Below are 94,305 nucleotides of genomic sequence, written 5' to 3' on the forward strand. Positions count from 1 at the left end.
TACGTTTGGGCGCTCCATGGGTGGGGGGGGCGGGGGTTGTGAGGCGCGCCGCGCACGGGGGGGCCGCCCCGGCGCGCCCGGGGCGCGGCGCGGAGGCAGGGGGTCGTTCACCCCCTGCCTCCGCGCTTCTTGCGCGAGGCCATGAAGGCCACTCCCAGGCCGGCGCCGATGGCGATCCCGAGAGCGAGGCCTATGGCCAGGTCGTTGAGGGCGACTCCCAGAGCGGCGCCGATGGCGACACCGATACCGACACCGATGGGGAGACCCATGGCGGCCTTCGCCGCGTCGTCCGACTTCTCGTTCATGCGCTGCCGCTTCCCTCGCTCTCGCGGAACATGCGCTCGCTCGGGGCAACATCTCGGTATGTCGGTCACCTTCGAAACCCGGCTCAGGTCTTCCCGTCTTCCCGGTCGTCGTCAGGTCACCGGATCCCGGGCGGGAAGACACGCCGCCCTTGGCGGGGACGCCGGTTGTGGGCTACCGTACTTGACGTGATCGTCAAGTCCGAGACCCTCGGCAGCAGGGGGCGGCGCACCCGGGCGGCGCTCGTCCAGGCGGGACGGGAGGCGTTCGAGGAGCGGGGCTACGACGCCGTGCGCGTCGACGACGTCTGCGCCCGCGCCGGGGTCTCGCACGGCACCTTCTACACCTACTTCGGCTCGCGCGAGGACCTGTTCCGCGAGGTGGCGGCGACCGTGGTGGGCGAGATGTTCACCGCCAGCGTGGTCGGGCCGGCCGCCCCCGGCGACCCGTACGCCCGCATCGAGGCCGCCAACCTGCTCTACCTTCGCGCGTGGGCCGCCAACTCCCGGCTGGTACGGATGCTGGAGCAGGTCGCGGCCACCGACGAGAGCTTCCGCGGCCTCCTGCTCGAGCTGCGCGAGGTCTTCGTGCGGCGGGGCGCGGAAGGGCTGCGGCGCCTGCAGGAGCAGGGGCTGGCCGACCCGTCGCTGGACCCCCGGCTGACCGCCGTGATGCTGGGCGGGATGGTCGAGCACTTCGCCCACGTCTGGCTGGACCTCGGCGAGCACGCCGACGAGCGGACCGCCGTCGCGACGCTCTCCACGCTCTGGGCCCGGGCCATCGGCCTGACACCGGCTCCGGCACGAACACCGTCACCGCCACAAGCGCCAACGCCAACGAGCCGGAGCGTCGATGTGACGTCCGCGTCAACCAAGGGAGCGGGCTCATGAGCCGCCTGGACACCTCCGGCGAGGACTACCTGGCGCGGCGCGAGGCGATGCTCGCCAAGCTGGCCGAGCTCGACGCCGAACAGGCCAGGGCCGTGGCGGGCGGCGGCGGGAAGTACGTCGACCGGCACCGCGCGCGGGGCAAGCTCCTGGCCAGGGAGCGGATCGAGCTGCTCGTCGACCCCGACTCGGCGTTCCTGGAGCTCTCGCCACTGGCGGCCTGGGGCAGCGACTTCCCCGTCGGGGCGAGCGTGGTCACCGGGATCGGGGTGGTCGAGGGCGTCGAGTGCGTGCTCGTCGCCAACGACCCGACCGTGCGGGGCGGCTCGTCCAACCCGTGGACGATGCGCAAGACGCTCAGGGCGGCCGACATCGCCCTCGAGAACCGGCTGCCGCTGATCAACCTGGTGGAGTCGGGCGGGGCCGACCTGCCGACCCAGAAGGAGATCTTCATCCCCGGCGGCCGGATCTTCCGCGACCTGACCCGCCTGTCGGCGGCCGGGATCCCCACGATCGCCCTGGTCTTCGGCAACTCCACGGCCGGTGGGGCGTACGTGCCGGGGATGAGCGACCACGTGGTCATGGTCAAGGAGCGCGCGAAGGTCTTCCTCGGCGGGCCGCCGCTGGTCAAGATGGCCACCGGGGAGGAGGCCGACGACGAGTCGCTGGGCGGCGCCGAGATGCACGCCCGTGTCAGCGGCCTGGCCGACTACCTCGCCGCCGACGAGCACGACGCGCTGCGGATCGGGCGGCGGATCGTCAGGGGCCTGAACCGGCGCGGGCCCGGCGTCTCCCCCGGCGCCGTGCGCGAGCCGCTGTACGACGAGGACGAGCTGCTGGGCATCGTGCCGGAGGACCTGAAGATCCCGTTCGACCCGCGCGAGGTGATCGCGCGGGTGGTGGACGGCAGCGAGTTCGACGAGTTCAAGCCCCTGTACGGCGGGAGCCTGGTGACCGGGTGGGCCCGCCTGCACGGCCATCCGATCGGGATCCTGGCCAACGCCCGGGGCGTGCTGTTCAGCGAGGAGGCGCAGAAGGCGGCGCAGTTCATCCAGCTCGCCAACCAGGTCCGCGTCCCGCTGGTCTTCCTGCAGAACACCACCGGCTACATGGTCGGCAAGGACTACGAGCAGGGCGGCATCATCAAGCACGGCGCCATGATGATCAACGCGGTGTCCAACTCGTCCGTCCCGCACATCACGATCGTGATGGGCGCCTCGTACGGGGCGGGTAACTACGGCATGTGCGGCAGGGCCTACGACCCCCGCTTCCTGTTCACCTGGCCCAGCGCCAAGTCGGCCGTGATGGGGCCCGCCCAGCTCGCCGGGGTGCTGTCCATCGTCGGCCGGGCCGCCGCCCAGGCGCGCGGCCAGGTCTACGACGAGGAGGGCGACGTGGCGATGCGCCGGCTGGTCGAGGCGCAGATCGAGGCCGAGTCGCTGCCGTTCTTCCTGTCCGGCCGCCTCTACGACGACGGCGTGATCGACCCCCGCGACACCCGGACGGTCCTGGGCCTGTGCCTGTCCGCCGTGAGCAACGGCAACGCCGCCTCCCACAACGCCACCTTCGACAACGACACCGTCCCGCGGCCCTCGGGCTTCGGCGTCTTCCGGATGTGACCATGACCATCTCGCCGATCCGCCGCCTGCTCGTCGCCAACCGGGGTGAGATCGCCCGCCGCGTCTTCCGTACCTGCCGCGACCTCGGCATCGAGACCGTCGCGGTCTTCTCGGACGCCGACGCGGACGCGCCGCACGTGGCTGAGGCCGACCACGCCGTACGGCTGCGCGGGGTCCGGCCCGCCGACACCTACCTGTCGGTGGAGAAGATCATCGAAGCGGCCCGCGCGTCGGGCGCCGACGCGGTCCATCCCGGGTACGGCTTCCTGTCGGAGAACGCCGCCTTCGCGCGGGCCGTGCCGGAGGCCGGGCTGACCTGGGTCGGCCCTCCGGCCGGGGCCGTCGCCGCGATGGGCTCCAAGATCGAGGCCAAGGCGCTGATGGCCGGGGCCGGGGTCCCGGTGCTGCCGGGCTTCGTCGCGGGACCCGGCTACTCGGCGGACGATCTGGAAGGCGACCTGGACGCCGTGTTCACCCGGATGGGCGGGACGGCCTCCGGACGGGCCGCACCCCTGCTGGTGAAGGCGTCGGCCGGTGGCGGCGGGCGCGGGATGCGCGTCGTGCGGCTCACCGGCGACCTGCCCGAGGCGGTCGAGTCGGCGCGCCGGGAGGCGGCGTCGGCGTTCGGGGACGGCACGGTGTTCGTCGAGCCCCTGCTGGAGGGCGCCCGGCACATCGAGGTGCAGATCCTGGCCGACGGGCACGGGACGGTGTGGGCGCTGGGCGAGCGGGAGTGCTCGATCCAGCGGCGGCACCAGAAGGTGGTCGAGGAGACCCCGTCCCCGGCGATCTCCCCCGCGATGCGGGCGCGGCTCCTCGACGCGGCGGTCACCGCCGCGCGGGCCATCGGCTACGTCGGCGCCGGGACCGTCGAGTTCCTCGTCAGGGACGAGACGGTCGCCTTCCTGGAGATGAACACCCGGTTGCAGGTGGAGCACCCGGTGACCGAGTGCGTCCACGGCGTCGACCTCGTCGAGTGGCAGCTGCGGATCGCCGAGGGCGCCCGGCTTCCCGCGTCGCCGCCCGGACCGTCCGGGCACGCCGTCGAGGTGCGCCTGTACGCCGAGGACCCGACCCGCGACTGGCTTCCGCAGAGCGGCGTCCTGCACCGTTTCGAGGTGCCCGGCGTGGACTCCCGCTTCGCGCCCGCACCCGGCGGGCGCCACGGGCTGCGGCTGGACTCCGGCGTCGAGGACGGCTCTGAGATCGGCGTCCACTACGACCCGATGCTCGCCAAGGTCGTCTCCTACGGCGCGAGCCGCCCCGACGCCGTGCGCAGGCTGGCCGCCGCGCTGGCGGGCGCGAGGATCCACGGTCTCGTCACCAACCGGGACCTGCTGGTCGAGGTCCTGCGCCACCCGGCGTTCCTGGCCGGGGACACCCACACCGGTTTCCTGGAGGAACACGGGCTCACCGGCCCCCCGGCGCCCGGCCGGGAACGGCCGGAGCTCGTGCGCCTGTCCGCCCTCGCCGCCGCGCTCGCGGGGGCGGCGGCCAACCGGGCGGCGGCGACCGTGCAGGCGGGACTGCCGAGCGGGTGGCGCAATGTGGTGTCGCAACCGCAGCGCGCCGCCTTCGCGGAGGCCGAGATCTCCTACCGGATCACCAGGGACGGCCTGCGGGCGGAGGGGTTTCCCGATACGGTCCTGGTCGGCGCGACGCCCTCGCTCGTGGTGCTGGAGACCTCGGGCGTGCGGCACCGCTTCGCCGTCGCCCGCTACGACGGCGTGACGCACGTGGACTCCCCCCTCGGTTCCGTACGGCTCACCCCGCTGGCCCGCCTGCCGGAACCGGTGGAACACGTGCTGCCCGGCTCCCTGGTGGCGCCCATGCCCGGTACGGTGCTGCGGGTCGACGTCAAGGCGGGCGAGACCGTCGGGGCGGGGCAGGTGGTCGTGGTGCTCGAAGCCATGAAGATGGAGCACCGGATCGCCGCGCCCGCGCCGGGCACGGTGGCGGCGGTGAACGTGACACCGGGCCGCCAGGTCGAGGCGGGGGCCGTGCTGGCCGTGATCGAGGAGCAGACGTGACCTCCTCCCCCGGTTCCCGGGAGCCGGGAGGGGGTCTCGAGGACGGAAGGACCGAGATGAAGAGCGACGGGGGCTGGCCGGTGGAACGCCTGGTGCGCAAGGAGGTGTCCGGCGGGGTGGCGACGATCACCCTCGACTCCCCCCGCAACCGCAACGCGCTGTCGGTGCGGCTGCTGGGCGACCTGGAGGACCGGCTCAACTGGGCGCTGGCCGAGGAGAGCGTCCGGGTGATCGTGCTCACCGGGACCGGGCCGGTGTTCTGCGCGGGCGCCGACCTGAAGGAGCAGCGGGTCGCGCCGGGCGGCGCGCACGAGGCGCCGGTGACCGCGTCGTTCCCGGAGATCATGAGCCTGATCTGGGAGAGCCCGAAGCCGGTCGTCTGCAGGCTGAACGGCACGGCGCGGGCCGGGGGGCTCGGCCTGGTGGCGGCCTGCGACTTCGCGATCGCCCCCGACTCCGCGTCGTTCGCGTTCAGCGAGGTGCGGCTCGGCGTGGTGCCCGCGATGATCTCGGTGACCGTGCTGCGGCGGCTCGGCCCGCGCGCCGCCGCCGAGTACCTGCTCACCGGCGAGACGTTCGACGCCGCCCGCGCCGTGGAGATCGGGCTGCTCACCCGCGCCGTGCCCGAGGAGGAGCTGGACGCGGCCGTCGCCCACTACACCGGCATGCTGCTGCGCGGCGGCCCCGAGGCGCTCGCCCTCACCAAGCAGCTGGTGCGGACCGTGCCCGGGCTGAGCGTCGAGGAGGGCATGCGCCGGATGGCCGAGCTGTCCGCGCGGCGGTTCACCTCCGCCGAGGGGCAGGAGGGGATCGCCGCCTTCATGGAGAAGCGGCCCGCGTCGTGGATCCCCGCGCCGGAGACGATCTGATGCCGTACGGCGAGCCGGGGGCGCGCGGTGGCGCGTCCCGGATCGGGGAGAGCTGATGCCGTACGGCGAATCGGAAGAATCGGAGACGCGCGGCGGCGCGTCCCGGACCGAGGAGGGCTGATGCTGCGCGTGGCCAACTGCTCCGGCTTCTACGGCGACCGGCTGTCGGCCGCCAGGGAGATGGTGGAGGGCGGCCCGATCGACGTGCTCACCGGCGACTGGCTCGCCGAGCTGACCATGCTGATCCTGGCCGGGAACCGGCTGAAGGGCCGCCCCGGCTACGCGCCGACCTTCCTCAAGCAGCTGGAGGAGGTCCTCGGGACGTGCCTGGAGCGGGGCGTCAGGATCGTCTCCAACGCGGGCGGGCTGGACCCGGCCGGGTGCGCCGAGGCCGTGCGCGAGCTGGCCGGGCGCCTCGGGCTGCCGGTGAGGGTCGCCCACGTCACCGGCGACGACCTGACCGGCCACGACCTGGCCGGCGCCCTTAACGCGGACACCGGTGAGCCGCTGCCCGCCCCCGCCCTGACCGCCAACGCCTACCTGGGGGGCCGCCCGATCGCCGCCGCCCTGTCGGCCGGGGCGGACGTGGTGGTGACCGGGCGCGTCACGGACGCCGCCCTGGTCACCGGGCCGGGGATCTGGCGGTACGGGTGGGGGCCTGACGACCTCGACGCGCTGGCCGGTTCGGTGGTCGCCGGGCACGTCATCGAGTGCGGCTGCCAGGCGACCGGCGGCAACTACGCGTTCTTCGGCGAGGTGCCCGACCCGGCGCGCTGCGGGTTCCCGCTGGTGGAGCTGGAGGCCGACGGCTCCAGCGTGGTCACCAAGCACCCGGGGACCGGGGGGCTGGTCTCGGTGGGCACGGTCACCGCGCAGCTGCTGTACGAGATCGGGTCGCCCCGCTACCTCGGGCCCGACGTGGTCGCGCGTTTCGACACGATCCGGCTGGAGCAGGAGGGCCCCGACCGGGTCCGCGTCTCGGGGGTGCGCGGCGAGGCGCCTCCGGACACGCTCAAGGTCGCCGTCAACTACCTGGCGGGCTACCGCAACACGATGACGCTCGTCCTGACCGGCCTGGACATCGAGGCGAAGGCCCGGCTGGCCGAGGAGGCCATCTGGTCGCGGGTGCCGAAGGAGTCGTTCGACGAGGTCCACGTGGAGCTCACCCCGCTCTCACCGCCCACCCCGCACGCACCGCTCGCCGGGACCGCCCTGCTGCGCGTCACCGTGATGGACGCCGACCGGCGGAGGGCGGGGCGCGCCTTCTCCGCGGCCGTGGTCGAGACCGGCCTGGCGAGCTATCCCGGCTTCTACGGCCTCACCCCGCCCGGTGACGCCTCGCCGTACGGGGTCTACTGGCCCACGCTCGTCCCGGCGGAGACGGTGCGGGCCCGCGTCTGGCTCGACGGCCGCGAGCTCCCCGCCGCTCCCGGCACAGGCGACGCACCCGGCGCACGCGAGCTGTCCGAGGTATCCGGCACGCCGGATGCGCCGACCGCGCGGGCGGCGGGCGGCGGCGAGGCCGCGGGCCACGGGAGCGACGCCGGCACCGCCCCGGCCGCCCCGCACGACGAGCACGACGAGCACGACGAGCACGACGAGCACGACGAGCACGACGAGCACGACGACGGTGAGACCGCGCGGGTCGCGCTGGGCACGATCGTGGGCGCCCGCTCGGGGGACAAGGGCGGCAACGCCAACCTGGGGGTCTGGGTCCGTACGGCGGAGCGGTTCGGGTGGCTGGAGGGCTACCTGACGGTCGAACGCCTGGCGGAGCTCCTGCCGTTCACCGCCGGCCTGAAGGTCGAGCGCTTCGAGCTGCCCAACCTGCTCGCCCTCAACTTCGTCGTGCACGGTCTCCTCGGCCGGGGCGTGGCCGCGAGTCCCCGTCTCGACGCCCAGGCCAAGGCCCTCGGGGAGGAACTCCGCGCCGGGCTCGCCGACATCCCGCGACGCCTTCTCTGACGGACCGTGTGTGCCCGCAGGTCCTGACCGCCGCCCCGGCGCTCCCCGTGCGTGAACGGCGCGCGACACGGGGACATCCCTGCGCGGTCACCTCTTTCACCCGATTTCACCCGACGCCGCGAGACCTCACCCGACGCCGCGAAACGAGTTCTCGCGGCGCGGGCGCCGCTTCCGCCGGAGCGGGAGACTATTGACCGTCGCGAACGGGAATCGTAGATTCACCCCACCTAGAACATCATTCGGTCAAGGAGGGTGCATGACGTCCACGCACATCGACGTCACCGCGATCGACTTCGACGTGCTCGGTGCGTGGATGGACGCGCGAGGGCTGCCGGAAGGGCCGTTCGAGCGGGTCGCGCCGGTGACGGGCGGGACGCAGAACGTCATGGTGCGCTTCGAGCGGGGCGGGGCGTCGTACGTGCTGCGCAGGCCGCCGCTGCACCCGCGCGCCAGGAGCAACGAGGTGCTCCGCCGGGAGGCGAGGGTGCTCGCGGTCCTGCGCGACACGCCGGTGGCGGCGCCGCGCCTGGTCGCGGCCTGCACCGACGAGAGCGTCATGGGCGCCGTCTTCTACCTGATGGAGCCGGTCCGGGGGTTCAACGCCACCGTCGAGCTGCCCGAGCCGCACGCCGGCGATCCCGCGATCCGGCACCGGATGGGACTGGAGGCGGCCGCGGCGCTGGCCGACCTCGGACGGGTGGACCACGGCGCGCTCGACGGGTTCGGCCACCCCGAGGGGTTCCTGGAGCGGCAGGTGCCCCGCTGGATGGGCGAGCTGGACGGCTACGGAGCCCTGAAGGGATATCCGGGGCCCGACATCCCGGGGCTGGCGGAGACCGCGGGCTGGCTGGAGCGCAACCGGCCGAGGGAGTTCACCCCGGGGATCATGCACGGCGACTACCACCTGGCCAACCTCATGTTCGCCTGCGACGGGCCCCGGGTGGCCGCGATCGTCGACTGGGAGATGTGCACGGTGGGCGACCCGCTGCTGGACCTGGGATGGCTGCTGGCCACCTGGCCGGCCCCCGACGGCGTGGGGGTGATCTCCGGCGGGGTCACCGGGCTGGCCACGGCCGCCGAGCTCGTCGACTGCTACGCGGCCCTGTCCGACCGGGATCTGTCGGCCGTCGACTGGTACGCGGTGATGGCCTGCTTCAAGCTCGGCATCGTCCTGGAGGGCACGCACGCCCGCGCCTGCGCGGGCAAGGCTCCCAAGGAGATCGGGGACCTGCTCCACGCCACCACGCTGAACCTGTTCGCCCGCGCCCGGACGTTCATGTGACGTCCTCCCCCGCCCGAGGGCGGAGGACGGTCCTGCCGGTGGCGCCTCCGCCGTCGATGTGACGGTGTGCCGGGGAAGAGAGCCGGAAGCCGGTGTGCCGGGGAAGGGAGCCTTGGCCTCCCCGGCCGGTCCGGGCCCGTGCGCCGCCGATATCTGAACGAACGAGAGAAAACTTGACTGTTCGTTCCAGATAAGACTAGTTTGGGCTATATGGCACGAGTGAGGGAGTTCGACACGGAGGCCGCGCTGGAAGCGGCGATGTTCGTCTTCCGGCACAAGGGCTACGAGGGCACCTCGGTGCAGGACCTGGTCGACGCCACCGGGGTGGGCCGCGGCTCCCTCTACGCGGCGTTCGGAAGCAAGGAGGGCCTGTACCAGGCGGTGCTGGACCGTTACCGGGATCGGTACGCGCTCCCCCTGGTCGATCTGCTGCGCAGCGGCACCCCGGCACGGGAGCTGGTCCGCGACATCCTGGTCGACCTGGTGGAGACCATCCTGCGGGACGGGCGCGAGCAGGCCTGCCTGATCGTCAGCGCCGCGACCGAGCGGCTGTGCCACGACCCCCAGGTGGCCACGCGGGTGGGGGCGACGACCTCGCTGCTGGAGGACGAGCTGACCGAGGCGATCGCGGCGGCCCAGGCCCGCGGCGAGCCGGTCGGCGTCCGCGACCCCCGGGACTCGGCGAGGTTCCTCATGACCGTCATTCACGGGTTACGGGTCACGGGGGCGATCAACCCCGACCGCCGGTACCTGATGAGCGTCGTGGAGGCGGCCCTGGGCTGCCTCGACTGACGTTTCACGGCCCGAATCTGTAACGATCATTCAAGATATCCGCCGTCGGCGGGCAGGAGGAGACGCCACGGACGACGGCGACCCGCCGTACCACCGCTTCGAGGCCGCAGGCGTCCGGGGCGGCTGATCCCGCGCCTCCGGCCCACCACACCAACCCCCCGCACACGACATCGGCACACCCCGTTCGCCGTCGGCGACCGGGCATCACCTTAGGAGCATCATGAACATCGGCGTCGGCATCATCGGGGCGAGCGTCGGCGGATGGGCGGCCATCAGCCACGTTCCCGCGCTCAAGGCCCTCCCGGGCTACGAGTTGCGCGCCATCAGCACCTCACGCCGCGCGTCCGCCGACCAGGCCGCCAAGGAGTTCGACGTCCCGGCGGCCTTCGACGACCCCGCCGATCTGATCGCCCATCCCGGAGTGGATCTGGTGGTGGTGTCGGTCAAGGTGCCCCACCACCACGCGCTGATCTCCGCGGCGCTGGCGGCGGGGAAGATGGTCTACAGCGAGTGGCCCCTCGGCGTCGGCACCGACGAGGCGGCCGACCTGGCCGCCCGGGCCGAGGCCGCGGGGGTCCGTACGGTGATCGGGCTGCAGGGCGGCTTCCTTCCGGCGATCCGCCACACCCGTGACCTGGTCGCGGACGGCTACGTCGGGAAGGTGCTCGGCACGACGCTGGTCGGATCGGGCCTGGCCTGGAGCCCCGTGACCGACCGCGCGCACGCCTACCTCTACGACACCGGCGCCGGCGCGACGCTCTTGACCGCTTCCGCGCTGCACGCCCTGGAGGCGGTGAACGCCGTGCTCGGCGAGCTCGCCACCGTCTCGGCCAACCTGGTCACCAGCCTCACGCAGGCACAGGTGGTCGACGACGGCTCCACCATCCCGGTGACGGTGGCCGACCAGGTGTCCGTCACGGGCACCTTCCGCAGCGGCGCCGCCCTCTCGATGTTCTACCGGGGCGGTTCCTCCCGCGGCGACAACTTCCACTGGGAGATCAACGGCACCGACGGCGACCTGGTCCTGACCGCCCCCGGCATCAACGGCAACCTCCAGGCCCTGGACCTGCGGCTGCGGGGCGGCCGGGGCGACGACCGGGAGCTCGCCGACATCGCCCTCCCCGACAGCCGCTTTCACCCGGTCCCGCGCGACCTGCCCGCGACGGCGCAGGGCGTGGCCCAGGTGTACGCGCGCTTCGGGCGAGACCTGCGTGAGGGCACGCGCACCGTGCCCGGCTTCGAGTACGCCCTGCGGCGGCACCGGCTCGCCGACACGATCGAGCGGGCCTCCCGCACGGGAACCACCCAGACTCCGGACCCGGCGTAGGAAAAACGCCCGGGCGGTACCCTGTGCCCGGGCGCAGGGGTACCACCCGGGCGTTTCCCGCCGCGTTGAGCACCTCACCCGTCAGGTCCGCCGGATGGTTCCCGGCCTGCGCCTCAGCACCCACGCCTCAGCACCCACCGCCCCTTTCATCCGGTACCGGCCCGTCCCCTTGAAACCTTCATGCAACCTTTCGCGTCCCAGGATTGCTCGCAATTGCTTCAAGAATGTGGTTCGGGGAAGGATTCAGTCATGCGTCTGCGGTTTCTTGGCTCCACCTCCGAGGCGGGGGCCTGCCCCTCCCTCTACGAGACCGACCGCGGGACCATCGTGGTGCAGGGTCTCCGGGTGACCGACGCGGCGGCGCTGGCCGATCTGCGCCACGTCCTGGACGGTGAAACCGCCGTCGAGGTACCGCGCGAGCTTCTCGCGGACATCGCGCGCCGAGTACTTTCTGTAAATGTTGGTCACGATTAGGAGTGCTCTATGGCTTGATCCACACGCTCGGGTCTAGCGTCGTGCGCACCATGCGGGAGGTGACGTGAGCACGCGGGGAGCACAGGCGGACGGCGGCCGCGCCATCCGGCTCGCGCGAACGGCCGAGGAGATCGTGTGACCGGGTTCCAGCAGGCCAGAACCGAACTCGGGGTGCGGCTACGGCACCTGCGTGAGGCAGCCCACCTGTCGGGCAAGGAGCTGGCCGAGCGGCTGAGATGGCAGGCGTCCAAGGTCTCCCGGATCGAGAACGCCCGCCAGACCGCGACCGAGGACGACGTCACCCGGTGGGCGCGGGCCGTGGACGCCTCCCCCGAGATCGCCGGGGAGCTGGTGGAGCAGGCCGCGAGCCTCCTGGACCGCCAGGACTCCTGGCGGCAGCGGCACCGCAGCGGGCTGGCGGCGCTCCAGGAGGACATCCGCGACGTGGAGGCGCGGACCACCCGGCTGCGGGTGTTCGAGCCCGGCGTGGTCATCGGACTGCTGCAGACCACCGAGTACGCCCGGAGCATCTTCACCCGGATCAAGCGCCTCTACCAGGCGCCCGACGAGATCGACGCGGCCATCCGGGTGCGCATGCAGCGCCAGGACATCCTCTACGACCAGAGCAAGCGGTTCAGGTTCGTCATGCCGGAGGCGGCCCTGCGCCACCGGCTCGCCCCGCTGGACGTGATGCGCGGGCAGCTCGACCGGTTGCTGGCGGTGACGGCGCTGCCGAACGTGGAGTTCGGCGTGATCCCCTTCGAGGCGTTCCTGCCCTCGGCGCTGCTCAACGGCTTCTGGATATACGACGAGGACCACGTGGCGGTACCGACCAGGACGAGGGACCTGCTGCTGCGCGACCCGGAGGACGTCGCCTTCTACGCGCGGACCTTCGAGGAACTCTGCGAGGTCGCGGCCTTCAGGGAGGATGCCAGATCGGTGATCGTCCGAGTACTCAGCGATTTCTCCGGACAATCAGCCGACCAAACACCGCAATTGCTTGATTAGCATCCCAAGATCGTGCAATTCTCTGTCGAGACGGAGGTGACGCACGATGCTGGACACGCTGTCTTGTCTCGAGAGACTCGTTGCCGCGATACGACTGCACGCCGACCTTTCCGTGCAACGGATCTCGTTCGGCGATCCCGCTTACGTCTACGTCCGCAACCGCTTCAGCAGCACCCTGGCCGAGACCGTGACCTGCTCCCCGGACGGGGGCTTCATCACGTCGTGGGGTTACCGGCTCGGCTGCAGCGAGAACATCGACGCCGCCGCGGCCCGGCTGGCCTTCCTGCTCGCCGCCCTGCCCACCCCCCGGATCTGACCGCCCGCCCACGCCGCGACGGCCGGAAGCCGGGCGAGACTCCCTCCTCCCAGGTCCGCGTCGCCCTCTCAGGTCCGCGTCGCGTAACGGGCGGGTGTGGTGCCGACGTGCCGGGTGAAGTGCCGGGTCAGGTGCGCCTGGTCGTGGAAGCCCACGCTCGTGGCCACCTCGGCCGGCCGCCGGCCGCTCAGCAGTGCCCGGCGCGCGTGTTCGACACGCCTGCCGGTGAGGTAGGCGTGCGGCGGCAGGCCGTAGGTCTGCTTGAAGCATCGGATCAGGTGGGTCGGGTGAGCGTGCAGGACGGCGGCGGCCTCCCGCAGTGACAGGCCCTCCCGGACACGCGCGTCCAGGAGCTCGCGCAGACCGGCGGCCAGGCGGTGTGCCTCACGGCCGGGCGTGCGAGGCCGCGACGCCTCCAGATGGAACCGCAGCCGCTCCGCGACGAACGCCAGGCGCGATCCGGCCTCGAACTCCTCCCCGGGCCGGCCGAGAGCGGCGTGCAACCGGTGGATCCGGTGACGCAGGAGCGGATCGGCGACGATCGGGGCGTCCACCGCCCTGCCGGTCAGATGTTCCGGGAGCACGGTGGTGTCCAGGTAGAGGACTTTCTTGCGGAAGCCGGCGGGGGTGACGGTCCTGCCGTCGTGCGGGACACCCGGCGGCAGGAGTACGACGGCGGCGGGGTCGGCGGCGCCGTGCCGGCGACGGTCCAGCCCGAAGTCGACCGCGCCGGCCTCGAGGATCATGAGAGCCCACGTGTTGTGCGTATGGGCCGGGTAGGCGTGGTCGGTGAAGCGCGCGTGGAAGACCTCGGCGACGCCGGCGACGGGCGGCCGCCACGCCCTGATCGTCGGCGGCGGGCGGCGGGAGGTCATGCAAGGAACGTACAAGACGGACGGGCCGCGAGCGGGCCACGCTCGTCACATCGGCCACCGCCCCGATCGGGGCGGTCCTGTTCGAAAGGTGGCAGTGAATTGTCCGTTTCCCTGGATCCCGTCAACATCGCCCGCGCGCTGGACCGGTTCAGCGAGTTGTGGACGCAGAAGAAGATCGCCGACCTCAACGACTACGAGATCAAGCTCGCCAAGCTCAAGGGGGAGTTCGTCTGGCACACCCATCCGGAGACCGACGAGCTGTTCCTGGTCGTCAGCGGCCGGCTCACCATCCAGCTCAGAGAGGGGGACGTCGTCCTCGGGCCCGGCGAGCTGTACGTGGTGCCCCGCGGTGTCGAGCACTGCCCGGTGGCCGAGGAGGAGACGGCCATCCTGCTCGTGGAGCCCGCCGGCACGCTCAACACCGGTGACGCGGGAGGTCCGATGTCCAAGGCCGCCGAATCCCTCGGCTAGGGACACGAGGTCACGGCCCTCGTCCCCGTGACCGGCGGACGGCTCCGGCCCGCCTCGGCCAGGCCCCGAAACCTCTCTGCTCAACGCCCACCCCGTGGACCTCGCGGTCACCGCGAACCTGGGGGAAAGCCACCCGATTGAGCGATTTGCGGCTTTCTTAGCGCCATCCTCACATCATGATTCCTAGGCTTATTCACTAGCTTGTCGCTACATATCTGTCTTCAGAGGGATTCCTGGTTATTATCTGCCCAGTTCCCCGCGATCAAGCGGGGCCCCGATCGGAACGAAGGTGGCGAGGTGTCCGAGAGCGGCGAGGATTGGAACGGGGCGACGCTGAACAGGAGTCAGCTTCCCGCGGAGATCGACACGACGAAGCCCAGCATCGCGAGGGTCTACGACTGGTTCCTGGGCGGGAAGGACAACTTCGCCATCGACCGGCAGGTCGCCGAGGCGGCCCTGAAGATCTCCCCGGGAGCCCAGGACTCCGGGCGGCAGAACCGGGCCTTCCTGCGGCGGGTCGTGCACCACATGGCGGCCGAGGCGGGGATCAGGCAGTTCATCGACATCGGGTCGGGCCTGCCCACCCAGGGCAACGTGCACCAGGTGGCGCAGGAGGTCGATCCGGCGGCCCGGGTGGTCTACGTGGACAACGACCCCATGGTGCTGGTCCACGGGCGGGCGCTGCTCACCACCGACGACAGCACGACGGTCGTCCAGGCGGACGCGCGCGACCCGCGGTCGATCCTGGAGAACGATCGGGTGAAGGAGTTCATCGACTTCAGCGAGCCGGTGGGGCTGCTGATGCTGAGCGTCCTGCATCATCTGCACGACCAGGAGGATCCCGCGGGGGTGGCGGCCACGCTGCGCGCCCCGCTGGTGTCCGGCAGCTTCGTGGCGATCTCGCACTTCTGCAATCCCGGCGAGGCGCACCCGGCGGCGTCCCAGCAGGCCACGACGGCCGAGAAGCTCTTCAACGAGAACCTCGGCACCGGCCGCTGGCGCACCACGGACGAGATCACGGAGTACTTCGGCGACTTCGAGCTGCTCGAACCGGGCCTCGTCCCGCTCCCCGAGTGGCGTGACGAGCCGAGCTTCTTCGTCAGGAACGCCCTGCTCTACCACACCTATTACGGCGGTCTGGCCCGCAAGCCCTAGTGGCGCGAGGGATCCAAGCCCGCTGCTCACCTGGGCGGGCCGACGCCCCGCCTGCCCCCGGCGACCGCCCCGACCACCTGACGAGGCACCACTAGGAGGACTCGGCCGGCGCGTCGGGGAAGTCGGAGAGGGCGAGGCCGACCTCCCGGGCGGCGGCGACCCGGGCGTGGTGGAGCATCCTGCTCCGCGACATGTTGCCGGTGTGCAGGGTGTACCGGACCACGAGGCCGTCGAGCATGCCGTCGATCCGCTCGGCCGAGCCCAGGGGGTCGTCGCAGGTGAACTCGCCCGAGGCCACGCCGTCGGAGATCACCTGGCTGAGGATCTCGATCCAGGCGCCCTCGAGCTCCAGCAGGATGGTGCGGACGTGCTCCTCGCGCACCCCGACGGCCCAGGCGTCGACCCAGAGGATCCAGCTCTGGTCGGAGCGGGAGGCCGGGATGTAGAAGCGCAGGACCCGGTCGAGAAGCTGGACGGCGGTGCCGGGGCCCGCGACGATCTCCCTCAGCCGCTGGATCTCGGAGTCGCTGGTGCTGCGGAGCATCTCGGTGATGAGATCGTCCTTGGTGGCGAAATGGTAGTGGATCAGCCCGCCGCTCACGTTCGTCGCCCTGGCGATGTCGGCGACGCGGGTGCTGGCCAGCCCGCGCTCCAGCACGACTCGCCTGGCGGCTTCAAGGAGCTCCGCTCGGCGCTGGTCGGCCTGGTCGGCGCGGCTGCTGCGCGCTCCTCCTCCGCTGTGCACGGCGCAAGACTACAGCAGCGCGCGGCCACCGCCCCACTACTCCTGATTGGCGAATCAGTCAATAGCTTCGCCCCGGTCTCACCGGCCGTATCCGGCCACCGTACGAGCGGCTCACGCGCCCGCGGCGGCGGGGGACCTGGTGGGAGAGCCGGGCAGGCGGAGGCGGGCGAGGGTGCCGCCCCCGGCGGCGTTCTCCAGGTTCACCTCTCCCCCGGCGTCGCGCACGGCCTTGGCCACGATGGCCAGCCCCAGTCCCGAGCCGGGCATGCTGCGGGCCGAGGACGACCGCCAGAACCGGTCGAACACGTACGGCAGCTCCTCCTCCGGGATGCCGGGGCCGTGGTCCCTGACGGTCAGCTCGCCGCCGCGGAGCCGCACGCTCACCGGCTCGGCCCGGCCGGCCGAGAACTTCACCGCGTTGTCCAGCAGGTTCACCACGGCCCGCTCCAGGGCGGCCTGGTCGCCCCGCAGGTACCAGGGACTCAGCTCCACCTCGATCGCGGTGTCGGGCGCGCGCGGTCGGGCCCTGCGCACGGCCACCTCGACGGTGTCGTGGAAGGCGACCTCGACGTGCGGCTCGTGCTCGTCCTCCGAGCGCGAGAGCTGGAGCAGGTCCCCGACGAGGGTGGACATCTCCTCGAACTGGGCCTTGAGGTTGGCCAGCAGCCTGCGCTTGGGAGCGGCGTCGAGGGGGCGTCCGGCGTTCTCGCTGCGCAGCAGCAGGTCGATGTTGGTGCGCAGGCTGGTGAGCGGGGTGCGCAGCTCGTGCCCCGCGTCGGCGATCAGCCGTCGCTGGCGCTCGCGGGACCCGGCCAGCGCGGTGGTCATCGCGTTGAAGGAGACGCCGAGCCGGGCGATCTCGTCGGTGCCCTCGACCGGGATCCTGGTGTCGAGGTCCTCGGTCCTGGCGACGTACTCGACGGCCTCGGTCAGGCGGCCGACGGGACGCAGCGCCGTACGGGAGACGAGCAGCCCGGCGGAGGCGGCGCCGAGCACGCCGAGCGCGGTGACCCCCGCGAGGAGCCAGGCGAGCGCGGCGAGGGTGGAGCGGACCTCCTCCAGGGACCGGGACTCCATGACCGCGAGACCCGGGCGGACGCTCTTCGTCATCACCCGGACCTCCTCGCCGCCGTCGGTCACGCCGTTCCGCAACGCCCGCCGGCCCAGGGGGCCGTGGGTCAGGGCCAGGTCCGCCGGGGTGACCTTGACGGGCGTGGAACCGGCCACGCACCTCCCGCCGTCGGCGTAGACCAGCTGGACGGGCGGCAGGCGGGACGGCAGCCTGCGACCGGCGATCTCTCCCCGCTCTCCCGGGACTCCCGGGGCTCCGGGCCCTCGCGGCCCGCCCGGGCAGTACGGCCCGATCCACTCCATGCCCTGCGGCCGTCCCTCCAGCGAACCGTCCACCTGCCGCAGCAGCTCGGCCCGCACGACGAACCAGCACAGCATCGCGCACACCGCGATCGCCAGCGCCACGGCCGCCGCCACCAGCAGGGTCAGCCGGGAGCGCAGGGAGCGGCGACCGTTCACGCGGAGGCCCGCAGCACGTAGCCGACGCCCCGGACGGTGTGGATCAGCCGGGGGCGCCCGCCGATCTCGGTCTTGCGGCGCAGGTACATGACGTAGACGTCGAGGGAGTTGGAGGACGGCTCGAAGTCGAAGCCCCACACCTCGCCGAGGATCTGCTCGCGGGTGAGCACCTGGCGGGGGTGGACCATGAGCAGCTCCAGCAGCAGGTACTCGGTGCGGGTCAGCCCCAGCGGCTCGCCGGCCCGGGTGACCTCGCGGCCGGCGACGTCCATCCGCAGGTCGCCGAAGGTCAGGACCGCGCCGTCCTCGGCCGCGGGCGCGCTCAGGGCCCCGCGCCGCAGCAGCGCCCTGACGCGCGCCAGTAGCTCGTCCAGCTCGAACGGCTTGACCAGGTAGTCGTCGGCCCCCGCGTCCAGGCCCGACACCCGGTCGCCCACGGCGTCGCGGGCGGTGAGCATGAGCACCGGCAGGTGGTTGCCCGCCGCCCTGAGCCTGCGGCAGGCGGTCAGCCCGTCCAGCCGGGGCATCATGACGTCGAGCAGGACCAGCTCGTACGGCTCCCGGTCGATCGCCTCCAGCGCCGCCTGGCCGTCCGAGGCCAGGCCGACCCGGTAGCCCTCGAACTCCAGGCTGCTCTGCAACGCCTCCCTGAGCGCGGGCTCGTCGTCCACGACCAGCACTCGCGCCGCCTCACCCTCGGCCATGGCCTCCACGGTAGACGCCCATCATGAGAACCGGATGAACGTCTCAGGAGAGCAGCGCCATGGCGGCGTTGTGGCCGGGGATGCCGCTGACGCCGCCGCCGCGCCGGGCGCCCGCGCCGCAGAGCAGGACGCGCTCGAAGGCGGTCTCCACCCCCCACCGCCCCGGCTCCCCGTACGGCCAGGACAGGTCGCGGTGGAAGATGTGCCCGCCGGGCAGGCCCGCCTCGGTCTCCAGGTCGACCGGGGTCTTCGCCTCCAGGCACGGACCGCCGTCGGGGGCGCGCAGCAGGCAGTCCTCGACGGGTTCGGCGAGCACCGCGTTCATCGAGGCGAGCGTGGCGCGCAACGCGGCCTCGCGCGCCCCCGCCGGGTCCTCGCGGAACAGCCTGGCGGGCATGTGCAGGCCGAACAGCGTCATCGTGTGGGCTCCGGCCTCGCGCAGTTCCTGGCCGAGGATGGAGGGGTCGGTCAGCGAGTGGCAGTAGACCTCGGCCGGGGGCAGCGAGGGGATCCGCCCGGCCGACGCCTCCGCGTACGCGCGGGCGAGCTGGTCGCGGCCCTCGTTGATGTGGAACGTGCCGCTGAAGGCCGCCGCGGGGTCCACGCCGGGATCCCGCAGGCGCGGCAGCCTCGAGAGCACCATGTTGACCTTGAGCTGGGCCCCCTCCGGGACGGGTTCGGCCTCTCCGAGCAGCCGGGCGAGCACGGCGGGCGGCACGTTGGCCAGGATCCGCTCACCCGTCACCGCGTGCTCGCCGTCCGCGTCGCGGAAGGCGACCTCGCCCGAGGGGTCGACGGCGAGGACCTCGGCACCGGTCAGGATCTCCGCCCCGGCGGCGCGGGCGGCGTCGGCGAGCGCGCCGGACACCGCGCCCATGCCGCCGACGGGGACGTTCCAGTCGCCGGTCCCGTCGCCGATCACGTGGTAGAGGAGGCAGCGGTTGGCCAGCAGGCCGGGGTCCGAGGGATCGGCGAAGGTGCCGATGAGGGCGTCGGTGAGGACCACGCCGCGCACGGTGTCGTCGGCGAACCGCTCGTCCACCACCTCGCCGACCGGCCGCTCGAACAGGTCGCGCCAGGCCTCCTCGCCGACGAGGTTCCGCATCGCCGCCCGGTCCGCGAGGGGTTCCAGCAGCGTCGGCGCGACCCGCTCGGCGACGTCGGCGGTCATCCCGTAGAAACGCCGCCACGCCTCCAGCTCGCCGTCGCCTCCGGTGACCCGGGCGAAGGACGCCGCGGTCCGCGCGGCGTCGCCGTTGTCGACCAGCAGCCCGGTCTCCCCCGCCGGCGTGTACGAGGCGTACCGGCGGCGGCGCAGCGCGATTTTCAGCCCCAGGTCGGCGACGACCTTCGAGGGCAGCAGGCTGACCAGGTACGAGTAGCGCGAGAGCCGGGCGTCGACCCCGGGGAACGCCCGCGCCGACACGGCGAGGCCGCCGACGTGACCGAGGCGTTCCAGGACGAGGACGCGCCGCCCGGCGCGGGCGAGGTAGGCGGCGGCGACCAGGCCGTTGTGGCCGCCTCCGACGATCACGGCTTCGTAGCGAGAGCGGAGCACGAGACTTCCCGATGGAGGTGAGGTGAGGTGAGGTGAGGTGAGGGAACGCGGGGCCGGGGCCGCGGCCGTCAGAGACCCGTCTGCCAGTGTGGCTCGGGGCAGAGCACGCTCGGCGTCTCGACCATCACCATGCGCCTCACCATATCCCGAAATATCGAAATATCGCTGTATCGGCGGCCAGGAGCGCAGCCGCACGCGCTCCACCACCCCACCCGCCGTCAACCGCGCACGCCTCGCCGCCCCACCCGCCGTCAACCGCCCGCGCCCCCGCCCGCACCTCGCGGCCATCCCGGTCACCGCCCCTCGCGGGCGGCGGAGAGGGTGATCGTGAGGAGCGTGGCGGCGGGGCCGGTGGGGGCACGGCCGTCGCGCCAGACCGCCCGCAGCCGGCGCGTGAGGTCGATGTCCCTCGTGGGCACCTCGACCAGGCGGCCGGTGGCCAGCTCGGCCTCCACCGCGTAGCCGCTGAGCACGGCGGGGGCGGCGCCCTCGCGGGCGGCGCCCTTGACCGCGGCGTTGGAACCGAGCTCCAGCTTCGGGGCGGCGACGTCGTGGCCGGTGAGCGCGAGGTCCAGCGTCTCGCGGGTGCCCGACCCCCGCTCGCGGACGACCAGCGGGGTGGCGGCCAGTTCGGCGGCGAGCAGCGGGGTGCGGCGGCGCGCCCACGGGTGCCCCGGTGCGACCACCACCACGAGCCTGTCGGTGGCCACCACCCGCGACACCAGCCCGGCCGGGACCGAGGGCCCCTCCACGAACCCGAGCTCGATCCTCCCGCCGATCAGCCTCGCCACCTCGGCCGAGTTCTGCACGTCCAGGCCGACCTGGACCTGGGGCTCGCGGTCCTGGAGCTCCCCCAGCCAGCGTGGCAGCAGGTACTCGGCCACCGTCATGCTGGCGGCGATGTGCAGGTGCGCGGCCCGGCCGCGCCGCACCGCCTCCGCCCCCCGCATGAGCTCCTCCGCCGCCGCGAGCACCTGCGCGGCCCAGGCCGAGACCATCACGCCCTGCGGGGTGAGGGTGGACCCGCGCGGGGTGCGTTCCAGCAGCGGCAGCCCGAGTCGGCGTTCCAGCAGCGAGATGCGCTTGCTCACCGACGGCTGCGCGATGCCCGCGGCCCGGGCCGCCTGGCCGAGGCTGCCCAGGCGTTCCACGTCGACGAGCAGGCGCAGGGATTCGAGGTCGGGCAGCTCGCTCATAGCTCCAGGCTATGACCTTCCAGGAAGGTGATGGCTACCGGCCTCCCGGCGCCGCGCCGAAACTCGGGGGATGCCCGTCTCCCCCTCCCCTCTCACCCGTTCCCCCGACCCCGCCGCGCGCACCCCCCAGGCACCCGTACGACCGGCACCGGCACCGGCGACGAGACTCGGAGCGCTCGGAGCGCTCGCGCCGGGGCTCGGGGCCGCGGCCGTCGCGGTGGTCCTGGCGACGGCCGCGACCAGGATCGTTCCCGGGGTGAGCGCCGCCGTGATCGCGGTGGTCCTCGGGGTCGCGCTCACCAACCTCGGCGGCCTGCACCGGTCGCTGGCCCCCGGGCTCGGGTTCGCCGCCCGCCGGGTGCTGCGCCTGGCGATCGTGCTGCTCGGCCTGCAGATCGCGCTGCCGGAACTGCTGGCGCTCGGCTGGCGGGCACTGGCGGTGGTCGCCGTGGGGACCGGCGTCACGTTCGCCGCGACGCGGTGGATCGGAGGCCGCGTCGGGGTGAGCCCGCGCAGGTCCCTGCTGATCGCGACCGGCGTGTCCGTCTGCGGGGCGGCGGCCGTGGCCGCCATGCACGAGGTCGCGGAGAGCGACGACGACGACGTGGCGGCCGCGGTCGGCGTGGTCGTCCTGTACGGCAGCGTCTCGATCGTCACGCTGCCCCTGCTCGCGGGGGCGCTGGGGCTGACCCCGCACCAGCTGGGCCTGTGGGCCGGGGCCTCGGTCCACGAGGTCGCGCAGGTGGCGGCGATCGGCGCGGCGGCCGGGGCGGGGGTGCTGGTGAGCGCGGTGGCCGTCAAGCTGGCCCGGGTCGTCCTGCTCGCCCCGATCGTCGGGCTCACCTCCGTCTCCCTGCGCCGCGCCGCGGCCTCCCCGCGCCCTGCCGCGGCGGAGCGCCCCGAGGCCGGGCGGGCGACGCGGCGCCCGCCGGTGGTGCCGCTGTTCGTCGCCGGGTTCGTCGCGGCCGTGGCGGCGCGGAGCCTGGGCGTGGTGCCGGACGGGATCATCCGGGTGGTCCCCGACCTGACGGCGGTGCTGCTCGCGGCGGCGCTCTTCGCCCTGGGCACCGGTGTCGACCTGCGGAGGCTCGTGCGGGGTGGGCGCTCGCTGCTCCTGGGCGGAATCGCCACGGTCATCATCGGCGGGATCTCACTGCTCGGAGTGGTGCTCATTGGCTGATCTTTGAGTGGACGTCTCCCCGCAACCGCCGTAACGTGCTCTTTTTGGGGAAGACGGTGTCGTTTACACCGTTCCAAAAGCAAGCAATGATTACGACCTCGGACAAGGAGACAGAACCAGCTCATGCGTACCACCCGACAGTCCCTCTCCGGCATGCTCCGCCCCTCCAGCGAGGTGGCCGAGGCGCTGGAGCAGGGCGCCCCGATCGTGGCCCTGGAGTCCACGATCATCTCCCACGGCCTGCCCCAGCCCCGCAACCTCGAGGTCGCGGTGGAGCTGGAGCAGATCGTCCGGGAGGCCGGGGCGGTGCCCGCGACGATCGCGGTGCTGGACGGCGTGGCGCGCATCGGTCTCGACAAGAGCGAGCTGGAGCGCGTCGCCGGTGAGCCGGGGCTGCGCAAGCTGGGCTTCCGCGACCTGCCCGCCGCCGCCGCGCTCGGGGCGAGCGGGGCGACCACGGTCTCCGCCACCTCGTTCCTCGCCGCCAGGGCGGGCATCCGGGTCTTCGCCACCGGCGGTCTCGGCGGCGTGCACCGCGGGTGGACCGAGAGCCAGGACGAGTCGGCCGACCTCGACATGCTGAGCCGGACCCGCATCACCGTGGTCTGCGCGGGCGTGAAGTCGATCCTGGACGTTCCCGCCACCCTGCAGCGGCTGGAGACGCGCGGCGTCACGATCGCGGGGTTCCGCACCGACGAGTTCCCCGGCTTCTACCTGCACACTTCGGGCGAGCCGGTCGACTGGCGGATCGAGACCCCGGACGAGGCCGCGGGCATCATGCGGGCCCAGGACACGCTCGGGGGCCCGGAGACCGCGCTGATCGTCGCCAACCCGGTGCCGCTGCCCGAGCAGCTCGACCCCGAGCTGCACGACCGGGTCCTCGCCGGGGCCCTGGCCGAGGCGGAGCAGCGGCAGATCACCGGTCAGGCCATCACCCCGTTCCTGCTGGGCTACCTGGTGCGCGGCACCGACGGCGCCTCGCTCGAGGCGAACCTGGCCGCGGTGCGGGGCAACGCCCGCGTCGCCGGGCAGATCGCGGCCTCCTGGAGCCGGGGAGACTGAGGACACCGTGACCGGAACGGGTCTGCTGGTCATCGGCGACGTGGTGACCGACGTCGTCGCACTTCACGGTGGGTCCGCCAGGAGCGGCCTGGCCGTCGGGACGGACACCGCCGCCGACATCGTGCTGCGTCCCGGGGGGTCGGGGGCCAACACCGCCTCCTGGGCCGCCCGGCTGGGCGCCGACGTGCGGATCCTGACCCGGGCCGGCTTCGACACCGCCGACTGGCACGCCGCCGAGCTGCGGCGGTTCGGGGTACGGCCGCATCTGCGGGTCGACCCCCACCGGCCCACCGCGGTGGTGATCGCCATGGTCGACGTGACCGGGGAGCGTTCCATGCTCACCAACAGGGGCGCGGGCGGGCACATCGGCACGGGCGACTGGGACGAGAGCCTGCTCGACGGGGTGGGCCATCTCCACCTGTCCGGGTACACACTGTTCGCCGAGCCGGGGCTCCAGCTTTCCCGGCTCGCCATGGCCGAGGCGTCCCGGCGCGGCGTCTCGATCAGCGTGGACCCGGCCTCGACCGGTTTCCTGCGCTCGTTCGGCGTCGAGCGGTTCGTCCAGGAGACCCTGACCGCCCAGCTGATCATCCCCAACCTGGACGAGGCGCTGCTGCTCACCGGCGAGGCCACTGCGGAGGGGGCGGCCGAGAGCCTGAGCCTCCGCTACGGCGCGGCGGCGGTGAAGCTCGGATCCCGCGGCGCGTTGATGGCCAGGGACGGAAAGTTGGCCGCTCGGGTTCCCGCACTCACCACCGAGGTGGTTGACTCCATTGGAGCGGGGGACGCGTTCGCCGCCGGACTGCTCACGGCCCTGCTGAGCGGGGCCGCGGACGAGGCCGCGCTGGACGCCGGACGCCGCGCCGGAGCGGAGGCCGTGACGGTCCTGGGCGGACGTCCGCGTGTCCTTCCGTCTGATTTGGGTACTAAGGAGCTTTACCCTCTTAACACCAATTGATAGCTTGCGGCGTAAGCTGCACCATTAGCCACACGCGTCACTTTGGGGAGGTTACGGTCCGCCGATGGATGCCGAGTCATCGATCTGCCTGAGTGATCTGGTCCCGGCCCTGCGCTGGAGCCGCCCCCAGCAGGTCGCCGAAGCCCTGGCCGACCCCCGGCTGCCCGCCGGCTGGTGGTCGTCGGTCACCTTGCCCAAGGCCCTCGGCGCCGCGGGGCTCGACTGGGTCTGCGACCGGCTGGCCCGGCTCTCGCTGTCACGCTGGGACCATCTGCCGTTGAGCGACGTGCTGCCCGCGCTGCACGTCCACACGGTCGACCCCACCCTGCCCGGCTGGCCGGAGCCCACGCGCTCGGCCATCGCCGGCCTGGGCGGCTGGAATCGCCTGCGCCGCCTGACCGCCGGAGACCTGAGCGGGCCCGCGACAGGGCCCGCGACGTTCTCCCCCGAGACCGTGGTCACCGCCGTGTTCCGCGAGGTGCTCGGCCACATCCCGGGGATCGCCGAGCAGGCCGCGCCGGCCGCCGTCCACGCGCAGGTCCCGCTCCAGGAGCGGGTCCAGGACCCGGCGCAGACACCCGTGCCGCAGGTCCCCGCCCAGCCGTCGCCGCCGCCGCAGGAGCAGCGGCAGGCGCCGGTCCCGGAACCGGCCGCCCCGGCGGAACCTGTCGCTCCCAGCCCGCAGGCCCTTCTCAGCGACTACCCGCTGGTCCGCCTGGTCGACAACATGTTCAGGGACTGGAGCCCGCTGGAGTGCGCGGTCGCCGTCGAACGGCTCTTCGCGGTCGACCCGATCAGCCTGCGCGCGCTCGCGCACAAGCTGAACGCCGACCGCGACGCGCTCTCGGCGGCCCAGCGCGCCGCCGAGGAACGCATCCTGCTCTGGCTGCGCTCCTCGGAGTCCGCGCCGCTCACCGGGCACATGTTCGGGCTGACCGAGTGGCTGGGCTCCGCCGCGACCAAGGACCAGCTCATCGGTGCCGACCCCGCGCACCCGATCGAGGTCCCCACCCTGCGGACCCCGCTGTGGAGGGTGCTGGTCACGCTCATGCCCGACCGGCGGCTCCAGGACGACTGGCTCGTCGTGGGCGACCTGGGCGGCCTGCGCGACCGGACCCGCCAGCTCCTGGCGGGCAAGCCGATCGACAGCGACGCGCTCAGGCTCATGGAGCACCAGCTCGGCATCCGGTCCCACTCGGTCCAGGCCTGGCTGGACGCCCTCGCCGCGAGCGCCACGCAGGAGGCGGCCCCCCAGGAGAGCGCCACCGAGGCGGTCAGGCAGCTGCCGCGCCGCACCCCGGGGGCGAACGGCCACCACCACCACCGCGGCGGGCAGCCGATCCCGCAGGTGAACACCGGCGCCATCGACCCCCGTGCCGCCCTGGCCACGTTGTCGGCCCTGGCGAGCGGGAACTCCAGGCCGCACCTGATCACCAGCCAGCGGGTCCCGATGCACCCGCCCGCGAGCCCGTCGTCCGACCCGGCCCGCTGGCAGCGCATCGAGGTGACCAGCGACCACCTGCGGGGCGGCCCGGTCGCCGTGCCCGAGGGGTACGCCACCCAGCTGGGCATGCGTCCCGGCACGCTGCTGTCGGTCACCGGCCCCGGCGACAACGCGGTGGTCCTGGTCTGGCGGGACCATCCCGTCTTCGACTCCCTGCAACCCGTCCTGATGCGCCTGAACGCCCGCCCGGGCGACCAGGTCTACGTCACCGTGGACGGCTACCGCCTGGACGCCCAGCTGCCCGCGTGACTCCCGCCTTCTCCCGGGCCGTTTGCGACGGCCCGGGAAAAGGCGCGGGTCCGCACCGGGCACGGGTCCATACCGAACACAGATCCACATCGGGCACGGGTCCGCACCGGAAGGCGACCCGGGCACCGGGCGACCGGCCCGGTCCGCTCCGGTCCGCTCCGGTCCGCTTCGATCCGCTTCAACGCCGGGCGGCGGCGACCACCGAGGCCGGATTTCCGGCGGCGGCTCCCGGACGCGGTCCTTCGGACGCGGAAACGGCCGACCTTTCCCCGCTGCTCTTTTTCGGCGCTATGCTCTTGGGACTCAAGTGACTTGGTGACACCGGTGTGACCCGTTTTGCCGAACCGGCTCGCACTGTTGCCGATTCCTGCGGCTTTTTGTCAAGAAATTGTCATCGTTCACCTAACAACGGGAGTCTGTATAGCTCTCTCCCCGAATTGCCTTGTGAGGTGTTCCCTAGAACGCGGACGGGGACGGTGAGCGACCATGTCGCGCCAGGGCCCGGGATCAGAGAGCGACGTCGAGCTAGCCGATGAGAAGAATCGCCCGCGTCTGGCTGGGGATGACGTTCTCGACCGTGGGGTCACGGGCCGTGAGTGTCGCCTATCCCCTCCTGGCATTGGCACTGACCGGTTCTCCGGTGCAGGCGGGCTGGACCAGTTTCGCCCTGACCTTCCCGATCCTGGTCTTCTACATTCCGGCGGGCGTCCTGGCGGACCGGGTGAATCCGCGCTCGCTCATGCTCCTCACCGAGACCCTGCGAGGACTGACCGTCCTCAGCGTCTTCCTCGTCCTCGTCATCGGCCATCCGTCGCTGGCCCACCTCCTGGTGGCCGCCTTTCTCGAGGGCACGCTGTGGGTGGTCTACTCGCTGGCGGAGACCGCCTTGATCTCGTCCCTCGTCACGAGAGACCAGGCCTCCATCGTGATGGCCAGGAGCGAGACGATCTCGCACATCGCGGTGCTGGCCGGCAGGCCGCTCGGAGGGTGGCTGTTCGGGGTCATGCACGCGATGTCCTTCGCGGTGAACGCGGGGCTGTTCTTCCTCGCCCTTCTCTCTCCCCTCAGCGTGACGGCCGGGAAGGGGAGGGGCCGGACGCTGCCGCACGCGCTCCGGGAGCTGGCGGCCGGCGTGAGAAGCCTTGCGGGACGGCACCTGCTGCGGGAGATAGCCGACGGCTTCAAGGAGCTCTCCCGGCACCCGTTCCTGCGCAGGGCCATGGCCCTGACCATGGTCACCAACCTGATGATCAACGCGCTCATCATGATCTTCATCGCCGGATCGGCGAACCTTCCCTCGTACCAGGTCGGCCTGGTCCTGGCCGCCGGAGGCGTGGGCGGCGTGGCGGGATCGGGCCTGGCCCCCTACCTCAGGCTCGAACCGAGAAACTTCACGCTCTTCGCCCAGTTGTGGATATGGGTGCTGGCGCTCTTCATCGCGGCGTACGGGGAGGGGCCGCTCTTCTTCGGGCTCGCGATACTGCTGACCGGGTGCGCCGGGGCGCTCAGCAACGTGGCCATCAGGACCTTCGAGGTCGGCACCGTCGACCAGGGCAAGCTCGGACGGGTGATGAGCGTGCACCGGCTCGTCGCGCACGGCGCCGTGTGCGTCGCCGCCCCGCTCGGCGGGATCCTCGTCGCCGTGTTCGGCATCCGGGTGGCGGCCGTCATCCTGACCGTCGTGATGTTCGCCGTCGCCGCGGTGGTGACGTTCGCCTCGCTGCTGCGTCTCCACGCGCGGCTGGGTCTCGCCGGAACGGCCAGGAAGGTCAGGGCGACCGGCGCCCACGTGGGAGCGCGGGTGCTCACAACGTGGCGAGCAGCCGATCCGCTTCCGCCGCGAGATGGGCAGGCAGGCCAGGCGCTCGCGCCGCCCTCGCCCGCAGCACCAGATCCGCCGCGGACGCGGCGTCACCGGCCAGGGCGTGGACCCGGGCGGCGTACAGCAGCGCCGGACCGTGATCTCCCGCCTCGGCCGGCACGGCCCTGATCTCCCGTTCCGCCTCGGGAAGGCGTCCCAGGAGGGCGAGCGCGAGAGCGTGGGCGGCCCGGGTGGACGGCCACTGCAGCGGCCGGACCCTGTCGAGGTCACGCAGCGCCGCCTCCGCCCGGCCGAGGCCGGCGAGGATCTCGCCCCGCGCTCGCAACGCCTCGGTGATGTTCCCCTCCCTGCCCAGGACGTCGTCGAGAACGTCGCGCGCCGCGTCGGGGTGGCCGTCGTACCAGAGCGCCCAGGCGAGCTCGGTCTCGATGTTCAGGTCGTTGGGCACCCGGCGTATCGCCGAGTACAGTTCCCGGACCGCGACCGAGGTGCGTCCCTGGGCCAGCCGCAGCCTGCCGATCCCGGCGAGAAGGCCGCCGACGGCCGAGGTCGCCCCCAGCGTCTCGAAGTGGACCGCGGCGGTGCGGTAGTGGGAGACGGCCTTCTCGAAGTCCTCCCGCCGGTGCGCGACGTTGCCGAGGAAGGACTCGATCTCCGCCCGCATCCTGGTGTTGCCCCCGCACCGCGCCAGCGCCTCCTCGGCCTGCTTCGCGGCCAGCGCGAACTCCCCGTCGCGGAAGGAGAGCTCGGCGGCCCGCAGGTAGTCGTCGGGAAGGGAGCGGCTCTCGGCCCGCACGACGACGACGTGGTCGTTCTGCAGGATCGGCTGGATGAGGCGCTCGTGCGACAACTCGCACCACCGCGTGCCGGCCTTGATGTCCTCGCGCAGGATGTGGCGGTCGACCAGCGCCCTGACCACCGCGTTCGGCATGCCCGCGGTGACGGTCTCCCCCTGGTAGACGACCTCGCGGGTGCCGAGCTCGGTGATGAGGCAGCGGCGCAGCCAGCTCCTGAGCCCGGCGACGTCGTCGTCGAAGTGGTCGCGGGCCACCTCGGCGATCATCCGCTCGAAGAAGTCGGTGAGCGACCGGTCGGCGTTGGCGAACCTGCGGACGTGGTCGGAGGAGATGACCCGCACGTCCTCGGGCAGCGAGCGCCACATGGCCGAGCACACGACCTGCAGCTGGACGGGCTCGACCGCCTGGGCGTCGGCGACGACCTCCTCGCCGAGCGCTCTGCCGACCCTGATCATGCGCAGGTCGTCCACCAGGCCCCGCGCCGCGCCGGGGGCGAACGAGCGTCCCGTCCCCTCCAGCGGCCCCTCGGTCGCCCGGACCGCGGCGGCCGTGTCGAGGGCGGTCAGCGAGAAGCGGCTCCTGGCCATGCCCGCCAGCTTCGGCTCGTGCGGGAGGATCGAGGCGAGGTGGTCCTCCCTGATCGAGACGAGGAGGCGCAGGTTCGGGTCCTCGTCCAGTGCCTCGACGAGCTGGCTGATGAACCACTCCCGGTACGGCTGGCGGTGGGCGAAGTCGCCGAAGAGCTCCTCCGCCTGGTCGATCGCGGCCAGGGTGAGCACCGGGTCGCCGTACGGATCCTGGCGGGGCGGGCGCCGGCTCAGGAACTCGCGGATCGTCAGCCCGGCCAGCCGGGTGGGCGTCTCCGAGGGGGACCACGACGACAGCAGCGCGAACACGTGCGGGTTGTGCCGCGAGAGCGCGGCGGACGGGAAGGGCGAGCCGTGCGACACCCGGCCTATCGGCAGGATGTCGGTCCTGCCCGCGTCCAGCAAAGGGAGCACCCCCGCCTGGATCAGCGAGGTCTTGCCCACGCCGGACGGCCCGTACAGCACGGTCAGGCGCCCGGCCTGCCACAGGTCGGAGACCTCGCAGGCCTCCCTGTCGCGGCCGAAGAACTTGGAACCGTCCTCGCGGCGAAAGGCCCGCAGGCCGACGTACGGCTGGCCGGCCGTGTCGGGCCGGTCTCGGCCGGGGCTCGCGTCAGGGGTCACGGTACCGGTCCCATCCGCCGGCGCAGCTCACGGCAGAACTCCTGCGCCGTCCCCCAGAAGATGGAGATCCGCCAGTCTTCGTAGTATCTGGCCAGCTGGCGCTGGACCTCCAGCACGTCCGCCCTCGTGCTGGCGAGCGAGGGCGCGAGCTGGACGCTCACGTGCCTGCGGCGGTTGATTCCGGGAACGGCCTTCAACAGCCCGTGGAAGAGCACGCGAAACGTCCAGTCCTGCAGGCTGTAGCCGATGAACAGCAGGGGTCTCCTGGTCAGCGCCGCGAGAATGGAGGTGGGCAGCATCCGCTGGCCGCCCGCGACGCCGTCCACCGCGAGGTTGGTGAGAAACTCCAGATAGTCGTCCTCGGCCAGCACGATCGACGCCGGATCCTGCAGATTGCCGTGCAGATGGTAGATGAGCGGGGCCTCGGGTTTGGGGTTCCAGCCCGCCTCGCTGCTGAACAGATCCTCCGCGTAGGCCAGCCCCTTGTTCCACGGGCAGACGGCCACGTTCGGCCTTTTTCCCACCGCTTCGAGCGAGCGGAGGATGAAGTCGTCGTAGTTCGTCGTCAGATACACCGGGAGCGGAAATCTCGCGAGCAGGCCGTGCGGTTCGAGGGGATCCATGAAGTCGGGCGCGCCCCCGGCGTCGAGCTCGTCGCAGATCCGCCTCTTCACGTATACGGAATCCCCGTATCTCATCACCGCGAACTGCGTCACCCGGGGGAGGTCGTGGTCGTCACCGAAGGGATAGTCCCACCGGCGCGCCATGTCGCGGCTCAGCGCCGTCCCCGTCGGCAGAGTGCCCACGCACGCCCCCGATCCCAGGAAGGGCGTGCAGTCTCCGCTGTTCAGCTGGTCGAGCAGGCGCTCCCACTCGGCCTCCCCCATGTCGTGCACGCAGGGCACCACCTCACGGACGGCAGGTCCAATCAGGTCATGGACTCGATGCCGTACGACTCTATTGGCACGGTCAATCCCCCCCGCGCGGGAAGGCACCCCTCGTGTCGCCGACGCGACCGGAGTGGACGAACGATTCACGACCACCTTTCTGCCGCAACCCGCGTGAAACGGCAAGGTGATTCCTCAGATCGAACTCGTGAATCCCGCCGTCGGCTCCGCCGTCTCCAGCAGCAACGGCTCCAGCATCCTCCGCAGCCAGGCCTCGTCGACCTCCGTGAGTCTCTCCAGGGAAAGGCCCTCAAGGTCGACGAGACCGTCCGACCTTGAATTGTCATCGCGCATGCGTGCTCCCATCCGTGTCGCGTCGCATCCGGCCCGGCCCGGCACCCGGATTGCGGGCGTCCCAAAAGGGTGGTGCGACACCGCTTTCGAAAGTCACCCGGCCGTGTTTTTTCTCAATGTGATTCTGTAATACCCCACTCTTCGAATCAACCTTTAGGATGACCGTACGATCCCTTTGGCTAGAAAAAAGCGGAGGCCCGAGGTGGTGGAGCTTTCACACGCGGCGAACACGGTGCCGGAACGGCAGCCCGAGGTCTGGGAGAAAGTGCCACCCCGCAACAGGAACTTCACCGGGCGAGACGACATGCTCGTCAAACTCCGCCAGGGCATCAGCACCGTCACCGCCGTCGTGCCCCAGCCCCAGGCGCTGCAGGGGTGGGGCGGTGTCGGCAAGACCCACCTGGCCATCGAGTACGCCCACCGCTACCGGTCGCACTACGACCTCGTCTGGTGGATCCCCTCCGACCAGCGCGTGCTGGTGCCGTCCGCGCTGGCGGCGATGGCGCCCCACCTGGGCCTGCCGCCGGCCTCGGCCACCGGCGTCGAGGAGGCCGCCGAGGCCGTGCGCAGGACGCTGCAGAGCGGCACCCCCTACCGGCGCTGGCTGCTGATCTTCGACAACGCCGAGGAGCCGGGGCAGGTCCAGGAGTTCATCCCGCGCGGGCCGGGTCACGTCCTGATCACCTCGCGCAACCCCAAGTGGGAGGACCACTTCGAGACCCTCCAGGTCGACGTCTTCACCCGCGAGGAGAGCGTGGCGTTCCTGAAGAAGCGCCTGCGCCGGGAGGTTCCCGACGACGACGCCTCGCGGCTGGCCGAGCAGCTCGGCGACCTTCCCCTGGCCCTCGAGCAGGCCGGCGCGCTGCAGTACGAGACCGGCATGTCGGTCGACGAATACCTGGAGCAGCTCGACGAGCAGGCGAGCAGGCTGCTGGGCGCGAACAGGGCGCCGGGATACCCGCTGTCGATGACGGCGGCCTGGAAGGTGTCGGTGTCGCTCCTGGAGGACCGCCTCCCCGAGGCCATCACGCTCCTGCGGTGCTGCGCCTTCTTCGGCCCCGAGCCCATTCCCCGCGACGTCTTCCGCAGGGGCAACAAGGCCGTCGTCCCCCGGCTCGGCAGGATCCTGTCCGATCCGATCCTGCTCGCCACGGCGCTGAGCGAGCTGAGGCGCTTCGCGCTGGCCAGGATCGAGCCCGCCACCCGCACCATCCAGGTCCACCGCCTGATCCAGGCACTCCTGCGCGACGATCTGCCGGAGGAGGACCAGGCGGAGATCCGGCACGAGGTGCACGTGCTGCTGGCCGGCAGCGCCCCGAACGACCCCGACGAGAGCGCCAGGTGGCGCCGCTTCGAGGAGCTGGTCGCCCATGTCACCCCCTCCGGCCTGGAGGAGTGCACGGACCCGACCGTCAGGCAGTTCGCCCTCAACGTCACCCGTTACCTCTACATATCGGGTAACTACCAGTCGGCCCGCACCTTCCTGGAGAGCTTCGCCAAGCGATGGACCGAGGTCAGCGGGGCGAGGCACCCGGACGTGCTCGTCGCGCACAAGCACCTGGGCAACGTGCTGCGCGGGCTCGGCCAGTACTCCGAGGCGTACGAGATCGACCACAGGACCCTCGACGACATGCGCGAGGTCTTCGGCCCCGACCACGACGAGACGCTCCTGACGACCAACGGCTACGGGGCGTCCCTGCGGGCGCGCGGCGACTTCATCGCCGCCAGGAGACTGGACGAGGAGTCCAGGGCGGCCCATGCCGCCAGCCGGGGCGCCGGCCACCCGTCCACCCTGCGCGTGCTCAACAACCTGGCCCTCGACTACGCCCTCACCAGCGACTACACGCAGGCGCGGCGCCTGCACCAGGACACGTACCTGGAGATGAGCGACGCGGGGGGAGGTATCGGCAGGACCGTCCTGCTGCTGTCGTGGAACGGCCTGGCCAGGGCCGTGCGGCTCTGCGGCGACTACACCGAGGCGTGCGACCTGGGCGAGGAGGCCTACGCCTACGGCGTCCAGGAGCTGACACTCGACCACCACGCCACGCTGCTGACGGCGAAGGACCTGTCCATCGCCAAGCGGCGCTCGGGAGAGGTGGCCGAGGCGCTGGACCTCGCGCGCGACACGCACACCCGCCTGCAGCGGCTCTTCGGGGACGAGCACCCCGACACGATGGCGGCCGCGGTCAACCTCTCCAACGCCCTGCGAACCGCCGGCGACCTCGACGAGGCGTTCGCGACGGCCGACAGGACGGTCACCCTCTACTACCCCCGGGTCTTCGGCGCGGAGCACCCCTACAGCCTCGCCTGCGGCGGCAACCTGGCGATCCTGCATCGTCTGCGGGGCGATCTCGCGACGGCCAGGCAGCTGAACGAGAGGGCGGTGGAGGGCCTGGTCGCCAAGGTCGGCCAGAAGCACCACTACCCGCTGACGTGCGCCGTCAGCCTCCAGACGGATCTCGCGGCGATGGGGGAGACCGTCCAGGCGTGCGCGCTCGGCAGGGAGACGCTCGCCCGGCTGCGGGCCCTCTTCGGCGAGAACCACTTCCTGAGCCTGTCCTGCGCCAGCAACCTCGTGCTCGACCTGAGGGCCGCCGGCGAGACGCAGGAGGCCGAGATCCTGTACGAGGACACGATGCGGCGCTACGAACGCCCGCTGGAGGCCGGCCACCCCGACGCGCTCTTCGCCAGCGAGGGCCGTCGCATCGACTGCGACTTCGACCCCCCGCCGATCTGACCGGCCGATCCGACCACCGGGCCGCCCCGGCCTAGTCCGCCCGGAACCCGGGGTTGCGCCTCTTCCAGGCGTCGAGGTGGTGCTCGGCCTCGCGGAGGGCCTGGCTCTCCGCGGCGGGGTCCACCGGCTCCGCGGCACACTCCTCCAGCGTCTTCCTCATCCGCGCCACGAACTCCTCCCCGCGCTCGTTCAGGCCCCCGCCGGCCAGCAGCGTGCCGGTGACCGCGTAGGCGGCCCGCCTCCAGCGGGCGAGCTCCACCCGCGCCCGGAAGGCCTCCTCCTCCCGCTCGAACCGGTGCTGCCTCCGCCAGAACTCCGCCACCCCGAGATAGGCGTAGGAACCCTGCAGCAGGCCGTAGACGGGGCGCGGGTCGTCCCGCCAGGGCGCGTAGTAGCGCCTGCCGTCGTCCGGCAGGGTCAGCGGGATCACCTCGGTCAGCGCGGTGAGCTTGGCGTGCTGGATCTCGTGCGCGAACGTGGCGGCGAGTCCCACGCCGTGCCACGGGTCCGACATGGCGATGGTCCCGAACGTCTCGCGCGAGGAGGCGCTGTTCTGTCCCCTTTCCGGGGCCTTGATGGGGGTGAGCACCGACACGGCGAGGCCCACCTCCTCCGCCACGGTCTCGTGGTGGGCCGTCAGGACGCGCCACGCCTCGTCCATGTGCGTCCCCCACGCGCGAAGGCGCCCGGGGTCCAGCCGCGGCTCCGCGACCTCCTCCGCGGACCACCGGTACGGGTCGAGGTCGTCGACGACCAGGTCGAATCCCGGGGTCACCCGCAGCTCGCGCAGAGCCTGCCAGCCGGGCCGGTCCCCGCAGGGGTGAACGCGGACCGTCGGACCGCCGGCGTCGAGCTCGGCACCGTCCCCGTCCGGCCTCACCACCACGTCGGCCGTCTCCCCCGCGCCGGGGGGAAGGACGAGGCGCCCCAGGGACGGCAGCGTGATCGCGCCGTCGCGGACGGGCAGCCGGACGCGGCAGCCGATCCGCGCCCGCACCGCGGCCGCCACGGCCAGCGCTCCCAGCTGCGCGGGATCGTCGTGCGTGCCGTTCCCGCTCCTCAGGGACCGGTAGGTCCGCCACGCCCACGCCCCCACCGCCGGGTAGCGCAGCACGCGCTCGACCTCCTCGCCCGCCGCCCCCTCCAGATCCGCCAGGAGGTCGTAGGCACGCGTCGCCAGGGCGGCGCCGGGGTGCCCCGCCGACCGCGCCTCGGCCGCGACCCCGCGTACCAGCAGCCTGTTCTTGACGCGTTGGACCGCGCTCAGCTCGGCCACGGCGTCCGCTCCGCCCTCACCGGCCGCCAGCGTGAGAACCGTCGTGTCGGACACTCCCTGCGTACCGAGCCTCATCGACTTCCTTTCAGCCGGGCGACATCTCGCGCGAAGCTTGTACGGATATGGGTGATCAGCCGGTAGAGATCCGGACAGTAGACCGAGGGCCCCTTGAAACCGGCGGCCTCGCTGTACCTGTGCGCGTACAACCCGCCGCCGCAGACCGGCCGGATGTCGCAGGCCAGGCAGACGGGAGCCAGCGCGAGTTCGCCGATCTGCCGGGCGGCCATGGCCGGATGCCTGAGCGCGGCGTCGAACGAGTCACGGAGCAGATGCAGGCGGGTCGCGGCCGCTCCGTGGTAACTGGACTTCAGGATGTCCGACTGCTCGATGCTGCCGTCGGTCTCCACGACGGCCATCCTGGCGGGTGAGAGTCCCACCGTCTCGCTGCGCGAGGCGCCTCCCGCCAGCAGGCGCATGATCTCGCGGAACAGCCGGATCTCCGTCTGACCGGCGGCCGAGCCGTACCAGCGGTCGAAGATCGGTATCAGCCAGTCGGCGTACGGCGTCGCGGTGACGTCCGGGAGGCGGTACGGCGGCGGGGTGGACCAGTTGCCGTGCGGGAGCAGGAAGTCGACGGCCGGCGGGTCGAAGGCGAGGAGCGCCTCGTAGGTCGCCAGCGGATCGTTGCGGACGTCGATGGTGCACAGCAGGCCGCTGAACAGGTGATGGAACGGGCCCTCGGTCAGCCTGCGGAGCGAGTCGGCGACGATCGCGTGGCTCCCCCTGCCGTCCGCGTAGCGCCTGTGCCGGTCGTGGCCCTCGGCGTAGCCGTCCATGCTCACCCCGACGCGGATCTCCAGGCTCTCGAAGAGCCGCAGATAGGTCTCGTCCAGGCGCAGCCCGTTGGTCTGCACGCCGACGCGGACGCGGGTCCCGACGTCGGCGGCGGCCCCCCTGATGGTGCGCACCGCGTAGGAGATGAGATCGGGCCCGGCCAGCAGGGGCTCTCCCCCGTGCAGGATGACCTCGACCTCGGCCAGCTCGTGGGCGAGCGCGTGCTCGGCGACGCGTCTCGCCGTGCAGTCGACGATCGCCTTCGACATGCGCCGCGGCTGGGCCTTCCAGGACTGGTCGGCCATCTCGTAGACGTAGCAGTGGCGGCAGGCCAGATCACACCTGCTGTGGATCTTCAAGATGAACTGCCGGAAAGCCGCCGGCCGCCACCCCGAGTCCAGCAATCCCCCGACATCGAGCGTCTCGGGGAAGACGCTCCGGGGTGGGGGGATTATGGGGTCAGGTTTCTCAGGCAAACGCGGCACACCTCTCTTGCGCCATTACCTATATGGCATGAGTTTGCATCAATAGTCAAGTTTCAGCATCGCTAATACGTACCCTTCTCCGACATGATCACTGGTTTTCCCCTCACCCTGGAACGGTGACCGGCCATCATCTATCGTGTAGACATCTTTCGGGCGTCACATAACGAGGTCTCAACAGGGGGCTGATCAGCGATGCACGAGTGGCCGTCGACTCTCGATGTCGGAGAGTTGATGGCAGACGGCTGGCGGCCGACTCCGTTCAGGCAGTTCATCCTGAAGATCCATAGTAGATGCGATCTTGCTTGCAAATATTGCTACATGTACGAAATGGCCGATTCTTCGTGGCAGAACCGACCGAAACAAATGTCACGAGAGATCTTCGCCGCCACGGCCGCGAGAATCGCCCAGCACGCCCACCGCCACGACCTGGCCGACATAGAGCTCATCCTGCACGGGGGAGAGCCCCTGCTCGCCGGCCGTGAGGCGATCCGCGAGCTCGTCACGCTGGTCCGTTCCGCGGTCGGCCCCGGCACCAGGACCGCGGTCGGCCTGCAGACGAACGGCACCCTGCTCGACCTTCCCTACCTGCGCCTCTTCGACGAGCTGGGCGTCCGGGTCGGGGTGAGCCTCGACGGCGACGAGACGATGCACGACCGCGGCCGCCGCCGCGCCAACGGCCGGGGAAGCCACGGCGACGTCCTGCGCGCCCTCGGCCTGCTGGGCTCGCCCGCCTTCAGGCACCTCTTCAGCGGCCTGCTGTGCACCATCGACCTCAGAAACGATCCGATCGGGGCCTACGAGGCGCTCCTCGCCTTCGATCCGCCGGCCGTCGACTTCCTGCTCCCGCACGGCAACTGGTCGGCGCCGCCTCCGGGCCGGACCCCGGACACCGACGCGACGCCGTACGCTGACTGGCTGATCCAGGTCTTCGACCGATGGTACGCCGCGCCGCGGCGGCCCACCTGGGTCCGGATGTTCAACGAGATCATCCACGCGCTGCTCGGCGGCTCGTCGTCGAGCGAGCAGATAGGCCTGTCCCCCGTGGGGATGGTCGTCGTGGAGACCGACGGCGGTATCGAGCAGTCGGACGCCCTGAAGTCGGCCTACCCGGGAGCGCCGGAGACCGGGCTGCACGTCACCCGCGACTCCTTCGACGACGCCCTGCTCCTGCCCTCGATCGCCGCCCGCCAGATCGGCGGCAGGGCCCTCTCCCCGACCTGCCTGGCCTGCCCGGTCTCCCGGGTCTGCGGCGGGGGCCTGTACGCCCACCGTTACCGCTCCGGCCACGGGTTCGCCAACCCCTCCGTCTACTCCCCCGACCTCCTCCGGCTCATCGGGCACATCCAGAGAACGGTCGAAGCCGACCTTTCGGCCCGATCGAAAGGGCAGGGAAAGGGCACAATGCACCTACGTGAGCACCGGATCGCGGCCGGGACGTTCTCGGAACTCGCCGGCGGCGGTGGAGGCACCACCGCGGTCGCCGAGCTCTCCGCGGCACAGCACAGCAAGCACGTCCTCCTCGTACGCGGGGTGCTGGAGAGCGCACGGGCGAGCGGGCATCCCGACGCCGCCGCCGCCCGCCGCGCCTACGACCTGCTCGCCACCGTCCAGCGTCGCCACCCCGAGATCGTCAACGCCGTCCTCCGCCACCCGTCGGTGGGCGCCTGGGCGCGCCGGACGGTCAGGATGCTCGACGCGGGCGACGGCGCCGCGGCTCCGGGACAGCTCGCGGCACTCGCCGCCGCCGCGGCGATCCGTTCGGGCACCACCTGCGAGATCGACGTGCCGGCGGTGGAGGGAGTGGTCACACTGCCGTCACTGGGCCAGGCGGTCCTGCCGCCGACCGTCTCGACGGCCACGGTCGAGTGCGCCGCCGACGGCACCGAGATCGCGGCGGCCGGGACCATCGTCCGGATCCCCCGCGACCCACGCCAGGACGCCCCGGGATGGAGAGGGCTGCGGTCGCTGTCCAGCGAGGCGGACGGCATGTCGCTCCACCTGGTCATCGACGACCTCGACCCCTACCGGATGCCGGAGACGACCAACATCGGCGGGCGTCTCACCGAGGCCGAGACGGAGCGATGGCAGTCGACGCTGCACCAGGCCTGGGATCTGCTGGTGCGCCACCACCGGATCGTGGCCGAGGAGGTGGCCACGGCGATCAAGGTCCTCACGCCGCTGACCGCGCCCGCCAGGGGCCAGTCGAGCTCGTCCTCGAGGGAGACCTTCGGCTGCGTGGCCCTGTCGACGCCGCCGGACGCCTCCTCGCTCGCGGTCACGTTGACCCACGAGACACAGCACGCGAAGCTCTCGGCCCTGCTCGACCTCGTCCCCCTCACCCTGCCCGACGACGGCTCCCGCTACTACGCCCCCTGGCGGGAGGATCCCCGCCCCGTACCGGGACTGCTCCAGGGCGCGTACGCCTTCCTGGGCGTGGCCGGCTTCTGGATGCGCCAGCGCGGCCTGGAGTCGGGGGAGGCGGCCCTGCGCGCGAACGCGGAGTTCTTCCAGTGGCGCGAGGCCTCGCGTCTCGTCACCGGCACCCTCCTCGGCAGCGGGCGGCTGACCCCCGCCGGGCAGAACTTCACCGCCGGCATGGCGCGGCGCCTCGACGGCTGGTCGCGGGAGAGCGTACCGGCCCGCGCGCGGGCCATGAGCCGGGAACGCTCGGAGGACCACTACGCACGCTGGCTCCGGCGCAACGGTTAGAGGGCGGGCGGGTCGAAGGTTAGAGGGCGGGCGGGTCGAAGGTTAGAGGGCGGGCGGGTCGAAGTCGAAGTCGAGCCGCTCCCCCCTCAGCGCCACCGTCGTGTCGGGATGGTCCTCGCCCAGCACCCGCCGGTAACGCTCGAAGGTGTCGGCCGCCAGCGTCTCCGCCGCCGCCGGCTCGCCCAGTACCCGCAGGTCGACGACCAGGTTGTTCGCACAGGCGAGAGTCAGCGGGTGGTCGGCGCCCAGGAGCTCCCGCAACTGGGCCAGGGTCTCCTGCCCCAGTCGCCCGGCCTGGGGGACGTCTCCGCCGGCGGCGAGGTCACTGGCGAGGTTGATCGCGCAGGTGAGCGAGTAGTGGTGCTCGCGCCCCAGCGTGCGGTCGAAGCCCTCCAGAGACCTCAGGTCGAGCTCGGTCGCCTCCTCGACGTCTCCGTTGACCCGCAGCAGCAGCGCCAGGTTCATGTTGCAGCCGAAGATGAAGGGGTGCTCGTTCCCGTATCTCCGGGGATAACGGGCCGCCGTGTCGCGCAGCAGCTCCAGCGCCTCGTCGATCTCCCCCCTGGTGCGCTGCGCGTTGGCCAGGCACAGGGCGGCCGCGAGCGTGTCGGGATGGTCGCGGCCGAAGATGCGCTCCTCCAGCTCGAACGTCCGCTGGGCGATCTCGAAAGCCTCGTCGATCAGTCCCGCCCTGCGCTTGGCGATGGACAGGTCCTTGGCCGCGCGCAGGGTCCTGGGGTGGTCGGCCCCCAGCTCCTGGACGCTGGAATCGTAGGCGTCCTCGCCGATGTCGCAGGCCTCGGAGTATTCGCCCCTGAGCCGCACGATGCGGGCCAGGCCGTTCCACGAGGTGAGGATGGACTGCTGGCTCGACTTGGAATCGCCGGCGCGCTGCAGCGTGTACGCGCTCTGCTGCAGCTCGCTGGCCTTCTGGTAGTCGCCGAGCAACATGTAGTCGAGCGCCAGGTTGTTCATGGTCCGCAGCGTTCGGCGGTGCTTGGGGCCGAACAGCCTCCGGTGCTGGCTCAGCGACTCCTCGTCGTGTTCCAGGGCGGTCGCGAAGTCGCCCCGCATCCTCAGGTCGCCGCCGTGGCTGTTGGTGAGCAGCAGGGTCTCCTCGTGATCGGGCCCGAGGACCTCCCGCATGCGCGACAGTGTCGTGCGGTTGAGCTCGAAGGAGGCCCGGTAGTCGCCGAGCTCGCGCAGGACGATCCCGAAGTGCCGCTGCGCGGAGAGCACGTGCCAGTCGTACTCGCCGCTGTCGGCCCGCCATCTCTCGATCAGGCGCCCGACGAGATCCCGCGCCGACTGGTAGCCCCCCGACGAGTAGAGGTAGCGCACGACGTCCAGGGCGAAGCGGCGGATACGGGTGTCGCGGCTGACCTCGATCTCCGCAGGTGTCACGTGGCTGAGCAGCTCCGCGTAACGCGGCCACATGACGTTGTCGTCGGGGAGGCCCGGTGACGCCGCCGCCAGCAGCAGGTGCACCTCGTGGCGGAAGGACGCGTGCTCCTCCTCGCCCAGCTCGTCACGCAGGAGCGCCTGGACCAGCCGGTGCACCTGGATGGTCCGGTTGTCGGAGTCGATCCTGGCCAGGGCGTAACGTCCCAGCTCCTTGATGCCCTTGCTCAGCAGGATGGGGTTGTCGAGGAGCGGGCCGAGGCGCGATCCGGGCGCGAAGTCGTCGGGAAGCACCCCGAACACGTCGCGGGGAATGGGATCCGGCCCGAAGAAGGCGCAGCAGCGCAGGAGCTCCACGGCCTCGGGCAGTTTCGCCTTGAGCTGGGACACCGACAGCGACCACGCCGCGGTCATGGAGAGCGGGTAGTCCGAGGCCTTGTTGGCTCCCAGAAGCTGGGTCGTCTGTTCCCGCAGCAGCCGGAGGTACTGCCCGACGGACATCCCGGTCTCCGTCTGCAGCGCCCCCGCCTGCTCCAGGGCCAGCGGCAGGTCGCCGAGCTCCTCGGCCAGCCGGTTCCTGTCGTCGAGGCTGGTCGAACTGGGCACCCGCTTGCTGAGGAACTCGATGCTCTCGGCCCGGCTGAAGACGTCGACGGGCAGGGTGTCGACCACGCTCTGCCAGGCGTGGTTGCGGGAGGTGATCAGGACGTGCCCGGGACCGCGCGGGATGATCTCGTTGATGTCCTCGGGCTGCTCGGCGTTGTCGAAGACGAGCAGCCAGCGGGAGTAGGGGTCGCCGCGGCGCAGCGCGTCCAGCACGGCGGCGGACGCGTCCTCCACTCCCATCGCGGAGGAGGAGGGCACCCCCAGGTGCGGGGCGAGCGCGGCCAGCGAGGAGCGCACCAGCATCGGCTGGTCCGCGGGAATCCACCAGACCAGGTCGTACTCGTGCCGGAAGCGGTAGGCGTACTCGATCGCGACATGGGTCTTGCCGACGCCGCCGAACCCGTGGAGGGCGTGCGGCACCACCGCGGTGACCTCGGAGGTGACCCCGGTGTGCAGCTTTTCGAGAAGGTCTTCCCTGCCGGTGAAGTTCTTGTTCTGCTGGGGGATCTTGCCCCAGACCTGGGGCTGGCGTCCCGCTGACCGGGAAGGTCCCGACGACTGTGAAATGGGCACGCGACCGCCTCCACTCGCCCGAGTTGGGATCAGCCTAGACTCCCTGCCCCCGCAAACGCATAAACGAAGGAGGCAGAGTCTTATGGCTACGCCCCAAAGGGCATCACCGTCACATCCTAAAAAGGGTTTTTATCCGTAAACCATATCTCCCCGTCTTCCAATTTATCCTTCGAAGCACTCGCCTGACCAACGGAAGAGTGTAACGATGGGGCGGCGCGGGGACACACGGAGAGCCGGGAACGCGGGGGCGCAAGGGAGTCCGCATGAGCGATGAAGCCGTCATAGCCGACGCTGATTTCAGCAAAGACCTGTTCGACGTCGCAGAGGAGAGCCTGGCCGATCTCGACAAGGCCGACGGTTCCGCCATCGCCCGCGCGTACCGGAGAATAGCCGAGGACAAGGACACCGGCCCGGTGGCCGGATTCGATTCGTTCATATCAAAACCTTTGTGACAACCCACCGATGTGCGACATTGGAGTGCGGGACTTACGCTCTTTGTCGACAAACATGGTGGAGCCGTGGACGACACCGACTGGGAACGTTTGATCGACCAGCTCGGCAGGGGTGACTGCGCCCCTTTCCTCGGAGCGGGAGCCTGCGCCGGCACCCTTCCCACCGGCACCGTCCTCAGCAACCGGTACGCCCTCCGCTACGGATATCCGTTCGCCGACGCGGGCGACCTGGCCCGCGTGATGCAGTACGGCGAGGCCGTGGTGCGCGATCCGGTCGACCTCAAGGAGACGGTCTGCGGCCACCTGCGCTCGCACGGGCGGCCTCCCATCGGCGATCCCGGGGAGCCGCACCGGCTGCTGGCCGGTTTCCCGGTGACGACGTTCCTCACGACGAACTACGACGACTTCCTGGCCGGGGCGTTGCGGGCGGAGGGCAAGGAGCCCCACGTGGCCGTCTCCCCCTGGTGGGACACCGACCCGGCCGCGGCCCCCTTTCTGCCGGAGCCGACGGTGGAGCGGCCCGTCGTCTACCATCTGCACGGAAGCTGGGCGGAGCCCGCGTCGCTGGTGCTGACCGAGGCCGACTACCTGACGTACCTTGTCAACATGGTGGACGCCGTCGCGACCGACGGAAGGCACCCGCTGCCGACCCCGATCCTGCGGGCGATGACCACCAGGCCGCTGCTGTTCGTGGGCTACAGCCTGCAGGACTGGACGTTCCGGGTGCTGTTTCACGGCCTGGTGCGCAACACGCCCCGCAGCAACAAGCGGCGGCATGTGAGCGTGCAGCTCATGCCCGAGGTCAACGGGTCGGCGGGCGACGCCGGGGCCGCCGAGGACAAGGCCAGGCGCTACATCACCCACTATCTCGACCGCTGGAACATCTCGATCTTCCTGGGGACCGCCTCGGAGTTCTGCGCGGAACTCCGGCGGAGAATGGGACGGATGCCATGACGACCGCGACGCGCGGCGGTGACGGGACCATCCGGCCGTACGTGGGGCTGCGCCCCTACGACCGGAGCGAGCACGCGCTGTTCTTCGGGCGGGAGCGCGAGGCCCGCGACATCGCCACCATCTGGCAGGCCACAGGCCTCACCGTGCTGTTCGGGGCCTCGGGGGTCGGCAAGACGTCCCTTCTCCACGCGGGTGTCCTGCCGCGCGTGGAGCCCGAGCGCGCCGACGTCCTGCCCGTCGCCCGCGTGTCTCCCCACGGCATCACCGCACTGCGCCCGAAGGTGGCCGGCAACCCCTACGTGCTGGCGCTGCTGTCGGCCTGGGCGCCGGACCGGCCGCTGCCCGCCCTGGCCGGGCTGACGGTCTCGGACTTCCTGGCGGAACGCCCGGAACGCGTCGACAGGTACGGCGACCCCGTACCCGTCCTGGTGGCCGTCGACCAGGCGGAGGAGCTGTTCGGCGGCCCGCTCGACCGGGAGGAGGAGCGTCAGGGACTCCTGCGCCAGCTGGCGAGCGCGGTGGAGGACCACGACGGCCTCCACCTGCTGCTGTCGCTGCGCGAGGAGTATCTGGCCTCCGTCCTTCCCTACGAGCGCCCGCTGGGCCGTGGCTCGCGGGCGCGGTTCCAGTTGCTGCCGCTCACCCGCGCCGCGGCGCTCGACGCCACCACGAGGCCGCTCGAGGGTACCGGCCGGCTCTTCGCCCCCGGCGCCGCGGAACAGCTCGTCGACGACCTGCGCACCGTCCCGATCTCCAACGACGAGGGACAGACCACCACGCTGACCCTGAACACCGTCGAGCCGGTCCAGCTGCAGGTCGTCTGCTCCGCGCTGTGGGAGTCGCTGCCCCCCGGCCTGCGGGAGATCAGCGTGGAGCACGTGAAACTGCACGTGAACGTCGACCGGTTCCTGACCGGCTTCTGCGATCGGATGCTCGCGCGCGTCTCGGCCGGGTCCGGTGTCACCTCGAGCGAGATCCGCGCCTGGTTGCGCGGGACCTTCGTCACCGAGCACGGGACGCGCAACACCGTCTACGAGGGCCTGCACGAGACGGCCGGCATGCCGAACGCCGTCGCCAAGGCGCTGGAGGACTCCCACATCCTGCGGGGCGAGCACCGGCTGGGAATCCGCTGGTACGAGCTGCAGCACGACCGCCTCATCGGCTCGGTGCGCCAGTCGCGGCACCCGGCGGCCTATCTCGACGACGCGAGGCTGGCCCTGGCCAGGCGGGGCTGGGAGACGGCCCGCGGCCTCGCGGAGGAGGCCGTCCGCGCCTCGGGGAGCGGCGAGACCTGGGTGCGCGCCGAGGCCCTGCTGATCCTGGGAGAGGTGGCGTCGGCGGAGGGCGAGGCGGAGAGCGCGCTGAGCCGGTTCGAGGAGGCGGCCGGCATGTTCGCGACGCTCCAGCGGTTCAACGGGGTGGCCTCCGCGCTGACCGGGGAGGGGCGGCTCTGGCTGTCGCAGGGACACCACGACAGGGCGGTCGAGCGGCTGCGCGCCGCCCTGTCCTGGGTTCCCAACGACCTGCCCGCGCATCTGGCGCTCGGGCAGGCCCTGTGGCACCTGGGACAGCCGCGCGCCGCCCTCGCCCTGCTCAACGGGGCCGTGGCGCTCGCGGACGAGCCTCCCGCCGAGGCGCTCGCGCTGCGCGGCGAGATCCTGGCCGACCTCGGAAAGGCCACGGAGGCCCTGCGCGACCTGGACCTCGTGCGCAGGCACCAGCGGCCGGCCACGATCGCCGCCAGGGCGCTGGCCCTCGCCCTGGAGCGGCGGTTCGACGCCGCCCAGCAGGAGATCCTCGACGCGCTCGCCGACGGGTCCGACAGCGGTCCCGTCCTGGTGCGGGCCGCGCGCGTCCACGCCCTGCTGGGAAGGGCCGTGACGGCGGAGAGACTCGCCTCGCGGGCGCTCGGCGCGGTCACTCCTGGACTTCCGCCACATCTGCGGAAGCAGGCCGAGGAGCTCCTGCGGAGAACGGCGTGACATCGTCGCTCCTCGCCGCCTCCCACATGTGGTCGAACTGGTTCACCCAGTAGGTGAACCAGCGCTCGTCGCGACCGCGGGTCAGCTCCAGGTGCATGCGCGAGGAGGTCGACGCGTTGTGGTAGCCGTGGATCTCCACGATGACACGGCCCCCGGGGGTTTCCGGGTCGACGAGCACGAGGCTGAATTCCGGATTGTAGGAAAGCAGCCGGTACTGGAACTCCCCCGCCGTTTTCCAGCCGTTCATCAGCCGGAGGCGTTCCATCGTGCTGTCCAGCGCGGCGGGGAGCCGTTGCACGGGAAACTCGATCGCATCGTCCAGCTGTTTCGCGGCCTGCCGCACGGCCGCCTTCTCCAGGGGGTCGAGAATGACGATCCTGACATTTCCTCGCTCCCGTGCGAGCACCGTGTTGCGCATGAGCTCGCAGGTCTGCGCCGACAGCAGGTTGACCGCGGACGGCGCGAACACCCGCACGTCGCGCGCCTGGGCGAGCAGCGACGACAGCGGTACCACGTCGTACACGGAACGGTCGTGCAGAAGGCCGGCCGACGACTCGGCCTGCTCCGCGGGCAGGGTGATCCGGTAGAGGAGCAATCCGACTCCGGAGAACAGGACCGCCCATCTGAGGTCGACGTCCAGTTTGTCGGCGAAGATCGAGAGAAAGGCGAAGGCGAAGAGGACGAACGTGAGAGCGTACGCGTCGATGTGCTGCCGAGCCTTGAGATCCCTGCCGATTCTTCGGAGCGAACGCACGCCGACCCCCAGCTCTTTGGGCGCTGTCGAAATAGCTATGCCCATTGTCCGGGGTGGGATCTCGCGATTTTCGATCTCGTGAATTCCGGCCGGCCGGGCCCTCCCCGTTGCGGAAAGGCCCGGCATCCGTAATCCCGTTCTCCGGCCGCGCCCGCTCGGCCCGCGCCCGCCCTGACCGCCTTGGCCGGTTCGACCGGTTCGACTTGTGACCGGCTAGACGGCGACCGGCTGGCGGCGGCGCTGCCGGAGGCCGTCGACGGCGAGGGCCCCGCCGCCGCTGAAGGCGACGGCCAGGGTGCCGGCGGCGAGGGCGAGCACGAACTCGTAGCCGCCCTCCCCCACCGAGAAGCCGTTGGCGAGGTGGACGAAGACGATGGCGCCGAGCATGTTGAGCGCGAGCAGGACGCCGAACACGGGCAGGGCCGCGCCCAGGATGAGCGCGACGCCGCCGACGACCTCGAGGACGGCGACCGCCGGTGCGGCGACGGCCGCGAGCGGGATCCCCGCGGACTCGAAGAACCCGGTGGTCTTGTCCAGTCCCGTCAGGAACTTCTGGGCGCCGTGGACCAAGAAGATCACGCCGAGGGCGATCCGCGCCAGCAGAAAGGCGTAGGGCCGTGCCTGGTCAAGCATGATGACTCCTCTTGTCATTCGAATTTGTACTAAACCATAGCGGTTAGTTCAAATTTGAACAAGCCGTACAATACTCCGGTGAGCGACACGAAATGGCTCAATGAGAGCGAAATGGCCGCGTGGATGGCCTATGTGGCCGCGACGCACCTTCTGGAGCGACGTGTCGAGGACCAGCTGAAGGCCGACTCGGGTCTGACCCATGCGCAGTACGAGATCCTGGCGAAACTCTCCCAGCAGCCCGGCGGGCAGCTGCGGATGACCGAGCTGGCCAACCGGCTGATCGTTTCGAAGAGCGGTCTCACCTACCAGATCGGGCAGCTGGAGCGGAGGGGGCTCGTGACGCGGGCGGCGTGCCCGTCGGACGAGCGGGGCGTGCTGGCCGTGCTCACCGAGGAGGGAATGCGCTGCCTGGAGCGGACCGCGCCGGGGCATGTGGCCGTCGTGCGCGCCTTCCTGATCGACCGGCTCACCCCCGAGGAGGTCGAGACCATGCGGCAGATCATGACGAAGGCCGCCGCGGCCATGAAGGCCGCGCCGGCGGGCCCGCTACGCACCCGGCATCCGGGCAAAAGCCCAGGGTAACGCGCGGAACGGATCTGAGGGACCGGTTCTCCCTTTCGGCCACGGAACCGCGGCGAAGACGGAAGAATCCGGTACGGCTCGCGCGGGGGGCATACCGCGCGAGCCGTACCGGATCACGGCCGCACCGCCGGGTCAGGCGGCGGTGCAGCTGACCGAGGAGGGCGCACCGTTGCTGCCCGACCAGTTACCGGTGAACCCGAAGGACGCCGAGGCGCCCGGGGAGAGGTTGCCGTTGTGCGACACGTTCCGCACCGAGACGCTCGCACCGCTCTGGGTGTGCTGCCCGTTCCAGAGCTGGGTGATGCTCTGGCCGTTGGGGAAGGACCAGCTCACCGTCCAGCCCGAGAGGGCCGCGGTGCCGGTGCTCTGCACGGACACGTCGGCCTGGAAGCCGCCCTGCCAGGAGCCGGCCACCTTGTAGGAGGCCGTGCAGGCCTTGCCCACGCCCGGCGTCGGGGTCACGGTCGGGGTCACGGTGGGCGTGGGATTCGGGGTGACGGGCGGGGCCGCCATGGCCAGCTCGTAGGCGCGCTGCGGGACGAACTGCCCGGCCCCGGCGATGCAGCCGTCGGCCTCGCCCGGCAGCTTGATCCACAGGAAGGCGTCGATCATCGAGTCGCCGGTGGCGTTGGTGCTCGGCGTGCCGATCGCCCGGCCGCCCGGGTCACACCACTCGCTGCCCTGCGGGCCGTTGCCGTTGCGGCTGGTGTCGATCACCGCGCGGAGCCGGGAGACGCCGGTGGCGGAGATGACGTTCTTGGCGTACGCGATCTCGGTGGAGCTCCACCGGTAGTTGGAGACGTTCAGGGATATGCCGTCGGCGCTGTTCGCCACGTCCGCGGCCCTCAGGCGGGCGCCGGCCTCCGACGGTGACAGCCATCCCGAGTGCCCGATGTCGAAGTAGACCTTGGCCGAGGACGAGGCGGCCCTCAGCTTCTTGCCGGCGTACGCCATGGAGGCGTTGGTCTCCTGCTGCTGGGAGGAGTTCATGCAGTTGGTCATGATCGGGAGCACGTCGGGCTCCAGGATGATCGACGCCGGGCGTCCCTGGAGACCGGCGGCCACCTCGTCGATCCACTGCCGGTAGGCCGTGTGGTTGGGCGCGCCGCCCGTGCTCGCGCCGCTGCAGTCGCGGTTGGGGATGTTGTAGACGACGAGGATGGGGATCTTGCCCGCTCCCTGCGCCGCTCCGACGAACGCCGACACCTGCCCGCGCACGGCGGAGGTGTTGGTGGTGGTGAACCACCGGGCCTGCGGCACGGCGGCGATCCGGTCGCGGATGACCGGCGCCCTGGAGTCCCCGGGGTTGGCCGCGACCCACTTGGCGGCGCTGGTCTCGGGATCGACGTAGAACGGGGAGTCGGCGGCGGACGCGCCGGAGGCGGCGGCGACCGCGGCACCTGACACGATCACCAGCGCCGCGCAGAGCGTGGCCAGGATCGACCTTCTTGGCATGGAACGGCTCCTTCGAGGGAGGCATGGGAGCGCTCCCACCATAGGTGGCGCACCCTTCCCTGACGTAGGGGGCACAGGCGCCGCCTCACACCGTTACACGCTGACCTGTGCGAACACCCTGGCGTGCGTTGAAAGTTTCACCGCCTCGGTCCCCTCCCGGCACGTGGCACGCCGATCCCGTCGATCGGCGGGGAAGAGCCCGCGGAGCGGCGGCGGCCCGGCCGAAGCCGCCCCGGGGCCCCGTGTCCCGGGCCCGTGGTCCCGGAGGCCGTCCTGGAGACCGTCCCCGAGGCCGTGGCCCGAAGGCCCGCGGTCTGGAACCCTGGTCTGCCATGGGCAGGACGACGGTGGGGGCGTGGTTCGCGGGCAGGCTCCCCTCACCCGGGGAGAGATGGTCCGCGGCGAGGCGTTCGCGCGTCGCCGACGTGCTTCTCGCGCTGGGCGTGTGGGCGGTGTACGTCACCCTGAGCGTCCTCCAGGACAGGTTCGGCACGCGAGAGCTCCCCCTTTTGACATTCGCGTTCTTCACCGTCTCGTCGGCGGCCCTGGTGTGGTGGCGGCGCCGGCCGATCGGCGTCGTGGCCGTCACCGTGGTCTGCGACTGTGTGATCGTCGTGTCGACGGGCTGGCAGGGGTACGGCCTGCAGGCGATGCTGGCCCTGTACGCGGCGGGCAGGTACGGCGTGGCCCTGCACGCCTGGGTCGCGGCCGTGGCGGTGGGCCTGTTCTACCCGGCGGTGTCGACGGCCGTCCAGCTCGCCACCGGAGCCGGACGCCAGGACTCCGGCTCCCTCGGGGTGTTCGTCCCGCTGCTGCTCGTCGGGCTGGGCAGGCTGGTGTGGCTGCGCCGGGAGACCGCCCGCAGGAGGCAGGCCGAACTCGCCGAGGAGATCGTACGGGCCGAGCGCCGCCACATCTCCCGCGAGCTGCACGACGTGGTCGCCCACAACATCAGCACGATGCAGGTCCTGATGGGGGCGGCGCGCACGACCATGGCCCGCGATCCCGCCGGGGCGCAGGCCGCCCTGCTCAGCGCCGAGCGCGCCGGGCGGGAGGCGATGGCGGAGATGCGGCAGTTGCTGCACGTGCTGCGTGCCGACCGGGCGGACGACCCGGCAGGCCCTGGGGCCGCCCCCGTGGACGGCGGCTCCCCCACCGGCGCGGGAACCGGCCTCCCCGGCGAGGCGGGTCCTCCCGGTGGGACGGGCTCTTCCGGTGGGGCGGGGCGTCCCGGTGGGACGGGCTCTCCCGCCCGCGGGGCCTCGGCCCTGCCCTCGCTGGTCGGCCGGGCCCGCGAGGCGGACCAGCCCGCCGTCCTGGAGGTGACCGGCACCCCGGGCAGGCTGCCCGCCGCGGTCGACCACGCCGTCTACCGCATCGTCCAGGAGTCGCTGACCAACGCGCGCAAGCACGCCGGAAACGTCCCGGTGAGGGTGCGGGTCGAGTACGGGCCCGCCGCGGTCGAGGTGGAGGTGGCCGACGAGGGGCCCGGGACGGCCGCTGCCGGGAAGAAGTACGAAGGCCACTCCGGCGGAGGTTTCGGGCTGGGCGGCATGGCCGAACGTGTGGCACTCTGCGGTGGGCGGCTGGAGACGGGTCCCCTGCCCGGCGGGGGTTTCCGGGTCCACGCGCGGTTGCCCCTCCCGGTGCTGGGAACGGACGGACGGGGAGACGCCGGCGAGAGACCGGCCGAGCAGGAGGCGGCCGGCCGTCCACCGGTCGCGGGCAGGCCTGTCGGAAGGGAAGCGGCGGAACGGGAAGCGACCGGACAGGAAGAACCCGGACGGGAACCCACGGGGCCCGAACCCACCGGGCGAAAACCGGCAGAGCGGGAGGGAAAGACATGATCAGGGTGCTGGTCGTCGACGACCAAGCGCTGGTGCGCTCCGGCTTCCGGATGATCCTGAACGCCCAGGACGACCTCTCCGTGGTGGGAGAGGCGGGCGACGGCGAGGAGGCGCTCGCCCTCGCCCGCGACCTGCTGCCCGACGTGGTGCTGATGGACCTGCACATGCCGGAGGCCGACGGCGTCACCGCCACCGGGCGGATCACCGCCGAGCTGCCCGGCGTGCGCGTGCTCGCGCTGAGCACCTTCGACCTGGACGAGTACGTCGTCGACGCCCTGCGCGCCGGGGCCTCGGGCTTCCTGCCCAAGGACGTCTCCCCCGAGGAACTGCTGGAGGGGGTGCGGGTGGTGCACCGCGGCGACTCGGTCGTCGCGCCGCGGCTGCTGACCCGGCTGATCGGCACCTTCGTCCGCGCCGTACGGCCCCGGCCCGCGACGATGCCGCCGGAGCTCGCCGGTCTGACCGGCCGCGAGCGGGAGGTGCTGGTCCTCATCGCGCACGGGCGGTCGAACCCGGAGATCGCCGAAACGCTCGACGTGGCGGCCTCCACCGTGAAGAACCACGTGACCAGCCTGTTCGCCAAACTCGGCGTCCGCGACCGCGCCCAGGCCGTGGTCGTCGCCTACGAGGCGGGCTTCGTCACCCCGGGCACCACCGGCTGACCCCTGCGCGCCTGCCCCGGCGCTGTCATCGCCCCGGGCACCACCGGCTGACCCCTCCCCGGCACACCGGATGTCCTCTCCGGCACCCCTCCCGGGCTGTGACGGCCGCCCCTCCCGGGCACCGCCCGGCTCCCGTCCGGCTCCCCGGCCCGTCTGGGACCGTGCTCCCAGACGGGGGCGCGACCGGTGCCCGGTTCCCAGGCGGGAAACCGTTCCTCGCGGCGAGGGACGGGGCCCGGTCGTGGACGAGCCTGGGAACATGAACGGAAACCAGCGATCCATCACACGCCGGACCGCGACGGCGCTCGTCACGGCGGGAACCTGCGGGACGCTTCTCCTCTCGCTCCTCACCGCCCCGAACGCCGCCGCCCGCGGCCACGACACGTCCTCCGCCGCCACGCGGGCCGGGGCGGGGAAGGCGGGCGGAGAGGCCGGGAGGGGCGCGGGCGGGTTCCGGCATCCGTGCGCCTCCGCGAAGACCCGCTGCGACGGGGAGATACGGGTTCCGCTCGACTGGGGCGACCCGGACTCGGAGCGGATCGCGGTGGCGTTCGCCTGGCTGCCCAGGAAGGACACCTCCCGCCCGGCCTCCGGGACCGTGCTGGCCAATCCGGGCGGGCCGCTGTCGGCGCTCCCCGCGGTGCCGTCCCTGGCCGAGAGCCTGGGACCGGTGCTCGACCGGCACAACCTGCTGGTGGTCGAGCCGCGCGGGCTGGGGAAGCCCGCCCCGCTGCTCTGCCCGGGGCTCGACCTGACAGTCCGGGAGACCGTCAGAGCCTGCGCCGCCCGCCTCGGCCCTCGTAGCCGGTTCTTCACCGCCGACCAGGCCGTCACCGACATGAACGCCGTCCGCGACGCCCTGGGCGTGCCGAAGGTGACGTTCTACGGCATCTCGTACGGCACCCTGTTCGCCCAGGCGTACGCCACCCGCCACCCGGGCACCCTCTCCGGGGTGCTGCTCGACAGCGTGGTGCCCACGGGTGAGGACGGCTACGTGGCCGAGCGCATCCGCAAGCGCGCCGACCTGCTCGACGTGGCCTGCGACCCCTCACGCGCCTGCCGGCGCCTGCCGGGCGATCCCTCCGGCGCCTTCTCGAAGCTGGTACGGCAGCTGCGCGCCCACCCCGATCCGGAGATCCGGTTGTCGTCGCTCGCGCGCCTGCCGGACTTCCTCTTCATCCCGGTGGCCGGCCGCGAGGCCGGCGCGGCCGTCGCCGCCTACCTGGACGGCGACCCGCTCCCGCTGCGCCGCCTCGTGCGGATGGTCGACGGGGCACCGGGCCAGCCGCTGCGCGCGCCGGAGCTGGCGGGCCTGCTCTCCTACGTGTGCGCCGACAGCGCCTTCCCGTTCGAGCGCGCCGCACCGGCGGACGAGCGGCGGCGCCAGATGGACCGCCACTACGACGAGGAACGCCCGTTCAGGCCGTTCACCGTCGCCGAGCTGGGCGGGCCTCCCGCCGGCATGCAGGACTCCTGCGTCGACTGGCCGACTCCCCGCACCAGCCCGCCGGTGCCGCCGGGCGCCGGGTACCCCCGGGTGCCGGTCCTGACCCTGGGCGGCGACTTCGACTCGACCACCCCGGCGGAGGCGGCCGCGGTGACCCGGCGCTTCCCGGACTCCACCTTCGCCCGGGTGCGCTTCGCCGGCCACAACCTCACCACGGGCGCCCAGGTGAACGAGTGCGTCCGCGGCGCGGCGCGCGCCTTCCTCGCCGACCCGGCCGCCTTCGACGACACGCCCCGCTGCGACGACGCGAACTACCGCGCCCTCGGCTCCTTCCCCCGGACCGTGGCGCAGGTGCCCCCGGCACGCGGCACCGGCCTGGACGCGAAGGAGCGGCGGATCCTCGCGGCCGCCTTCGCCACCGCCACCGACGCGACCGCCGGGCGCAACCCTCTCAGGTCCCCGTTCTGGCTGCCGGCCACGCGGGAGGGCCTGCGCGGCGGCCGGCTGACGTTCGACGACAAGGCGGGCACCGTCCGGCTGCGGGACGTCCGCTTCGTCGGCGACCTCACGGTGAACGGCGAGGTCCGGCTGGGCGGCGACGCCACGGCCCGGCTGACCGTCACCGGCGGCGACGGCGGATCGCACGCGCTGGAGCTGTCGTGGAAGGCGTTCCTGGCCGAGGACGACACCGCCGTCTCCGGTACCTTCGCGGGCCGCGGCTTCACCGCGACGATCCCCTCGCACTGACACCCCGGCCCGGCCCCGTGAGAAGAGCGGCCCGGCCCCTCACGGGGCCGGGCCGCTCTTCGGAGCGACCGCCGTAGCCGGTGCCGGTGGGACGGGAGGCGAGGGGAAGGGCGGTCGCGAGCGGCCGTACTCCCCCTGCTCCCCCTCGCCCCCTTTCACCGGCCTGCCGTCTCAGGCGGCCGGTTCACCCGTCGGGATCGTCGCGGCCGCAGCGACCGCCGCCGCAGCACGAGCGGTCCGTGCTTTCCCGGCCGTCGGCGTCGGTGACCGTCTCGAAAACGAACTCCGGTGCCTTGTCCTCGCGAGTGATGTCATCGTTCACGATGTTTCTCCCTCCAGGAGCGCCTGCCGAGGCAGGGCGGGACGACGACCCGATGCCGGGCCGGTTTCCCCGCGTACGGCACACCGGGTGCGCCGGGCGCGGAGGATCGGTGGCGACACCCGCGAGGGGTCGCGCCCCGGTCGCGGGCCGGCGACGGCGGCCGGGGTCCGGGCGGACGGCTCGTCCGGTGCGGCCCTTCGCGACCGGTGCCGCCCGCCGCGGGAGGGCGGCGGCCTGCCGCGATCCCGCGAAGGCGGGTGCGGGCCCTCCCGGGGGGGCGGCGCGTCCGGGTCAGGATCGTGACCACACCAGACCGGCCAGTGCGAGCTCGGCGAGTGTCTCCGCGGCGCGAGCGCGGTCACCGCCCACCTCGGCGATCACCTGGTCGGCGTCGCGGGTACCGTCACAGCAGGCCAGCAGCATCGCGGTGCCCTCACCGATCCGGTAGGCCCGCACGACGGGCGCCCGCCAGCGGCGCTGCAGCAGCACTCGCGTCCGCACCGCGGGCAGCTCGCCGATCGGCGGCCCCGCGGTGACGTCGTGGGTGTAGGTCCCGACCCCGGCGGCGGCCGACAGCCGGAGGGCCCCGGCCGGCGGCCGGCCGTCCGAGCCCGCCACGGCGGCGGCGCGGGCGGCCAGCGCGGCGTCCCGGTCGTGGACCAGCGCGGCGCGCGCCAGCTCGTAACGGGCGTAGGCGGCCAGCCGCGGTACCGCGTGGATCGCCAGCCAGGCCGTCAGCCGTTCGGACTCCCCCATCCCGAACGGCCGGTCCACCGGCTGCGGGCGGCATGGCGCGCCGCGGGTGAACTGCTCCCACAGGGCACGGTGACCGCCGGTGAGTTCGGCGACCGTGTCCGGCAGGCAGGCGGCGACCGCCGACCGCAGCTTGCCCCGCACGCCGTCGTGCGTCACCCGGTAGCCGTCGGGCGCGGCACCGCTCAACATGGCCAGCTCGGCGTCGCTCAGCTCGTACCGGCGCTGCAGTCTCACCGGGTCCTCGCGCAGCAGCGCGGACTCCGCCTCGCAGGTCAGCATCGCCGCGAGCGCGTCCTGCACGCCCATCACGCGCCCCCCGCCGGTCGCGCCGCCACCCGCCCGCCGTCCGAGCCTCCGGTGCGGGAGCGCAGCACGGTTCGCGCGCGGTCGATCTCGGCCAGCAGGTCGCCGAAGTCGTCGGGGAAGTTCTGGTCGCGTTCGACCAGCGTGGCGTTGACGTGCGTACGCGACACCAGCTCCGCCAGCAGGTCCCACACCCGGTCCGGGATCGCGGCACCGTGGCTGTCGAGGGACAGCCGGCCACCGTCGCCGTCGCCGTCGCCGTCGACGCCGACGCCGCCCGCCAGATGCACCTGGACGACCCGTTCGAGCGGGATGGCGTCGAGGAACCCCAGCGGGTCGAAGCCGTGGTTGCGCGCGTTGATGTCGAGATTGGCCAGGTCCAGCAGCAGGCCGCACTCGCAGTGCTCCATCACCTCGGTGATGAACTGCGCCTCGGTCAGCGGGGTGGCCAGGTCCACGTAGTAGGTGATGTTCTCCAGCAGGAACGGCCGGCCCACCGCCTCCTGCACCCGCCGCGCCCTGCGCCCCAGCCGCCGGGCGACCTCCCGGGTCCGCGGCAGCGGCACCAGCAGCCCCACGTCGACCCTTTCGGTGCGGGTGAAGCACAGGTGGTCGCTGAACCACGGCGCGCCGATGTCCGCCACCAGTGCGGCCAGCGCCTCCACATACGCCCCGTCCGGTTCCCGCTCCGAGCCGATGGACAGTTCCACCCCGTGTGGCACGACCGGGAACAGGCGGACCAGCTCCTCCAGCCGCTCGCGCTCGTCGGCCGGGGCGAACAGGTAACGCTCGGTGATCACTTCCAGCCAGTCGATCCGGCCGGCGTGCGCCTCGATCGCCTCGGCCAGTTCCACGCGATGTCCCAGGCCGGACCCCAGTGCGGGCAACCCTGTCAGCATGTGGTTCTCCCATCACCTCACAGTGATGTTCACGAGCACCTGATGTTCACGAGCACCGCGCAACGGCTGTACCCCGCAACCTGCCCGGCGGGATCGGGGCCACGCCGGGCCGCCACGCCAAACTTCCGCAAAGCGAAGGCCTGTCCGCCATTGCCGGGAATCAGGGAGATGGGCCAAGATCAATGGTTGATCCGCCGCGGCACGCGCCGCGGCTCACCGTCGAAGGGGAGACAAGTGACTGGGTCCGTTACAAGGGTCGTCGCCGTGACGGCCCTGGCCGCCGGCATTCTCGCGGCCAATCCGGCATACACGGCGTACGCGGCCTCCGCCCCCTACACTCCCGAAGGCCTCTGCGGAGCGGGGTTCACCCGGGCGAAGGACGGCGTCCGTCCTCTCAAGTCCGGACGTGACACCTTCGGCCACGTCTACCTCATGTACAACCGCAGCACCGGTTACAACTGCGTGGTCAGCATCAAAACCGCCTTCTACCGGACCGCCACCTACACCACCGCCACCCTGACGGTGAAAGGCAGCAAGCCGAAGACCGACGCGGGCAAGTTCAAGTACTACGCCGGGCCGGTCAAGGTGAAGGCCCGCGGCAAGTGCGTCTCGTACTGGGGCAGCACCCGGGACACACGCCTGGACTACGCCGAGGCGACCGGCGGCCGCAAAACCTTCGGCAACTGCGGGTAGGGGATCTCGAGCACCGGGCCACCGCGGCCGGGCGGTGGCCGGACCCGCTCTCCCCTGTCCGTGTATCGGCGGGTCAGAGACCGCTCAGGCCGAGCTCTCTGGCGATGAGCATCCGCTGGACCTCGCTGGTGCCCTCGCCGATCTCCAGGATCTTGGCGTCGAAGTTCGCTGCCCTACGACTTCGTCGTTACTGCACCTCTGAGCTGGGAAATCTCTTGCTGTTACTTGTGATCATTTGTCATTGGTAGCCGCCCTCCGGCAGAACTGGGGCAGAACTAGAGGCAAGATCGAACGCCGACCGGCCGCGTTTGGCCCGCGAAGTCGCCGGTCACACACAGTGAGATCCCCTTGGAAGCGACCCGCCCAGCATCACCAAGTCACCCGGTCGCCTGATCCACGTACTGGGACTCTTCCCACGCAGTGACATCCGCCATCTTGTAACGGACGTACTTGCCAATCTTCATGAAGCGCGGACCACCCCCACGTGAATTCCACGGGTGGACCGTACCGAGGGGCACGCCTACACGTAGCGCGAGATCACCCGGCGTCAGGTATTTTCCCGCCACCGATCCCTCCTCAGGGTCTTCAGTCCGGGAAGCGGTCGTCAGCGTAAATTTGGGCAACAGCCCTTATTTATCGCAGAAGTTATAGATTTACCGGGTCTTACACATATGACGCATTAGGTGAATAATAGTGAGTTGGGTGCGTAACGACAATCGTTGGTAGATAACGCCAAGCCCTGGCACCCCCTTGAAGATCTCTCCAATATGCGTGTTGACTGAGGTACTTCGGCGATCACTTCGTGAGCGTTGCGTTCCACGCCAGCGTCGCGAGCAGCCCAAGGCTCAGTGCGATCAGTACCGTCGCCCCGAGCCGACCTCAGCTCACGGACGCCAGGGGCCACGCCGCGCCCCCTGTTACCGCGGCCCCCCACAGCGGCCTGTCTGCGGCGGCGAGCACTTCCTCCAGGGCGGCCTGCATGTCGCCCGACGTGGCCCGCGCGGGGGCGGCCTTCGGCGCGGACGTCTTCCGGCCGCCCTTGAGCGTGGCGGCGTACTCGTCGTAGAAGCCGAGGGTCACCTCGTCGAAGCGGCCGGCCGCCGGGCGGAGCACGATCTTTTAGCAGGGCTCCCAAAAGGGCTAAAGGGTACGAAGTGCTCACCCGCCGGCGGCTACCGGTTCGAATCTGCCCAACAGCAGACTCGATAACTCTGATTAGGAGGCGCAGACCGGCCCGAGCCCAGTCGATCGAGGACGGTCCGGCAGCAAGCACCACCTGATCACCGACGCCACCGGCATCCCGCTCACCGTCATCCTCACCGGAGGCAACCGCAACGACGTCACTCGGCTGATCCCGCTACTGCAGGCCATCCCGCCCGTGCGTGGCAAGCGTGACCGGCCTCGCCGACGGCCCGACGTCGTCCTGGCCGACCGCGGCTACGACCACGACAAGTACCGCAAGCAGGTCCGCGCCCTGAACATCCGCCCGCTGATCGCCCGACGCGGTACCGAGCACGGCTCTGGCCTGGGAAAACAGCGCTGGGTCGTGGAACAGGCCTTCGCCTTGCTGCACCACTTCCGCCGGTTGCGCATCCGCTGGGAAGTCCGCGACGACATCCACGAAGCCTTCCTCAGCCTCGGCTGCGCCTTGATCTGCTGGCGCCGCCTCAACTCATTGTGTTAGCAGCTCTAAAGCGGCACTCGCCCCTGCAACGTTCGGATCAACCTTGCATCCAATCGCCTCCCGCGACGTATTCGTTACGCCACGATGAGGTTATGTCGGGACGCTTTCTAAAATGGATCGGCCCCATCGTGTGCATCGCCGCATTAGGGGGGCTGGGTCTCTATCTGCTCACCCTGGGCGACCTGGAGAAGGCTGATCAGACAGCCAGCGTGGTGGGCGTATTCATCGGCTTGAGCGGTCTAGCTGCGACGCTCTACGGAATGTTCGTCGACCGCCGTGTCCTGCCGACTTCGACACCTGCAGACCCCGAAGAAACCATCGCTGCGGCCAAAAAGGCGCTGACCACCCTGGTGGCCCAGCAGTGGCGCACCGAAGCGAGTATCCGGTCCCTGGACGATCCCGAACCGATCCCGATCTCCTGGCACCTGGTCGACGACGCGGGCTTAATGGACCATCCGCGCCTGGTCGGCGAGCACCTGTTAACGTTTCGCGGCTCCAACGGTCAAATCCCCAAGCTCGCTCAGGCTTTTCGGAAGTTGCGGCGCCGACGGCTGGTCATCACCGGCGGTCCAGGGACCGGCAAGACCACATTAGCCATCCAGCTGCTGCTACACCTGGTAAGCCCGGACCGTGATGCGGCCGACCCGGTACCGGTGCTGGTACCGGTCAATGGCTGGGACACCAGTGCCCACCCGCGGCTGCACGACTGGCTCGCCGTCCGGCTGCCCCTGGACTATCCGGCGCTGACTGCTCCGCAGTTCGGAACAGGCACCGCAAAAGCCCTTCTCGATCACGGCCACATCCTGCCTATCCTTGACGGCCTGGACGAGATCCCTCCACCAGCCCGCATCACGGTGATCGCGGCCTTGAACCGGTGGCTAGGCAAGGGCGATTCCTTCATCCTCACCAGCCGCACCATCGAGTACGCCGCCGCGACCGAGCAGGCCGGAGACGTGCTGACCGCCGCCGCGGTCATCGCGCCGGCTGTCATCACCCCCATCAGCGCCGAATCTTACCTGCGCACCAGCCTGCCGCCGGTACCCCGCCATGACTGGAACCAGTTTTGGGCCGCGCTACACGACGGTTCCTGCCCGGGCTTGAGCCGACTGGCGGAAACCGCACTGGGATTGTGGCTGATTCGCACCGTCTACATCACCTCCACCACCGACCCCGCCCCCCTAGCGCAGCAGGAGGCGACGCTGCGCGCTCATCTGTTCGACCACCTCATCACCGCCGTCATCGACGGGCGGCCTCCCAGCAGTGACCCCGCCGAACACTTTCGGCCCCGCACTCGCTGGAACTCCGACCACGCTCGTGACTGTCTGACCTACCTCGCCCGTGTGCTGCGCGACCACAACACCTACGACCTGGCTTGGTGGCAACTCGCTCAGCACACCATCTCCCATTCCGAACGACGCCGCTTTGCATGGCAGGCCGGGATCGCGATCGGGCTCACGTTCGGGCTGGTCTTCGGGCTCGCGTTCGGGCTGGTCTTCGGGCTCACGTTCGGACTGGTCTTCGGGCTCGCGGGCGGAGTCATACTCGCGGTCGATACATGGTTCACTGAAATTCCCGGATACATTGATTTACATCTCTCAGGAAGGACAATCGACCTCATCAAATATGTGCAAAGCGCGCGCTCGTTCGGGCTCACAATCGGACTAGTAGCCGGGCTCGGGTTCGGGATCCTATTCGGGTTCAGGCTAAGAGACGAATTTGGACTCGTAGGCGGGTTCGGACTCGGGCTCGGGTTTGGGCTCGGGCTCGGGCTCGCGAGCGGACTCTTGATCAGTTCTGTAGACGCGGTGATCAGTTGGGCCGAACAGCCAGCGTCCTCCACGATCGCGACTACACCACTAACGAGCTGGAAAGCCGACAGAACCCTGACATTGCTACGAGTCATAACCTTCGGGTTTGCGACTGGGGTTGCTGCCGGGGGTGCGGTTGGGCTTATGAAAGGGCTCGCGGCCGCACTTACGTTTGGGTTCGTGTTTGGAATCATTTCCGGAAATCACCATGCTTGGCTGGTCTACTTAATCGCCGTTCGACGGTTGGCCAAGAATAAGCGCCTGCCCCGCAGGCTAATGATTTTTCTTGACGACGCTCACCGTCTCGGGCTGCTTCGCACCATCGGGCCGATCTACCAGTTCCGCCACGCTGAACTCCAAGACCACCTCGCTTCACCATTGAGCAGTGAGTCAAGCAGCGCAGCCATACTGCCAAACCCTGAAAATGCCCCCTGAACCCGAACAACCCCCCCACATCGCTTGGATCAAGCTGACGCCTCCCGGCCAGTGACTCCGACAGCACGACTTGATTCCAATAGGTGACTTCCTGGCTGATTCGCTCCCCGTCGGACGGCGCCGACAGGTGGAATAGCGGTATGCCGGACAAGTGGGTGAAGCGGGCGCTAGTAGGCGTAACTCTCGGGGCCGCAGTGGCACAGCTGATGCGATCCCGCCCTCAAGCACCTGAACCAGAACCCTTGGGCGTCGAGGAATCCCCGACGCCCGGGGAACCCGAGTCGGCCGCGTCCCAACCAAGAAAACGGCGGCTCTGGATCCTCGTAGTGATCGCCATCCTGTGTGTGTCTGCCGCCTTGGGGATGGTGGCACTGAACGTGGCGGCGCCGGACTGGGTGCGCTGGGTCTGCTTCGGCATCGCGCTGACGGGAGTCGTCTCGCTGATGCTCACGCTCCTGCTCGGCCCAGGAGCGCGTCGACTGGCCGGGGAGCAACGCCCACTGACCGAGGAAGACCGGCGCGAGCTGTCGGCGCACGAACGCGTCGAGGCGATCAATGCCGCCCGCCACACGCTGATCCAAGCTGCGACCGGCCTGGTAGTGATCGGTGGCGTCGTGTTCACCGCCCAGGGGCTGTGGTACACCGCCCAGAGCCTCGAAACTTCGCGCCAAGCTCAGATCATCGCTGAGCAAGGACAGATCACCGACCGGTATACCAAAGCCGTTGAACAGCTCGGCTCCAGCAAGGACGATGTCCGCTTAGGCGGCATCTACGCGTTGGAGCGCCTGGCGAAAGATTCTCCGCGAGACCACCACACTATCTATGATGTGCTCACTGCTTTCGTCCGACAGCATGACCCTAAACCCGCGGCCCAACTTCCGGGAGAGCCCGCAACCGACGTTCAAGCGGCGCTAACGGTTTTCGGCCGCAGAAAACTAAGTTACCCATATGGCCCATACTCCGACCCTCTAGCCGGAATCGATCTGAGGGAGACACGCATCGGACGAACCGGATTCAATCTAAGAGAAGTGCGCATCAAAGGCGTCGATCTGCCCCGAGCGAACTTGAACTCTACAGATCTGCGTGGCGCGAATCTAATCAGCGCGAACCTAACCAGCGCAAAATTGATCGGCGCAGATCTGAGCTGCGCAGGCTTGCGTTGCACAAACCTGAGCAGTGCAGATCTGAGTTATGCGGACTTAAGAGATGCGGATTTGAACGGCGCACATCTGAGCTGGGCGAACCTAAGGCGCGCGAACTTAAGCGGCGCGGATCTGGCCGGCGCGGATTTGAGCAATGCAGACCTACGCGGGAGTCTTGGCCTATCAGAAGAAATAGTACGTGCGATGGCTGTAACGAATGCGAGTACCCTTTTTGGTCCGGCACCCTGAGTAGTTTCAGGCAGTTACACCGATGCTCGGCACTTCGACAGCGTTCCGAGCGGCCCGGCCGCCTTATAAAGATTGCGTAGCCGTGCACGACCGGGCCCTGGTCACCGATGACCAGGTTTCTGTGAACTCCATTTTCTCAAGCCGCCGGAAGCGGTGGTGAGCCTGGTCGACCAGTTCGGGCGTGATCTCTGGACGGGACCAGGCCGGAGGCATTGGCGCGCTGGGTGAAGGCCCAGGAGATTAATTGCACCTCGTGATCGGAGTGGATCAGTGTTCCGGTCGGCGGTGTGCGGTGATGAATGGCCATGCCGAGTGCGTTGGTGGCCAGTGTGGCGATCTGCGTCGAGTCGATGGACCAGCCCACCACCCGGCGGGAGTAGACGTCCAAGACGACGCAGCAGCAGACCTTGCCCTCGCGGGTGGGGTGCTCGGTGATGCCGGTGACCCACAGCTCGTTGGGGACACCCCGGGCGAACCGGTGCTCGACCAGGTCCGCGGCGGTGGGGATCTATCGTCTGGTCGCTGATCTGTAGATCGAAGGTAGGGATCATCACCGAACTGGCGAAGGACGTACGAGGACGGCGCCGATACGTCACCACCAGGAAGCAGGGCACGCACCAGCTCAGGCATTATTACGCGAGTGTCACCCTCCCTGCCGGGGTCGGGATCAACGAGCTTGCCGAGTACCTGGGTCATTCCGACCCGGCATTCACTCTCCGTGTTTATGCCCATATGCAAACAACCTCATATGAGCGGGCCCGCGAGGCGATCGACAAGCGCATGAGCCATCTTCGCCTCGCGGTTGGACAGAACTGAGACAGAACCGAGCTCCCTCCGCAAGATCATCGGCTGATAGCCGAACCGCCGAATGATCTTCAACGTGGGTGAGATTTCAGCAGGTCAGAGGCCAGAAAGTCCCAGCTCCCGCGCGATCAGCATCCGCTGGACCTCGCTGGTGCCCTCGCCGATCTCCAGGATCTTGGCGTCGCGGTAGAAGCGGCCGACCGGGTACTCGTTCATGAACCCGTACCCGCCGAAGATCTGGGTGGCGTCGCGGGCATTGTCCATGGCGGCGTCGCCGGCGACGAGCTTGGCGATGGCGGCCTCCTTCTTGAACGGCTCGCCGGCGAGCATCTTCGCGGCCGCGTGGTGGTAGGCCAGGCGGGCGGTGTGGGTCCGGACCTCCATGTCGGCGATCTTGAACTGGATCGCCTGGTAGTGGCCGATGGGGTGGCCGAAGGCGTGGCGCTCGCGGACGTAGCGCAGCGACTCGTCCACGCAGCCCTGGGCCAGGCCGGTGGACAGGGCGGCGATGGCGACCCGGCCCTCGTCGAGGGTCTGCAGGAACTGCGCGTAGCCGCGCCCGCGCTCGCCGAGCAGGTTCGCCGCCGGGACGCGGCAGCCGTCGAAGGAGAGCTCGCGGGTGTCGGAGCAGTTCCAGCCCACCTTGGAGTACTTCTTCGACACGGTGAGGCCGGGGGTGCCGGACGGCACCAGGATGGTGGAGATCTCCTTCTTCCCCCCGGCCAGCTCACCGGTGATCGCGGCCACGCCGATGACACCGGTGATGTCGGTGCCGGAGTTGGTGATGAACGCCTTCGTGCCGTTGATCACCCACTCGTCGCCGTCCAGCACGGCGGTGGTCCGCATGCCGCCGGGCACGTCGGAGCCGCCGCCGGGCTCGGTGAGGCCGAAGGCGCCGAGCATCTCGCCCGACGTCAGCCGGGGCAGCCACTCGGCGCGCTGCTCGGGCGTGCCGAACCGGTAGATCGGCATCGCGCCCAGCGACACCGCGGCCTCGACGGTGATCGACACGCTGGAGTCCACCCTGGCCAGCTCCTCCAGGGCCAGGCAGAGCGCGAAGTAGTCGCCGCCCATGCCACCGTGCTCCTCGGGGATCGGCAGCCCGAACAGGCCCATCGCGCCCATCTGCCGCACGATGTCGTAGGGGAACTGCTCGCGCTCGTAGAGGTCCCCGATGACCGGGGCCACCACGTCGCGGGCGAACGCCTCTACGGTCTTGCGAAGCTCCTCGTACTCCTCGGTCAGCTTGGGCGATGTGGACATGGTCACTCCTCGACGTTCTCTGCGGTGGTGCGGGACGGGTTCTCGCCCAGGGCCTGGACGACCCGCGACGGGCTGGGGCGGCCGAGCCTCGCGGCCAGCCAGGTGCTGGTCTCCACCAGCGAGGAGAGGTCCAGCCCGGTCTCGACGCCGAGGCCGTGCAGCATCCAGACCAGGTCCTCGGTGGCGAGGTTGCCGGTGGCGCTCTCGGCGTACGGGCAGCCGCCGATGCCGCCGGTGGAGGCGTCGACGACGGTCACCCCCTCGCGCAGGGCGGTGAGGGTGTTGGCCAGGGCCTGGCCGTAGGTGTCGTGGAAGTGCACCGCGAGCCGGGAGGGACCGCCGAAGGCCTCGATCAGCGCGGCGACGTGGCCGGGGGTGCCGACCCCGATGGTGTCGCCGAGCGACAGCTCGAAGCAGCCCAGGTCGAGGAGCCTGCGCCCGACGGAGACGACCTGGGCGACGGGCGTCGGGCCCTCCCACGGGTCGCCGAAGCACATCGAGACGTACGCCCTGACCTTCAGGCCGTTGGCCAGCGCCCGCGCGACGACCGGCTCGAACATCTCGAACTGCGACTCCAGCGTGCGGTTGAGGTTCCTGCCGGCGAAGGTCTCGGTGGCGCTGGCGAAGATCGCGATCTCGTCGACGCCGTGTTCGAGCGCGCGGTCGAGGCCACGCTCGTTGGGGACGAGGACCGGGTAGCGCACGCCGGGAACCCGTTCCATGCCCGCCAGCAGCTCCGAGGCGTCGGCGAGCTGGGGCACCCACGTGGGGTGCACGAAGCTGGTGGCCTCGATCACGCGGTGTCCCGCGGCGGCCAGCCGGGCGATGAACTCGGCCTTGACCTCGACGGGGACCACCGCGGCCTCGTTCTGCAGCCCGTCGCGCGGCCCGACCTCGTAGATCGTGACCCGCTCGGGCAGCCCCGCCGCCCGGACCCGCTGTGGCTCGCGCATCATGCTCCCCTTACCGGCTCGCGCCGCACGGCCCTGGCGGCCCGGGGGGCCGCCGGTGTCGCGACCTCGGCGACCCATCCGGCCGTGACCTCCCCGTCGCCGTGCGTCACGGCCCATCTGACCGCCCGCGTCGCGATCTCCCGGTGTTCCCGTACGGCCTCCGCGACCGTCGCGGAGACCGTCACGGCTCCTCCTCGCGGACCACGGCCAGCACGGCGTCCATGGCGACCGCCTGGCCGGCCCGGACCCGCATCTCGGCGACGATCCCGCCGATCGGCGCGGTCACGGTGTGCTCCATCTTCATCGCCTCCACGATGAGCAGCGGCTGCCCCTCGGCGACCCGCTCGCCCTGGCCCGCCTTCACCACGAGTACGGTGCCCGGCATCGGGCTGCGGACCTGCCCGTCCCCCGGGCCGCCCGCGCCGGTCCGGTCGCCGGGGTCGCCCAGGTGGCGGCGGGTGAGCACCCAGGCGTCGCCGTCGCGGCCGAGCCAGATCGTGTCGCCGCCGTCGCCGTCCCTGGCGACGGCGTAGCGCCTCGCGGTCCCGCCGAGGGTGACGAGCAGGTCGCCGTCCCCGTTCATGCCGCCCTCGTCGGCGAGCCGCGCCCGCACGACGTCGGCTTCGGGCAGGCGGATCTCGGCTCCCGAGGCGGGCAGGCCGCGGACCCTGAGCTCGCGGACGCCGTCGCGGGTCTCCAGCCGGTAGACGGTCCAGGCCGCCTCGCCCAGCCGCCAGCCGTCGGGGACGTCCCACGGGTCGGCGGGCGTGCCGGCGGGCACGTGCTCGCGGTGCAGGACCAGGGCGGCGGCGGCCAGGACGTCGCCGGGGACGGAGGGAACGCCGTCGCGGGGGACCAGCTCGCCGAGGTGGCGCTCCACGAGGCCGGTGTCGAGGTCTCCGGCGACCACGGCGGGGTGGCCGATCAGGGCCCGCAGGAAGGCGATGTTGGTGGGCACCCCGAGCACGGCCGTGGCCGCGAGCGCGCCGTCGAGCCGCCGCAGGGCGGCCGCCCGGTCGGGCCCCCAGGCGATGACCTTCGACAGCATCGGGTCGTAGTCGCTGCCGACCAGGCCGCCGGCCATCAGGCCGGAGTCGACCCGCACCCCCGGCGGCTCGCGCAGCGCGAGGACCCGGCCGCCGGTCGGCAGGAAGCCCCGGGAGGGGTCCTCGGCGTAGACGCGGGCCTCGACGGCGTGGCCGTCGAGGCGCACCTCGTCCTGGGTGAGCGGGAGGGGCTCGCCGGCGGCGACCCTGAGCTGGAGCTCGACCAGGTCCAGGCCGGTGACCAGCTCGGTGACGGGGTGCTCGACCTGCAGGCGGGTGTTCATCTCCATGAAGTAGTAGTCGCCGGTCGCGCCCTGGACGATGAACTCGACCGTCCCGGCGCCGGTGTAGCCGACGGACCTGGCGGCCTCGACCGCGGCCGCGCCCATGGCGGCCCTGGTCGCGGCGTCGAGGAGCGGGGACGGCGCCTCCTCGACGATCTTCTGGTGGCGGCGCTGCAGGCTGCACTCGCGCTCGCCCAGGTGGATGACGCCGCCGTGCGCGTCGGCCATCACCTGGATCTCGATGTGCCGGGGGTTCTCCACGAACCGCTCGATCAGCAGGGTCGCGTCGCCGAACGCGGCGGCGGCCGTGCGCCGGGCGGAGGCCAGCGCCTCCGGCAGCTCCGCCGCGGAGCGCACCAGCACCATGCCCTTGCCCCCGCCGCCCGCCGAGGGCTTGATCAGCGCGGGGAAGCCGACCCGTACGGCCGCCTCGGCCAGGTCGTCGCCGGGCTCGGCGCCGCCGGGGACGACGGGGACGCCGGCCGCGGAGACGGTGGCCTTGGCCCGGATCTTGTCGCCCATCGCCTCCACGGCCTCCGGCGGCGGGCCGACGAAGACGAGCCCCGCCTCCGCGCAGCGACGGGCGAAGGCCGCGTTCTCGGCGAGGAACCCGTATCCGGGGTGCACCGCCTGGGCGCCGGTCGCCTCGGCGGCGGCGAGGATGCCGTCGATGTCGAGGTAGCCGCCGGGCAGCCGCACCGCGACGTCGGCCTCGAGGACGTGCCGCGCCCCGGCGTCGGCGTCGCTGTGGACGGCGACGGAGCGGATGCCCAGCCTCCTGAGGGTGCGGGTGATCCTCAGGGCGATCTCGCCGCGGTTGGCGACGAGGACGGTGTCGAACATCCGACGGGGTGGCGGTGAGAGTGTCATGGTCGCGGTCACATCCGGAAGACGCCGTAGCCGACGGGTTCGAGGGGGGCGTTGGCCGAGGCGGACAGGGCCAGGCCCAGGACGGTACGGGTGTCGAGGGGGTCGATGACCCCGTCGTCCCAGAGGCGGGCGGTGGAGTAGTAGGGGTTGCCCTGCTCCTCGTACTGCGCGCGGATGGCGTCGGGGTCGGCGTCGCCCACGGTGGACAGGACGTTGGCGGCCTGCTCGCCGCCCATCACCGAGATGCGCGCGTTCGGCCACATCCACAGGAACCGGGGCGAGTAGGCGCGCCCGGCCATCGCGTAGTTGCCGGCCCCGAACGAGCCGCCGACGACCACGGTGAACTTGGGCACCCTGGCGCAGGCGACGGCGGTGACCATCTTCGCGCCGTGCTTGGCGATGCCGCCCGCCTCGTACGCCCTGCCGACCATGAACCCGCTGATGTTCTGCAGGAACACCAGCGGGATGTTGCGCCGGTCGCACAGCTCGATGAAGTGGGCGCCCTTGAGCGCCGACTCGCCGAACAGGATGCCGTTGTTGGCGACGATCCCGACGGGGTGGCCGTGGACGCGGGCGAACCCGGTGACGAGCGTGGCGCCGTACTCGGCCTTGAACTCGCCGAACCTGCTGCCGTCGACGATCCGGGCGATGATCTCACGGACGTCGTAGGGCGTGCGGGTGTCGGCGGGGACGATGCCGTACAGGTCGCGGGGGTCGTGCGCGGGCTCCTCGGAGGGCGCGCGCTCCCAGGGGGAGGGCGTGCGCGGCGCGAGGGTGGAGACGATGTCGCGGACGATCCGCAGCGCGTGGCGGTCGTCGTCGGCGAGGTGGTCGGTGACGCCGCTGACGCGGGCGTGCAGGTCGCCGCCGCCCAGCTCCTCGGCGCTGACCTCCTCGCCGGTGGCGGCCTTCACCAGCGGCGGGCCACCGAGGAAGATCGTGCCCTGGTTGCGGACGATCACCGCCTCGTCGCTCATCGCCGGGACGTACGCGCCGCCCGCCGTGCAGGAGCCGAGGACCGCGGCGATCTGCGGGATGCCGCGCGCCGACATGGTGGCCTGGTTGTAGAAGATCCGGCCGAAGTGCTCGCGGTCGGGGAAGACCTCGTCCTGCCTGGGCAGGAACGCGCCCCCCGAGTCGACGAGGTAGACGCACGGCAGGTTGTTGTGGAGGGCGACCTCCTGGGCCCGCAGGTGCTTCTTGACGGTGATCGGGTAGTAGGTGCCGCCCTTGACGGTGGCGTCGTTGGCGACGACCACGCACTCGCGCCCGGAGACGCGGCCCACCCCGGTGATGATCCCGGCGGCGGGGGCGGCGTCGCCGTACATCCCTCCTGCGGCCAGCTGGGAGAGCTCCAGGAAGCGCGAGCCCGGGTCGAGCAGGGAGTCGACGCGGTCGCGGGGCAGCAGCTTGCCCCGGGAGACGTGCCGGGCGCGCGACCTCTCCGGGCCGCCCAGGCCCGCCACGGCGACGCGTTCCCGGAGGTCGGCGACGAGGCGCTCGTTGACCTCGGCGTTGCGTTTGAAATCCTCGCCACCCGGGTCGCAGGCACTTCGCAGCACCGGCCAGCCACTCATCCGAGCCTCCCCGTCCGGCCTGCCCGGCCTGTCTGATCCGCCCGGCTTCGCCGCCGCTGGGTCACCGGTCATCAACTCCATCGCAGATGTTAGTCATTATTAACGTTACCGTCTACCATGCGAGGGGTGACGACTGCTCAGCCTTCCACCCGCAACCGCGGCTCACGACGCGCGGAGATCCTGGACGCCGCGGCGGAGCTGTTCGCCGCGCGCGGCTTCCACGGCGTCTCGATCGAGGACATCGGCGGCGCGGTCGGCACCTCGGGCCCGGCCCTCTACCGGCACTTCAGCGGCAAGGAGGCCCTGCTCGCGGAGATGCTGCTGGACGTCAGCGAGCGCCTGCACACCTCGGGAGCGCGCCGGGTGACCGAGGCCGCCGACGCGGAGCAGGCGCTGGACGCCCTGCTCGGCTGCCAGATCGAGTTCGCGCTCAGCCATCCGGCGCTGATCACCGTGCACGACAGGGAGCTGGGCAACGTCCCCGAGCCCGCCCGGCGGCGGATCCGCAGGCTCCAGCGGCTGTACGTCGAGGAGTGGGTCACCGTGCTGAGCGAGCTCTACCCGGGGCGCCCGCAGGCCGGGCTGCGCGCCGCGACCCACGCCGTCTTCGGGCTGCTCAACTCCACCCCGCACAGCGCGGGCGAGCTGCCGCCCGCGGCGATGGCCGAGCTGCTGCGCGGCATGGCCCGTGCGGCGCTCGCCGCCACCCATGGCTAGGAAGCAGGGTTAGGAAGCGCTAACTCCTGACGAGGCGTTCCCGTCGCGAGGACGGGTGCCACGCCTGCGAGGGGGTCACCACGACCGTGCACGGCGCCTCGCGCAGCATCACCTGGCAGACCGGGCCGATGGCGGGATCCAGCGGGTCGTCGTGCTCCCGGTCGGCGACCACCAGCAGGTCCGAACGGTCGGCCGCGTGGCGGAGCACCTCGACGTGGGGCCGCGTCTCGATCAGGCTCTCCACCTCGACGGTGGGATACCGCTCCTCCCACACCGCGACGTTGGTGTTGAAGCGGACGGCCACCTGCCTGGTGTCGTGGGCGTTCTCGGGACAGAGGCAGATGATCAGCAACGCCGCCCTGCGCAGCCTCGCCTCCTCGAAGGCGATGCCCAGCTCCGGCGAGTCGAGGTCGGGGCCCTCCACCGCGATCGCCACGCGACCGGCGCGCGGATGGCCGGACCGCCTGACGACGGCCACCGGGCAGCGGGCGTGCGCGGCGACCTCGACGGTCGAGCCGATCCTCAGCTCGTCGGGACCGCCGGCGCCACGCGGGCCGATCGCGATCAGCTCCGCGGCGCCCGACAGGCCCACCAGGGCCGCGGCCGGGGTCCCCTCCACCAGCTGCCCGCGCACCCGTATCCTGGGCGCCAGCTCGCGCACCGTCGTCAGCCCGCTGTCGAGGACGCGCCTGCCCATGCGGCGTACGACCTCGGTGGTCTCGGGGGCGAGGGAGAGCCTGGGGTAGGGCCACTGCCAGGCGTGGCAGACGAGCAGCGGGAGAAATCTCAGGCGGGCCTCCTCAACGGCCCACCGCAGGGCCAGCCGGCTCTCGGCCGAACCGTCGAATCCGGCGACCACCGGCCGCCCGTCGTCCTGTACCGGCATCACGGCTCCTCTCCCCCGTCACTCCTTCCCATCCTTCTCCGATCCGCCTGCCGGGAGGGGTGCGCTTCTCCAAGACTCTTCGTGTTTTGCGGCCCGTATCGGCAAAGACGCCTTTCGGCGAAGACGCCTTCTCCCGCCCGAGGGGCGGCGGGAGGGCGCTCGTGAACAAGCGGGAGGGCGCTCATATAACGGGGCAGGGCCGGGACACGTGCCGCCCGGGCACGCCGGAGCGGTGTACGGCGGCCGGTCACCGGCACGGCCGCCGGTCTGTCACCGGTCTGTCACCGGCACGTCACCGGCGCAGGGCGGTCACGGGGCCGGATGTCCGATCACCGGCGCGAACCGGTCACAGGCAGGACCCGCCCACCGCCACGACGGCGGTCGGCGTGCAGAGCACGCTCGCCCAGGCGGCGACGGCCGACGTGACCGCGAGGGGGGTGCCCGGCGCGGCGAATATCACCGGCGCCGGTGCGACCGGGACCGGCGGGACGGCCACGGGCGGCACGACGTCGACCGGCGGGGTCCCACCGGGCGGGGTGGCGATGGGCGGCACGACGTCGACCGGCGGGGTCCCACCGGGCGGGGTGGCGATGGGCGGCACAATGTCGACCGGCGGAGTGCCACCGGGCGGGGTGGCGATGGGCGGCACGACGTCGACCGGCGGGGTGCCACCGGGCGGCAGCTGGGTGTCCGGCGGCGGCGGGGTCCCGGGCACCGCGGCCGCGGTGCCCGGAGCGGTCCCTGGCACCGGAGGCGGAGGCGGAGGCGGCGTCGCGGCCGAGGGTGACAGCGCGGACATCGATGCGGCCCCCGGCACCGGTGCGTCTCCGGGCGCCGGTGCGCTCCAGGCGGCCGGTGCGGCGGGGGCCGGTATCCCGGGCACCGGCGTGTCGCCGGAAAGCGCCGGGGCGGGTGACGCCGTATCCGGAAACGGCACGGCGGCGTGGGCGGCGGCCGGCAGCATGACGGCCGCCCCCACCGCCCCGGTGAGAATCAGTTTTCCAAGCATGTGCGCCTCCACTGATGTGACCGATGTGACTGGTGTGATGGACGTGAACTCCGAAGATGCTGGCAGCCGCTGTGTCCGCGGATGGCAAAGACACCCTCCTGGGGAAGTCCGCAGGAGGAACGGCTTGTGGCAACAGGGGCGCGAGATGCCCGGAGATCGCAACACAGGACCCGGAAACGAATGTGCTTCCACCGTTCGGGGCTTCCGCCCCTTGTGCTGGTCAGCCCCGGTGTGAGGCCTCCGGTTCATTCATCGGGCGGATCGGTGAAAACAGACCTGACAAGCTGTCATGAATAATGGTTAAATGCGATCGGCCCGCAAGTCCGTGCGCACCAAAGATGTCAAGGTTGAGGACGGCATCCGTCCATGGGGGACATAATCGGGCTGTGGCGCGCGACACTGTTGAGACCCATTTCACCGAGGCCGTGACCGCCCTTTCCCCCGGGGCGCCGCGCGATCCGGGCCTGCCCGTGCGGGAGGGCACGTCCCTGACGGGCGCCCGCTGCCGCGAGCTGTTCGAGTTCCAGCTCGGCAGCAGGCTGCTGGACGTCACCGCCCGCTGGCTGCGTGAGCAGGGCCAGGGCTTCTACACCATCGGCTCGGCCGGCCACGAGGGCAACGCCGCGGTCGCCGCCGCGCTGCGCGCCACCGACCCCGCCCTCCTGCACTACCGGTCCGGCGCCTTCTACCTGACCCGGTCGGCGATGGCGGGCCGGCTGCCCGAGGAGGGGCTGCGCGACGTGCTGCTCGGCCTGACCGCATCGGTCGAGGAGCCGATGGCGGGCGGGCGGCACAAGGTCTTCGGCCACCCCGACCTGGCGGTGATCCCGCAGACCTCCACGATCTCCAGCCACCTGCCCCGCGCGGTGGGCGTGGCCTTCGCCATCGAGCGCGCCCGCCAGCTCGGCCTGCCGGGGCCGTGGCCCGCCGACGCGATCGCGACGTGCAGTTTCGGTGACGCCTCGATGAACCACGCCAGCGCCCTGTCGGGCCTCAACACGGCCGCCTACGGCTCGTACCAGAAGCTGGCGCTGCCGATCCTGTTCGTCTGCGAGGACAACGGCCTGGGCATCAGCGTGCGCACCCCCGACGGCTGGGTCCGGGCCGCCCACCACCCGCTGGTGAGGTATTTCGAGGCCGACGGCTGTGATCTCGCCGACGTCCACGACGTGGCGCTGGCCGCCGCCGACCACGTCCGCGCGCACCGCGCCCCCGCCCTGCTGCGCGTCGGCACCGTCCGGCTGATGGGCCACGCGGGCTCGGACGTGGAGCTGTCCTACCGGACCAAGCGGGAGATCGACGCCGACCTGGAGCGCGACCCGCTCGTGGCGACCGCCAGGCTGCTCGTCGAGGCCGGCCTGACCACCCCCGACGAGCTGCTGCTGCGGTACGAGACGACGCGCGAGCACCTGTTCAAGATGGCGATGGAGAGCTCCCGGCGGCCCCGGCTCGTCTCCGCCCTCGACATCGTGGAGCCGCTGGCCCCGCGCACCCCCGCGGCCGTCGCCGCGGCCAGCGCCGGGGCGGCGGCCCCAGAGGCCAGGGCGAGGGCCTTCGCCGGCAGGCTCCCGGAGCAGGAGGGCCCGCTCACCTTCTCCCAGTCCGTCAACCGCACCCTCGCCGACTCCCTGGCCGCCCACCCCGACGTGCTGGCCTTCGGCGAGGACGTGGCACGCAAGGGCGGCGTCTACGGCGTCACCCGCGGGCTGCAGAAACGCTTCGGCCCCGGCCGGGTGTTCGACACCCACCTGGACGAGCAGGCCGTGCTCGGCCTCGCGCTCGGTTCCGGGGTCTCCGGCCTGCTGCCGGTGCCCGAGATCCAGTATCTGGCGTACCTGCACAACGCCCTGGACCAGATCCGAGGCGAGGCCGCGACGCTCCAGTTCTTCTCGCAGGGGGCCTTCCGCAACCCGATGGTGGTGCGCGTCGCCTCCTACGCCTACCAGAAGGGCTTCGGCGGCCACTTCCACAACGACAACTCCGTCGCCGCGCTGCGCGACATCCCGGGCCTGGTCGTGGCCTCCCCCGCCCGGCCCGACGACGCCGCCTCGATGCTGCGCACCTGCCTGGCCGCCGCCCGCGTCGACGGCAGTGTCTGCGTCTTCCTCGAGCCCATCGCCCTGTACAACACCCGCGACATGTTCGAGGAGGGCGACAGCGGCTGGCTCGCCCCGTACGCTCCCCCGGCCCGATGGGCGGAGACGCACGTCCCGATCGGGCGGGCCCGCAGCTACGGCGACGGCCGCGACCTGACCATCGTGACCTTCGGCAACGGCCTGCGGATGAGCCTGCGCGCCGCGGTGCGGCTCACCGCCGAGGGGCACGGCTGCCGGGTCCTGGACCTGCGCTGGCTCTCCCCCCTCCCGGTGGAGGACCTGATGCGGGCCGCCGAGCTGACCGGCAAGGTGCTGATCGCCGACGAGACGCGCCGCACCGGCGGCGTCTCGGAGAGCATCGTCGCCGAGCTGCTCGACGCGGGTTTCACCGGCAGGATCGCCCGGGTGACCTCCTCGGACAGCTTCATCCCGCTGGGCGAGGCGGCCAGGCACGTGCTGCTGTCGGAGGCGGAGATCGAGGCGGCCGCCCGCAAGCTGCTCGGCTGACTCGTCAGCGGGTCCCGGGCCGGTGGTCCGGGGCCCACGGCGGTGTCAGAGCCAGTCGCGGCGCTTGAACACCAGATAGAGGGTGAGGCAGACGCCCGCCATGAGCAGGACCGCGAAGGGGTAGCCCCACCTCCAGTGGATCTCGGGCATCACGTCGAAGTTCATGCCGTAGATGGTGCCGACGAGGGTGGGGGCGAACAGGATCGCGGCCCAGGCGGAGATCCGCTTGACCTCCTCGTTCTGGGCGTTGCTCGCCTCGGTGAGGTTGGTCATGTGCTCGTTCTGGGCCTGGGCGACCATGGTCGAGTTGACCACGAGGATGTCGTGGAGCATCTGGCGGAAGCCGCTGACCCGCTCGGCGACGGTGATCACGTGGTCGGCCACGTCCCGCAGGTATCTCTGCAGCTCCTGGTCCACCCCGTACTTGGCGGCCCCCGCGATGAAACCCTCGATCATGCCGAGGAGCGGCTGGGTGGCCCGCTGGAACTCGATCACCTCGCGCGACAGCTCGTAGATGCGGCGGGAGACGCCGGGCTCGTTGCCGAAGACCTGGACCTCGATCTCGTCGATGTCGTTCTGCAGGCCGGCGACCACGGGGGCGTAGCCGTCCACGACCGCGTCGAGGATGGCATAGAGCACCGCCTGCGGGCCCTGGCCGAGCAGCTCGGGGTCGTGCTGCATGCGGCGGCGGACCTGCGACAGGTCGGGCGCCTCGCTGTGCCGTACGGTGATCACGAAGTTCGGGCCGACGAAGACGTGCAGCTCGCCGAAGTCGACCTCCTCGGCCTCGTCGAGGTAGCGGGCCGGGCGGAGCACCACGAACAGGGTGTCGCCGTAGCGGTCGGCCTTGGGCCGCTGGTGGGCGACGATGGCGTCCTCGACCGCCAGCTCGTGCAGGTCGAACTCCTCGGCGACGTTGAGGATGACACCGTCCTCGGGCCGGTAGAAGCCGATCCAGGCCATGCTGCCGGGGGTGTTCTTCAGGCGTTCGAAGGCATCGGGCAGCGACTCGGGGGTGGCGGCGCGACGGCCGTCGACGTAGATCGCGTTGTCGATGACACGCGAGCGGGGCGGGACCGGCCGCCCGTCGCCGACGGACCTGGGGTCCATCGACCGCTCGGGAGACTCCCGGCCGGTGCCGGGACGCCCGCGCACCAGGCTCCTCAGGCCCCGCATTCGCCGGTCGGTCACGCGTCTCTCCTCATCGGGCGCTCATGAACTCCTGCAGCGACCGCATCGCGGTGGTGCGGATCTTCGCCCTGAGCATCGGGGTCCAGCCGAGGACGATACCGACCGGCCGGCCCATCGCCATCTTGGACCAGCGCCTGAGGTCGAAGTCGTCGTGGTGCCGGACGATCAGGCCGTCCTCGAAGCGGAAGAGCGCGTCGACCTCGTTGACGACCTTCCTGCCCGTCTTGCCGAAGGTGTAACGGCCGGTCCAGTGCGCCGTGCCCTCGTGCGGGCGGGCGGTGATGTCGCGGACGGTCACGTCGAGGTCGGCGCTGCGGCCGAGCAGCATCCGCCACATGCCCATGACCCTGTCGCGTCCTTCCAGGTCCTGGAAGACGGGGTCACCGAAGGTGACGTCGGGGTGGTAGCAGAGCTCCATCGCGTCGGCGTCGCGGCGCGCGAAGGCGTCGTAGAACGTCCTGATGAGCTCGGCGTTCCGATCGTTCACGAGTTTCTCCCGGTCATCAACATCCTGCCGACCGAGTGTAGTGCGCGGAAAGGTCGAGGAGATTGTCCGCGTTGTGCCAGCACACCGCGCGGAGCCAGCCGTCGCCGAGGCCGAGGCGGTCGAGCGCGTGGAGCTGGTGGGCGTACGGGTGGGGGATGTTCGGGAAGTCGCTGCCGAGCAGGATCTTGCCGGCCAGGCCGAGGTCGCGCAGGCGCGGCAGGAGGCGTGCGGGGAACGGCGTGCCGCGCTCGGCGAAGTCGGTGAAGGTCATCGTGGTGTCGAGCCGCACGTTCGGGAAGGTCTCGGCCAGCTCGAAGAACTCGTCGTACTCCGGCATGCCGAGGTGCGCGACGATCATCGGCAGGGCCGGGTGGCGGTCGAGCACCCCGCCGATCGGCCCCGGTCCCGTGTGGCGGCCGGGCAGCGGGATCGAGCTGGCGTGCACGACGACGGGCACGCCCCGCTCTGCGAGCAGCCCCCACACCTCGTCGATCTCCGCCAGCCCGGGGTCGAAGCCGCCGACCTGGAGGTGGACCTTGAAGATCCGCGCTCCTCTGCCGAGCGCGTCCCGGACGTAGCCGAGAGCTCCAGGTTCGGGGTAGAAGGTGGCCGAGGGAAGACATCCCGGGGTACGGCCGGCGAAGTCGAGCGTCCATTCGTTGAGGCTCTCGGCCATACCCGGCCGGTGCGCGTAGGCCAGGGCGGAGAAGACCTTCACCCCCAGTGCCCGCAGCCTGGCGACCCGTTCCCCTGCTGGCAGCCGGTAGTGGATCGGCCACCCTTTCCCCATCAGGGGGCTGCCGTGCTCGAAATGGTGCCAGACTCGGCGTTCCATCCGCTCCGGCAGGAAGTGGACGTGCACGTCCGCCAGACCGGGCAGGCCCAGCTCTCGCCACCAGGCGGGGACACCTGCGTCCGCGAGTTCCGGAATCATGTTCGGCACGGTTCCGACTTTATCGCCAGCACACCGGCAGTCGTGGGACGCTTTGCTCTCACGCCGCGAAGGAGAAACGAGCGTTGTCCGACCTCTGGGTGACCCTGACCACGACCCGTTCCGGGCCGCCCCTGTGGGTCGTGCTGCTGTCCGCCCTGGCCGCGCTGGGCGTGGTGTCGTGGTCCACCTCGTGGCAGCTGTCACGAGGGCTGATCACCATCGCCCACGAGGGCGGGCACGCGCTGGTGGCCCTGCTCACCCGGCGCAAGCTGGAGGGCATCCGGCTGCACTCCGACACCTCGGGAGTGACCCTGACCAGGGGGAAGCCCCGGGGGTTCGGCATGATCCTGACCGCCGCCGCCGGATACGTCGCCCCCTCCCTGCTGGGACTGGGCGGGGCGTGGCTGACCGCCTCCGGCTACGTGGCGGTGCTGATCACGATCGTGATCGGGCTGCTGTTCTGCATGCTGCTGCTGATCCGCAACCTGTTCGGCGTGGTGAGCCTGCTGGCCACCGGGGGTGCCATCTTCGCCTTCACCTGGTACGCCGCGCCCGACATGGACGCGATCCTGGCCTACCTGGCCGTGTGGTTCCTGCTGCTGGGCGGCGTACGGCCGATCGTGGAGCTCCAGCGCAAGCGGCGTCGCCACCAGGCGCCCGACTCCGACGCCGACCAGCTCGCCAGGCTGACCTTCCTGCCCGGCGGGTTCTGGGTGTTCCTGTTCCTGGTGGTGGCGGGCGCGTGCCTGGTGGCCGGGTCCTACCTGCTGCTCCCCCCGTCGTTCGCGCTGTTCTGAACCCTGAGCGGTTCCGCCCCGCCGCCGCGTCCCTTTCGTATCCGCCGTCCCGGGCCGTCCCTCGCGGTGGCCTCTCGTCACGACGGCACACGGCAGGGAGCGAAATCGACGACGGCGCGGAAGACCGTTCGACGGTCACTCGCCGTAACGGGTCGTCGCCATGCCGTGGCCTCGAAAGGTCCGGTCGCCTCCGGTCGCGATGGCCGGTCGTCCCGGCGTGCGCGGGCCGCCGGGACGGCGTGTCAGGCGGCTCACCGGGACGGCGGCCGGAACGACCCCCCGGAGGCGGCCGTACCCGGAGCGACGCGCCGGGAGCCGCGCACCGGGGGCGGCGCCCCTGGGGGGCCACCGCGGGTGACCACCGGGCGGCACCCGGAACGGCGGCGCGACACCGCGGCCCGCCCGCCTCCCCGGAATCCGGCTAATTACGCGATTCATATCATGATGTCGGGGTAATCATCCGACACTTAACCTTCATATCGCTACACCCCGTAACCGCGCTTCTCGTTCGGCGATTCGGGTAATCTTTGAATTTTATTATCGGGAATATCATTTCTCCTGCGAGAGGCGTTCCATGCCCCACCCCGCTTACCTCGTCGGAGCGGCAGGGGCGGGCGTCCTGGCGGTCTCGCTGGGCGTGACGTTCGTGCTCCTCCGGCGGCTCAGGCGGCTTCGCGCCGAGCGGGAGAGTGCGCTCACCAGGGCGTACGAGGGGTTCGCCCGCGACATGCACGACATCGTGGGGCACTGGCTCTGGCTGGCGTCCATCAAGGGAGAGCTGGCCCACCGCAGGGCGAACGGCGACGCGCGCATGAGCAAGGACCTGGAAGAGGTGCTGCGGGCGGTGCGGCAGGCCGCGCACGCCGTGCGGAACGTGTCGGAGGCCCGTCACCGGCTGTCGTTCTCCGGCGAGGCCGCGCGGGCCAGGACCCTGATGGAGGGCTTCGGGGCCTACTGCTCGGTCCGGGTGGACGTGGACGAGCTTCCCGAGGTCGTGAGCGCCACGCTGGGCGCCGTGGTCCGCGAGGGCGTGACGAACATGCTGCGGCACAGCCAGGTGAAGCGGTGCGCGATCGAGCTGGTCGAGCACGGCGGCCGACTGCGCCTGACCGTCGTCAACGACGGGGCTCCCCGGCTGGAGGCGCACTCCACCGGCAGCGGCGTGGACAACCTGACCCACCGCGTGGGCGAGCTGGGCGGTACGGTGCGGGCGGTCGGCGGCGCGGACGGGTGGTTCACCCTGATAGCCGAGGTTCCTGGTAATTTTTCCGAATAACCTTCACGTCCGCCGCGAAAGCGCAGGTAGCGTACACCTTCACGGTCGGCACTGTGAGTTTCGCATATACGAGTGGTTTAATTTGTAACTAGTGGTTTCTCGGGTTATCCGTAATTCTCTCTTCTGGAAGACAGCAGGGGAGAATGCCGTGGATGACCAGTATGAACTTTATTGCCTGGCGGACCCGCTTTTTTACGACACGCTTGACGGCCGCCGGGGAGATCACCCCGATTTCGCGCTCGCCGCCCGGGACGTCCCGGACGGCTGGCAGCACCAGGCGACCGACACCTGGATGCACTACGCGCCGCTCGCCGGCCGCACTCCCGCCCAGGGCTGGAAGATCCACGTCTCCGCCCGCGCCGAGGACGCCGACCGCGCCATAGAGGCGGTCTGGGACTACTGCGTCCCCCGCGACATCGCGTTCAAGTTCCTGCGCAGCCTGCCGGTCATGACCATGCTGAACTCCAAGGCCGCCCCCCGCGGCGCCAGCGGGAAGCTCGTGACGATCTACCCGGTGGACGAGGCGCAGCTGGAGCTCACGCTCAAGGAGCTCGACGAGCTGCTGCGGGGCGTCGAGGGGCCGTACATCCTCAGCGACCTGCGCTACGGCCAGGGCCCGCTCTTCGTGCGGTACGGCGGTTTCGCCGGACGGCGCTGCCTGGCCGACAACGGCGAGCTGGTGCTGGCCATCGAGGACGGTGAGGGGCGGCTCGTCCCCGACGTGCGGGAGCCCGCCTTCGGCGTGCCGTCCTGGGTGACGCTGCCCGCCTTCCTCGAGCCCCACGTGGCCGCCCGCAACGCCGTCACCACCGAGGGACTGCCGTACCGGGTCGAGAGCGTCATGCAGTTCTCCAACGGCGGCGGCGTCTACCTGGGAGAGGACCTGCGCACCGGGGAGCGCGTCGTGCTGAAGGAGGCCCGCCCGCACGCCGGCCTGGACGCCGCCGGCCGGGACGCGGTGGCACGGCTGGCGCACGAGCGCGACATGCTGGAGCGCCTGTCCGGGCTGGACGCGGTGCCCGCGCTGATCGACTACTTCACCCTGGGCGGGCACCACTTCCTGGTCGAGGAGTTCGTCGACGGCAACCCGCTCCAGCGGCAGCTCGTGCACAAGTACCCGCTGACCAGGGCGACCTGCGACGACGAGGCCGTCGCCGAGTACACCGGCTGGGTGCTCGACATGCTCCCCAAGGTGCGCCGGGCGGTTGCGTCCCTGCACGGGCGCGGGGTGGTCTTCGGAGACCTGCACCCGAACAACATCCTCGTGACCGAGGACGGCCGCCTGGCACTGATCGACTACGAGGTGGCGACCCTCACCGAGGACCGCGGCCGCGCGGCTCTCGCCCACCCGGCGTTCGGCGCGCCGGCCGACCGGCAGGGCGTCGACGTCGACCTGTACGCCCTCGCCTGCCTCTGCCTCGGACTGTTCGCCCCGCAGCTCACGATCATGCTGCCGCTCGACCGCGCCAAGGTGACCGAGCTGGCCAGGCTCATCGGCGAGACCTTCCCCGTACCGCGCGAGGTGCTCGACGAGGCGGTCCTGACCGTCACGGGTCCCGAGCCCGCGGCGGCCACCCCGTACCCGAAGCCGGGGCTCGACGACTGGCCCCGGCTCAGGGAGGCGATGACCCGGGCCATCCTGGCGAGCGCCACCCCCGAGCGCGAGGACCGGCTCTTCCCCGGCGACGTCGCCCAGTTCCAGCCCGGCGGGGGCGTCAACCTCGCGTACGGCGCGGCGGGCGTGCTCTACGCGCTGGCCGCCACCGGCGCCGAGCGCCGTCCCGAGTACGAGGACTGGCTGCGCGCCAAGGCGCTGGCCCCCGACCCGGGGACGGGGATCGGGTTCTACGACGGCCTGCACGGCGTGGCCTACGTCCTCGACCTGCTCGGCCACCGCCAGGACGCGATCGACACCGCCGACCTGTGCCTGCGCCAGAAGTGGGAGGCGCTGGAGCTCGGGCTGTTCAGCGGCCTGGCCGGGATGGGCCTGAACCTTCTCCATCTGGGCGACGCCACCGGCGAGCGGACCTTCACCGAGGTGGCCCTGCAGATCACCGGCATCTGCTCCGACAGGCTGGGCGGGCCCGACGACGTGCCGGAGGTCAGCGGCGGCGCCAACCCCCGGGCCGGGCTGATGTACGGCTCCTCCGGGCCCGCCCTCCTCTTCCTGCACGCCTACGAGCGCACCGGCGACGCGTCGCTGCTCGAGCGGGCGGCCGTGGCGCTCCGCCAGGACCTGCGGCGCTGCGTCACCGGCGAGGACGGCACCCTCCAGGTCGACCAGGGCTGGCGCACGCTGCCCTACCTGGACGAGGGGTCGGTGGGCATCGGCCTGGTCCTCGCCCGCTACCTGGCCCATCGCGAGGACGAGGACTTCCGCGCCGCGCTCGACGGCTGCCGGCGCGTCACGCGAGGACGCTACTTCGTGCAGTCCGGCCTGTTCACCGGCCGGAGCGGCATGATCGGCGGTCTCGGCTGGGGCCTGGGCCCCGAGCCGCACGCCCTCCACACCGGCCACACCGACCTGGCCGAGCAACTCCGCGGGCTGGACTGGCACGCGCTGCCCTACGGCGGCGGGCTGGCCTTCCCCGGCAACCAGCTACTCAGGCTTTCCATGGACTTCGCGACCGGTACGGCCGGAGTCCTGTTCGCGATGAGCGCCGTGCTGCACGACCGGCCGGTGTTCCTCCCCTTCATCGAGCCGCCCGGCGGCACGAGCACCCCATCAGGGGTGTCCGCGCACGGATCCGCCGGGTGGTTTGGCCCCCACGGCACATCGACATCAAAGGAGGTGTAACGACATGGTTCTTCTCGACCTGCAGTCCCTGGAGGCCCCCACCGGTGGCGGTGGCGGCGGCGGTGGCAGCACCCTGACGGTTCTCGGCTGCAACTCCGGCAAGCCCAGCAACCTGAGCGTCGTCCTCTGCCACTAGGCACCTGGTTTTCCGGATTTTCCCCGATATCGGCTCGGTTCCCACCGAGTTCTCACCAGTTCTCATCAGTTCTCATCAGAAGTGAGGCAATCCCATGGTCCTTCTCGACCTGCAGTCCCTGGAGACCCCCGACGGCGGCGGCCACGGCGGCGGCGGTGGCAGCACCCTCACGGTCCTGGGCTGCCAGTCCGGCAAGCCCAGCAACCTGAGCCTCCTGCTCTGCCACTAGTCCTCCCGTTCCACACATCCAGAACCCGTAGAACCCCGTAGAAACGGAGCACCTCCCATGGTCCTTCTCGACCTGCAGTCCCTGGAGTCCCCCACCGGCGGCCACGGCGGCGGCGGTGGCAGCACCCTCACGGTCCTGGGCTGCCAGTCCGGCAAGCCCAGCAACCTGAGCCTCCTGCTCTGCCACTAGGCACCTGGTTTTCCGGATTTTCCCCGATATCGGCTCGGTTCCCACCGATTTCTCACCAGTTCTCATCAGTTCTCATCAGAAGTGAGGCAATCCCATGGTCCTTCTCGACCTGCAGTCCCTGGAGTCCCCCACCGGCGGCCACGGCGGCGGCGGCGGTAGCACCCTCACGGTCCTGGGCTGCGAGTCCGGCAAGCCCAGCAACCTGAGCGTCGTGCTCTGCCACTAGTGAGACCTCGTGCCCGGGACGGCCAGCGACGGCGGCCGTCCCGGGCACTCCCGTTCCGGGAGGGTCCGGTACGCCGAGAACACATCCGGTACGCCGAGGACGCAGAGGACGCCGGGAGACCGGGGAGGTCCGCGGCGTCGAGGACGTCCGGGGCGCCGGGACCATCGGGGAGGTTCGCGAAGCCGGAGAAGTCCGGGAAGTCGTGGAAGTTCGCGAAGTCGGAGAAGTTCGGGAAGTCCGAGGAGGAGCCAACGTGCGGGCAGCGGACCGGCTGGTGGCCGACACCGTACGGCGTAGCGGACCCTGGCTGGCCGTCCTCGCGGTCACCTCCGTCCTGGGCGCGTTCGCGCAGCTCGCGCTCCCGCTCGTGCTGGGCAGGACGGTCGACGAGCTCGTGGCCGGTACGGGTGGCGGCACCGGCGCGGCGACCTGGCTCGGTGCCTGCGCCGCCGCCGTGACCCTGACCGTCCTCTGCGACACCCTCGGCGTCTGGGCCGCCGGATCGAGCGGCGCGCGCTCCTCGGCCTGGCTCAGGAACCGGGTCGTACGGAACGTGCTCGGTGTCGGGCCGGTGATCACCCGCCGGTTCCCCGAGGGAGACCTGGTCACCCGGATGGGCCTGAACACCGAGGAGATCGGGCGCGCCCCCGAGTCGATCGTCACCGGGGCCGCGCTGGTCATCCCCACCGCCGGTGGCGTGGTGGCCCTCACCCTCATCGACCCCCTGCTGACCGTGACGCTGGTCGCCGGGCTCGTCCTCATCGCGCTCGTCCTGCGGGCCTTCCTCACCGTGAGCACCTCCATAGCGGGCGACTACCAGGCGGCGCAGAGCGACATCGCCGCCCGCCTGGTCGACGCCCTCGCCGGGGCCCGTACGATCGCCGCGGCCGGCACCGCCGACCAGGAGCGGGCGCGGGTGCTCACCGCCCTGCCCCGGCTGCGCGGGCACGCCATGGACATGTGGCGGGCCAACGCGCGGGCCGGCGTGCAGGCGGGAGCGGTGGTCCCGCTGCTGGAGGTGGCCGTGCTCGGGGTGGGCGGGCTGCGCCTGGCCGCCGGCGACCTCACGGCCGGAGAGCTGTACGCCGCCGCCCGCTACGTCGTGCTCGGCGCCGGTCTCGGCTCGGCGCTGGGCTATGTCAGCCGCCTGGCCAGGGCGCGGGCCGCCGCGGCCAGGGTGGAGGAGCTGACCGCCGAGAGCCCGCGGGCCTACGGTACGCGCCCGCTGCCCCCCGGCCCCGGCACGCTCGAGCTTCGCGGCGTCGACGCGGGCGGCCTGCGCGACGTCGATCTCGTCATCCCCGGCGGGCAGGCGGTGGCCGTGGTCGGCCGCTCGGGGGCGGGCAAGTCCCTGCTCGCCGCGGTCGCCGGACGGCTGGTGGACCCGCGGCACGGCACGGTCCTCCTCGACGGCGTGCCGTTGCCCGACCTCTCCCGCGAGGCGCTGCGCCATGCCGTCGGATACGCCTTCGAGCGCCCCGCGCTGCTCGGCGACACCGTCGGCGACGCCGTCGCCCTGGGGCTCGACGCTCCCGCCCCCGGCACCGGCCGTGGCCGTCGCACCCGTACCGGGTCCGGCCACCACGAGGACCGGGACGACCGGGCGGGCGGGAGGGGCGAGGTCGTGCGGGCGGCGGCGCGGGCGGCCCGCGCCGACACCTTCGTCCGGCGGCTTCCCCTGGGGTACGACACGCCGCTGGAGGAGGCGCCCATGTCCGGCGGTGAGCGGCAGCGGCTCGGCCTGGCCCGCGCCTTCGCGCAGGGATGGCGCCTGCTCGTCCTGGACGACGCCACCTCCAGCCTGGACACCGTCACCGAGCGCCAGGTCGCCCGCGCGCTGTCCAGGGAGCTGCGCGACCGCACGCGCCTGATCGTGACCCACCGGGTGGCGACCGCCGCGGCGGCCGACCGGGTGATCTGGCTGGACGACGGCCGGGTGCGCGGGTGCGGCGGACACCGCGCGCTGTGGGCCGACCCGGCCTACCGCGCCGTCTTCCAGGCGGACACGTCCTTCCCGGCCGACGCGTCGTTCCCGCCGGACGCCTCCTCCCCTGCGGGCACGTCGTTCCAGGCGGGCGCCTCCTTCCGGGCGGGCGCGTCGTGAACCCTCCGGACGCGCACGTCGTCGACAGGCCCCTCCGGCGGGCGCTCAGGAGGGACCCGTACCAGCTGGTCAGGCTCGCGGGCTGGTCCGTCGCGGAGACGGCGCCCTCCCTGGTCATCGGCCTGGCCATCGCGCGGGCGATCGACGACGGCTTCGGCGCGGGACAGCCCGCGACCGGGTTCGCCTGGCTGGCGCTGCTCGGCGGCGCGTGGCTGCTGGCCGCGGTCGGCGCGCGGCAGGTGGTGATGGCCGTCGCCGCGATCGTGGAGCCGTTCCGCGAGGAACTGCTCGCGCACGTCGTCGACGACGCGCTGCGTCACTCGGTCATGTCCGGACGGGGACCGGGGGCGGCCGCGGTGGCCCGCTCCAACCTGCAGGTCGAGCTGGCCCGCGACGCCTTCGCCTCGGTCATCACGGTGGTCAGGTCGTTCGCGTTCACCGTGGTGAGCGTCATGCTCGGGCTGGCGACCCTCGTGCCCGAGGTGCTCGCGCTGGTGCTGCCCCCCTTCGTCGCGGGCCTCGTCATCTTCCTGCTGTCGCTGCGCGCCCTGGCCAGGCGGCAGCGGGACTTCATCCTGGCCGACGAGCGCACCGCCGGATCGCTGGCCACCATGGTGGGCGGGCTGCGCGACATCACCGCCTGCCGCGCCGAGGAGCGGGTGGCGGGCGACGTCGGCCTGCGGGTGGCCGAACAGGCCCGCGCGGCCCGGTCGCTGGCGCGGGTGACCGCGCTGCGCACGCTGTCGCTGGCGGTGGGCGGCTGGCTGCCGGTCCTGCTGGTGCTGGCCGGGACCCCCTGGCTGGTGGGTGAGGGTGCGGGCGCCGGGGTGATCCTGGGCGCCCTGGCCTACGTCACGCAGTCGCTGACGCCCGCGCTCGGCAACCTCGTGGAGGGGCTGGGCATCAACGGGGTCCGGCTGCGGGTGGCGCTCGGCCGGCTGCTGCGCGACGGCGACCCGCCCGTACGGGCGCGCGGGCGGATCGCGGCACGGGACGGTGACGGCGGGGCCGGGGCGGCCGAGCTGCGCGGCGTGACGTTCGCGTACGGCCCGCACGCGGAACCGGTGATCGACGGCCTGGACCTGTCGGTCCCCGAGGGGGACCACGTCGCGGTCGTGGGTCCCAGCGGCATCGGCAAGTCCACGCTCGCCGCGCTCCTGACCGGCGTGCTCCCGCCGGGGGCGGGCCGTGTCCTGGTGTGCGGGGTGCCCGCCGACCGGCTCGACCCCGCCGACCGGGTGCTCATCCCGCAGGAGGCGTACGTCTTCCGCGGCTCCCTGCTGGAGAACCTGACCTACCTGGCCGACGCCTCGCAGGAGGCGGTGGACGACGCGGTGGCCGCGGTCGGCCTGACGAACCTGGTGGCGCGGCTGGGCGGTTACTCCACCGAGATCCACTCGGGGCTGCTGTCGCCCGCCGAACGGCAACTGGTCGCCCTGGCCCGCGCCTATCTCGCCCCGGCCCGGCTGGTGATCCTCGACGAGGCGACGTGTCACCTGGACCCGGCGGCCGAGGCCCGCGCCGAGGAGGCGTTCGCCCGCCGGGGCGGCACGCTCCTCGTCATCGCCCACCGGCTGACCTCCGCCCTGCGGGCCCGGCGGATCCTCGTCATGGACGGCACCAGCGTCCGGCTGGGCACGCACGAGGAGATGCTCGCCGCCTCCCCGCTCTACGCCGACCTGGCCGGGCAGTGGAACCCGTCGAGCACGCAGGAGCTGGTGCCTTGACGTCCTCACCGCGTCTCCCGTCCAGAACCCGAGGTCTCCCCATCGGAGGAAGCCGATGATCTACCCTCCCGCCGAGCGGCAACCGGTCGTCGACCACCTCCACGGCCACGCCGTGCCCGACCCATACCGGTGGCTGGAGGATCCGGACAGCCCGGAGACCCGGAGCTGGACGGCCGCCCAGGAGGAGCTCTGGCGCGAGCACGCGGGCACGCTGCCGGGCCGCGACCTGTGGCACTCGCGGGTGGCCGCGCTGACCGGGGCCGGGACGGTCGGCACGCCGATGTGGCGCGGCGGCAGCCGGTTCTTCCTGCGCCGTACCGCCTCGCAGGAGCACGCGGTCCTCTACCGCACCGGCCCCGACGGGGTGGAGGAGACGCTGCTCGACCCGATGGAGCTCGACCCGAGCGGGCTGACCACGCTCGACCACTGGCAGCCCGACCTGGACGGCAGGCTGGTGGCGTACCAGCTGTCCAGGAGCGGGGACGAGCGGTCGAAACTGCGGGTCATGGACGTCGCCACCCGCCGGGTGGTGGACGGCCCGATCGACCGCTGCCGGTACGCGCCCGTGGCGTGGCTGCCCGACGGGAAGGCGTTCTTCTACGTCCGCGGCCGCCGGGTATGCCTGCACCGTCTCGGCACCCCCGCCGGGGACGACGCCGTGATCATGGATGAGGAGCGCTCGTACGGGCTGGGGATCAGCTACAACGGGCGCTGGCTGACGGTCTCGGCGATGGCGGGCGACGGCAACGACCTCTGGCTGGCCGACCTGTCGTCCTCCTCCCCCGAGCGCCCCGACCTGCGGGTGATCCAGCGGGGGGCGGGCGCGGTGACGGCGCCCGCCGTCGGCCGCGACGGGCGCCTGTACCTGCTCACCACCCTGGACGCGCCACGGGGGCGATTGTGCGTGGCCGACCCGGCGCGGCCGGGCCCCGAGCACTGGATCGGCCTGGTCGACGAGGATCCGGAGGCGGTGATCGGCGAGTTCGCGATCGCCGGGCAGACGCTCCTCGTCGGCTGGACCCGCCACGCGGTCGGCGAGATCAGCGTCCACGACCTGGCGACCGGGAGGCGGCGCGGTTCGGTGCCGCTGCCCGGCCTCGGTTCCGCCGGGGGGATGACCACCCGCCCCGAGGGCGGCCACGAGGTCTGGTTCACCTACACCGACAGCGTCACGCCCGCGGGGGTGCACCGCTACGACACGCGCACCGGGGAGACGTCGCTGTGGAGCGCCGCGCCCGGCGCCGTGGAGGTGCCGGAGCTGGAGGCCCGCCAGCTGGTCTTCGCCTCGGCGGACGGCACCCCGGTGCGGATGGTCGTGCTGGCCCGCCCCGGCTCGGGTCCCAGGCCCACGATCCTGTACGGCTACGGCGGGTTCGGGCTCTCGCTCGCGCCGTCGTACTCCAGCTACATCCTGCCCTGGGTCGAGGCGGGCGGGGTCTTCGCCCTCGCCCAGCTGCGCGGCGGCGGCGAGGAGGGGGCGGCCTGGCACCGCGACGGCATGCTGGAGCGCAAGCAGAACGTCTTCGACGACTTCGCGGCGGCGGCCGAGAAGCTCGTCGCGGACGGCTGGACCACCCCCGCGCGGCTGGGCGCGTGCGGCGAGTCGAACGGCGGGCTGCTGGTGGGCGCCGCGCTGACGCAGCGCCCCGACCTGTTCGCCGCCGCCGTCTGCTCGGCGCCGCTGCTCGACATGGTCAGGTACGAGCGGTCGGGGCTCGGCCCGGTGTGGCGTTCGGAGTACGGTTCGGCCGACGACCCCGAGCAGCTGGGCTGGCTGCTGGGCTACTCCCCCTACCACCGGGTCACCGGCGGCGTCGACTACCCGGCGACGCTGCTGACCACGTTCGGCGGCGACTCCCGTGTCGACCCCATGCACGCGCGCAAGATGTGCGCGGCGCTGCAGGCGGCGACGTCGGGCTCGCGGCCGATCCTGCTGCGCCACGAGGGCGACGTCGGCCACGGCTCCCGCTCGGCGGGCCGCGCCGTCGACCTGGCCGCCGACATGCTCGCCTTCCTCGCCGCCCACACCGGCCTGGAAGCCGGCGACTGAGGGCCTCTGCGGCCTCCCGGCAGTCAGGCGTCGGTGTCCTTGGGGTGGCGCGTCGAGGCGTAGACGAGGTGGACGGTTCTCCGGGACTCGTCGACGAGGTAACGCACGCGACCGCCCGCGGTGACCTCGTACTCCCACTGCGGGTATTCGCGACCGCCCAGAGTCCCGGCGGCGAGACGGCCTCGCAGGCGGTGCTGCCGATCGGGGTCGTCCTGCGACAGCGGGGCGTCGCGCAGCGCCTCGAAACAGCGCCGGGTGTTGCCCGCGGCCTCGGCGCACAGATCGGCCCACCCCTTGGCCGCCTCACTGGTGGCGAACCGCAGGTGCCACTCGTCACCGATCGGCGGCGGGGCCACCGCGTCGCCGCGCTTGGGACTCACGGCGCGATCACCTCACCGTGATCGTCATCGGGCAGCGCGCGGGTGAGCTGTGCGGTCAGTGAGGGGTCGGCGAGGACGCGGGCGGTGGCACGCCATTCGACGATGAGCCGATGCAGGGTGGCATGGACGTCCAGCTCGACCGCGTCGCGCGTGGCGTCGACCAGTCCCTGGACGAATTCCCTCTTCTCGTCCAGGGAAAGGTGCCTTACCCAGGGGAAGACCGTGGGCAGGGCGTGCAGGACGGCGCGGGTGCCCTCGTCGCTTGCGAGGAGTGCCGCGACCATGCGGGCCGCGATGTCCGCGGTCTCCTCCCGCTGCCGGTCATGCCGCGCGGTGGAGATGAACAGGTCTTCTCCGTCTCGGCGCTTCACATGCACCCGGTGAACGCGATCGAGGGTCTCGGCGACTCGCTTGGAGTGCTTCGACAGATCGGAGAACGGAACGGTCGGCGTAACCATGCCACATGATACTTCGGAACGTGTTCCGAAGTACAGCGGACCATACGGAGGGAGCGTCCACGTGACCATGTCGCGACGCGAGTTCGCCCAGCCGCTCGCCACCGGTGCGCTCTCTTCAGTCCTTCCCGGGACCGTCGACATTGCCCAGACCGAACGGATCGCCCGCGCGATTGAGCAACCCACCCGGGTTGACGCTGACGTCATCGACTACTTCCGCTGCCTGCTGGCAGAGCACTGCACCGCCGACAAGATACTCGGCCCCCGGCTGCTGCTCCGGCCGTTGATGGCACACGTCGAGGTGCTGAACGAGCTGCGACGCGGCGCACGGTCAGCGAACGTGGAGCCGCTCTTCCAGATCCTCGCCCAGTACGGGGAGATGGCCGGTTGGCTGCACCAGGACATCGGCAATCTTGACGCGGCACGGCACTGGTCGCGTCTCGCGGCCGAATGGGCACAGTGCGCCGGTGACCTCCAGATGGCCGCTTACCTACTCGTCCGTGAATCCAACATCGCCTGCCTCACCGACGACCCGGCAGCCGTTGTTCAGTTGGCCACGGCCGCCCGCCGCTCCCCCGGCCCGCTCGACCCGAAACTCCGCGCACTGGCCGGCCGGCATGACCACGGCGATCCAAGGGGTGCCCACCGAACTGGAACTGACCGGAATAACCAATTTGGTCAGTTCGTTCAGTACGGTGACAGGCAAGCACGCCAAAGGAGTCCTCATGAAGAACACCCCCACCGGCCGGCGCGCCCTGGTGGTCGGGCTCGGCATCGCCGGCATCACCACCGCGCTGCGACTGCGTCAGATCGGCTGGGAACCGGTGGTGGTGGAGCGGGCACCCACCCGCCGCTCGGGCGGGTACTTCATCATGCTGTTCGGTGCCGGTGTCGCCTCCGCCCGGCGGCTGGGCGTACTGGACCGGATCGGCACCCGGGGCGGGTCGCGGATAGCCATGTACGACGTCGACCGGGCGGGGCGTCGCCGTCCCGGGCTGGATCCGGCCGCGCTGCGGGGAGGGCCCCGCCGGCTGCTGCGGGGCGACGTGGAGCGGGGACTGTTCTCGGCGTTGCCGGCGGACGTGGAGATCCGCTACTCCACCGTGCCCGTCCGCATCGTCCAGGACGGGTCCGGGGTGGAGGTGTCGCTGCACGACACCGCGGCCGATGCCGTCGTCACCGAGCGTTTCGACCTGGTGGTGGGCGCCGACGGGACGCGCTCCACGGTGCGCGGGCTGGTCTTCGGCCCCGGGGACCACCTGCGTCCGCTGAACCACATGGTCGGCGCGGTCCTCCTGGACGGGCCGGTCGACGGCTTCGGCCCGTCCGACGGGGTGGTCCTGGCCGAGCCCGGCCGCTCGGCGTGGGCCTTCCCCTTCGCCGATCACGCCCCGAGCCTGCTGTTCTCCTACCGCACCGGCGACGTCGACGCCGAGTTCGCCCGTCCGCCGATCGAGTCCATCCGCGCCGCGTTCGGGCCCGAGCCCACCGGCCCCCTGCTGGAGGGCCTGTTCACCCGCTACGAGCAGGCCTCCGACACCCTGTTCGACTCGGTGCAGCAGGTCAGGATGCCGAGCTGGCACCGCGGCCGGGTCGTCCTGCTCGGGGACGCGGCCTGGTGCCTGACCCTGTACACGGGCATGGGCGCCTCCAGCGGCATCGCCGGCGCCGAGCTGCTGGGCACCATGCTGCAACGCCACCCGGATGATCTGCCGGGAGCGCTGCGGGCCTGGGAGACGCGGATGAGGCCCTTCATCCGCGCCCAGCAGGAAGGCGTCCTGGCCGGGCGCCGGATGTTCACGCCGCAGGATCGCAAAGAGCTCCTCCTGCGTGCCGGGATGATGCGCCTGATGCGCGCGCCGGGCGTCGGAAGGGCCGTGGGCAGGATAATGCTCAACGACAAGAACATGCGGGCCAAGAACGTCGACGTCGCCGCCCCCTGACCAGATCCGAACCGCCGACAAGGAGGACAGCTCCGGTGAGCCCGTTGGTCGAACTCCACTCGCGCAAAGCCGCCCGCATCCTGGACAGCGCGCGCGAGCTGGTGCGCGACCACGGCGCGGGCAAGGTCACCGTGTCCGAGATCAGCCGGGCGGCCGGCGTGGGCAAGGGCACCGTCTACCTGTACTGGTCCAGCAAGGAGGACCTGATCCGCGGCCTGTTCGCCCGCGACCGGCTGAGCTTCCTGGAGGAGGTCATCGGCCGCATCGGCGCCGACCCCGCCACCGTCCGGCCCCGCCGCCTGGCCCCGCTGCTGGTGCGCACCTCGAGCACGCTCCCGCTGGCACGCCGCCTGCAGAGCGACGACGCGGAGTTGCGGCGGCTGCTCGGCCAGGAACCCGGCGACCGTGAGCTGTACGACCGCACCCGGCCGGCCGCCATGTGCGAGGCGGTCCTGCCGATCCTGCGCCGCCACGACCTGGTCCGCCACGACCGTCCCCTGCCCGCCCAGGCCTACGCCCTGCACGCCGTGCTCACCGGATTCCTCACCACCGTCTCCGAGCCGGCCACCGCCCCGTCCGGCGTCGACGACCCCGACGAGGTGCTGGCCGACACCGTGGCCGTGCTGCTGGAGCCCTCCGCCGCCCCCGGCCGGGCGGCCGTCGCCGCGGCCGCCGAGCAGACCCTCGCGGTCTTCCGCGAGCTCCGGGACGCGGTGCTGGGCCTCATCCAGGGCAGCCAGTCCCCCGACCGCTGAGGCGTCCGGCAGCGGGACCTGCCGGGGAGGCCGGTCCCGCCCGAACACGACGGCGCTTCTCGGCGCCTCCGACGAAACCTCCTCGGAGCACCGAGAGAGCACGGCACCGCCTCCGGCCGGCCGAAGGGCGCCGGAGGCGGTGCCGTGCCGGGGCACTACTGGACGGCCCCGAGCCGGTACCGGCCGTTGTCGCCACAGCAGAACTCGTAGTCCCAGGTCGCGTCCCGGTTGATGGTGACGCCGCCGATGAGGTCGTTGAAATCGAGGTCGTCGTACTCCATGAGGCGGAGCTGGGCGCCGACGGGGACGCACTTGTCGACCTCGACCCGCTGACCGGCGGCCATCGACACGTATGTCGAGGTCACCGGCCAGATCTTCGTGCCACCGCTCGTGATGTACACCTCGTCGCGGCCGTTCTCGGTGACCGTGAGGGCCCGGAGGCCGTCGAGGAACACGCCGGCGCCACAGGTGAGCGCGGCCTTCTCCCGGGCCGGATTCGCATCGGCGACCGCCGCCGAGGTTCCGGTCAACGCGAGACATCCGGCCATCATGGCCGCGGCCGCGAGCTTCGACGGTTTCCGCCAGGTGCGCATGTCGGTGCCCTTCCGCCGCCTGCGGGAGCTCTCTTCGACTCGCATTCGTGTGCACTCTCCGTTTCGACTGCCGGTGACGTGCGTTCGCACCACGCGTGCGCCCCGGCCTCGGCGTCCGCGTGGGTCTCCTTGCCTCCGTCAGATCTACGGCACGGCCGCTCGCACGGACCACGACCGGGCACGCTCCTGTCGATAAACCTGGAGTTCGTGTCCGTTTTCGACAGGGTGCGCGCTCCCGGACGAACCGCGTGGCGACCGGCCTGCGCAGGTCCGGGCCAGGGCGGCGTACGGCTGCCGATGCGCACGGCGCCGCGGGCGGGACCGCGGTGGGATGGACCCGCACACAGGTCCTCAGCTGGTGGCGCCCCAGGTGAGAGAGAGACCGGTGGCGGCGCGTTCGGTGCGGATCTCCATCATGCTGCCGAGGATGGTGGCATGGTCGGACACCACGGGCGTGGCGTCGAGCGTGTAGGTGATCCGGTTGCTGACGAGCACCGGGCTGCCCTGCGGCTCGTGGAGGTGGCGAGCGGCGGCGGGGTCGAGCGAGCCGGGCCGGACCACCTCGGTCGCCCGGGCGACCGTCACTCCCGCGTCGGCGAGGGCCGTGTAGAGGGAGACGGCGGTGAAGTCGCGGTCGCGGATCCGGTCGGCCACCGGCCGGCGGACCCAGGACACCTGGTGCACGGCGGGGCGTCCCGCGAACTCGCGGACCCGCTCCAGCCGCAGGGCGGTGTCGCCGGGACGCAGCCGCAGCTCCGCGGCGATCCGGGCGGGGGCCCGGCGCACCGCCCGCCCGGCCACCGCGGTACGCACGTCGTGACCCTGTTTACGCAGGTCGTCGACCAGGCTGCGGAGCGAGTCGAGCTGGTACGCCAGGTGGGGCGGGGCGACGAACGTGCCCTTGCCGGGCTGCTGCACGATCAGCATCTCGTCGCTGAGCTGCCGCAACGCCTGGCGCAGTGTCATGAGGGTCACCCCGTAGGAGGCGCTCAGCTCCCGTTGCGGCGGCAGCGCCTCACCGGGGGCGTAGTGCCCCGACCGGATCTTCGCGGCGAGGTCGGCGGCGATGGCGCGGTATCTCGCCTCGTGCCCGGCGTCGGGGTTCATCGTGGTCGGTCACACTCCTGGTCGAGGGCTTGCCGCAGGGTCGCGAGGAAGGCCCGCAGGTCGTCCGGCCCAGCCCCGTCGAGCACCCGCCGCACGGCCGCGGCGCCGACCACCACGCCGTCGGCGTGCCGGCGGGCTTCGCGTGCCCGGTCCGGGGTGGAAATGCCAAATCCTAGCAAGGCCGGCCGGTGACGTGCCTGATCCGCCCGGCGGGCTCCGCCGCAGAGGCGGCGAGGACGGCCCGCTCACCGGTGGTGCCCGTCAGCGACACCCCGTGGACGAATTCGCGGCTGCGGCGTCGCCGGGTGTGGCACGGGCGGCGTGGACGCGCCACACCCGGCGACGCCGTGTCGCTGCGACGCTGTGTCGCCGCGTCGCCGCGTCGCCGGTGGAGCGGAGAAGGCCATCGAGGAGGCGACCGTGATCGCCGGGCTGGATCAGCTGTTCTGGAAGAGTTCCTGGAGGAGCATGTGGCCCGGCATGGTCGGGGCAGGACGCACGCCCACGGCGAACATCTCCGGGTCGTCGAACACCGGTTCCCCGCCGGGGCGGCGCGCGTAGGGGACGCGCCCGTAGTCCACGCCCTCGCTCTCGTCGAAACTCATCCAGGTGATCGTCTCCTGCTCCCCTTCGCGTAGAGGGAGGTTGGACACGGCGCGGCTGTAGACGACGTCAGGTGCGGTGACCCATACCAAAGGGACGGCGAAGACCCATCGCGTCGCCTGGATCTCCCGTGCTCTGACGGCCGCTCGCGTCTCGAACGAGGTGGCGGACCGCGGATCGCGGAGATAGTCGTAGTCGATGAGCACGAGCCTCCGCTCTCCTTCGAGAGCGACGATCGCGGGGCGGTCGCGGGCGACGATGTTCTTCTGGAGACGCTCGACCACGTCGAAGAGCAGTGCGGCCGTCTCGGCGTTCATCGTGTCCTCCAAAGCTTGCGGTACCGGATTCCGCCGTGGCCGGAGCGACCTCGGAGAGCCGGGCGGATTGTCCTGACTGGAACGCGCGGCTCGAGGAACCCTCTGGAGCGGCGCGCGGTCGGTACTTCGACCCGGACCCGGGCGAGCGCGCCGTGTCCGGGCAGGCCGGTTCCGGTCCCGCGCAGCGTGCCCCACCCGCGCCGGAAGACGACCGCCTTCCTCCCGGCGCGGGCCGGCACCCGCACGTCGCGCGGAAACCGTCAGATCTCGTCCACGGACATCGCGCCCTCATTGGGACGCCGGGACAGGTCGATGCCGAGCTCTTCCGCGGCGCGGAAGACGTCGTCGTCGGTGTCGCGCATCTCGATGGACATGCCGTCGCTGGAGAGCACCTCGACGTTCAGGCACAGCGACTGCATTTCCTTGATGAGGACCTTGAA

Annotated in this window: 84 protein-coding genes and 2 pseudogenes; 46 read left to right on the forward strand and 40 right to left on the reverse strand. The window is 71.5% G+C overall.

Annotation, left to right across the window (positions count from 1 at the left end; translation table 11 throughout):
• Nucleotides 1-107 precede the first annotated feature (107 nt).
• Entirely contained in the window at nt 108-305 is a 198-nt protein-coding gene (locus AB0G15_RS26670; protein ID WP_362844895.1) for a hypothetical protein, read from the reverse strand.
• A gap of 186 nt (nt 306-491) precedes the next feature.
• Between AB0G15_RS26670 and AB0G15_RS26675 the strand changes: the two genes are divergently transcribed.
• The 11 genes from AB0G15_RS26675 (at nt 492) to AB0G15_RS26725 (ending at nt 12,872) form a co-directional block, all read left to right on the forward strand.
• Complete coding sequence (locus AB0G15_RS26675; protein WP_362844898.1) at nt 492-1,193, forward strand: TetR/AcrR family transcriptional regulator; 702 nt, start codon at nt 492-494, stop codon at nt 1,191-1,193.
• Entirely contained in the window at nt 1,190-2,809 is a 1,620-nt protein-coding gene (locus AB0G15_RS26680) for a carboxyl transferase domain-containing protein (RefSeq protein ID WP_362844901.1), read from the forward strand. Before AB0G15_RS26675 ends, AB0G15_RS26680 begins: the two co-directional genes overlap by 4 nt.
• 2 nt (nt 2,810-2,811) lie before the next feature.
• On the forward strand, nt 2,812-4,839 hold the full coding sequence (locus AB0G15_RS26685; RefSeq protein ID WP_362844903.1) for a biotin carboxylase N-terminal domain-containing protein: 2,028 nt from the start codon (nt 2,812-2,814) through the stop codon (nt 4,837-4,839).
• A 56-nt stretch (nt 4,840-4,895) separates the two neighbouring features.
• Nucleotides 4,896-5,708 carry an enoyl-CoA hydratase-related protein gene (locus AB0G15_RS26690; protein ID WP_362844906.1) on the forward strand — a complete coding sequence of 271 codons (813 nt, stop codon included), beginning with the start codon at nt 4,896-4,898 and terminating at the stop codon, nt 5,706-5,708.
• 120 nt (nt 5,709-5,828) lie between these two features.
• A complete protein-coding gene (locus tag AB0G15_RS26695; protein ID WP_362844908.1) occupies nt 5,829-7,673 on the forward strand; it encodes an acyclic terpene utilization AtuA family protein in 1,845 nt (614 codons plus the stop codon).
• Nucleotides 7,674-7,929: 256 nt separating this feature from the next.
• Nucleotides 7,930-8,955, forward strand: a complete 1,026-nt coding sequence (locus tag AB0G15_RS26700) for a phosphotransferase family protein (RefSeq protein WP_362844911.1) — start codon at nt 7,930-7,932, stop codon at nt 8,953-8,955.
• Between the two features lie 210 nt (nt 8,956-9,165).
• Nucleotides 9,166-9,747: a TetR/AcrR family transcriptional regulator gene (locus AB0G15_RS26705; protein ID WP_362844913.1), complete on the forward strand. Its 582-nt coding sequence runs from the start codon at nt 9,166-9,168 to the stop codon at nt 9,745-9,747.
• A gap of 220 nt (nt 9,748-9,967) precedes the next feature.
• Nucleotides 9,968-11,074, forward strand: coding sequence for a Gfo/Idh/MocA family oxidoreductase (locus tag AB0G15_RS26710; protein WP_362844915.1), 1,107 nt, complete (start codon nt 9,968-9,970; stop codon nt 11,072-11,074).
• Nucleotides 11,075-11,323: 249 nt separating this feature from the next.
• The gene (locus tag AB0G15_RS26715) at nt 11,324-11,548 is read left to right on the forward strand and encodes a hypothetical protein (RefSeq protein WP_362844918.1); all 225 of its coding nucleotides are present in this window, start codon (nt 11,324-11,326) and stop codon (nt 11,546-11,548) included.
• Nucleotides 11,549-11,683: 135 nt separating this feature from the next.
• Nucleotides 11,684-12,556: a helix-turn-helix transcriptional regulator gene (locus tag AB0G15_RS26720; protein ID WP_362844921.1), complete on the forward strand. Its 873-nt coding sequence runs from the start codon at nt 11,684-11,686 to the stop codon at nt 12,554-12,556.
• Between the two features lie 46 nt (nt 12,557-12,602).
• The gene (locus AB0G15_RS26725) at nt 12,603-12,872 is read left to right on the forward strand and encodes a hypothetical protein (RefSeq protein WP_362844923.1); all 270 of its coding nucleotides are present in this window, start codon (nt 12,603-12,605) and stop codon (nt 12,870-12,872) included.
• Between the two features lie 68 nt (nt 12,873-12,940).
• Here the strand turns inward: AB0G15_RS26725 and AB0G15_RS26730 are convergent, their stop codons facing one another.
• Nucleotides 12,941-13,747 (reverse strand): AraC family transcriptional regulator, encoded by an 807-nt coding sequence (locus AB0G15_RS26730; RefSeq protein WP_362844926.1) that lies wholly within the window; start codon nt 13,745-13,747, stop codon nt 12,941-12,943.
• Nucleotides 13,748-13,846: 99 nt separating this feature from the next.
• On the opposite strand from AB0G15_RS26730, the gene AB0G15_RS26735 reads away from it, so the two are divergent.
• On the forward strand, nt 13,847-14,218 hold the full coding sequence (locus tag AB0G15_RS26735; RefSeq protein WP_362844929.1) for a cupin domain-containing protein: 372 nt from the start codon (nt 13,847-13,849) through the stop codon (nt 14,216-14,218).
• A 297-nt stretch (nt 14,219-14,515) separates the two neighbouring features.
• The gene (locus tag AB0G15_RS26740) at nt 14,516-15,373 is read left to right on the forward strand and encodes an SAM-dependent methyltransferase (protein ID WP_362844932.1); all 858 of its coding nucleotides are present in this window, start codon (nt 14,516-14,518) and stop codon (nt 15,371-15,373) included.
• 91 nt (nt 15,374-15,464) lie between these two features.
• Here AB0G15_RS26740 and AB0G15_RS26745 read toward each other — a convergent pair whose 3' ends face one another.
• The 5 genes from AB0G15_RS26745 to AB0G15_RS26765 form a co-directional block, all read right to left on the reverse strand.
• Nucleotides 15,465-16,118, reverse strand: coding sequence for a TetR/AcrR family transcriptional regulator (locus AB0G15_RS26745; protein WP_362844934.1), 654 nt, complete (start codon nt 16,116-16,118; stop codon nt 15,465-15,467).
• A gap of 111 nt (nt 16,119-16,229) precedes the next feature.
• Nucleotides 16,230-17,648: a HAMP domain-containing sensor histidine kinase gene (locus AB0G15_RS26750; RefSeq protein WP_362844937.1), complete on the reverse strand. Its 1,419-nt coding sequence runs from the start codon at nt 17,646-17,648 to the stop codon at nt 16,230-16,232.
• Complete coding sequence (locus AB0G15_RS26755) at nt 17,645-18,352, reverse strand: response regulator transcription factor (RefSeq protein ID WP_362844940.1); 708 nt, start codon at nt 18,350-18,352, stop codon at nt 17,645-17,647. Before AB0G15_RS26755 ends, AB0G15_RS26750 begins: the two co-directional genes overlap by 4 nt.
• A gap of 43 nt (nt 18,353-18,395) precedes the next feature.
• Nucleotides 18,396-19,910, reverse strand: a complete 1,515-nt coding sequence (locus tag AB0G15_RS26760) for an NAD(P)/FAD-dependent oxidoreductase (protein WP_362844944.1) — start codon at nt 19,908-19,910, stop codon at nt 18,396-18,398.
• 293 nt (nt 19,911-20,203) lie between these two features.
• Entirely contained in the window at nt 20,204-21,106 is a 903-nt protein-coding gene (locus tag AB0G15_RS26765; RefSeq protein WP_362844947.1) for a LysR family transcriptional regulator, read from the reverse strand.
• Nucleotides 21,107-21,176: 70 nt separating this feature from the next.
• On the opposite strand from AB0G15_RS26765, the gene AB0G15_RS26770 reads away from it, so the two are divergent.
• The 5 genes from AB0G15_RS26770 (at nt 21,177) to AB0G15_RS26790 (ending at nt 28,049) form a co-directional block, all read left to right on the forward strand.
• Entirely contained in the window at nt 21,177-22,286 is a 1,110-nt protein-coding gene (locus AB0G15_RS26770; RefSeq protein WP_362844950.1) for a putative sulfate exporter family transporter, read from the forward strand.
• Nucleotides 22,287-22,409: 123 nt separating this feature from the next.
• Nucleotides 22,410-23,348 carry a pseudouridine-5'-phosphate glycosidase gene (locus tag AB0G15_RS26775; protein ID WP_362844953.1) on the forward strand — a complete coding sequence of 313 codons (939 nt, stop codon included), beginning with the start codon at nt 22,410-22,412 and terminating at the stop codon, nt 23,346-23,348.
• Nucleotides 23,349-23,355: 7 nt separating this feature from the next.
• A complete protein-coding gene (locus AB0G15_RS26780) occupies nt 23,356-24,306 on the forward strand; it encodes a sugar kinase (protein WP_362844956.1) in 951 nt (316 codons plus the stop codon).
• A gap of 64 nt (nt 24,307-24,370) precedes the next feature.
• Nucleotides 24,371-26,059 carry a hypothetical protein gene (locus AB0G15_RS26785; protein ID WP_362844959.1) on the forward strand — a complete coding sequence of 563 codons (1,689 nt, stop codon included), beginning with the start codon at nt 24,371-24,373 and terminating at the stop codon, nt 26,057-26,059.
• A gap of 532 nt (nt 26,060-26,591) precedes the next feature.
• Nucleotides 26,592-28,049, forward strand: coding sequence for an MFS transporter (locus AB0G15_RS26790; RefSeq protein ID WP_362844962.1), 1,458 nt, complete (start codon nt 26,592-26,594; stop codon nt 28,047-28,049).
• Nucleotides 28,050-28,152: 103 nt separating this feature from the next.
• Here the strand turns inward: AB0G15_RS26790 and AB0G15_RS26795 are convergent.
• The 3 genes and pseudogenes from AB0G15_RS26795 to AB0G15_RS26805 all read right to left on the reverse strand — a co-directional run.
• Nucleotides 28,153-29,889 (reverse strand): annotated as a pseudogene (locus AB0G15_RS26795) (tetratricopeptide repeat protein); the annotation flags it as partial.
• A complete protein-coding gene (locus tag AB0G15_RS26800) occupies nt 29,886-30,776 on the reverse strand; it encodes an SIR2 family protein (protein WP_362845100.1) in 891 nt (296 codons plus the stop codon). The gene AB0G15_RS26800 and the pseudogene AB0G15_RS26795, both read right to left, overlap by 4 nt.
• A 195-nt stretch (nt 30,777-30,971) precedes the next feature.
• Nucleotides 30,972-31,130 carry a hypothetical protein gene (locus AB0G15_RS26805; protein ID WP_362693074.1) on the reverse strand — a complete coding sequence of 53 codons (159 nt, stop codon included), beginning with the start codon at nt 31,128-31,130 and terminating at the stop codon, nt 30,972-30,974.
• 202 nt (nt 31,131-31,332) lie between these two features.
• Between AB0G15_RS26805 and fxsT (AB0G15_RS26810) the strand changes: the two genes are divergently transcribed.
• Nucleotides 31,333-33,867: an FxSxx-COOH system tetratricopeptide repeat protein gene (fxsT, locus tag AB0G15_RS26810; RefSeq protein ID WP_362844965.1), complete on the forward strand. Its 2,535-nt coding sequence runs from the start codon at nt 31,333-31,335 to the stop codon at nt 33,865-33,867.
• A 31-nt stretch (nt 33,868-33,898) separates the two neighbouring features.
• On the opposite strand, the gene AB0G15_RS26815 is transcribed toward fxsT (AB0G15_RS26810), so the two are convergent.
• Nucleotides 33,899-35,218, reverse strand: coding sequence for an HEXXH motif domain-containing protein (locus AB0G15_RS26815; RefSeq protein ID WP_362844968.1), 1,320 nt, complete (start codon nt 35,216-35,218; stop codon nt 33,899-33,901).
• Nucleotides 35,215-36,453, reverse strand: coding sequence for an FxsB family cyclophane-forming radical SAM/SPASM peptide maturase (locus AB0G15_RS26820; RefSeq protein WP_362844971.1), 1,239 nt, complete (start codon nt 36,451-36,453; stop codon nt 35,215-35,217). The genes AB0G15_RS26815 and AB0G15_RS26820 overlap by 4 nt, the downstream gene beginning before the upstream one ends.
• Before the next feature lie 240 nt (nt 36,454-36,693).
• Here AB0G15_RS26820 and AB0G15_RS26825 point away from each other — a divergent pair, with 240 nt between their 5' ends.
• Complete coding sequence (locus tag AB0G15_RS26825) at nt 36,694-39,171, forward strand: FxsB family cyclophane-forming radical SAM/SPASM peptide maturase (protein ID WP_362844974.1); 2,478 nt, start codon at nt 36,694-36,696, stop codon at nt 39,169-39,171.
• Nucleotides 39,172-39,213: 42 nt separating this feature from the next.
• On the opposite strand, the gene fxsT (AB0G15_RS26830) is transcribed toward AB0G15_RS26825, so the two are convergent.
• A complete protein-coding gene (fxsT, locus tag AB0G15_RS26830; RefSeq protein ID WP_362844977.1) occupies nt 39,214-41,751 on the reverse strand; it encodes an FxSxx-COOH system tetratricopeptide repeat protein in 2,538 nt (845 codons plus the stop codon).
• Between the two features lie 263 nt (nt 41,752-42,014).
• Here fxsT (AB0G15_RS26830) and AB0G15_RS26835 point away from each other — a divergent pair, with 263 nt between their 5' ends.
• The 3 genes from AB0G15_RS26835 (at nt 42,015) to AB0G15_RS26845 (ending at nt 45,139) form a co-directional block, all read left to right on the forward strand.
• Nucleotides 42,015-42,203: a hypothetical protein gene (locus AB0G15_RS26835; protein WP_362693056.1), complete on the forward strand. Its 189-nt coding sequence runs from the start codon at nt 42,015-42,017 to the stop codon at nt 42,201-42,203.
• A gap of 66 nt (nt 42,204-42,269) precedes the next feature.
• The gene (locus AB0G15_RS26840; RefSeq protein ID WP_362844980.1) at nt 42,270-43,157 is read left to right on the forward strand and encodes an SIR2 family protein; all 888 of its coding nucleotides are present in this window, start codon (nt 42,270-42,272) and stop codon (nt 43,155-43,157) included.
• Nucleotides 43,154-45,139 (forward strand): tetratricopeptide repeat protein, encoded by a 1,986-nt coding sequence (locus tag AB0G15_RS26845; protein ID WP_362844983.1) that lies wholly within the window; start codon nt 43,154-43,156, stop codon nt 45,137-45,139. Before AB0G15_RS26840 ends, AB0G15_RS26845 begins: the two co-directional genes overlap by 4 nt.
• Here AB0G15_RS26845 and AB0G15_RS26850 read toward each other — a convergent pair.
• Together AB0G15_RS26850 and AB0G15_RS26855 are read right to left on the reverse strand one after the other, a co-directional pair.
• Nucleotides 45,075-45,893: a hypothetical protein gene (locus tag AB0G15_RS26850; protein WP_362844985.1), complete on the reverse strand. Its 819-nt coding sequence runs from the start codon at nt 45,891-45,893 to the stop codon at nt 45,075-45,077. The genes AB0G15_RS26845 and AB0G15_RS26850 overlap by 65 nt on opposite strands.
• Before the next feature lie 213 nt (nt 45,894-46,106).
• A complete protein-coding gene (locus tag AB0G15_RS26855) occupies nt 46,107-46,526 on the reverse strand; it encodes a DoxX family protein (RefSeq protein ID WP_362844987.1) in 420 nt (139 codons plus the stop codon).
• A 78-nt stretch (nt 46,527-46,604) separates the two neighbouring features.
• Here AB0G15_RS26855 and AB0G15_RS26860 point away from each other — a divergent pair, with 78 nt between their 5' ends.
• Nucleotides 46,605-47,108 carry a MarR family transcriptional regulator gene (locus tag AB0G15_RS26860; RefSeq protein WP_362844989.1) on the forward strand — a complete coding sequence of 168 codons (504 nt, stop codon included), beginning with the start codon at nt 46,605-46,607 and terminating at the stop codon, nt 47,106-47,108.
• 132 nt (nt 47,109-47,240) lie between these two features.
• Here the strand turns inward: AB0G15_RS26860 and AB0G15_RS26865 are convergent, their stop codons facing one another.
• Nucleotides 47,241-48,563: a glycoside hydrolase family 6 protein gene (locus AB0G15_RS26865; protein ID WP_362844991.1), complete on the reverse strand. Its 1,323-nt coding sequence runs from the start codon at nt 48,561-48,563 to the stop codon at nt 47,241-47,243.
• Between the two features lie 332 nt (nt 48,564-48,895).
• Here AB0G15_RS26865 and AB0G15_RS26870 point away from each other — a divergent pair, with 332 nt between their 5' ends.
• The 3 genes from AB0G15_RS26870 to AB0G15_RS26880 all read left to right on the forward strand — a co-directional run bounded on the left by AB0G15_RS26870 (nt 48,896) and on the right by AB0G15_RS26880 (nt 53,266).
• Nucleotides 48,896-50,410, forward strand: a complete 1,515-nt coding sequence (locus tag AB0G15_RS26870; protein ID WP_362844993.1) for a histidine kinase — start codon at nt 48,896-48,898, stop codon at nt 50,408-50,410.
• Nucleotides 50,407-51,072, forward strand: coding sequence for a response regulator transcription factor (locus tag AB0G15_RS26875; protein ID WP_362844996.1), 666 nt, complete (start codon nt 50,407-50,409; stop codon nt 51,070-51,072). Before AB0G15_RS26870 ends, AB0G15_RS26875 begins: the two co-directional genes overlap by 4 nt.
• 259 nt (nt 51,073-51,331) lie before the next feature.
• On the forward strand, nt 51,332-53,266 hold the full coding sequence (locus AB0G15_RS26880; protein ID WP_362844998.1) for an alpha/beta hydrolase: 1,935 nt from the start codon (nt 51,332-51,334) through the stop codon (nt 53,264-53,266).
• Nucleotides 53,267-53,450: 184 nt separating this feature from the next.
• Here AB0G15_RS26880 and AB0G15_RS26885 read toward each other — a convergent pair whose 3' ends face one another.
• From AB0G15_RS26885 to AB0G15_RS26895, 3 genes are all read right to left on the reverse strand, one after another.
• Nucleotides 53,451-53,588, reverse strand: coding sequence for a hypothetical protein (locus AB0G15_RS26885; RefSeq protein WP_362845001.1), 138 nt, complete (start codon nt 53,586-53,588; stop codon nt 53,451-53,453).
• 291 nt (nt 53,589-53,879) lie between these two features.
• Nucleotides 53,880-54,650 (reverse strand): hypothetical protein, encoded by a 771-nt coding sequence (locus AB0G15_RS26890; protein ID WP_362845003.1) that lies wholly within the window; start codon nt 54,648-54,650, stop codon nt 53,880-53,882.
• A complete protein-coding gene (locus AB0G15_RS26895) occupies nt 54,650-55,546 on the reverse strand; it encodes a DUF692 domain-containing protein (protein WP_362845006.1) in 897 nt (298 codons plus the stop codon). The genes AB0G15_RS26890 and AB0G15_RS26895 overlap by 1 nt, the downstream gene beginning before the upstream one ends.
• 234 nt (nt 55,547-55,780) lie before the next feature.
• Between AB0G15_RS26895 and AB0G15_RS26900 the strand changes: the two genes are divergently transcribed.
• Entirely contained in the window at nt 55,781-56,239 is a 459-nt protein-coding gene (locus AB0G15_RS26900; RefSeq protein ID WP_362845008.1) for a hypothetical protein, read from the forward strand.
• Between the two features lie 73 nt (nt 56,240-56,312).
• On the opposite strand, the gene AB0G15_RS26905 is transcribed toward AB0G15_RS26900, so the two are convergent.
• Nucleotides 56,313-56,390, reverse strand: coding sequence for a hypothetical protein (locus AB0G15_RS26905; protein WP_362845102.1), 78 nt, complete (start codon nt 56,388-56,390; stop codon nt 56,313-56,315).
• Nucleotides 56,391-57,118: 728 nt separating this feature from the next.
• Entirely contained in the window at nt 57,119-57,352 is a 234-nt protein-coding gene (locus AB0G15_RS26910) for a hypothetical protein (protein ID WP_362845011.1), read from the reverse strand.
• A 112-nt stretch (nt 57,353-57,464) separates the two neighbouring features.
• Between AB0G15_RS26910 and AB0G15_RS26915 the strand changes: the two are divergent.
• The 3 genes and pseudogenes from AB0G15_RS26915 to AB0G15_RS26925 all read left to right on the forward strand — a co-directional run.
• Nucleotides 57,465-57,923 (forward strand): annotated as a pseudogene (locus AB0G15_RS26915) (IS5 family transposase); the annotation flags it as partial.
• Between the two features lie 92 nt (nt 57,924-58,015).
• Nucleotides 58,016-60,166: a hypothetical protein gene (locus AB0G15_RS26920; protein ID WP_362845014.1), complete on the forward strand. Its 2,151-nt coding sequence runs from the start codon at nt 58,016-58,018 to the stop codon at nt 60,164-60,166.
• A 326-nt stretch (nt 60,167-60,492) separates the two neighbouring features.
• Nucleotides 60,493-61,557 carry a pentapeptide repeat-containing protein gene (locus AB0G15_RS26925; RefSeq protein ID WP_362845017.1) on the forward strand — a complete coding sequence of 355 codons (1,065 nt, stop codon included), beginning with the start codon at nt 60,493-60,495 and terminating at the stop codon, nt 61,555-61,557.
• Nucleotides 61,558-61,693: 136 nt separating this feature from the next.
• On the opposite strand, the gene AB0G15_RS26930 is transcribed toward AB0G15_RS26925, so the two are convergent.
• On the reverse strand, nt 61,694-62,065 hold the full coding sequence (locus AB0G15_RS26930) for a DDE-type integrase/transposase/recombinase (RefSeq protein ID WP_362845105.1): 372 nt from the start codon (nt 62,063-62,065) through the stop codon (nt 61,694-61,696).
• 50 nt (nt 62,066-62,115) lie between these two features.
• On the opposite strand from AB0G15_RS26930, the gene AB0G15_RS26935 reads away from it, so the two are divergent.
• Nucleotides 62,116-62,373: a tyrosine-type recombinase/integrase gene (locus tag AB0G15_RS26935; protein ID WP_362845108.1), complete on the forward strand. Its 258-nt coding sequence runs from the start codon at nt 62,116-62,118 to the stop codon at nt 62,371-62,373.
• 84 nt (nt 62,374-62,457) lie between these two features.
• On the opposite strand, the gene AB0G15_RS26940 is transcribed toward AB0G15_RS26935, so the two are convergent.
• From AB0G15_RS26940 to AB0G15_RS26960, 5 genes are read right to left on the reverse strand one after another with little or no spacing between them, the layout of a single operon-like run.
• A complete protein-coding gene (locus AB0G15_RS26940) occupies nt 62,458-63,624 on the reverse strand; it encodes an acyl-CoA dehydrogenase family protein (protein WP_362693013.1) in 1,167 nt (388 codons plus the stop codon).
• Nucleotides 63,625-63,626: 2 nt separating this feature from the next.
• Entirely contained in the window at nt 63,627-64,580 is a 954-nt protein-coding gene (locus AB0G15_RS26945; protein WP_362845020.1) for a hydroxymethylglutaryl-CoA lyase, read from the reverse strand.
• A complete protein-coding gene (locus tag AB0G15_RS26950; RefSeq protein WP_362845023.1) occupies nt 64,577-64,762 on the reverse strand; it encodes a hypothetical protein in 186 nt (61 codons plus the stop codon). Before AB0G15_RS26950 ends, AB0G15_RS26945 begins: the two co-directional genes overlap by 4 nt.
• Nucleotides 64,759-66,750 (reverse strand): biotin carboxylase N-terminal domain-containing protein, encoded by a 1,992-nt coding sequence (locus AB0G15_RS26955; protein WP_362845026.1) that lies wholly within the window; start codon nt 66,748-66,750, stop codon nt 64,759-64,761. The genes AB0G15_RS26950 and AB0G15_RS26955 overlap by 4 nt, the downstream gene beginning before the upstream one ends.
• 35 nt (nt 66,751-66,785) lie before the next feature.
• Nucleotides 66,786-68,354, reverse strand: coding sequence for a carboxyl transferase domain-containing protein (locus AB0G15_RS26960; RefSeq protein ID WP_362845029.1), 1,569 nt, complete (start codon nt 68,352-68,354; stop codon nt 66,786-66,788).
• 117 nt (nt 68,355-68,471) lie between these two features.
• Here AB0G15_RS26960 and AB0G15_RS26965 point away from each other — a divergent pair, with 117 nt between their 5' ends.
• Nucleotides 68,472-69,071: a TetR/AcrR family transcriptional regulator gene (locus tag AB0G15_RS26965; RefSeq protein ID WP_362845032.1), complete on the forward strand. Its 600-nt coding sequence runs from the start codon at nt 68,472-68,474 to the stop codon at nt 69,069-69,071.
• Nucleotides 69,072-69,090: 19 nt separating this feature from the next.
• Here AB0G15_RS26965 and AB0G15_RS26970 read toward each other — a convergent pair whose 3' ends face one another.
• Together AB0G15_RS26970 and AB0G15_RS26975 are read right to left on the reverse strand one after the other, a co-directional pair.
• Nucleotides 69,091-69,957: a universal stress protein gene (locus tag AB0G15_RS26970; RefSeq protein ID WP_362692995.1), complete on the reverse strand. Its 867-nt coding sequence runs from the start codon at nt 69,955-69,957 to the stop codon at nt 69,091-69,093.
• Between the two features lie 346 nt (nt 69,958-70,303).
• Entirely contained in the window at nt 70,304-70,966 is a 663-nt protein-coding gene (locus AB0G15_RS26975; RefSeq protein WP_362845035.1) for a hypothetical protein, read from the reverse strand.
• Nucleotides 70,967-71,352: 386 nt separating this feature from the next.
• On the opposite strand from AB0G15_RS26975, the gene AB0G15_RS26980 reads away from it, so the two are divergent.
• Nucleotides 71,353-73,569, forward strand: a complete 2,217-nt coding sequence (locus AB0G15_RS26980; RefSeq protein WP_362845039.1) for a thiamine pyrophosphate-dependent enzyme — start codon at nt 71,353-71,355, stop codon at nt 73,567-73,569.
• A 45-nt stretch (nt 73,570-73,614) separates the two neighbouring features.
• Here AB0G15_RS26980 and AB0G15_RS26985 read toward each other — a convergent pair whose 3' ends face one another.
• The 3 genes from AB0G15_RS26985 to AB0G15_RS26995 are packed head-to-tail and all read right to left on the reverse strand — an operon-like array spanning nt 73,615 to nt 76,181.
• The gene (locus AB0G15_RS26985) at nt 73,615-74,760 is read right to left on the reverse strand and encodes a magnesium and cobalt transport protein CorA (protein ID WP_362845042.1); all 1,146 of its coding nucleotides are present in this window, start codon (nt 74,758-74,760) and stop codon (nt 73,615-73,617) included.
• A 10-nt stretch (nt 74,761-74,770) separates the two neighbouring features.
• Nucleotides 74,771-75,247, reverse strand: coding sequence for a nuclear transport factor 2 family protein (locus AB0G15_RS26990; RefSeq protein WP_362845044.1), 477 nt, complete (start codon nt 75,245-75,247; stop codon nt 74,771-74,773).
• A 16-nt stretch (nt 75,248-75,263) separates the two neighbouring features.
• Complete coding sequence (locus AB0G15_RS26995; RefSeq protein ID WP_362845111.1) at nt 75,264-76,181, reverse strand: amidohydrolase family protein; 918 nt, start codon at nt 76,179-76,181, stop codon at nt 75,264-75,266.
• A gap of 83 nt (nt 76,182-76,264) precedes the next feature.
• Here AB0G15_RS26995 and AB0G15_RS27000 point away from each other — a divergent pair, with 83 nt between their 5' ends.
• From AB0G15_RS27000 to AB0G15_RS27045, 10 genes are all read left to right on the forward strand, one after another.
• Entirely contained in the window at nt 76,265-76,978 is a 714-nt protein-coding gene (locus AB0G15_RS27000; protein ID WP_362845047.1) for a M50 family metallopeptidase, read from the forward strand.
• A gap of 574 nt (nt 76,979-77,552) precedes the next feature.
• On the forward strand, nt 77,553-78,254 hold the full coding sequence (locus AB0G15_RS27005) for a histidine kinase (RefSeq protein ID WP_362845050.1): 702 nt from the start codon (nt 77,553-77,555) through the stop codon (nt 78,252-78,254).
• A gap of 148 nt (nt 78,255-78,402) precedes the next feature.
• On the forward strand, nt 78,403-81,051 hold the full coding sequence (gene lanKC, locus AB0G15_RS27010; RefSeq protein ID WP_362845053.1) for a class III lanthionine synthetase LanKC: 2,649 nt from the start codon (nt 78,403-78,405) through the stop codon (nt 81,049-81,051).
• Nucleotides 81,052-81,055: 4 nt separating this feature from the next.
• The gene (locus AB0G15_RS27015) at nt 81,056-81,187 is read left to right on the forward strand and encodes a SapB/AmfS family lanthipeptide (RefSeq protein WP_362845056.1); all 132 of its coding nucleotides are present in this window, start codon (nt 81,056-81,058) and stop codon (nt 81,185-81,187) included.
• Nucleotides 81,188-81,281: 94 nt separating this feature from the next.
• Nucleotides 81,282-81,416 carry a SapB/AmfS family lanthipeptide gene (locus AB0G15_RS27020; RefSeq protein ID WP_362692965.1) on the forward strand — a complete coding sequence of 45 codons (135 nt, stop codon included), beginning with the start codon at nt 81,282-81,284 and terminating at the stop codon, nt 81,414-81,416.
• A 57-nt stretch (nt 81,417-81,473) separates the two neighbouring features.
• Entirely contained in the window at nt 81,474-81,605 is a 132-nt protein-coding gene (locus tag AB0G15_RS27025) for a SapB/AmfS family lanthipeptide (protein WP_362845059.1), read from the forward strand.
• A gap of 94 nt (nt 81,606-81,699) precedes the next feature.
• Complete coding sequence (locus AB0G15_RS27030; RefSeq protein WP_362845062.1) at nt 81,700-81,831, forward strand: SapB/AmfS family lanthipeptide; 132 nt, start codon at nt 81,700-81,702, stop codon at nt 81,829-81,831.
• 253 nt (nt 81,832-82,084) lie between these two features.
• Entirely contained in the window at nt 82,085-83,935 is a 1,851-nt protein-coding gene (locus tag AB0G15_RS27035; RefSeq protein ID WP_362845065.1) for an ABC transporter ATP-binding protein, read from the forward strand.
• Nucleotides 83,932-85,662 (forward strand): ABC transporter ATP-binding protein, encoded by a 1,731-nt coding sequence (locus AB0G15_RS27040; protein ID WP_362845068.1) that lies wholly within the window; start codon nt 83,932-83,934, stop codon nt 85,660-85,662. The genes AB0G15_RS27035 and AB0G15_RS27040 overlap by 4 nt, the downstream gene beginning before the upstream one ends.
• 55 nt (nt 85,663-85,717) lie before the next feature.
• A complete protein-coding gene (locus AB0G15_RS27045; RefSeq protein ID WP_362845071.1) occupies nt 85,718-87,712 on the forward strand; it encodes a prolyl oligopeptidase family serine peptidase in 1,995 nt (664 codons plus the stop codon).
• Nucleotides 87,713-87,735: 23 nt separating this feature from the next.
• On the opposite strand, the gene AB0G15_RS27050 is transcribed toward AB0G15_RS27045, so the two are convergent.
• From AB0G15_RS27050 to AB0G15_RS27060, 3 genes are all read right to left on the reverse strand, one after another.
• The gene (locus AB0G15_RS27050) at nt 87,736-88,092 is read right to left on the reverse strand and encodes a hypothetical protein (RefSeq protein WP_362845074.1); all 357 of its coding nucleotides are present in this window, start codon (nt 88,090-88,092) and stop codon (nt 87,736-87,738) included.
• Nucleotides 88,089-88,463, reverse strand: coding sequence for a hypothetical protein (locus tag AB0G15_RS27055; RefSeq protein ID WP_362845077.1), 375 nt, complete (start codon nt 88,461-88,463; stop codon nt 88,089-88,091). The genes AB0G15_RS27050 and AB0G15_RS27055 overlap by 4 nt, the downstream gene beginning before the upstream one ends.
• A gap of 574 nt (nt 88,464-89,037) precedes the next feature.
• A complete protein-coding gene (locus AB0G15_RS27060) occupies nt 89,038-89,253 on the reverse strand; it encodes a hypothetical protein (RefSeq protein WP_362845079.1) in 216 nt (71 codons plus the stop codon).
• Between the two features lie 19 nt (nt 89,254-89,272).
• Here AB0G15_RS27060 and AB0G15_RS27065 point away from each other — a divergent pair, with 19 nt between their 5' ends.
• Nucleotides 89,273-90,490: an FAD-dependent monooxygenase gene (locus AB0G15_RS27065; RefSeq protein WP_362845082.1), complete on the forward strand. Its 1,218-nt coding sequence runs from the start codon at nt 89,273-89,275 to the stop codon at nt 90,488-90,490.
• A gap of 35 nt (nt 90,491-90,525) precedes the next feature.
• A complete protein-coding gene (locus tag AB0G15_RS27070; protein WP_362845085.1) occupies nt 90,526-91,245 on the forward strand; it encodes a helix-turn-helix domain-containing protein in 720 nt (239 codons plus the stop codon).
• 155 nt (nt 91,246-91,400) lie between these two features.
• Here the strand turns inward: AB0G15_RS27070 and AB0G15_RS27075 are convergent, their stop codons facing one another.
• The 5 genes from AB0G15_RS27075 to AB0G15_RS27095 form a co-directional block, all read right to left on the reverse strand.
• A complete protein-coding gene (locus AB0G15_RS27075; protein ID WP_362845088.1) occupies nt 91,401-91,883 on the reverse strand; it encodes a hypothetical protein in 483 nt (160 codons plus the stop codon).
• A gap of 306 nt (nt 91,884-92,189) precedes the next feature.
• Nucleotides 92,190-92,945, reverse strand: a complete 756-nt coding sequence (locus tag AB0G15_RS27080) for a GntR family transcriptional regulator (RefSeq protein ID WP_362845091.1) — start codon at nt 92,943-92,945, stop codon at nt 92,190-92,192.
• Nucleotides 92,942-93,124 carry a tryptophan synthase subunit alpha gene (locus tag AB0G15_RS27085; protein ID WP_362845093.1) on the reverse strand — a complete coding sequence of 61 codons (183 nt, stop codon included), beginning with the start codon at nt 93,122-93,124 and terminating at the stop codon, nt 92,942-92,944. The genes AB0G15_RS27080 and AB0G15_RS27085 overlap by 4 nt, the downstream gene beginning before the upstream one ends.
• Before the next feature lie 258 nt (nt 93,125-93,382).
• On the reverse strand, nt 93,383-93,865 hold the full coding sequence (locus tag AB0G15_RS27090) for a hypothetical protein (protein ID WP_362845095.1): 483 nt from the start codon (nt 93,863-93,865) through the stop codon (nt 93,383-93,385).
• Between the two features lie 260 nt (nt 93,866-94,125).
• On the reverse strand, nt 94,126-94,305 hold a 180-nt coding region (locus AB0G15_RS27095; RefSeq protein WP_362845098.1), incomplete at its 5' end, for a hypothetical protein.

It is taken from the genome of Streptosporangium sp. NPDC023825, from assembly GCF_040639575.1.
In the GTDB taxonomy this organism is placed as follows: Bacteria; Actinomycetota; Actinomycetes; order Streptosporangiales; family Streptosporangiaceae; genus Streptosporangium.

Coding starts and splice junctions, on each gene's coding strand:
- AB0G15_RS26880 (WP_362844998.1), top strand. CDS start 51,332: ATGAACGGAAACCAGCGATCCATCACACGCCGGACCGCGACGGCGCTC.
- AB0G15_RS26680 (WP_362844901.1), top strand. CDS start 1,190: ATGAGCCGCCTGGACACCTCCGGCGAGGACTACCTGGCGCGGCGCGAG.
- AB0G15_RS26970 (WP_362692995.1), bottom strand. CDS start 69,957: ATGCCGGTACAGGACGACGGGCGGCCGGTGGTCGCCGGATTCGACGGT.
- AB0G15_RS26670 (WP_362844895.1), bottom strand. CDS start 305: ATGAACGAGAAGTCGGACGACGCGGCGAAGGCCGCCATGGGTCTCCCC.
- AB0G15_RS27030 (WP_362845062.1), top strand. CDS start 81,700: ATGGTCCTTCTCGACCTGCAGTCCCTGGAGTCCCCCACCGGCGGCCAC.
- AB0G15_RS26685 (WP_362844903.1), top strand. CDS start 2,812: ATGACCATCTCGCCGATCCGCCGCCTGCTCGTCGCCAACCGGGGTGAG.
- AB0G15_RS26805 (WP_362693074.1), bottom strand. CDS start 31,130: ATGCGCGATGACAATTCAAGGTCGGACGGTCTCGTCGACCTTGAGGGC.
- AB0G15_RS26715 (WP_362844918.1), top strand. CDS start 11,324: ATGCGTCTGCGGTTTCTTGGCTCCACCTCCGAGGCGGGGGCCTGCCCC.
- AB0G15_RS26725 (WP_362844923.1), top strand. CDS start 12,603: ATGCTGGACACGCTGTCTTGTCTCGAGAGACTCGTTGCCGCGATACGA.
- AB0G15_RS27075 (WP_362845088.1), bottom strand. CDS start 91,883: ATGCGAGTCGAAGAGAGCTCCCGCAGGCGGCGGAAGGGCACCGACATG.
- AB0G15_RS26875 (WP_362844996.1), top strand. CDS start 50,407: ATGATCAGGGTGCTGGTCGTCGACGACCAAGCGCTGGTGCGCTCCGGC.
- AB0G15_RS26940 (WP_362693013.1), bottom strand. CDS start 63,624: ATGTCCACATCGCCCAAGCTGACCGAGGAGTACGAGGAGCTTCGCAAG.
- AB0G15_RS26995 (WP_362845111.1), bottom strand. CDS start 76,181: ATGATTCCGGAACTCGCGGACGCAGGTGTCCCCGCCTGGTGGCGAGAG.
- AB0G15_RS26890 (WP_362845003.1), bottom strand. CDS start 54,650: ATGGGCGTGCAGGACGCGCTCGCGGCGATGCTGACCTGCGAGGCGGAG.
- AB0G15_RS26695 (WP_362844908.1), top strand. CDS start 5,829: ATGCTGCGCGTGGCCAACTGCTCCGGCTTCTACGGCGACCGGCTGTCG.
- AB0G15_RS26710 (WP_362844915.1), top strand. CDS start 9,968: ATGAACATCGGCGTCGGCATCATCGGGGCGAGCGTCGGCGGATGGGCG.
- AB0G15_RS26730 (WP_362844926.1), bottom strand. CDS start 13,747: ATGACCTCCCGCCGCCCGCCGCCGACGATCAGGGCGTGGCGGCCGCCC.
- AB0G15_RS27020 (WP_362692965.1), top strand. CDS start 81,282: ATGGTCCTTCTCGACCTGCAGTCCCTGGAGACCCCCGACGGCGGCGGC.
- AB0G15_RS27080 (WP_362845091.1), bottom strand. CDS start 92,945: ATGAACCCCGACGCCGGGCACGAGGCGAGATACCGCGCCATCGCCGCC.
- AB0G15_RS27005 (WP_362845050.1), top strand. CDS start 77,553: ATGCCCCACCCCGCTTACCTCGTCGGAGCGGCAGGGGCGGGCGTCCTG.
- AB0G15_RS26960 (WP_362845029.1), bottom strand. CDS start 68,354: ATGAGTGGCTGGCCGGTGCTGCGAAGTGCCTGCGACCCGGGTGGCGAG.
- AB0G15_RS26965 (WP_362845032.1), top strand. CDS start 68,472: ATGCGAGGGGTGACGACTGCTCAGCCTTCCACCCGCAACCGCGGCTCA.
- AB0G15_RS26700 (WP_362844911.1), top strand. CDS start 7,930: ATGACGTCCACGCACATCGACGTCACCGCGATCGACTTCGACGTGCTC.
- AB0G15_RS26705 (WP_362844913.1), top strand. CDS start 9,166: ATGGCACGAGTGAGGGAGTTCGACACGGAGGCCGCGCTGGAAGCGGCG.
- AB0G15_RS26690 (WP_362844906.1), top strand. CDS start 4,896: ATGAAGAGCGACGGGGGCTGGCCGGTGGAACGCCTGGTGCGCAAGGAG.
- AB0G15_RS26790 (WP_362844962.1), top strand. CDS start 26,592: ATGAGAAGAATCGCCCGCGTCTGGCTGGGGATGACGTTCTCGACCGTG.
- AB0G15_RS27045 (WP_362845071.1), top strand. CDS start 85,718: ATGATCTACCCTCCCGCCGAGCGGCAACCGGTCGTCGACCACCTCCAC.
- AB0G15_RS26835 (WP_362693056.1), top strand. CDS start 42,015: ATGAGCGATGAAGCCGTCATAGCCGACGCTGATTTCAGCAAAGACCTG.
- AB0G15_RS26855 (WP_362844987.1), bottom strand. CDS start 46,526: ATGCTTGACCAGGCACGGCCCTACGCCTTTCTGCTGGCGCGGATCGCC.
- AB0G15_RS26770 (WP_362844950.1), top strand. CDS start 21,177: ATGCCCGTCTCCCCCTCCCCTCTCACCCGTTCCCCCGACCCCGCCGCG.
- AB0G15_RS26800 (WP_362845100.1), bottom strand. CDS start 30,776: ATGGGGGAGGCCGAGTGGGAGCGCCTGCTCGACCAGCTGAACAGCGGA.
- AB0G15_RS26765 (WP_362844947.1), bottom strand. CDS start 21,106: ATGAGCGAGCTGCCCGACCTCGAATCCCTGCGCCTGCTCGTCGACGTG.
- AB0G15_RS27065 (WP_362845082.1), top strand. CDS start 89,273: ATGAAGAACACCCCCACCGGCCGGCGCGCCCTGGTGGTCGGGCTCGGC.
- AB0G15_RS26815 (WP_362844968.1), bottom strand. CDS start 35,218: ATGAGGCTCGGTACGCAGGGAGTGTCCGACACGACGGTTCTCACGCTG.
- AB0G15_RS26870 (WP_362844993.1), top strand. CDS start 48,896: ATGGGCAGGACGACGGTGGGGGCGTGGTTCGCGGGCAGGCTCCCCTCA.
- AB0G15_RS26895 (WP_362845006.1), bottom strand. CDS start 55,546: ATGCTGACAGGGTTGCCCGCACTGGGGTCCGGCCTGGGACATCGCGTG.
- AB0G15_RS26955 (WP_362845026.1), bottom strand. CDS start 66,750: ATGTTCGACACCGTCCTCGTCGCCAACCGCGGCGAGATCGCCCTGAGG.
- AB0G15_RS26865 (WP_362844991.1), bottom strand. CDS start 48,563: ATGCCAAGAAGGTCGATCCTGGCCACGCTCTGCGCGGCGCTGGTGATC.
- AB0G15_RS27015 (WP_362845056.1), top strand. CDS start 81,056: ATGGTTCTTCTCGACCTGCAGTCCCTGGAGGCCCCCACCGGTGGCGGT.
- AB0G15_RS26920 (WP_362845014.1), top strand. CDS start 58,016: ATGTCGGGACGCTTTCTAAAATGGATCGGCCCCATCGTGTGCATCGCC.
- AB0G15_RS26845 (WP_362844983.1), top strand. CDS start 43,154: ATGACGACCGCGACGCGCGGCGGTGACGGGACCATCCGGCCGTACGTG.
- AB0G15_RS27025 (WP_362845059.1), top strand. CDS start 81,474: ATGGTCCTTCTCGACCTGCAGTCCCTGGAGTCCCCCACCGGCGGCCAC.
- AB0G15_RS26945 (WP_362845020.1), bottom strand. CDS start 64,580: ATGATGCGCGAGCCACAGCGGGTCCGGGCGGCGGGGCTGCCCGAGCGG.
- AB0G15_RS26785 (WP_362844959.1), top strand. CDS start 24,371: ATGGATGCCGAGTCATCGATCTGCCTGAGTGATCTGGTCCCGGCCCTG.
- AB0G15_RS27090 (WP_362845095.1), bottom strand. CDS start 93,865: ATGAACGCCGAGACGGCCGCACTGCTCTTCGACGTGGTCGAGCGTCTC.
- AB0G15_RS26755 (WP_362844940.1), bottom strand. CDS start 18,352: ATGGCCGAGGGTGAGGCGGCGCGAGTGCTGGTCGTGGACGACGAGCCC.
- AB0G15_RS26775 (WP_362844953.1), top strand. CDS start 22,410: ATGCGTACCACCCGACAGTCCCTCTCCGGCATGCTCCGCCCCTCCAGC.
- AB0G15_RS26825 (WP_362844974.1), top strand. CDS start 36,694: ATGGCAGACGGCTGGCGGCCGACTCCGTTCAGGCAGTTCATCCTGAAG.
- AB0G15_RS26975 (WP_362845035.1), bottom strand. CDS start 70,966: ATGCTTGGAAAACTGATTCTCACCGGGGCGGTGGGGGCGGCCGTCATG.